At 44.0% G+C, this 115343-nt stretch carries 90 protein-coding genes and 1 pseudogene (1 of these 91 running past the window's edge); 59 read left to right on the top strand and 32 right to left on the bottom strand.

From position 1 onward, the window contains the following. The 4 genes in view from IM792_RS17310 to IM792_RS17295 are tightly spaced (at most 33 nt apart) and all read right to left on the bottom strand, a layout consistent with a single transcriptional unit that may run on beyond the window. Positions 1-458, bottom strand: the 5' portion of a protein-coding gene (locus tag IM792_RS17310) for a sugar phosphate isomerase/epimerase family protein (protein WP_228085217.1). The gene continues 394 nt to the left of window position 1, outside the view; only the first 458 of its 852 coding nucleotides appear in the window; its start codon is at positions 456-458; its stop codon lies beyond the left edge, outside the window. A 7-nt stretch (positions 459-465) separates the two neighbouring features. Beyond that, entirely contained in the window at positions 466-1581 is a 1116-nt protein-coding gene (locus IM792_RS17305; protein ID WP_194103158.1) for a Gfo/Idh/MocA family oxidoreductase, read from the bottom strand. Between the two features lie 33 nt (positions 1582-1614). Further along, positions 1615-2340: a ThuA domain-containing protein gene (locus tag IM792_RS17300; protein WP_194103157.1), complete on the bottom strand. Its 726-nt coding sequence runs from the start codon at positions 2338-2340 to the stop codon at positions 1615-1617. Positions 2341-2363: 23 nt separating this feature from the next. Then, complete coding sequence (locus IM792_RS17295) at positions 2364-5933, bottom strand: PVC-type heme-binding CxxCH protein (protein WP_228085215.1); 3570 nt, start codon at positions 5931-5933, stop codon at positions 2364-2366. Positions 5934-6118: 185 nt separating this feature from the next. Between IM792_RS17295 and IM792_RS17290 the strand changes: the two genes are divergently transcribed. The 6 genes from IM792_RS17290 to topB all read left to right on the top strand — a co-directional run bounded on the left by IM792_RS17290 (position 6119) and on the right by topB (position 13466). Beyond that, entirely contained in the window at positions 6119-7009 is an 891-nt protein-coding gene (locus tag IM792_RS17290; protein WP_194103156.1) for an AraC family transcriptional regulator, read from the top strand. A 198-nt stretch (positions 7010-7207) separates the two neighbouring features. Continuing rightward, positions 7208-8461: a BamA/TamA family outer membrane protein gene (locus IM792_RS17285; protein WP_194103155.1), complete on the top strand. Its 1254-nt coding sequence runs from the start codon at positions 7208-7210 to the stop codon at positions 8459-8461. Between the two features lie 107 nt (positions 8462-8568). Then, a complete protein-coding gene (locus tag IM792_RS17280) occupies positions 8569-9975 on the top strand; it encodes a DUF3863 domain-containing protein (protein ID WP_347343825.1) in 1407 nt (468 codons plus the stop codon). Positions 9976-10051: 76 nt separating this feature from the next. Then, positions 10052-10666, top strand: a complete 615-nt coding sequence (locus IM792_RS17275; RefSeq protein ID WP_194103154.1) for an OmpA family protein — start codon at positions 10052-10054, stop codon at positions 10664-10666. A gap of 77 nt (positions 10667-10743) precedes the next feature. Continuing rightward, positions 10744-11580, top strand: a complete 837-nt coding sequence (locus IM792_RS17270) for an SGNH/GDSL hydrolase family protein (protein ID WP_194103153.1) — start codon at positions 10744-10746, stop codon at positions 11578-11580. 86 nt (positions 11581-11666) lie between these two features. After that, on the top strand, positions 11667-13466 hold the full coding sequence (topB, locus tag IM792_RS17265) for a DNA topoisomerase III (protein ID WP_194103152.1): 1800 nt from the start codon (positions 11667-11669) through the stop codon (positions 13464-13466). 29 nt (positions 13467-13495) lie between these two features. Here the strand turns inward: topB and IM792_RS17260 are convergent, their stop codons facing one another. The 6 genes from IM792_RS17260 to IM792_RS17235 all read right to left on the bottom strand — a co-directional run bounded on the left by IM792_RS17260 (position 13496) and on the right by IM792_RS17235 (position 20445). After that, positions 13496-16246 (bottom strand): glycoside hydrolase family 2 TIM barrel-domain containing protein, encoded by a 2751-nt coding sequence (locus IM792_RS17260; protein ID WP_194103151.1) that lies wholly within the window; start codon positions 16244-16246, stop codon positions 13496-13498. Positions 16247-16392: 146 nt separating this feature from the next. Next, positions 16393-18000: a Na+/H+ antiporter gene (locus IM792_RS17255; protein ID WP_194103150.1), complete on the bottom strand. Its 1608-nt coding sequence runs from the start codon at positions 17998-18000 to the stop codon at positions 16393-16395. 76 nt (positions 18001-18076) lie between these two features. Continuing rightward, positions 18077-19444 carry an alginate export family protein gene (locus tag IM792_RS17250; protein ID WP_194103149.1) on the bottom strand — a complete coding sequence of 456 codons (1368 nt, stop codon included), beginning with the start codon at positions 19442-19444 and terminating at the stop codon, positions 18077-18079. A gap of 43 nt (positions 19445-19487) precedes the next feature. Continuing rightward, positions 19488-19904 (bottom strand): OsmC family protein, encoded by a 417-nt coding sequence (locus IM792_RS17245; RefSeq protein WP_194103148.1) that lies wholly within the window; start codon positions 19902-19904, stop codon positions 19488-19490. Further along, positions 19901-20203, bottom strand: coding sequence for a GNAT family N-acetyltransferase (locus tag IM792_RS17240; protein ID WP_194103147.1), 303 nt, complete (start codon positions 20201-20203; stop codon positions 19901-19903). The genes IM792_RS17245 and IM792_RS17240 overlap by 4 nt, the downstream gene beginning before the upstream one ends. Next, entirely contained in the window at positions 20203-20445 is a 243-nt protein-coding gene (locus IM792_RS17235) for a (4Fe-4S)-binding protein (protein WP_194103146.1), read from the bottom strand. Before IM792_RS17235 ends, IM792_RS17240 begins: the two co-directional genes overlap by 1 nt. 217 nt (positions 20446-20662) lie before the next feature. Here IM792_RS17235 and IM792_RS17230 point away from each other — a divergent pair, with 217 nt between their 5' ends. Beyond that, positions 20663-21643, top strand: coding sequence for an AraC family transcriptional regulator (locus tag IM792_RS17230; protein WP_194103145.1), 981 nt, complete (start codon positions 20663-20665; stop codon positions 21641-21643). A gap of 53 nt (positions 21644-21696) precedes the next feature. On the opposite strand, the gene IM792_RS17225 is transcribed toward IM792_RS17230, so the two are convergent. Genes IM792_RS17225 through IM792_RS17215 form a run of 3 tightly spaced genes read right to left on the bottom strand, consistent with a single transcriptional unit; the run spans position 21697 to position 24434 of the window. Then, positions 21697-22533, bottom strand: coding sequence for a heme ABC transporter ATP-binding protein (locus IM792_RS17225; RefSeq protein ID WP_194103144.1), 837 nt, complete (start codon positions 22531-22533; stop codon positions 21697-21699). 3 nt (positions 22534-22536) lie between these two features. Further along, positions 22537-23580 carry an iron ABC transporter permease gene (locus IM792_RS17220; RefSeq protein ID WP_194103143.1) on the bottom strand — a complete coding sequence of 348 codons (1044 nt, stop codon included), beginning with the start codon at positions 23578-23580 and terminating at the stop codon, positions 22537-22539. Next, positions 23577-24434, bottom strand: a complete 858-nt coding sequence (locus IM792_RS17215) for an ABC transporter substrate-binding protein (RefSeq protein WP_194103142.1) — start codon at positions 24432-24434, stop codon at positions 23577-23579. The genes IM792_RS17220 and IM792_RS17215 overlap by 4 nt, the downstream gene beginning before the upstream one ends. A 341-nt stretch (positions 24435-24775) precedes the next feature. On the opposite strand from IM792_RS17215, the gene IM792_RS17210 reads away from it, so the two are divergent. From IM792_RS17210 to IM792_RS17170, 9 genes are all read left to right on the top strand, one after another. After that, positions 24776-27133 (top strand): TonB-dependent receptor, encoded by a 2358-nt coding sequence (locus IM792_RS17210; protein ID WP_194103141.1) that lies wholly within the window; start codon positions 24776-24778, stop codon positions 27131-27133. A gap of 37 nt (positions 27134-27170) precedes the next feature. After that, positions 27171-27875, top strand: coding sequence for an HmuY family protein (locus IM792_RS17205; protein WP_228085213.1), 705 nt, complete (start codon positions 27171-27173; stop codon positions 27873-27875). A gap of 7 nt (positions 27876-27882) precedes the next feature. Beyond that, positions 27883-28722, top strand: coding sequence for an HmuY family protein (locus IM792_RS17200; protein WP_194103140.1), 840 nt, complete (start codon positions 27883-27885; stop codon positions 28720-28722). Between the two features lie 35 nt (positions 28723-28757). Then, positions 28758-29564, top strand: coding sequence for an HmuY family protein (locus IM792_RS17195; RefSeq protein ID WP_194103139.1), 807 nt, complete (start codon positions 28758-28760; stop codon positions 29562-29564). 223 nt (positions 29565-29787) lie between these two features. Next, complete coding sequence (locus tag IM792_RS17190; protein WP_194103138.1) at positions 29788-30642, top strand: hypothetical protein; 855 nt, start codon at positions 29788-29790, stop codon at positions 30640-30642. A 65-nt stretch (positions 30643-30707) separates the two neighbouring features. Then, positions 30708-31433: an HmuY family protein gene (locus IM792_RS17185; protein ID WP_194103137.1), complete on the top strand. Its 726-nt coding sequence runs from the start codon at positions 30708-30710 to the stop codon at positions 31431-31433. Between the two features lie 27 nt (positions 31434-31460). Then, on the top strand, positions 31461-32786 hold the full coding sequence (locus IM792_RS17180) for a S41 family peptidase (RefSeq protein ID WP_194103136.1): 1326 nt from the start codon (positions 31461-31463) through the stop codon (positions 32784-32786). A gap of 56 nt (positions 32787-32842) precedes the next feature. Further along, complete coding sequence (locus IM792_RS17175; protein WP_194103135.1) at positions 32843-33403, top strand: biliverdin-producing heme oxygenase; 561 nt, start codon at positions 32843-32845, stop codon at positions 33401-33403. A gap of 1 nt (position 33404) precedes the next feature. After that, complete coding sequence (locus IM792_RS17170; RefSeq protein WP_194103134.1) at positions 33405-33740, top strand: transcriptional repressor; 336 nt, start codon at positions 33405-33407, stop codon at positions 33738-33740. A gap of 45 nt (positions 33741-33785) precedes the next feature. Here the strand turns inward: IM792_RS17170 and IM792_RS17165 are convergent, their stop codons facing one another. After that, on the bottom strand, positions 33786-35630 hold the full coding sequence (locus IM792_RS17165) for an AAA domain-containing protein (protein WP_194103133.1): 1845 nt from the start codon (positions 35628-35630) through the stop codon (positions 33786-33788). Positions 35631-35833: 203 nt separating this feature from the next. Here IM792_RS17165 and IM792_RS17160 point away from each other — a divergent pair, with 203 nt between their 5' ends. Then, positions 35834-37420, top strand: a complete 1587-nt coding sequence (locus IM792_RS17160) for a DNRLRE domain-containing protein (RefSeq protein ID WP_194103132.1) — start codon at positions 35834-35836, stop codon at positions 37418-37420. A gap of 29 nt (positions 37421-37449) precedes the next feature. Here IM792_RS17160 and IM792_RS17155 read toward each other — a convergent pair whose 3' ends face one another. Genes IM792_RS17155 through IM792_RS17145 form a run of 3 tightly spaced genes read right to left on the bottom strand, consistent with a single transcriptional unit; the run spans position 37450 to position 40224 of the window. After that, complete coding sequence (locus tag IM792_RS17155; protein ID WP_194103131.1) at positions 37450-38394, bottom strand: MlaD family protein; 945 nt, start codon at positions 38392-38394, stop codon at positions 37450-37452. A gap of 24 nt (positions 38395-38418) precedes the next feature. Further along, complete coding sequence (locus IM792_RS17150; RefSeq protein WP_228085211.1) at positions 38419-39324, bottom strand: N-acetylmuramoyl-L-alanine amidase; 906 nt, start codon at positions 39322-39324, stop codon at positions 38419-38421. Positions 39325-39366: 42 nt separating this feature from the next. Continuing rightward, on the bottom strand, positions 39367-40224 hold the full coding sequence (locus IM792_RS17145) for an N-acetylmuramoyl-L-alanine amidase (RefSeq protein WP_194103130.1): 858 nt from the start codon (positions 40222-40224) through the stop codon (positions 39367-39369). Positions 40225-40331: 107 nt separating this feature from the next. On the opposite strand from IM792_RS17145, the gene IM792_RS17140 reads away from it, so the two are divergent. From IM792_RS17140 to IM792_RS17095, 11 genes are all read left to right on the top strand, one after another. Next, a complete protein-coding gene (locus IM792_RS17140) occupies positions 40332-43100 on the top strand; it encodes a putative LPS assembly protein LptD (RefSeq protein WP_194103129.1) in 2769 nt (922 codons plus the stop codon). A 2-nt stretch (positions 43101-43102) separates the two neighbouring features. Continuing rightward, the gene (locus IM792_RS17135; protein ID WP_194103128.1) at positions 43103-44353 is read left to right on the top strand and encodes a competence/damage-inducible protein A; all 1251 of its coding nucleotides are present in this window, start codon (positions 43103-43105) and stop codon (positions 44351-44353) included. 44 nt (positions 44354-44397) lie between these two features. Continuing rightward, positions 44398-45786 carry a dihydrolipoamide acetyltransferase family protein gene (locus tag IM792_RS17130; RefSeq protein ID WP_194103127.1) on the top strand — a complete coding sequence of 463 codons (1389 nt, stop codon included), beginning with the start codon at positions 44398-44400 and terminating at the stop codon, positions 45784-45786. Positions 45787-45917: 131 nt separating this feature from the next. Further along, the gene (locus tag IM792_RS17125; RefSeq protein WP_228085209.1) at positions 45918-46559 is read left to right on the top strand and encodes an NlpC/P60 family protein; all 642 of its coding nucleotides are present in this window, start codon (positions 45918-45920) and stop codon (positions 46557-46559) included. 12 nt (positions 46560-46571) lie between these two features. Then, complete coding sequence (locus tag IM792_RS21435; protein WP_255521517.1) at positions 46572-46694, top strand: hypothetical protein; 123 nt, start codon at positions 46572-46574, stop codon at positions 46692-46694. 229 nt (positions 46695-46923) lie between these two features. Beyond that, positions 46924-49314 (top strand): penicillin-binding protein 1C, encoded by a 2391-nt coding sequence (gene pbpC / locus IM792_RS17120; RefSeq protein ID WP_194103126.1) that lies wholly within the window; start codon positions 46924-46926, stop codon positions 49312-49314. A gap of 44 nt (positions 49315-49358) precedes the next feature. Beyond that, positions 49359-50069, top strand: a complete 711-nt coding sequence (locus IM792_RS17115; protein ID WP_194103125.1) for a 3'-5' exonuclease — start codon at positions 49359-49361, stop codon at positions 50067-50069. Beyond that, on the top strand, positions 50069-51760 hold the full coding sequence (locus IM792_RS17110; protein ID WP_194103123.1) for an ABC transporter ATP-binding protein: 1692 nt from the start codon (positions 50069-50071) through the stop codon (positions 51758-51760). Before IM792_RS17115 ends, IM792_RS17110 begins: the two co-directional genes overlap by 1 nt. Before the next feature lie 107 nt (positions 51761-51867). Beyond that, on the top strand, positions 51868-54003 hold the full coding sequence (gene rnr, locus IM792_RS17105; RefSeq protein ID WP_194103122.1) for a ribonuclease R: 2136 nt from the start codon (positions 51868-51870) through the stop codon (positions 54001-54003). 13 nt (positions 54004-54016) lie between these two features. Further along, positions 54017-54991 carry a polyprenyl synthetase family protein gene (locus IM792_RS17100; protein WP_194103121.1) on the top strand — a complete coding sequence of 325 codons (975 nt, stop codon included), beginning with the start codon at positions 54017-54019 and terminating at the stop codon, positions 54989-54991. Between the two features lie 53 nt (positions 54992-55044). After that, positions 55045-55758 carry an energy transducer TonB gene (locus IM792_RS17095; protein WP_194103120.1) on the top strand — a complete coding sequence of 238 codons (714 nt, stop codon included), beginning with the start codon at positions 55045-55047 and terminating at the stop codon, positions 55756-55758. Between the two features lie 50 nt (positions 55759-55808). Here IM792_RS17095 and IM792_RS17090 read toward each other — a convergent pair whose 3' ends face one another. After that, a complete protein-coding gene (locus IM792_RS17090; RefSeq protein WP_194103119.1) occupies positions 55809-56819 on the bottom strand; it encodes a 3'-5' exonuclease in 1011 nt (336 codons plus the stop codon). A gap of 140 nt (positions 56820-56959) precedes the next feature. Here IM792_RS17090 and IM792_RS17085 point away from each other — a divergent pair, with 140 nt between their 5' ends. Both IM792_RS17085 and IM792_RS17080 read left to right on the top strand, forming a co-directional pair. Continuing rightward, on the top strand, positions 56960-58939 hold the full coding sequence (locus tag IM792_RS17085; RefSeq protein WP_194103118.1) for a DUF3857 domain-containing protein: 1980 nt from the start codon (positions 56960-56962) through the stop codon (positions 58937-58939). 2 nt (positions 58940-58941) lie between these two features. Then, on the top strand, positions 58942-60846 hold the full coding sequence (locus tag IM792_RS17080) for a DUF3857 domain-containing protein (protein ID WP_194103117.1): 1905 nt from the start codon (positions 58942-58944) through the stop codon (positions 60844-60846). 4 nt (positions 60847-60850) lie between these two features. Here IM792_RS17080 and IM792_RS17075 read toward each other — a convergent pair whose 3' ends face one another. The 8 genes from IM792_RS17075 to ribD form a co-directional block, all read right to left on the bottom strand. Beyond that, the gene (locus IM792_RS17075; protein ID WP_194103116.1) at positions 60851-62512 is read right to left on the bottom strand and encodes a trypsin-like peptidase domain-containing protein; all 1662 of its coding nucleotides are present in this window, start codon (positions 62510-62512) and stop codon (positions 60851-60853) included. 70 nt (positions 62513-62582) lie between these two features. Continuing rightward, positions 62583-63719 (bottom strand): TlpA disulfide reductase family protein, encoded by a 1137-nt coding sequence (locus IM792_RS17070; RefSeq protein WP_194103115.1) that lies wholly within the window; start codon positions 63717-63719, stop codon positions 62583-62585. A gap of 140 nt (positions 63720-63859) precedes the next feature. Continuing rightward, positions 63860-64879, bottom strand: a complete 1020-nt coding sequence (bioB, locus tag IM792_RS17065; RefSeq protein ID WP_194103114.1) for a biotin synthase BioB — start codon at positions 64877-64879, stop codon at positions 63860-63862. A 24-nt stretch (positions 64880-64903) separates the two neighbouring features. Continuing rightward, positions 64904-66253 carry a magnesium transporter gene (gene mgtE, locus IM792_RS17060; protein ID WP_194103113.1) on the bottom strand — a complete coding sequence of 450 codons (1350 nt, stop codon included), beginning with the start codon at positions 66251-66253 and terminating at the stop codon, positions 64904-64906. Between the two features lie 86 nt (positions 66254-66339). Further along, the gene (locus IM792_RS17055; protein WP_194103112.1) at positions 66340-66618 is read right to left on the bottom strand and encodes a hypothetical protein; all 279 of its coding nucleotides are present in this window, start codon (positions 66616-66618) and stop codon (positions 66340-66342) included. Positions 66619-66696: 78 nt separating this feature from the next. Further along, positions 66697-67200: a DinB family protein gene (locus tag IM792_RS17050; RefSeq protein ID WP_194103111.1), complete on the bottom strand. Its 504-nt coding sequence runs from the start codon at positions 67198-67200 to the stop codon at positions 66697-66699. Positions 67201-67250: 50 nt separating this feature from the next. After that, positions 67251-67865: a YigZ family protein gene (locus tag IM792_RS17045; RefSeq protein WP_194103110.1), complete on the bottom strand. Its 615-nt coding sequence runs from the start codon at positions 67863-67865 to the stop codon at positions 67251-67253. Between the two features lie 9 nt (positions 67866-67874). Then, entirely contained in the window at positions 67875-68930 is a 1056-nt protein-coding gene (gene ribD / locus IM792_RS17040; RefSeq protein WP_194103109.1) for a bifunctional diaminohydroxyphosphoribosylaminopyrimidine deaminase/5-amino-6-(5-phosphoribosylamino)uracil reductase RibD, read from the bottom strand. 33 nt (positions 68931-68963) lie between these two features. Between ribD and prmC the strand changes: the two genes are divergently transcribed. The 5 genes from prmC to IM792_RS17015 all read left to right on the top strand — a co-directional run bounded on the left by prmC (position 68964) and on the right by IM792_RS17015 (position 73943). Beyond that, positions 68964-69830: a peptide chain release factor N(5)-glutamine methyltransferase gene (gene prmC, locus IM792_RS17035; RefSeq protein WP_194103108.1), complete on the top strand. Its 867-nt coding sequence runs from the start codon at positions 68964-68966 to the stop codon at positions 69828-69830. 73 nt (positions 69831-69903) lie between these two features. Next, positions 69904-70407 carry an RICIN domain-containing protein gene (locus IM792_RS17030; RefSeq protein ID WP_194103107.1) on the top strand — a complete coding sequence of 168 codons (504 nt, stop codon included), beginning with the start codon at positions 69904-69906 and terminating at the stop codon, positions 70405-70407. A 12-nt stretch (positions 70408-70419) separates the two neighbouring features. Continuing rightward, positions 70420-71850, top strand: coding sequence for a PQQ-dependent sugar dehydrogenase (locus IM792_RS17025; protein ID WP_194103106.1), 1431 nt, complete (start codon positions 70420-70422; stop codon positions 71848-71850). A gap of 69 nt (positions 71851-71919) precedes the next feature. Further along, the gene (locus IM792_RS17020) at positions 71920-73179 is read left to right on the top strand and encodes a putative DNA modification/repair radical SAM protein (RefSeq protein ID WP_194103105.1); all 1260 of its coding nucleotides are present in this window, start codon (positions 71920-71922) and stop codon (positions 73177-73179) included. 2 nt (positions 73180-73181) lie between these two features. Next, a complete protein-coding gene (locus IM792_RS17015; RefSeq protein WP_194103104.1) occupies positions 73182-73943 on the top strand; it encodes a TIGR03915 family putative DNA repair protein in 762 nt (253 codons plus the stop codon). Between the two features lie 54 nt (positions 73944-73997). Here IM792_RS17015 and dnaB read toward each other — a convergent pair whose 3' ends face one another. Beyond that, positions 73998-75560 (bottom strand): replicative DNA helicase, encoded by a 1563-nt coding sequence (gene dnaB, locus IM792_RS17010; RefSeq protein ID WP_194103103.1) that lies wholly within the window; start codon positions 75558-75560, stop codon positions 73998-74000. A 272-nt stretch (positions 75561-75832) separates the two neighbouring features. Between dnaB and rlmB the strand changes: the two genes are divergently transcribed. Further along, complete coding sequence (rlmB, locus tag IM792_RS17005; protein ID WP_194103102.1) at positions 75833-76600, top strand: 23S rRNA (guanosine(2251)-2'-O)-methyltransferase RlmB; 768 nt, start codon at positions 75833-75835, stop codon at positions 76598-76600. A gap of 76 nt (positions 76601-76676) precedes the next feature. Here the strand turns inward: rlmB and IM792_RS17000 are convergent, their stop codons facing one another. Continuing rightward, a complete protein-coding gene (locus IM792_RS17000) occupies positions 76677-77870 on the bottom strand; it encodes a pyridoxal phosphate-dependent aminotransferase (protein ID WP_194103101.1) in 1194 nt (397 codons plus the stop codon). Positions 77871-77943: 73 nt separating this feature from the next. On the opposite strand from IM792_RS17000, the gene IM792_RS16995 reads away from it, so the two are divergent. From IM792_RS16995 to IM792_RS16985, 3 genes are all read left to right on the top strand, one after another. Beyond that, positions 77944-78936: a cation diffusion facilitator family transporter gene (locus IM792_RS16995; protein WP_194103100.1), complete on the top strand. Its 993-nt coding sequence runs from the start codon at positions 77944-77946 to the stop codon at positions 78934-78936. Continuing rightward, positions 78933-79388, top strand: a complete 456-nt coding sequence (locus IM792_RS16990) for an NUDIX domain-containing protein (protein WP_194103099.1) — start codon at positions 78933-78935, stop codon at positions 79386-79388. Before IM792_RS16995 ends, IM792_RS16990 begins: the two co-directional genes overlap by 4 nt. A gap of 101 nt (positions 79389-79489) precedes the next feature. Beyond that, positions 79490-80101: a hypothetical protein gene (locus tag IM792_RS16985; RefSeq protein ID WP_194103098.1), complete on the top strand. Its 612-nt coding sequence runs from the start codon at positions 79490-79492 to the stop codon at positions 80099-80101. Between the two features lie 29 nt (positions 80102-80130). Here the strand turns inward: IM792_RS16985 and IM792_RS16980 are convergent, their stop codons facing one another. The 4 genes from IM792_RS16980 to IM792_RS16965 all read right to left on the bottom strand — a co-directional run bounded on the left by IM792_RS16980 (position 80131) and on the right by IM792_RS16965 (position 85235). Next, positions 80131-81999, bottom strand: a complete 1869-nt coding sequence (locus IM792_RS16980; RefSeq protein WP_194103097.1) for an alkaline phosphatase family protein — start codon at positions 81997-81999, stop codon at positions 80131-80133. 78 nt (positions 82000-82077) lie between these two features. Beyond that, a complete protein-coding gene (locus tag IM792_RS16975; RefSeq protein ID WP_194103096.1) occupies positions 82078-82725 on the bottom strand; it encodes a DUF4412 domain-containing protein in 648 nt (215 codons plus the stop codon). 68 nt (positions 82726-82793) lie between these two features. Then, entirely contained in the window at positions 82794-84863 is a 2070-nt protein-coding gene (locus IM792_RS16970; protein WP_194103095.1) for a ComEC/Rec2 family competence protein, read from the bottom strand. Positions 84864-84899: 36 nt separating this feature from the next. Next, the gene (locus IM792_RS16965; protein WP_194103094.1) at positions 84900-85235 is read right to left on the bottom strand and encodes a MerR family transcriptional regulator; all 336 of its coding nucleotides are present in this window, start codon (positions 85233-85235) and stop codon (positions 84900-84902) included. A gap of 162 nt (positions 85236-85397) precedes the next feature. Between IM792_RS16965 and IM792_RS16960 the strand changes: the two genes are divergently transcribed. The 20 genes and pseudogenes from IM792_RS16960 to IM792_RS16865 form a co-directional block, all read left to right on the top strand. Next, positions 85398-85742: a hypothetical protein gene (locus tag IM792_RS16960; protein WP_194103093.1), complete on the top strand. Its 345-nt coding sequence runs from the start codon at positions 85398-85400 to the stop codon at positions 85740-85742. A gap of 99 nt (positions 85743-85841) precedes the next feature. Next, entirely contained in the window at positions 85842-88565 is a 2724-nt protein-coding gene (locus IM792_RS16955; protein ID WP_194103092.1) for a carboxypeptidase-like regulatory domain-containing protein, read from the top strand. A gap of 171 nt (positions 88566-88736) precedes the next feature. After that, positions 88737-89312, top strand: a complete 576-nt coding sequence (locus tag IM792_RS16950) for a sigma-70 family RNA polymerase sigma factor (RefSeq protein ID WP_194103091.1) — start codon at positions 88737-88739, stop codon at positions 89310-89312. 67 nt (positions 89313-89379) lie between these two features. Then, positions 89380-90876 carry a calcineurin-like phosphoesterase family protein gene (locus IM792_RS16945; RefSeq protein WP_194103090.1) on the top strand — a complete coding sequence of 499 codons (1497 nt, stop codon included), beginning with the start codon at positions 89380-89382 and terminating at the stop codon, positions 90874-90876. Positions 90877-91009: 133 nt separating this feature from the next. Further along, complete coding sequence (locus IM792_RS16940) at positions 91010-91996, top strand: FecR family protein (RefSeq protein ID WP_194103089.1); 987 nt, start codon at positions 91010-91012, stop codon at positions 91994-91996. Between the two features lie 69 nt (positions 91997-92065). Then, entirely contained in the window at positions 92066-95428 is a 3363-nt protein-coding gene (locus IM792_RS16935; RefSeq protein WP_228085207.1) for a SusC/RagA family TonB-linked outer membrane protein, read from the top strand. A 10-nt stretch (positions 95429-95438) separates the two neighbouring features. Beyond that, complete coding sequence (locus IM792_RS16930; protein ID WP_194103088.1) at positions 95439-96878, top strand: SusD/RagB family nutrient-binding outer membrane lipoprotein; 1440 nt, start codon at positions 95439-95441, stop codon at positions 96876-96878. A gap of 30 nt (positions 96879-96908) precedes the next feature. Next, entirely contained in the window at positions 96909-98468 is a 1560-nt protein-coding gene (locus IM792_RS16925) for a DUF5689 domain-containing protein (RefSeq protein WP_194103087.1), read from the top strand. A gap of 187 nt (positions 98469-98655) precedes the next feature. Continuing rightward, a complete protein-coding gene (locus IM792_RS16920) occupies positions 98656-99678 on the top strand; it encodes a LacI family DNA-binding transcriptional regulator (RefSeq protein ID WP_194103086.1) in 1023 nt (340 codons plus the stop codon). Positions 99679-100080: 402 nt separating this feature from the next. After that, on the top strand, positions 100081-103083 hold the full coding sequence (locus tag IM792_RS16915) for a SusC/RagA family TonB-linked outer membrane protein (protein ID WP_194103085.1): 3003 nt from the start codon (positions 100081-100083) through the stop codon (positions 103081-103083). A 39-nt stretch (positions 103084-103122) separates the two neighbouring features. Further along, a complete protein-coding gene (locus tag IM792_RS16910) occupies positions 103123-104640 on the top strand; it encodes a RagB/SusD family nutrient uptake outer membrane protein (RefSeq protein ID WP_194103084.1) in 1518 nt (505 codons plus the stop codon). A 45-nt stretch (positions 104641-104685) separates the two neighbouring features. Then, positions 104686-105546 carry a PKD domain-containing protein gene (locus tag IM792_RS16905; protein ID WP_194103083.1) on the top strand — a complete coding sequence of 287 codons (861 nt, stop codon included), beginning with the start codon at positions 104686-104688 and terminating at the stop codon, positions 105544-105546. 53 nt (positions 105547-105599) lie between these two features. Next, positions 105600-106721, top strand: coding sequence for a DUF5009 domain-containing protein (locus tag IM792_RS16900; RefSeq protein WP_194103082.1), 1122 nt, complete (start codon positions 105600-105602; stop codon positions 106719-106721). Positions 106722-106736: 15 nt separating this feature from the next. Further along, the gene (locus IM792_RS16895) at positions 106737-108287 is read left to right on the top strand and encodes a DUF4832 domain-containing protein (protein WP_194103081.1); all 1551 of its coding nucleotides are present in this window, start codon (positions 106737-106739) and stop codon (positions 108285-108287) included. Positions 108288-108436: 149 nt separating this feature from the next. Next, the gene (locus IM792_RS16890; protein ID WP_194103080.1) at positions 108437-109561 is read left to right on the top strand and encodes an aminoglycoside phosphotransferase family protein; all 1125 of its coding nucleotides are present in this window, start codon (positions 108437-108439) and stop codon (positions 109559-109561) included. Positions 109562-109565: 4 nt separating this feature from the next. Then, positions 109566-110234, top strand: a complete 669-nt coding sequence (locus IM792_RS16885; protein WP_194103079.1) for a carbohydrate-binding family 9-like protein — start codon at positions 109566-109568, stop codon at positions 110232-110234. Positions 110235-110258: 24 nt separating this feature from the next. After that, positions 110259-111566: a sugar MFS transporter gene (locus tag IM792_RS16880; protein WP_194103078.1), complete on the top strand. Its 1308-nt coding sequence runs from the start codon at positions 110259-110261 to the stop codon at positions 111564-111566. A 12-nt stretch (positions 111567-111578) separates the two neighbouring features. Continuing rightward, on the top strand, positions 111579-112928 hold the full coding sequence (locus tag IM792_RS16875; protein ID WP_194103077.1) for a Gfo/Idh/MocA family oxidoreductase: 1350 nt from the start codon (positions 111579-111581) through the stop codon (positions 112926-112928). Between the two features lie 157 nt (positions 112929-113085). Next, positions 113086-115011, top strand: a complete 1926-nt coding sequence (gene nagB / locus IM792_RS16870) for a glucosamine-6-phosphate deaminase (protein WP_194103076.1) — start codon at positions 113086-113088, stop codon at positions 115009-115011. Between the two features lie 11 nt (positions 115012-115022). Continuing rightward, positions 115023-115343 (top strand): annotated as a pseudogene (locus IM792_RS16865) (phosphoglucosamine mutase); the annotation flags it as partial.

Raw genomic sequence — 115343 nt, 5'->3', positions numbered from 1 at the left:
CGGTTCAGGGGTTCAACGCCTATTACTACGCCTTGTTGCCGGGCAATATCACTGGCTTTAAGCAGGTTTTCAATACACCAGGCATGTTCCTGTTGCTTTTGCTCAGTACTCACTATACGTGTTTTGCCTACGGCCGAATATACAGGGCCTGTGAAGATGGGGCTTTCCATAAAGTTAGCTATCTCCACACAATCAATAATATATTGCAGGCCGTTTTCTCGTACATCAGGATCGGTGCTTGAAATATCCCTGTCGGCACCAAATGCACCGCTAATGGTAACATCCAGTGCCGCGTTTTTGGCGAGGGATTTTAACAGGGGCCAGTCTATCAGGTTTTTATCTTCAACGGCTATCTCAATAATATCATACCCCATTTGTTTTACTTTATCAATCAGATGAAATGAGACTGTATCAAAAGGAGATACCCATACAAATGTGCTTACGCCGAATTTTATCATGCCCTGATTAATCAAATTGAGGAATATCAATACGCTTACCGCCGTTCATAGCCGATTCGTGCGCGCAGATACCGGCGCAGGTGTAGTTGGCTGCAATGGCAGCGTCAACCGCCGAATCGCGACCCTCAACAATCGCGGCCAAAAACTCCTGCACCAAATGCGGGTGCGAACCGCCATGACCTGCGCCTTGCAAGAAAGACACGTGATTTGGGTCATCAATTTTTTCGCGGCGGGTAAAGTGTTTTATGGGTTCTATCAGCATTTCATCAGTATCGGGCACGTTAATGCGTTTAGCGTTTTCGCCGCCATCAAATATTACGTGCTCCTCATCCTGCAATTGCTCCCACTCAAACGACATCTTGGTGCCGTACACATCATAGCTTTCGCGGTACTGGCGCACCACATCAAACAGCGAACGAGTAGCCTCGGCAACAACATCCGAGTTTTTAAGAGTGAAGGTCGCGGTTTCAACAGCGAATGGCGAACCATATCGCGAAGCCAGATCATCACTTAAACGACCTGAACCGTGACATACCACCGTTTCGGCCTTGGTATTATTGATGCGAAGCAGCGGAGATATGGCGTGCGTACCGTTCAGCATAGGCGGGTAACCTTTCCAGTACTCGGCCCATCCCTCCATGCTCATATCCTGTATGTGCGATCCGCGAACAAACTGTATGCGCCCCAACTGACCACTTTCTGCCAATTTCAATCCGTACAAAAACTCACGGGTATATAACGCGGTTTCCATCATCATGTAAACCTTGCCGCTGCGGCGTTTAGCTTCAACTATGGCTGTGCAATCTTCTACTGTCATGGCCATTGGTATGGTACAGGCGGTGTGTTTATTAGCGTTTAATGAGGCCAGGGTCATTTTAGCGTGCTCGGGAACAGGGGTTACCACGTGTATAGCGTCAACATCATCACGGCCGGGTATATCTTCCCAATTCTCAAAACAAAGATCGCGGTCAAGGTTAAAGCGTGTGGCCAGCTCATCTAAAGTAGCTTTGTTGCGGGTGCAAATGCCTACTGCTTTAATGTTTGGATGACTTTGATAGATGGGTATAAATTCTTTACCGAACCCCATGCCTATAATTACTACGGTGATTTTTTTGTCGCTCATTTTTGTTGTGTATGTTTTGGTTAATAAATGTTACTATTTGCCCGCGGCCCATTTTACTGAGTTGCGCAGGATGGTTTGATAAAAAACAATATCGTGCGAGCCGCCATCGTGGCCTAAAGCAATACCGACAATGCGTGCCTTGGGGTGCTTTACGATGAATATGGAAGGGTATACCTTGTCAGATCCGGCAACGCTGTTGGTTACCAGTACATCAATATCGGTAGCTGTAGGGGCGTGTTCGTAGCGGTAACGCTCGTCCTGCAAAGTGATCTTTGGCTCCAGGTCTTTAGTAATGGGATGAGTGGTATTTACTACGGTTTCCTCAAAGGCGCCATACTTGTCGTGCGATGTTGCGCCGCCGCCTGCCAGCACGGCGTTATACTCCGGCCAGTCTTTCCAATTATACCACAAGGCGGGGTGCCCCAATATTAAACCCTTACCGGCATCCGCGAACGCGAAAATAGCTTTACGATCTGCCTCGTTTTTAATAGGTTGATTGTTGCTCAGATATAGTACATCCGTTTGCGGCAGATAATAGGCTATCGAGTCGGTATTGCTGGTGTAAATTACCGTGGCTCCGTCCTTACGCAGTGTTTCAGCGTCAACACCTTTGTACCATTTATCAAAATCGTGCGATGAACCGCCGCCAACGATGAGAACGCGGATACTTTTACCGGCTGATGCTGCTTTTTTTTGAGCGCTGCAACTCACTGCAAGCAAGCCGATCAGCAGCGCAGGTATGATCAATTTTATTTTCATATTCAGGTTGTTTAATATTTGTTTTACTTAGTTACACGCATAACGCCATTCATAATACGCCAGTGCCCCGGGAAGGTACAGATGTATGGGTAATCGCCCGGTTTTTCGGGGGCGATGAACTCCAGTGTCGCGCTGTCGCCCGAGTCTATCAGCTTAAGCGCCTGGAAAACATCAGGCGAAGCCGGGATATAGCTTTTTGAAGCACCTTTCGGGTCTTGTATCATGGCATCAACAGCGGCGCCCACTTTATTCATGGTGCCCGGTTTTACAATAACAATATTGTGTTGCATACCATCGGGGTTCTCAAATTCGATGATCACTTTTTGGCCCGCCTTAACCGTAAACTGTTTCTTGGTGAACTGCATCATATCCTTAACCACCTTAATGCTGATGGTTACCGGAGGCAGCGCAGCGCCGGGTTTAGCCGTAGTGCCCTTAACGATTGTTGTTTTAGCGGAGGTTGCTACAGGTTTTCGCAATTCAACAATAGTGCGCTGAATATTACCTGCAAAGCGCGGCGCATCAGGGTAATCACCCACTTTATATTGGCCTTTCAGATCGGTGCCGGTACGTACAGCCTGGCCGAGTGGCGCTTTAAACAGGCCGGGAGCTTTGCCTTTTGCAACCTCCGCATCGTCAATCTTAATGCTGATCAATCCATTGCCGGTTAAGCTGGCTTCCAGGTTAAAGCGCTCAGGCAGTGGTTTGCTGGTGGTGGCTAAATAGCTTTTACCCGCTTGCTTAATAAGCATGCTGAGTTTACCATCCTGAATGTAAACCGCGTAGCCATTGGTTTTATCGCCCTGTGCGGCAACCACACCGGCAAGGTCGGTAAAGGTTTTGGCTATGGCTGTGGTAACGATGATCTCTTTGTTGCTCACATTAGGCGCAAGTACAATACTGTTGTTGCGTGCTATGGTGTATATCTCCTTACGGATGGCGTTGGTTATACGCTCGCTCAGGCTTACATCGGCCGATGAAACGGTAGGGGCGGTGCTTTCCTCTTTAGGTGCAGCCTCCAAAAAGCCTTCGCGGTGAACAATGGCACCTGCAAAAATTGCCCGTGATAGCCATTCATCTTTACTGTTGTCGCCTTTTAAGCTGGCGGTATATAATGCTTTGCCCATTTCTTCGGATGGTGGCAGGGCAGCCGCGGCTAAAAATGCAGATAAGCGCACGTTCAAGGCCGGGTCGATCATGATATTGCCGTTCAGCAACAGGTTTTGCAGGGCAGTATTTTTAGGTAAAGTTTCAATGGCGGCTTTACGTACACCGGCGGCATGGTGGGTTAAGGCACCTACAGCGGCCTGGGTTGCAGCAGCGTTATTGCCGTTTAGCGCGCCAAGGCCATTAAGTGTCCATAAGGCATGTACGGCAGCATTATTCAGGCCAATGGCATCAACGCTTTGGTCGTTTACCAATTTAATTAAAGCTGGTACGGCGCTCATATCCTTTGCTTCAACTAATAAGCGTTGAGCCGTCATCCGCCAAAACATATTATCGTTACTCAGCGCGGCTATCAAACCCGGAATATCTGTTTTTGATAGCTTTAGCATGGTTGAAGCTTTACCGCCTTTATAAGTTATGCGGTATATGCGACCGAAGTTGTTATCGCGCAGCGAACTTTGAAAGGCATTACCCTGACCCATTGGCTGATCGGTAAATGGCAGTACCTTGTTTGATGGTGCCTGGCGCTCAACAAACACATTGTGCTGGATGATAAAGTTATACCAATCGCAAAACCAAACGGCACCATCAGGGCCGACTTCGGCTTGTACCGGCGACATCCATTCGTCGTTACTGGCCAGAACATTCCAACCATCCTTTTCGGTAAAACCGGCACCTTTAGGCTCAATGATGGCATTGTGTATCAGGCGTACGGTAGGCTCGCATATAAAAGCAATGCGATTCCAGTACTCTTTAGGGAAGACACGCGCTGTATACAGCCGATGACCGGCAGCGGCAGTAAAACCACCAACCACATCAACCTGGCGCAGGTTAGGTTGCATGGCATGTACATCATAATGGCCGTCAATTTTTTCAACGGGCAGTACAGAGGTACCCGGCAATTCGCGCTGCATGTATTTGGCAGGCATGCTGTAGAAAGCGCTGTGCGTGTTATTAGCGGTTGATATAAATACATTGTTATCTTCCGAAAAACCTAAACCCCAGGTGTTGTTGCTGGTGTTGGCCAAAAACTCAAGACCGGTACCATTGGGGTTCATGTTATACATACCGCTTCTGAAATTGATGGGGTGCCCGTCCTCCTTAGCTAAGCCGGTATAGCTTGAACCTACCACACCCCATATTTTGTTGTTAAAGCCATATTGCAATTGTGATGGGCCAAAGTGAGTATCGCGTTTCTCCCAGCCGGTTATCAGGGTTTCACGTACATCGGCTTTGTCATCGCCATTGGTATCCTTTAAAAACAGGAAATGCGGAGCCATAGCAACAATAACACCACCGTTGGCAAATACCATACTGGTAGGTATATTCAGCTTGTCGGCAAAAATGGTGAACTTATCGGCACGGCCATCGCCATCAGTATCCTCGCAAATTTTAATGCGGTCGTTAGCGGCACCATCGGTTTCTAAAAAGGTATTCGGATAATCTACAGATTCAACTATCCACAATCTGCCCCGTTCATCCCAGGCCATGGCAATGGGGTTAGTTATATCCGGCTCGGCAGCAAACAGGCTGATATCAAAACCCGGTGGCACCTGCATCATTTTCGCTGATTCCTTTGGCGATAATGACTCCTGCATTTTGGGCACCAGGTGACGTTCGATATAGTTGGCTATGGTATCGGGGTATATATCTACCTTTGGTATTTGCAGGCGGGCAATCTGATCTTTAACATCATCGCCAATTGCCCAAAGAGTGCCGTTTTTAACCAGATTTAAAAAATCGAGCCTTTTCCATGTGGTATCGGTATGGCCATAAGCGGTGTAAAATACACGGCCTTTGCCCTGGTTGCGTACCCAGGTGTATGGTTCATGCTTATCGCCATCAATACGTTCCATCAATACGGTTTTATCCGGGTTAAGTTTTTGGTGTACGTACTGTTCATCAATGGTTTGAAACTCGTTAATGCCTTTCATTACCGGATGATCGGCCTTGATTATCTTGCCTTTGAATGACCCGGTTGTTTCACTTTGATAAGCGCCGCCTACAGCATTTATATACCATTCAGAATTGCGGAAACAACCCGCCGCGCTGTGTAAGGCTATCAATCCTTTGCCACCTTCAACAAATTCCTTTAAGGCAGCCTCCTGCGCGGGCGCGATCTCATCATGGTTTGAGTAGATCACCAATCCATCATACTTGGCTAAGTTTTCGGGGTTGAGGTCGGTTAGCTCGGTGGTATAGGTCATGTTTATACCGGCTTCAAACAGTTTAATGGCAAGCCAAGGGGCATATTTACCCGAGTCGTGATGCTTGCCCACATTGCCTAAAAAAAGAACTTCGCCACGGCGTGGTGACTTGGAATTAGCGGCATTCGCCTGCTTTGTAGAATTATTAATGATCTTATCGGCGCAGCTATTCAGGGTAAAGCACACGATAAAAAATAGGTAAACTATTTTTTTCATCATGAAATAGTGTTTTTAATTGGTTACACAATATTAGCCCTTATAGCACACTAAAACATACTGCATTTTGTCTGATTGCGACTGTATTATATCATCTATTAATGTAAAAAACATGTTATAAAGATAAAATCAATCATCAGGCTGTTTTTTTCTTTATTTTAGAGGTAACCAATTAGATAGCCCTGATCATGAAGCGTATCATACCCAAATCGCCAATACCCGAATCGCGATCATTTGTTATTAAGCGGATAGACGCACCATATTTTGATCCGACCTTCCATCTGCATAAGGAGTTCCAGATGTCGTACGTGGTAAAAGGAGAGGGGACCCGCTTTGTGGGCGATAATGTTAAATCATTCACGCATGGCGATATGGTTTTAACCGGACCTTACTTACCACACGTGTGGCGAAACGACAATGCTTATTTTGAAAAGAAAAGTGAGCTCAGTACTACAGTAGTTGTAATTTATCTGAACGATAACTTTTTAGGCGAAACCGTACATCAAAAGGAAGAAATGGAAAGCATTGGTCGCCTTTTGGTAAATGCCGCCCGTGGCATTGAGGTTACAGGCCATACCAAGCAGGTTATTGCCGGTATGATGCTTGATCTGTTGGATATGAGGGGTTTTGAAAGCATTATTCAGCTTTTGAAGATATTGAACGTAATGTCCAAATCAACTGATTGCCATTTTATAACGCATAACCACCCTGTATCTGCCAATACCGAGGCCGAAACCAACCGCATGAACAAGATATATAATTACGTTATGAAGAACTTTCGCCAAAAAATAATGCTTGATGATGTGGCCGCCATCGCTAATATGACCAACACCTCGTTCAGCCGGTACTTTAAGGCCAGGGTAAATAAATCGTTCTCTGATTTTGTAAAGGAGATCAGGATTGAGCAGGCCTGTAAACTGTTGAAAGAAGAAAAACTAAATATTAATGATATTGGTTATGAATGTGGCTTTAAAACACTATCAAACTTTAACAAGCAGTTTAAAACCGTTATGAAGAAACAACCCCATCAATACCGTAACGAGTATCTGGAAGTTTCGGTAGGTGCCTATCGTGATTAATAATGCGGCTTGATGCCATGTAGTTTATAACATCAAGAATGTGATTTAAATGATAGTTAAGTGTGCTACACTTTACATTGATCCCAATAATTATGTTGTGTTAAATATTATCAAATTATACCATGTTGTTGATTTTATGACCACAAAGTTATATTTGCGAAATACATACACTGTGATACCTGCCGGATATAAATGTTTATGAAAACCATAGTAGTAATACTATTAACTGTAAGCATGATACTTTTATCAGATATGGTTAATGCACAACACAAAACCTCTATTATACCGCTTTATAAGCGCCGTTTAAATGATACGCTTGTGGCACTCAGTGCTGATACCATTCAGCAAAAAGATATTTATGATGTATTTCGTGACATGTTTCATAAACATTCTGAAACTGAAAATAAATCATCATCTGTTATTGGTACCAAACCGGTATTTTCAGTACTACCGGCAGTGGGCTATACTTTACAAACAAAATTGGCAGTAACATTGGCAGGTAATGTGGCTTTTCGTACATCGCCCACATCGCGTATATCAACCATATCATCAAGCACGGCTTATACGCAGCGCAAGCAGATAATCATACCCATACAATCCAATATCTGGACACATAATAACGACTACAATTTTATAGGCGATATCAGGTTCTATAAATATCCGCAAAGCACCTTTGGCTTGGGTAGCGGTTCATCAGTTGCAAAGAACAACCCGATGGATTATACTTTGATACGGCTTGCGGAAACAGTGCTGAAAAAAATGTCGGGCAGTTTTTATGCAGGGGCGGGCTTTATTTATGATGATCATTATGGTATCAAAGAAAAAGGTAATCCGGATGGCAGCGTATCCGATTATTCGCGTTACGGCCATCAAGGCAGAACCATATCATCAGGCATAACACTTAATGCGTTGCTTGATATGCGCAATAGTACCATTACACCTACAAAAGGTTTTTATGCGTCTATGGTATACCGGGATAATAAAAGGTTTTTAGGTAGTACATCGTCATGGAAATCACTTATTGTTGATGTGCGTAAATATTACAGGCTACCTGCCGACTCAAAAAACGTAATAGCCTTATGGAGTTACAACTGGCTGGTGTTAAGCGGTAAGCCACCATACCTTGATATGCCCGCCACCACCTGGGATCAGAATAACGGAACCGGTAGGGGATACATTCAGGGCCGTTTCAGAGGGGCGCAAATGATATACCTGGAAAGCGAATACCGTTACCAGATCACATCCAACGGTTTGTTGGGCGGCGTGGTATTTGTAAACGGACAATCATTTTCGGCGGAACCCGGAACAGCTATGCAGGCCATACAGCCCGGTTATGGTGCGGGGTTACGCATCAAGTTAAACAAGGTGTCAAGAACAAATATCTCTATCGATTATGGTTTTGGCAACCACGGCTCAAATGGTGTATTTGTGGCCGTTGGTGAGTTGTTCTAAATAAAAGCTTTTTTTGAAATTAGAATCGGTTGGCTATCTTGTTGAACGGTGATTGGTGTGTTTTGACCAAGCCCAATATTTACAAACCAATTAAATTATATAACCACGTGGACAGAAGATCATTCGTTAAAAATACTTGTATAACCGGTGCCGGCCTGCTTGCGGGTACATCAATACTTAACGCTATGCCCGTTGGTATGCTTATGCCAACGCAATTAATGGGCGGGCGGTTTGTTACCCTCTGCATCATGATACGTACTACACCCTGGGAAGTATCGCGTGATGTAAAGCTGCATCCGAGGGATGAGGAGAAGTGGCACACGCTGGAGGGTGTTAAGAGGCTGCGTGAGGCATTTGGTGTAAATAATCCCAACGGGCGTTTAACTTGGGGTTTCACGCTGAACGCGCTTGAGGATAAGCGGACAAATTTTGCGCAGATACGTGAATATGCCGCTCAATGCCAGGCAAAATATGGTGATGAGGTAACCGTGTTCCCGGGATATTTCCCCGCGATGTATCTGCCGCCCGAACGTATCAATAAGGAGCTATCAGAAGCTATAAAGATCATATCGGGTTTTGTGGGCAAGGGGTACAAGCCACAATCAGTAATTGGTGGTTTTTTACCGGCCGAGTCCTTAAAATATCTGGCAGAAAAGGAAAAGATACATGTAGCCCAGGCCGTGATATGGAGCCAGCATAATATTGATGGTGGCGGTGCGGACGGGTCGCCGTCGTACCCTTATTACCCCTCAACGGAGCATTTTTGCAAACCGGGGCAGGGCAAAAAGGATCTGATAGATTGTGTGAATCTGGATGGATGGTCGATGGATTTTATTTGCGCGCGGCAAAGCGGACAAACCGGGCATGAAATAACCGGCTACAATAGTCGCCGTGGTGTGGGGCCTATTGAAACATACAAAGGCTGGGGTTTGGAGCTGGGGCACAGGGAAGTGATGCATACCCAATCCATACATTTTGATAAGGGCGTAGAGCTAAACGGCTTTGGATGGGTACCCAATATATGGGAGGCGCAAATGGTATATGAATTCGGTATGGATTTTATATGCGATGCCATGACCAAGTGGGTGACCGATACCCTGAAACGATGGCCGGATACCAAATGGGTGAGTTTTGGCGAATTTGGCAATATTTGGCGCGATCATTACAAAAGCAATGATGATTACAATTATAAATTTGTCGAGCGTGGCTGCGGGTTGGGCGATTCCTATAATAATTTGGAGATCCGTTGGTTCATGAACAAGGCGTTCAGGCTGGCCTTGCTGCGCGATTGGCATCATAACACACCCGAAATGGTTATCGATTTTACACGGTACGATCTGACAGCGCATGAACCGGTGGGCGCGCGACCGGATAAGCCCATGAAGGATTGGAGCCTCATCAACAGGATAAATCAAAAAGGATTACGCCCCGAGGATAAGCCTGTTTTATTAAAGGATCTGACACAGGAGGAGCAGCAATTAATATACAAACATTGTCCTGAATTAAAGATTTAAAGCTTTTAGATAGTGGCGTTTACGTAGCTAAGTTAAGGGCAGTTAAATGGCACGTTTTTAGTTACCATATATAATTATGGCAACAACAAACGGTCAACAAAAAAAATCAACACCGGTATGGGTTTGGTTATTAATTATAGCGGTTATCGCAGTTATATTCTTTTTGGTTAGAGGTTGTGGTGGTGATGAGCCACCTGTAGATCAAAAACCGGATAATACTACGCCAATCGCGGTAACCGCACCAGATACATCGACTATCGATTTTCAGTCGCCTGTTGTGAAAGATGCGGATATTAAGGACCCATCCGTGATAATGAGTGGGAATGACCGTTATACCATATACTCCATGGGCGAAAATATACTTTTCGCTAAAGGCGATACCGCCTTGCTTGGAGGTGCTGATGCCAGTTTACAAAAGGTGGCCATCTCAATAAACAAAAGATTTCAATCGGGCCACATCCGCATTTATGGTAGTACAGACAATACCGGCGAAGCGAAAAATAATCAAGTGCTTGGCAAAGCACGTGCAATGGCAGTAAAGCATTGGCTGGTAAATTATGGTAAGGTTGATGCCGACCTTATATCAATACATTCGTTTGGAGAGCATGAACCCGTAGCCAGTAATGCTACCCCGCAGGGGCAGGCTTTGAACAGGAACGTTTCTATTGTGGCCTTTCCAGCTGAAAAATAACCATTATACTCTACAAGCCGGCCGGATGTTAAAAGCTACTAAATTAATATATTCGTTTTTGTACATTAACGGATATCATGAAAAAGCTATTGCTAACAGCCATTGTTATCGCAAGTCTGTTCTCTTTCAGGGAAAAAGAATTAGTATGGGTTGCCATTGGCGATTCGATCACCTACCTGAATGATCATCCCGAAGAAACCGGGAACCGTGTAAAAAAGGGATACTTAACCCGGGTTACCGAACAATTGCCTGATCTGCATTACATCAATCAGGGGCATAACGGCTGGACATCCGGAAACATAGCCAATGATATTGAGCGGCTCGGGTTAGTTAAAGCTGATGTTTATTCTGTTTTTCTGGGCACTAATGACTGGTGGCAGGGCAGACCCATTGGCACCATAGCTGATTATAGTGACGCCAGCGGGAATAATACCGTTTATGGCTCTTTCCGTATCATTGTGGATAAGATACGTATGCTTAATCCTCAAGCTAAAATAGTGCTGATCACACCCATGCAACGTAATGATTTTGTTTATATAGCCGATCCTAACAATAATTCATACGGGTCGTACAAAGCTAAAAACGGACGATCGTTAGAGGAATTCGCTAATGCGGTTATAGCCATTGGCCGGTACGAACATATACCGGTGGTAGATTTATACCATAATCCCTCTCTCAAACTGAAAGATATGGTGCATTTTAAGCGTTTGAGAAATCCTGAAAGCGGCAAGTTTGAAAACTACCCGTATCCGAAATCAGTCGATATTCCTTTTGATCCCGCCAAGGATGAGTATCCCTATCCAGAGGCGGCCGTCAACCTGACCTATGACGGTTTACATCCCTCAGATAAAGGGAACGCGGTTATTGCCAAAGCTGTTGTAAAGGCTTTTAAGAAGTTAAAAATCGGGTTGTGATAAGGGATAAAAGGCAAGAGTTGTCGGTATGATTTTTCAACAGCCATTGTGGCTGGCCTTGCAATTCGGTAGTTTCGGCCTGTTGTATGAAGGTGATCATTGCAGAGAAACCATCCGTGGCGCGCGAAATAGCCCGGGTGTTTGGCGCATCCACAAAGCGCGAGGGATATATTGAAGGCAAAGGCTACACCTTTACCTGGGCTTTCGGGCACCTGCTGCAATTAGCCCCGCCGCAGGAGTATGGTTTTTACGGCTGGAATGTACAAAATCTGCCCATGCTGCCGCAAAAGTTCAAGCTATCCATCCGCAAGGTAAAAACAAAGGATGGTGTGGTTGATGATCCGGCGGTAAGGAAACAACTGGATGTGATCAAAAAACTGTTTGACGAAGCCGACGAGATCATCGTAGCAACGGATGCCGGGCGCGAAGGCGAGTTGATCTTCAGGTATATTTATTATCACCTTAAATGCAAAAAGCCGTTCAGGCGGTTGTGGATATCTTCGCAAACGGATGCCGCCATTAAGGATGGCTTCCGCAACCTTAAACCGGGGAATGATTACGATACACTGTTTTATTCAGCGCATTGCCGCTCACAGTCCGACTGGTTGGTGGGCATGAACGCTACGCAGGCGCTCAGCCTGGCATCGGGTAACCGGGCAGTGCTATCATTAGGCCGGGTACAAACGCCAACGCTGGCCATGATATGCGCGCGATATCTGGAAAACAAGAATTTTGTGCCTGAATTATATTACCAGGTAGCGATTCAGCCTGATAAGGATGGGATGACCTTTCGCGCGATATCCGAAAAAAAGTATAAAACAAAGGAAGAAGCCCAAGCGGTGCTTGACAGGGTAGAGGCTGATGCCCTGGTACTAAGTGTTGAGGCCAAACCACGCAAGGAACCACCACCGCTACTGCACGACCTAAGTAGCTTGCAACAGGAAGCCAATAAGCGCAAAGGCTTCACTGCCGACCAAACACTGGCCATATTGCAAAATTTGTATGAGGGCAAGTTGGTAACCTATCCGCGTACGGGCAGCCGCTATATTGGCGATGATGTGTTTGCCGAAGTGCCTGATCTGATAGCGAAGTTTGAACAACATGCCATGTTTGGCAAGCAAGCCACGTTATTATCCGGAGTTAAGCTGAGCAAAAGAAGTGTGAACGCTAAGAAAGTTACCGATCACCATGCTGTTTTGCCTACAGGTGAAACACCACGAAATCTGAGTGCCGATCAGCAGGCAGTGTATGATATGGTTGCCGGGCGTATGCTGGAGGCTTTTCATCAGGATTGTATCAAAGAGATAACCAAGATCGTTCTGCAAAGCGGGGAGAAGTACCTGGCCAGCGGCACGGTTATACAAACACCCGGTTGGCGTGCGGTATTTAATGACAAAGAGGATGATAAGAAGGATGAGGAGAACGCCAGCTTACCAAAAGTATTGCAGGATGAATTGCTCCCTGTACGACAAAAGGCTATACTCGATAAACAAACCAAACCTAAACCGCTGTACAATGAAGCCAGCTTGCTGAAAGCCCTGGAAACAGCCGGTAAGGATATTGACGACGAGGAACTGCGCGAAGCCATGAAAGATAGCGGACTGGGCACACCCGCAACCCGTGCGGCCATCATCGAAACACTGATAAAGCGCCAATACATCATCCGCGAGAAAAAGAATTTGGTGCCCACCACAACAGGCCTATCGGTTTACGAAGTGGTAAAAAACCGCCGCATTGCCCAGGCCGAACTCACCGGAAGTTGGGAGAAACGGTTGGAAGAAATACGTGGCGGTGCCTCGGTTACCGCCTTTCGTGAGGAAATTAATAGCTATACCCGTGAAATAACCGGCGAACTATTAAAAGCTGTAATTCCGCAAAAGGCCTGATAACTGCTTAGCACAATTAACCGAACTATCTAAAACTCGAACCAAAGTGTGCCGCTGATAGCCTCGCCGTTAAGTTTGTTTTTTTGGCTTTGTGGCCCCATGTCTTTAGCCTCCTGAAATTTGGTACCTATAGCGCTGATTCCGTTTAAAAAGCTGATATCACCCGCAGGCATAGGTGGTTCAACACGGTTAAGTGTTGCATTGGCTCTGTCTTGCTTGTAAAGTTGTACAAAGGTGTTTTTATTGTCGCTGTAAATGGTAAATGGGGCTTCCTTATTCTCAATGGTTATCCAGTTAACTTCCTGATGATAGCCTTTAAATTCGGGGTAATCCCATTTTTCTCCTGTGATGCTGTTATTATAATTCTTGTGCCACACGCCGAACTGTTGCCCACGCAGGCGGTTCTTCCAAACTTTATACGGGCCACGTCCCAGCCACTTTACACCGGTAACTTTGCTCTCCGGATAATTAAGGCTAATGCCATGAAAATCAACATCGCCGGTTTGTTTGTAGCTATATTGAAGCTGAACGGGCTTGCCCCAGGCAAATATCCATTTAATGTGTAGCGCGGCATCGCCATCATATTCCGCTTCAATAATATGCTGCCCGTTTTCCTCCTTGTAGCTGAAATTCTTTAAGCTGGTTTTAACACCGGCCAGTACCGGCCCGCCCGATAGGGATACCGTTGTGTTGGGTTTCACCACCTTGCTGATATAGCCGGTGCTTTTGTTAAAGTGATATTTAATACGATTAGCTGTAATAATAACTTCGCTGGAATCTTCACTGCCAGTTATCGGCATCCGCACCCATGCGGTATTCGGCTTGCTGATCCTGGCAGGAGGGGTTATCGGCCAACTCCATGTAAATACTTCTTTTTTTTTTCTGTCGTATGCCGTTAAATATAAAGCATCATTTTTTGCCCAACCTGCCGGTAGTTTTAAGTTAAGTGATCCTTTCGCGCCCGGGGCTAACGCTGTAGGTGCCGGGCTGCCGCTAAGTACGGTAGTGGCCAAAGTTGTTTTAGCTTCCGCGGATGGAAATTTAACAAGCTTCCACTTAAAGGTGCAAGCGTTCAGGTTAGTGAATGAGTACCGGTTTTCAATAGCCACCTTGCCATCAAACCCGGCATTAATAGGTTGTGGTTTAATATAAATAGGCGACCATATCTCTTTTATGGTATAATAACTGGCCTCTTTTTCGCGATGCGGACCAACTATACCGTCCGGCGCGTGATTCCCATCGGCATCATAAGCCATATTTTTATCGGTACGCCTGATAGCCTCATCGGCCAATACCCAAATGAAACCGCCCGCGTTGGCTTTGTACTGTAGCATGGCATCCCAAAAATCTTCTAACGCGGCACCCGCGCCGCCATCGTAAAGTCCGTGCATAAACTCGGTCGGGAAGAACACGCCGCCATCCTGATCTTTTGGCAAAGTATTGGCCACATAGTTATAGTCGGGATAATGCTTGGTATTGGTATTATTGAACTTTTCCCAGGGATGCAACACGGTTCTGTTTTGTGGATCGTACAAACGATAGTCATTATCCAGGCCACGATTCCACCCACCTTCGTTACCATTATCCCAAAACAATATGGATGGGTGGTTTACATCACGTACCACCACTTCCTTAACCAACTTACGACCCACGATGGTATCGTAACTGGCTTGCCATCCGGTCAGTTCATCCAAAACATATAAGCCTACAGAATCGCATATATCCAAAAACTCCTGGTCGGGTGGGTAATGCGACATCCGTACCGCGTTCATGTTCATGCCCTTGATCGCCGATACATCCATCATGTGAATGGCACGACTAAGAGTACGCCCGCTTTCGGGCCAGGCACTATGGCGGTTAACACCTTTTAATACTATCCTGTTGCCGTTTAAATACAAGCCGTCATTCTTACGCACTTCAATGGTGCGAAAGCCGAATTTTTGCTTTACCTGATGCAGCACGGTTCCGTTTTTGCTTTTAATGCTGATAACGGCCTGATATAAATTAGGGTACTCGGCACTCCATTTTAGAGGGTTGGTAAACTTTGCATGGAGTTGCTGAAATGCCGAATCTTTATTGGCGGTAATGCTAAATACTTTGCCGATCTGTTGCCCGTTTAATTTCTGCACCCGGCCTTCAACCACCTCACCACCTTTCAGGTGTGCGGCATATACATCTATTTTGAAAGTGCCATCCGCCGCCGCGTTAACTGCCAAACGGTCTATGTAGGTATCCGGCACTATCTCCAAATACACCGGACGAAATATCCCGCCGAATATCCAGAAATCACCATTCTCAGCCTTATTTACAGATGGATTGGCCGATTGCTTATCCACCGTTACATCCAACTGATTTTGGCCGGTTGGTTTTAACAGCCCGGTAATATCATACTTAAAGCGATAAAATCCACCCTGATGTATTTCGCCGGCCTGCTTGCCATTAATCATAACCTTGGTATCGGTCATTGATCCTTCAAATACAATAAATATGTGTTTGTTTTTCCATTCAGGCTGCGTAACAAAGGTAGTTTTGTATTGCCCTTGTTCTTTATACTTAACCTTATCGTGCCCGTAGTTGTAATTGCCAAAGCCCTGGTTCTCCCACTGTGATGGAACGGGTATCTTGGTCCATTGACCACTTTTGCGGCCTTCGGTGCAATAAAAATCCCAGAGTACGGTATGATCCTTATCGGTACCTGAAAGGTATTTTTTGACGGTTTGTTGTGAGAAAGCACTCACAGAAAATAATAACCATAATAACAGCAGGTAGATTTTTTTCATTACAGGTAGATTTTATTCATGAGCGCTGTAGCTATCTTGTTTATCATCAACGCTTCAGCAAGTTAATAGAAAACATCGTGATTATAAACGAATTATTAAGATAGTTTGGCCGGAATTACCTGGAATGAAATGATTTTCAGGAAATGTTAATACTCACTGTCCGACAATTTCAGATCATTGATATCCAGCAAATGTTCTGCCTTGCGTATGGCCTCATCTGTGTAGGTTTGCTCTTTCCTCATCTTAAATAATTCCTTGCGCTGCTTGTCGTGAACGTCAGACATTACCTGCCGGAATTCCTTGCGTTCAACCGCTTTGTTAGTGCATACTTCTACCGAGTTGAGGTAGATATGATGGCCCTCAATATCGTTCTTCAACTTCTCGGTAAATGCCCTGAGCAATGAATTATTTTCACCGGCCGAAGCATGCTTTGTTTGTAGATGTTGCAGTGCCACGGCATCTAACTTAAGCTGAATGCCTGCATGTTGTTCATGCTCAGGCAATACGGGGTCTATCTCGCCGATATTGGTCAGCTTGATAATAAAAGGCAGCGTTAATCCCTGAAAAACAAGCGTTACGAAGATCACCACGAATGTTATAAAGATGATAAGATCGCGGTGCGGAAAGGCCGATCCGTCATTCATCAAAAGCGGGATAGATAATGCCGTAGCCAACGATACCACACCACGCATGCCTGCCCAGCCAGTGATCAATGGGTTTTTCCAGCCGGGTGATGGTATATTGCGTACTGTTTTACTTACCAACCTTGGAATATGAGCTATACAATAAGTCCATGATATTCTTAAAACGATGGTGATCAGGCTAATAATAACGCCGTATTTTATAGCCTGATCAATAGATACATCGCCAAGACCCTGTACTATCTCTGGCAGATCAAGCCCGATGAGGATGAAAACCAGCGCGTTCATCACAAAAATAAGCGTATGCCAAACGGCGGTCATGTTCATGCGGGTGCTGCCTGTTTTGAAAACTTCGTGAGCACGGAACGACATGAATAACCCGCCGCTCACCACAGCCATTACTCCGGAATAATGAAAATGCTCCGCGCACAGGAACAAGATATAAGGCGTCATTACAGTAAGCGCGGCATCAATAGCAGCGGTGGTAGGCAAAAAGCGATGGATGAAATACATAATATGCGCGCCAACCAAGCCGACAACAACGCCCATACCAGCTACTAAAAAAAACTGGCCAACAGCCTGTTGCATAGAAAAGGTGGCGGTTAATATGGCTGCCAGCGCAAACCTGAAAACAATTAATGATGATGCATCATTCACCAAACTTTCGCCCTCTAAAATAGTAATGGTTCGGCGCGGTACTTTAAGGCCTTTTAAAACCGTGGTAGCGGCAATTGCATCGGGTGGTGATATAATACCTCCTAATAAAAACCCTAAAGCCAGCGTAAAGCCGGGAATAAATAATTGTGCAGTATAGGCTACTACAATTGAAGTTAAAAACACCAAGCCAAAGGCAAGCAAGGCTATGGGCGTTTTCCATTTCTTAAAATCTTTCCATGAGGTATACCAGGCGGCTTCGTACAGTAAAGGGGGTAGAAATATCAGGAATATTAACTCAGGATCGAGTTTCAATACCGGCATGCCCGGTATAAAGCCGACGGCTAAGCCAGCCAGCACCAAAAAAATAGGGTATGCCACACGTATCTTTTGGGCGAGCATTACCAAAAGCATCACCCCGAATAAAAGACCCAGTATCAATAGTAGATTTTCGTGCATAGTTATAGTTGTATGTATTTAAGCATCATAATTGCTTTTGCAAGATTAAACAGCGGATGTGTTATTTGCAATAGCATTAAAATTTGAAACCCAGCACCGAACCTATAAAGAAACCATCCTTGTGCTGAGGTATAACATCATTAATAAAACTTCCTGTTTCAAAGTATTGTAAACCAACATTAAAGTTAAGGAATCGGTTAATAATCCACGAAGCGCTGGTGATATAGGATGTACCGATATAGCGTTCTGCTGAACCTGATGATGAGAGATTGAAAGTGCCATCAGGCCGGTAAATGCCATCAGCTAATGATTGCCGCCAGTAAAATACCACTTCCATAGAGAGCAATACTTCTTTACATGGATTCCAAGCCAGGGTAGGATGAACCGACCATAAATTGGCAGGCCCGGCCTGCGGATTCATGCCGAAGTAACCCCCGTTGGGATACAATGCATTAAACGTTCCTAACTTTCCGTCGCCTTGGGTGTTATCGCCCGAAATAAAATCAGCCCTTAGTTTTACAGTTGGTGCACCTTTTAAAGCGGAATACCGGTAACCGATCTCGGATGAACCGCCCCATGCCCTTATCTTGCTTGTGCCGAATGTACCCAGCTGATAGCCTATTTCCACATTGTATAGCAAGCGGTCGCCATTTTGCCAAAACCGCGAACCGATAGTATGGCGTAATTCATCGGCAACACCTTCGTCAAACCGCGCGTTCGGGCGATCAATACCAAGATAATATAAGTCGATACTCATGTTTTTTGCAGCGAACCATGTACTGTATATACCCCAAAGGCCTGCTTTGTTATTGATCGGATTATCGAATACTCCGGTTCTTACTGCGCTATTGGCAAAAATAAATCCGTCAACATTCAAATAGGATGAAGCATAGGCCATTTTAGCCCCATCAAAATATTGCCGCAGGTTGGGGCCATCCCGCACGTCTATCAGCCGCCCACTGCCGTATTGTATCTCCTGGCGACCTAATCTAAGCGTTAATGTTCTACCGGTACTTTTGTAAGCAATAACGTCAGCAAAAAGATTTTGTACATTTAGCTGATCTTCATCAATTGGCCGTGGGCCATTTTTTCGCCCGAATTCCAAGCCACTACGCAGCTGCCCGAAAACACGTATACGATCACCAATATGCAAATCGGCATGCAGGCTGTAGCGTTGCAGAGAGAATGCGTCAACGCCCGTATTCGCGGCACCCCAATCCTCATTTAGTGCACGGTCAAATTCTTCACGAATTTCTCCACCGAAAGACAAATAAGTTTTTCCGCTGGTAGTTAGAGGTATGTATTTTATCTGGTTATAAAAGTTTTTTGCACTATCCTTTAGTGTTGAGTAATCCTCATCGTAACGTAACAGCTTGAACTTTTGCGCCCTGCAATATTGTGCTGATAACAGCATGCTTATCAACACAATATATTTTAACTTCATGAGCGAGGTGCTTTCTTCAATGGCGTGCCTTGATTTGGAGGACTCATTTTTTGAACTCAGTTAATATGCTGATACTGCCTTTCAGGATTTTTGAAATAGGGCAGTTCTCAGCTACCCTGATCAGTCTTTCATATAGTTCCGAATCAGGTAAATTTCTGATCTCTATCATACGCTCTATCCGCATTACCACGCCTTCGCTTTCAATTCTATGGTACATGTTTGCCTCAACCTCAATGTCGGTAATATCCAAGCCTTTGTGGTCGATGTACATTCTGAGTGTTGCCAGCGTACACGAAACTAATGACGATAGTAAAAGCGTATGCGGATCAGGGCCTACATCTTTCCCACCCAATTTTTCGGGCTCATCAGTTATTAGTACACCATTTCGCCAACGGATAGTGGTTTTGAATTTTTCACTGCCGATTGAACCGATGACAGGGTTTTCTAACAAATATTTCATTGATGCCAGTCCTTACTCCAAACATCCTCGTATTGTGCGGGATGACGTCTGAATTGCGCGTTAACATAGGGGCAGAGGGGTATTATCTTTAAACCATTTTCTGTTGCATAGTTTACCAGCTGGGCAAGCAGTAGCTTAGCGAAATCGTGGCCTTGAAATTCAGGACGTACCTCGGTATGAAAAACGGTGAGTTTACCATCTGCAACGGCAATGGTCATTTTACCGGCCTTTTCATCGTTTGAAAAAAGCTGAACCTCGCCATATGAACTATTTCTGAGAATTACTTTTGTACTTTCCATTACGCGGTCGCCTCGTTTCTTGTGTTTTCCTTAATGCTTAAGGCACCGGATGGGCATTTAGCAACCTGATCAATAATTTGCTGCGAGGTAGCATTTTCGGGGCGTATCCACGGGCGTGCTTTAGGATCATACACCTGGGGCAATGTTTTTACACATATGCCTGAATGTATGCATGTTTTTGGTTTCCAAAGGATGGTTATCTCTCCGTTAGGGTATTCAATTGTATCTGTTTGATTTTTCATTCCGGTAACTATTGTATGAAGCGTGGCTAATAGGCTAAGTCGCAAATTTCAGTAACCGGGAAAGATGAAAAGATGATATAAGTCAAAAAAAAGAGTAGACAAAAGTCTACTCGCGCCAAATACTGAAACTTAGATTTGGTTAAATTAATTAATTAATCATCTATTTAGAATGATTATAAATAAGTTTATATATTTGACTTACTATTACTCATCTACAATGATTGTTAAAGCTAAACTCGAATCACAAAAGGAATGGCTCTTTTTAGAAGACCTGCCCGATACATACTCGCCCGGCCATAAACTCACAGAAAAGCAACTTAATATAAAAGATTATTATGGTGGTATGAATAATTACCAGGTTTCAACACATGGTTTATTCATCCTATATTCTGAAATGAGTTTTGATCAGCCCTCACGAATACTTACCGAGGTGGATGGGGATGCCGTGGCCTGCCAGTTCATTTTTGCTAATAATATGAAGTTTGGGCGCTCTATACTGCCATTCAGTAAATCGGCCCGAAGCAGGCACAACATTCGTTATATACCATCTGAAAGGCAATCATACGAAGTAAAGGCAGGTGTACAGTATGTTTACTTTTTGGTATTGCTGTCTAAAGAATATTACCTGAACCTGGTTGATCTGCAATTGCCTGTGAACGAAAAGTTTATACGCAATATGGAAAAGGGTACTTATACATCATTCGGGGATGAGGATCTGTTTGTAACGGCTGAGATGCGCAAATCAATAGATGATATTCGTTTATGCAAGCAGGAGGGTGAGTTGAAAAGATTATATACTGATTCGCGCGTTTTAGAACTGATCATGTACCAGTTAGAGCAATTCTCGAACACCAGCAACGAAGATAAATACACCTTTAAGGATGATGATATAGTAAAGCTTGAACAAGCGTGCGAAATACTTGAACAGCAGTTTGTTGAGCCTCCCACACAAAAGGAGCTATCAAAAATGGTGTTTTTGAATGAATTTAAACTACGCAGCGGCTTTAAACGCTATTATGGCACCACTATATATGATTACATCACCGGCCTGCGGATGAAGCAAGCACGTAAACTCATTATCGAAGAAAAACGAAATATGTATGAGGTTGGCACCATGGTGGGGTTTAAACATCAGGCCAGTTTTACGCACGCGTTTAAAAAGTATTACGGCATTTTACCAAGCGAGATAAAAATGTAGATGATCGATCAACTGCTTTAAAGGTATAGCAAGGGGATAGATTGGTTCGGAAACTATAAAATGATTACAGATGCCTCCGGATTCATGTTAGAGTTAAAAGTTTGCGCATCCAGGCAAATTTCGTCAGGTATTATCTGTGTTCGTAGTGTATGGTCATCAGTATATACCCTCGCGTTAATGCTAAAGGTGTTATAAATATGTGCCGGACTAAGTACTTCGGCCGGGCTGCCATCCCACCATTTACGGCCGCCTTTCATCAGTATCATGCGGCTTACATATTGCGCGGCCAGGTTTATATCGTGCAGTACTGAAATTACAATAAAGCCTTTTTTTGCCAGGGCTGATGCTATGCCTAAAGTTTGGTGCTGAAACTGAAGATCCATATTGTTCAACGGTTCATCAAGCAATAGCACGGCTTCCTTTTGATCCCACAACTGTGCCAGTACACGCGCCAGGTGAACACGCTGCTGTTCACCGCCCGACATGGTAAGCAACGTGCGGTCGGCCATGTCAGTTAACCCGCACACCTCCATTGCTTCTGCAACGGCTACCTCATCGCGGTGTACTGGTTTGTGGCCGTATTGCCCGTACCTGCCCATCATTACTACTTCCTCAACACTAAAGGGCATGCTGATGGCATTTTGCTGCTGGAGCATAGCGCGTTTGGTTGAAAGCTCTTTACGGCTATAAGTAAAAAGATCTTTACCGTGCAGGCTGATAGTACCGGAGGTTGGCGTTTGCTCGGCGCTCAGCAATTTCATCAGGGTTGATTTACCGGCCCCGTTGGCGCCCATAATGGCGATGAACTCGCCTGAACGAATGTTGAAGGATACATCATTCAACAAATTGCGTTGATTAACCTTAAAACCTACTGCTTCAACTCTTAACATAAATTACAGGTTAGTGATCTTCTTTTTGTCGCGTAACATAATGTATATAAATATCGGCGTGCCTAATAGCGCGGTAATAACACCTATAGGCAGTTCAATAGGCTCCACAATGGTTCTTGATATCAGGTCGGCCAGGGTTAATACCAGCGCCCCGGCAAGGGCTGATGCAGGCAGTACGAATTTGTGATTTACACCACCTATCAGCCTCATGGTGTGCGGTACCAGTAAGCCTACAAAACCAATAATGCCCGAAACTGACACCGATGCCCCTACAGCCATGGTCGACAAAAATACTACCCAGACCTTGATGCTTTTGGTGTTCAGGCCAATAAGCTCGGCCTGGCTTTCGCCAATAGCGAACACGTTTAAGCCCTTGCTGAAGGTAGGGAGAATAACGATAGGTAAAATAACAAAGGGTGCTATACAAAGTACATTACCCCATGTTGCGCCACCCAGGCTGCCCAGCATCCAAAAGGTTATGCTGCGCAGTTGCTGCTCGCTTGACAGGTAAGTTACCAAACCGGTGAAAGCGCCGGCAAGCGCGTTAATAGCTATACCGGCCAGCAGCATTAACGCCATGTTGGGTTGCCCGTTGGTTTTTGATAGGGTATAAACCAACAACGCCGCAAGCCCCGAACCAAAAAACGCGCCTATAGCCAGTAACGAATACCCCAGCGACTGGCTTATCTGTATAAAGAACAAACCCTCAAGGGCGATGATGATAACCGTCATCATAGAGGCACCAGCTGATATGCCTATGAGGCCCGGCTCGGCCAGCGGATTACGAAAGATGCCTTGTACCGCGGTGCCTGTTGTTCCGAGTGCGGCGCCCACCATTAAGCCAAGTATTACCCTGGGCAAACGTATCATCAGTATAACACCGGCAGCCAGCGGGTCCTCAGCGGTATTGCTTAACAGCCCGGCTTTCGATGCTAATATGGTAATAACCTCTTTTACCGGGATGCGCATAGCCCCCAAACCAAGCGAAAGGATGATAGTGAAGATTAGCGCGGCAATAAGAATTAAAAAGGTTAACGTTTTTTTCATGGATAAACCTGGTGCATCTGTTTATTAAGTGTTAAAATAGCCTCGGGCAATCGCGAGCTGAAGTTGATGAGTAAAGGCCCGTCCAATGCCAGTATGCGGTGGTTTTTGCACGCGTTGGTAAGCGCCATCGCGGGTAAACCCATCATAGATTCACGACCGCCAAGGCTGCTCAAACCAAAATCGAACATTAAAATAATATCGGGGTTGGCCCTAACCAAAGCTTCGGTTGTGTATGGTTTAAAATCCGCGAATTCATGCACGGCATTTTTACCTCCGGCCATACGTATTATCGCGTCAATGCTACTGCCCCTGCCGGCCACACTCATCAGGCCGGTGCCGCGCGCGTAAATAAAAAGCACTTTGGGGCTTGCTTGTTTAGCGTTACGTATTTGTGTTTGCGCGGCAGCTATTGCGGCCTTGGTAGTTTGCGCCAGCGCATCTCCCTTGGTTTTAATACCAAGTGCCTCTGCAATATCATGAATAAAATTGATGCACCCACCTGCCGAAAAATCCTGCCGGATGCTAACCACTTTTATCTTCACTGCCTGTAGGTGAACTATAGTTTCGGCAGATAGATCACCCGCCGGGGCTAATACCAGATCGGGGCGGTAAGCTACCAAAGCCTCAGAATTAACTGATCTGTTTCGGCTCACTTTAGGTAATAACTGGGCAGCCTTTGGGTATTCGCTAGTAACATCTACGGCCACAATGTTAGCGCCCGCGCCAAGCGCGAATACGGTTTCGGTTAAAGCGCTGCCCAGCGTAATGATGCGTTTAGGTTGAGCGAATGTTGTTATGCTTTGGCTTAATAAAAAAATTAACAGTAAATATATTTTCGCAACGCGTTTGTTCATCAATCCATCCTTTTTCTGTCTGCAAAACAAAGCCTTATTTAGTCTATATACAAACAGCTCTGTGGTTGGTAATTAGAGATATGTTGATCTAATTAAGCGGCTCCAAATATCGATTTTAGTCGTAATTATTTAATATTCAAATAATTGTACTTTGTTTGATGCTTATTGCATGGCTTTCATACTCACATTATGCCATGATAAATAATACGGATTGCACAAAAGAAAATACGGATTACGCAAAAGATAATACGGATTGCACAAATCACATTTGAACGTTAATACGCAGTTTTGCATTGTTCTTATTTAGAATGATTAAAAATAAGAATTGTGTAAAATAATCGATGAAGAACATCTACATTCTGCTTGTATTAACCATATCAATATTTGCTCCGGCATCAGCTCAAACAAAAACAGAGCTGCGCGGATCGGTATCTGATGATATGGGTGAGCCGCTGGCCGGTGCTACGGTGCAGCTTGAGCCCGACAGGCATCTAACCCAGGCTGATAATAAAGGCAATTTCGTATTCAAAAATATATACCCCGGTAACTACAACATCACTATCAGCATGGTGGGTTACCAAACCTATCAAGATAAAATATCACTAAACCCGGGCAGCAAAACTCCGCTTAACATCAAATTATCAAAAGGCCAAAGTGAATTGAGCGAGGTTAATGTATCCGGTAAAAACATCACGCCCGATAATCTTATAGATGTACAGCGCAGTGCCATGCCGGTAACGGTGATATCAAGGCGTACCATTGAGTTGATGGGCAGCCGCAGGCTGGATGAGGTATTGAAAGAGCAAACAGGCGTAGCCATTGTTAATGATATTGGCAGTGGCAGTCGCGCTACGGGTGTACAAATGCAGGGCTTCAGTTCTCAGTACGTAATGGTACTGGTTGATGGCCAGCCCATGATAGGCCGTAACAATGGTAATCTTGATCTGTCGCGCATCAGCGTTAACAATGTTGAACGTATCGAACTGATAAAAGGCGCTACAAGCTGCCTGTATGGTAGCGAGGCTTTGGGTGGCGCTATAAACATTATCACCAAACATGGCGCGGTACAGCAACAGGCACGCGCGGCCCTATTTTACGGCAGCCGTAACCTGATAGATGGCACCCTTGAAGCGGAAACGCCATTTAATGGGCAAAGGGGCTCGGCGCTGTTATCAGCTAATTATTATGGTACCGATGGTTACAACACCAATAAAACCTATTTGCGTAACAGCCAAACCATTCCGCCGTTTCAAAACTACAGCGGGCAGGCGCACATTAAGTATCAGCTTGGCACAGGTAGTTATATTGGTTTACAGGCCAGGTATAATAAACGAAGCTCGCAAATGGAGCAAACATTTGTAAGTTCGGACATAAGCAATACCAACAGTAATGTATTGAATGATGAAGATCTTAGCCTTACCGCCAATTACAAAAAGATATTTAAAAACGGTTTAAGGAGCCTTACCAACTACTATTTTACCAACTACACTACCAATATGCAGGTAAAGCGTGTTGGTACCAATGAGGTATTGGCAGGCAACGCTTACAAAGAAACTACCCACCGCATTGAGGAGCAATTTGCCTACCAGATAAACACCGGATTGAATTTTACCGGAGGCATAGGTGGCAGCAGGCAAAATATGGATGATTTTGCCGGTAACACCATTTATAATGGCTATGCCTATTTGCAGGGCGATGTAATAATTAACCCTAAATGGAGCGCCGTTGGAGGTATCAGATATGATCATACCAATAATTACGGCGGCAGGCTGAACCCGAGCCTGGGTTTGCAATATCATGTGTCGCCTGCCTTGAGCTTTAAGGCGGGATTGGGTACAGGTTTTATAGCGCCCGATCTTAGAAAACGCTTCCAGGTATTTACCAATATAACGCAAGGCTACACCGTACTTGGCGCTGATATATTGCGGGATGCCTTGCAGGAACTGCAAAACACGGGTGAAGTAAGCGAGATCAGGGAATCGGTATTGAACCAGTTGCCTGCTACACTAAGGCCTGAGCGTTCAACATCATACAATGCCGGGTTGGTGTTAACGCCATCAACCAAAATTAAAGTAGAGGCATCGATATTTTACCACAGCCTGCGCGATTTTATAAACTTTATACAAATAGGTACCAAAACCAACGGTCAGCAAATATTCACCTACCAAAATCTGGCTAACGCGGTTAACAAAGGATTTGAGGTATCGGCATCAGCAAGCGTTATTAAAAACCTGAACGCCAATTTTGGCTACCAATATCTTATCACTAAAGATAAGCGTGTAGAAGATCAGATCAGGCGGGGGCAATACCCTTATAATAAGATCAGGAATAACAACACTGGCGAAACCAGCGCGTCAGTTACCGGCGATTATATCGGGCTCGAGAACCGTTCGCGCCACATGGTAAATGCCAATTTTACTTACCAGGCACCAGCCAACATCACCTTAACCCTGCGGGCAAACTATCGCGGCAAATACGGTTGGGGTGATGATAACAACAACCTTTTTTTAGACCGCTACGACATTTTTGTGCGAGGCTTTGTACTGGTGTATTCATCTGTTGAAAAAAGGCTGATGAACAGCCGATTGAGTTTGATACTAAGCGGTGAGAACCTGTTTGATTATACCGACCCTTTAATGCCGGGGCAAATAGGCCGAACATTAACCGCCGGCTTAACGTGGCGCTTTTACAAAGATTAATGCCTGATGATGACCTCTTTAAAATTTATGAATAACAATGTTTAATACCTATAGAAACATACCCAAAGCAGCAATGATGAGCCTGATGCTCCTCGTGTCGTGTACCAAAAAGGAAGAGATGCCTGTGCTTGAAGACAGTAAGAGCACAGTTGTTAAAGACCTGGCGGGCGACACGGGCGCATCAGTAGGGGATGGTGTTGATGGAAAGACCAAGCGCGATTTTCGCACCTTTTTGTTCAACCTGAAAAACAAGCGCCAAATATGGCTGAACAACGCCGCCGACTCGGCAAAGTACCTGAAAACTAAAGATTGGGACCTGGCTTTTACCTACATATACAACTCCATAGTATATGTAAACAATGGCGAGGCAAGCGGTAATCCCGGTGCGGGCGGGCCGGGTATAGGCGGTATAACTTATGTTGAGAAACCCTATAGTGAGGTAAATGAAGTGCCGCAGGATGCCAGCTTCAACAAAAACCAAACTTTTACCGGTTGGGATGGCTGGCCGCAGCCCTACAACTTTGGCTGGTACTTTTATCAAATGAGCACGCACATTGCGCGGCCCATTAAAAACCGCACGTTTATTTTAAAGACCGCCGAAGGCAAATATGCCAAGCTCGAACTCATCAACGTTTACCAGGGTAACCCGCCCGTAGTTACCGATCTGCACTGGCCTGCACCATACCTAACCTTCAGGTACTTTGTGCAGGAGGATGGCAGCACAAATTTAAAAACCAATTGAATTGATCATGTACCTCAATACTTACTATAAAGCAAAAATAATGTTTGGCCTTGTTGGTTGTCTTGTGCTGCTATCATGTTCAAAAAAGGACGACGCGGAGGCCGAAACCATATTACCTCCCTTAGATGAAATAACCGTTACTGCCAGCGGTGAGTATACTGTGAACGACCTGCCCGGCGATCTCACCAAAACTATGGACGGAAAAGATATTACGGATGATGGCGGCTTTAACACGGTTTACTACAGCCTTGAAGATGGCCGCACGATACCCAAGGAATATGCCAATACCGATAAGTGGGACATAGCCTTTGCCGGTGTTTACAACAGCACCATCTGGGCTAACAACGGCAGCGTAAAGTACGAGAGCGGGGGCAGTAACCCGGGTTATGGCAGCCCTGCCCGTGGTATGTTCTACCTGGTTGTTGACCCGGAGGTTGACCAGAAATACTATAACCCAACTACGCATACCCCGGTTACGGTGCCCATACCCTTTGAGTACCTGAATGAGGCTTACAATAAAGTATCGGTAGTGCCGGTAAGCGATGATAAGTTCGATTTTTATGGCGCGCTGGGTCTTGATCACTTTTTAGCCAGCGGAGATGGTTACGCGTACTATGATTTTTATGGGAATATGGCACCCGGTAATCCTAAAAAATCGCATGTGGTATATAACATGGCCCGGCCATTTATTATAAAAACAGCTAAGGGCAATTACGCCAAGGTTATTTTATACAGCTTTTATAAAGGCAAACCCGAAAACCCCGACCGCGATAACATAGCGCCTTACATCAGTTTTAAATACACCATACTTAAGGATGGCAGCAAAGACTTTAGCACCATCAAATAACATTAATTTTTACTATACCATACACTTACAATAACATGAAATTTAAAACCTGGCTTATCGCCTTTATAGCACCGGTAATACTGGCAAGTTGCTCAAAAAGCAGCGATGTGCAACCTCAACCCGAACCCGAAGAAGTTGGATTTAAGGCCGAGGCTGCCTGGGTGCCCGTGCGAGCCAAGCTTGTTAAAACCTTAGATTATAGCTACCGCCAGGTGATACCTGTTAACGGTGTGTACGAGCAAGATAACTACGAAACCAAACAAGGTAAGGGCTACGTTTTCTTTGATGAAAAATTCCAGGTAGTATATGTTGTTGACTGGCCTGCCGATCAAACCCATGGTTCAGTAGCCGCGCAGCCGGTGTATTTTAATTTTGATACCCGCGATACCGTGGCCAGGGCTGATGTTGAGGCCGGGCTTACCGATAACTGGCACATCAATTTTAATGATATATATAACTCAACCATCAGTGTAAACTATAACGATGAGTTTGAAAAAGGCCTGATACGTACAATAGCCACCCCGTTCGATCAGCTTGACGAGGTGCCGGCCATCCCCGCGGGGTTAACTAAGGTGACTAACCTGGCTGTATCAATGGTGCCTAATGGTAACAGTTGGGGCGAGTACGAAATGGCAAGGCATATACTAACCGCCTACGAGAATAAAACCAACATTATTTATCTGAAAGATGGGCGCAGGGTGAAATTTCAGCTTCAAAATTTATACAGAAGCAACCCTAAACCCGGTACGGTGAAAGACAAATACGAGTACCCGGCACCGTTTTTTACTTATAAGTATTTTATACAGCAAACAGCCGGAAGCAACAATATTAAAACACGATAAGATACCGAACCGGGTAACTGTACTTACAGGTTTTGCGCAAAAAAGAAATTCTTTACTGTAGGTGGCTTTTGCCGGTTCACAGGCCTCGGGCAGGCCGACATGCTCAAAGAATCAGGTGGCAATTGTGACGAATTGACGCCCCGATCCTTCAAGCCGGTGGCATTGAAATGGTTTTGATGCTGCGTAAATTAAAAAATAGTCCTTCAAACTAAAATTTAAAAACATGTTACAATTTGAAACAGGTGTACAACACCAGCAAACCCAAAGCAAATTTACAAAAAAGATCAACAAATTCGCTCTGTTGGCTATCATCGCCACTACAACAATTTTTGCATCTTGTAAAAAAGATCAGGTAGAAGCACCTGCATCTGAGGGTTTAAAACTAAATACCGAAACCGCCCTGGCACCAAACCCTGGCAGCTCGCTAAACCTTACCAACGCAACAGGTACAGTAGGCCAAAGCAGCACCGGAGCCATTTACACTGTTACCAACTATTTTGTTGATCAGGGCCTTTACACCCACCCTGACTCGGTGTACCACCGCCCTAACGGTACTTACTATTTCGATTTTAGCCTTAACGATAACAAAAAGGGCGCTACAACTACAACTCCACCATCAAACGGCGTTTGGGATATTTCATTCTCAAGTACAGCAAATGCTTATTTGAACAAGAATACAAGTTCAGGTAACGTTTCTGATATCCGTTATGTAAATGAGCCATTCTCTACAGTAAAAGGCTATGCAGCTTCAGTATGGAATGATACCGCGTTGCCTTCAGGCAAAGCCAAACTGATCGCTACTTATCCGTTCGGGCATAACAATATTGTTTATTCTGATGTTTACACCAATCAGGGTGGTGTTTCAGGCTGGTTCAACTACTATTTCACCAACCACCAGGTTAACCCGCTTACTGATCGTACTGTATTGGTTAAAGATGCTGCCGACAATGTTTACGCGGTACACTTCATCAATGTATACAAAAACGGCGCTCCTTACGAACCGGGTGATAACACTGCAAATCCTCCTGCTGATTATTCTTGGTTAAAATTCGAGTACAAAAAATTAGGTACCCTATAATCAATTAAACAATAATTCGCCCGGCACCAGATACCGGGCGAATTTCTTAAAAACAAGCAAATGCAATGAAAATGTTTAAACGCTTACCCATTATTACACTATTCATCCTGGCTTTTAGCGCCTGCAAAAAAGACGATGCTACTGAACCCAAAGGTGAAGATAAACCTACTGAACCTGAATTTGAACAGGTTGACCAATACACTAAAAAGTACACTAATGGGATGGTTGAGGTAACCAATTACCCTATTGATATGACCAGAAGCAACGCCAGGTTATACGATTTTTACAGTTTTGATGAAGCCAAATTTACCGGGAATTTGCGGGATGAGCCACCTGCTACATGGGATATTGTATTCAGATCGGGAGTGCTTGTTTGGTTAAATAACGGAGAGGTTGAATTTAACCAGGAAATGAACTGGTACGGGAATGACTCAAGGGTTTTGGTATCCGGGGTTAATCAAAGTTTTGAAGATGTATCAGCAGTGTCATCAGGATTGAATTTTAACGAAGCCTGGTCGGTAGGAGTAACAAACGAACCTACACAAAAAGATTACCTGTTCAATTGGGCATGGCAGGTATCTAACACAGAAACCGGCGAAGCCTTGTATTTTGAACCGGCTGCCGACAGAACATACATTTTTAAACTGACTGATGGCCGCTATGTTAAATTTCAGTTTGTTAACTGTATGGATACCAAGGCCGAAGATAACAGCGCGAGTTCAAAAACAGGTTTCCTTAGTTTCAGGTACATCATAGCCAAAGCAGGTAGTACTGATGTTAAAACCAATTAATCATCTTGATAAAATATTATAAATCTGATGATTACAGCTTTTGCGGGATATATGAAAATGATCATTAGAACCACCGCTCTTTTAGTAATTGCTGTTGGGATGATCGCATTTTCATCCTGCAAAAAAGAGGGGCAACCAAGCTCGCCGGATGTTGAAGAAATAGTTTCGCCGGTTACGGGAACAAGGAGACAATTCACCCTTGATTCGATTTTTTTATATGCCCGGCAGGTTTACCTATGGCATGATGCCTTGCCAACCTATGCCGATTTTGATCCCCGAAACAAGTATAGCGGTATAGCCACGGATGTTGATGCTTTCCATACCGAACTGTTTGATATTACCCAGTTAAAGCTTAATCCGGCAACGGCAAAACCCTACGAACAATCGCAGGTAGCGAACACGCCCAAATACTCATACCTTATTGATGGTAATACAGGTGGCGGTTACCAGGCGCTTGACCCTGCCCCCGCATTGCCTGATGATCCTGTTTTAAAAACAGCCATCGTATCTGCCGGTGGCCGACAGGTAGGGTATGTAGCGCTTGCATGGTTCCCAAGGCTAACTACCGCACAGGGTTATCTGGACGAGGCCTTCGCGCAAATAGCCACAGCAAACCCAACTGATGTTGTGATAGACCTGCGAAGCAACGGAGGAGGCTATGTAGAAACAGCCGAATATGTGGCCAACCTGATCGCTCCGTCATCAATAAACGGTAGGGTAATGTATGCTGAGCACTTTAATACTTTGATGCAGCAGGGTAAGGCTACCATACTAAGGCATCAACCTTACCTGGATGCTGCGGGGCAACCGGTAATGTACCAGGGCCGGGCGGCAACCATGGCCGATGTTGATTTTACCGCCAAGGGCAACACCTATACCTTTAGCAAAAAAGGCGCATTAGAGGGTGTTAAAAATGTATACTTCATTGTTTCGTGCTCAACAGCATCGGCCAGCGAGCTGCTGATCAGTTGCTTGAAACCTTACTTCAACGTAAAGCTTGCCGGTACCAAAACTTACGGAAAACCGGTTGGTTTTTTTGGAGTGGTGATAGATAAGTATACTTTTTACATGAGCAGCTTTTTGATCAGCAATGCCGATGGCTGGTCGGACTATTTTGAAGGCATGGCCGTTGATATGGAAGCCATACCTGATAATCAATATGAATTAGGCGACCCCAATGAAACTTGCCTGAAAAAGGTATTGAATGCGATTAGTGGTTCGGCCACTAACGCAAATGTTGAGCCTGTAATAACAAATACAACAAAGAAGAATACATCAGTAAATAATACGCAAAGTAAACCTTTCAATATTTTAATTGAGAACAGGCTGAAATTAAACAGAGCTAATAACTGAAGCATCCCCGAAAATGGCTGCTAATCAGCATATCATTTATTAAAAAACGATCAAAAATGTTAAGTACAAATATTAAAGCAGAAACCCACTCAGCACACCAGGAGTTAGAAGGAAAGGTTGTACGCAGACTAAAAGCTATCCGCAGTAATGAGGATTATGCCGACCTTTTAAAATATTTTTACGCCTACTTCAGCGCTATTGAAAATGCTATCGCAACTTATATTAATGAAAGTGTAATACCCGATTGGGCTAACAGAAGGCATGCTAACGCCATCGCGACTGATATACAAGAGCTGGGCTTCTCGGTAAACGATCTTCCTCCGGTTGTTGTACCAACTATCAGTAATACGCTACAGGCTCTTGGTGCTTTGTATGTAATGGAGGGCTCCATAATGGGCGGGCCATATATTGTGCAGATGCTTAAAAAAGGCGGCTTACAAAATGGATTCTCGTTTTTTTCGGGCTATGGCGAAAACACCGGACAAATGTGGGCTACCTTCACGGCTATCCTTAACAATGCAGCATCAACAGAAACACAGCAACAAGAAGTGATTGGTGCTGCCGATGAAACATTCTCTAATTTCTCGAAGATATTTAATGTAGAGAAGGTGGTTTAATATGCAACCAGATCAACATAAAGCACCAGGCGCACAAGCAAACGTGATAATGAATAGTGGAAACGCGATATCAGAAACCCGGAATGCCATGATAGCGGAGCTTGTTAACAAAGGTTATCGTATAAATGATAAAAGGATGGCCTTCGTTACCGCGCTCTGCCTTTTAGGTACCGTATCAAACCCCGAAGAATTTTGGATATACCTGAAAGAGCGCAATGTTTGTATCAGCATAACATCGGTATACAACATCCTGCGCATCCTCGTCCGCGAAGACCTTATCATCAAAAACAGATTTGAGAATGGGTGTAATTATGTTGTGGTGTATGCGGATAATTAGTTGTTTGTTTAATGAAGTAATTGTCGGTTATCTGTGCAACAGGCCTTAATATTCCCAAACGCTTTGGTAACCGCCTAAACTTTCGGCATAGGCAATAAGCTCATTATAAAAAGGTGTGCGCGATAGGGTAGCGCTGTCGCCCACCAATACCAGTTTTAAGCGGGCACGTGTTATGGCTACGTTCATGCGCCGATAATCTGATAGAAAGCCGATGCTGCCCTCGGCATTACTGCGGGTGAGGGATATGTAGATCACATCCCGTTCCTGGCCCTGAAAGCCATCTACTGTATTTATATCAACAGCAACATCCGCCAACAGATCTTTTAGCTTAACTACCTGTTCCCGGTACGGGGCTATAACCGCTACAATTACCCCATCGTAATTCATTAATTGGATATGCCGGGCAATAAAAGCCGCTTCTTCCGGGTTGGAAATACTGGTGCCTTCTGTTACCTCATCATATCCGGTACCTGCGGTATCAATAAAAGTGAAAGGCTTATCATCGGCCGTCAATAAGCGGTTGGCTACTGTAGAGTGAGCGGTCAACTTATCATTATAAAATTGATGTGATGAGAATCCCATTATCGCAGTATTCATCCGGTATTGTTCGTTCAACAAGCTAACCGCTTCGGGATGTAAGTTCACGCACTTTTCAAGCAAGGTTGTGGTCAGTTCACTGGTTCCTGATTTAACGGTAGGGGGCAGCTGCATGTGGTCGCCTGCAAGAATAACGCGTTCTGCTTTAAGTATGGGTATCCAGGCCGCCGCTTCCAACGCCTGTCCGGCTTCATCCATCACCACAGTGTTAAAATTAAGTTTGCTTATGCTGTAATGACCAGCGCCTACAAGCGTGGCCGTTATAACTTGTGCTTTCTTGATCACCTCCTCACTAACAAACTCCTCTATCCGGCTTACATCTCGCATTATGCGGTGTGCCTCATCAAACAAAGCTTTGCGCTGCTCACGCTCGGCCTTGCCAAAACTGCGCTTGTATTTATGCGCCATGTTTTTGAATTCGGCTGCTTTTTTACGGAGTTTTTTGGCTTCTTTCATATCCGCATGCGCTACAACACGGGCATCCAGTGTTAGCTGTTGCAGGCGATCATTAACCCTCGCGGGATTACCTATCCGCAAAACATTTAAACCTTGTTCAGCCAGTTTTTCGCTAAGTAAATCTACGGCTGTATTGCTGGGTGCTACAACTAATATTTGCTGTTGATTGCCGGCTATCAATGCTGTAATAGCGGCTACAAGGGTTGTTGTTTTACCTGTTCCGGGCGGGCCGTGAATAACACTCACATCCTGCACGCCAAGAACCGAACGAACCGCTGCCTCCTGGGATGTGTTTAATTGCCCGTTCTTATAATCAGCAGGTTTAAATTCTGGCTTATCCTGCCCGGTAAGCACCCGTATCAAACGGTTATTAGTTTTTGTGGCGGCTATCAGGGCATTGCGCATTTCCTTGTAGCTATAAGCATCAAACAACAGGTCAATACCCAGCTTACCCTGATCTGCCCAATCAGGCAATTCCTCGGTAAGCAGGGTTATTCTCATGCGGTCGCCACCAAGATAAGTAACCGTACCGCTAACACGATCCTGCGGATTATGATTGGAGAACAGTGAAACCTGGCTGCTGAACCGAAACTGGTGCGCAAGTTCCTTATTGTTTGTGCGCTCAACTTCAACGCTTAGGTAATCGCCCCGTGTAGGTTCGGTATTGCGTATGGCTATCGGGTACCAACATATACCCGAAGCGCGCCGCTGCGCGGCAGATGTACCTGCGCTAAGGCTGGCAAATGAAGCTTCGTCTGTCGCTTGTTCTGCCTGAAGCAAGGCCAGCAGATTATCAAAATATTCTTTCTGATCCAAGCTGCGAATGTACAATAACATGGTCAATTATTAATGTAGGAGCGAGGCTTATAAGATTAGTTAAGCGGAAATGATTTAACAGATTTTCTGAATGATTTGATATTGTATCATGTAAGTCCGTTTTGCTCCAAACTTCACATTTTATGGGGCAACCGTGCAAAAGCTATATTCATGCTAACACTTTGCTAAAGCTTCTATGTTCTTAATATATTAATTTTAGTGATATGAATATGCATAAGGATATGAGTAAATTAGCTTTGCTGGCAGTAATAGCCTGCTTAGTATGTTGTAAAAAATCAGACAACACCACTATACCGGCCGACCCGAAACCCGGTAACACTATAATAAATCCTCCGCTAAAAGGTGCCGATGATAATTTCACAACGATGACATGGGGTACGGCAAAAGCGCAACCAACTGCCACGCACGAAATACAGGGGGAGCTGGTTAACGGCAAGCTATACATTTTTGGAGGGTTTGATGTAAATAAAAGACCGCAGTGGACACCAACCAAACGCGCATACGTTTATGATCCGGTAACTGATACCTGGGCCTCTATAAAAAGTTTGCCTCATGAACCCTTTGGTTCAAATTTTGGCGGGGGAACACATGTAGCCACCGCTACTGATGGTACTGATGTTTATTTGGCTGGCGGGTATACCTCAAATGCAAATGGCACCGGCCAAATATTCGGTACCAAACAGGTTTGGAAATACAGCGTGGCCGCTAATAATTATACCCGAATGCCCGATCTGCCACTGGAATTAGCTGCCGGGCAATTGCGTTACCTTAATGGCAAAATACATTATATAGGCGGGGCAAAGCTATCCCGTACGGATACAAAAATGCACCTGGCTTTAGATCTTAATAATCCTGATGCAGGCTGGGTTGCACTTGCCTCACTTAACAATGCGGTAAACCATCCCGGTGGGGCTGTTTATAATGGTAAGATATACATCATGGGCGGGTCGCATGGGCAAAATGAAGCATCGGTACCGCAAAAAACGTTGCAGGTTTACGATGGGCAAACCAATACATGGACAAACCTGGCCGATATGCCTGTCGCGCTTGATCATATTTTATCAACCGTGGTAGTATATGGTAACAGGATAATTGTATTGGGTGGGCAAACAGCCCACAATACACCCGGCAAACAGGTTTTGGCCTATGAGCCCGAAACTAATAAATGGACAGTACTTTCGCCTATGCGTGCGGCAAAATCAGCCGGTGTGGCGGCGGTTATAAATGGTAACATATATTATACCGGAGGCAATTTTTCTCCAATTAATTATAAGGGTGTGCCGGTTATTAATACTCCGGCTACACAATTATCACCTGTAGCGGATGCTTTTATTCGCAATGGTAGTTTTGGGATGGTTAATTATGGCAGTGATACTTTGCTAACCATTAAGGGCTCGACGGTGAATAATTACTTCAGATCAGCCTATTTAAAGTTTTCGCTGGCAGATATCAGCGCTGTAAATTCTGCGACTTTAAGCGTCTATGGCAGAAACAGCGATAATACCGGTAACCTGACTTTATCAGCTTTTGGAATTGATGATAATAGCTGGGCAGAAAATAGTCTGACATTCGCTAACGCTCCTCAAACTACCTTAAGTGCGCTTAGTAACGCAGTGGCGAATAACCAATTTGGCCGTATTGATTTTGATGTTACCGCTTTTGTACAATCGCAATTTGCCGGAGATAAACTTACCAGCTTTGTTATAAAGGATGCTGCCAATAAGAATGTTACCATTCAGTTAAATAGCAAGGAAAGTTCCGTAAACAGTCCATTACTTGTTATTAGATGAATAAGGATTAAATATCTAATAACAGATATTTAATCCTTACCGCCGCCAAATATCGAGAAGCTTACATAGCGTTTCGGATGCGCTTTCAGATCGATGAACAGGTTGTTCAGGTTAGCTGATGCAGCGCTAAGGTTTTTGTACATAGTGCTGTCGTTTATCAGTAAGCCCAGGCTACCATCACGACTGTTGATCTTTGCGGTAGTAGTTTCGAGATTGGTCATGGTTTTATCAACCTTATCCATGGTTTGCTTTAGATTGGTTGATGCCAAATCGTTGCTGAACTTTTTAAAGTTAAGTGCTATATCATTAAAGTGGGCTGTAGTACCTTTCAAATTACCTGATACGGTTGCCGCGTTATTCATGATGGTGTTGATATGGCCTGATTGTGCACCAACCAATGCATCTATCTTTTTAGTAGTACCCTCAAGGGTTTGAAGCGAATTAGCTATGCTCGAAAAGCTGCGATCCACATTTTTCTCAAAATTAGGATTCATGATGCGGTTTATGGATGCCAGCGATGAATCAAGCTTGATGATCAGTGCCTCTGCCTTTTTTTGGATAGGCTGTAAGCTTTCGGCCAAACTGCCCTGAATATCAGCACGCAGGGTATCTTCATCCTGTGCTGGTTGGGCGCTATCTCCCAAATCAAATACAATGGCTTTGCCACCTAACAAATCGGTACTTTGTAATTGGGCCAATGTGTTTGATGGCACGTTGTATTTGCTATCAACCTTGAACTCTACAACGGTACGCCCATCGTTCTGTAACTCCATTTTTGATACACGGCCAACCTGGTAACCGTTTACAAGTACCGGTTTTGATACCGTTAAGCCTTCAACATTTTTATATATGGCATAGTACTTATTCGAGCCTGAAAAAACATCATTACCGCTGAGCCAGCTATAAACTAATAGCAGGGAGGTAATGGCTATTGCCGTAAATACGCCTATTTTGGTTTCGTTTGATATTTTCAAGGTGTAGAGTGTTTGTATATGATGCTAATTTTCTAACTGTTTCTTGTAACTCTTTAATGCACTTAATATCGCGTTCACAATCTCGGTTTGCCCTTCGTCTGATATAAGGTAATCTTCCTCATCCGGGTTATTTATAAATCCGGTTTCAACAAGTATTGATGGCATGGCCGTATGATCGAGCACCAAAACCACCTGTTCCTTTACACCATGGCTCTCGCGATTGTAAGTTCCGGTAAGTTCACTGTCTACTAAACTCGCAAAGCGTATACTTTGTTTACGGTATTTATCTCTAAATGTATTTAGCATGATAACCGAGGCTGGATTATCAGGGTCATAGCCGGCATAATTGTCCTTATAATTCTTCTCGGTAAAGATAACCGCGTTCTCACGCAAGGCTTCTTCCTGGGCACCCACACGCTTTGAACCATATACTAATATCATGGCGCCTTTGCCGGTACGGTTAGCTACAGTTGTGGTTTTATAGATAGGTATTTTTTTGCCTTTACGCTTACGATAGCCCACCACATCAGTAACCTTACGGTTAGCCAATGAGTTACAGTGTAACGATATAAAAAGCTGCCCCTTGGCATTATTAGCCATGTCCGCGCGTTTGTGGAGTTCAACAAAGGTATCATCATCACGCGTCATGATGGCATTAACATCGGGCAGGTCGCGCTTGATAGCCTTTTGAAGTTTAAGGGCGAGGGCCAGGGTAACGGTCTTTTCGTTAGTGTTAGGGCCAAATGCGCCGGGGTCTTTACCACCATGACCGGCATCAATAACAACGGTGCGCAGTTTAAAACCTTCCGGTGCTTGTACCGAATCGGCAGTTTGCTGGTCAAAAGCCTTAGCAGGCTGAGCGGCGTAGAAAAAAGAAACTAATAGAGCTGAAAAAATATAGATGTGCTTCCTTGAAAATTTTATCATCATTTGCAGTTAACGGACTAAACTTAATTTTATTGGCAATAAACACTAAGCTTCTACTTCGGTTTTAAGAGTTTTTAATGCGCGTATAATTGTGGCCACAATTTGGTTCTGGCCTTCTTCTGAATTCAGGTAATCTTCCTCATCCGGATTATTGATATAGCCGGTTTCAACAAGCACGGCGGGCATAGCGCTATGGCATAGTACAAGCACACCCTGTTCGCGTATACCCTCGCTGCGGCGGCCATCATTTTCAACAAATTCCTGGTTTAGTATGCTGGCAAACCTTACGCTTTGTTTGCGGTACTTACGTTTGTACTCGTTCATCAGTATCATGGCGGCCGGGTCGGTAGGGTCTATCACGGCATCCATTTCTTCATCATCAGCCAGGCGGGTTTCTTTAATAGCCTTTTCTTCCTCTTTAGTACGATGGAAACCGTATACCAATAATAACACCCCTTTACCTGAGCGATTAGCCACAGTTGTTTTTTTGCCTGAGGCCGAGCGCACCACTTTATTCGGCAGCGAATTACAGTGTATCGAAATAAAGATATCGCCCTTGGCGGCATTGGCAATATCCGAGCGTTTTTGCCATAAAATATCCTCGTCGGTAGTGCGTGTCATTACCACTTTAACATCGCTCAATTCTTTTTCTATGGCTTTCTGCAATTTAAAGGCAATTTGCAGCGTTACGTTCTTTTCGACAGAGTATTTGCCTGATGCACCGGCGCGAAAACCGCCGTGGCCGGCATCAACAATAACAGTTTTTAGTTTAAATTTATTATTTTGATTAACCGTATCTTTGGGCGAATTACAATTAGCTGCCCACATCATTTTAAATGAAAAAAATGGAAGTAATATAAACAGGAACCTTAAACAATAATTCAATCTGTTCAGTGTTTTCATTATGTTTGAACGCTGGTTAACCATATCTGCAAAAATACTATTCATTATTAATTTTGAAATTCGTTAGGCTTTTTTTTCTGCTTGCAATTATATTAACGGTAAATGCGGTGGCTGTTGCGTACAGAAGCGGATATAAAAGCACCCCCATTATCGCAAGGGATACCATTATTAAACTTGATAGCAACAAGGCAACCGACCGCCGCCTGATGAACGGCCCGTTCAAAAAAGCGCCGCAAGCTACAGCCAAACAAACTACAACCGCTAAAAAGGACACCATTCCCAAAGATTCGTTGCGCAGCCCGATTGCTGGTAGCGATACCGGGCGTACTGCCATGACCTTACCATCTGATACCGGTCGCAAATCAGCCGGCGGTTTAGAATCGGAAGTTAAAGCCCATGCCGAAGATAGTATAATAGTTGACAACGAGCGCAACATTATGTACCTGTACGGCAAAGCCCGCGTTACTTATGAGGATGTTGAGCTTGATGCCGAGTATATTCGTGTTGATAAAAAGAATCACCTGATATACGCCAGCGGCAGGCCAAGCCCTAAAACAGGCCGCTACATAGGTCGGCCGATATTTCAACAAAAAAATGATAAGCCATCATACGCCGACTCACTTCTGTTTGATTACACCAGCAAAAAGGGTAAAATATTCAACCCGGCATCTGAACAGGATGGCAACTTTATATCAGGCGGTCAGGCCAAAAAGTTGAATAATGAGGAGGTTGCATATAAAAACGTTATTTACAGTACCTGTAACGAGCCATATCCGCATACGCACTTTGGTATTGTTATAACCAAGGGTATAGGTGAGAAGCACCGCATTATATCGGGCCCGGCATTTTTAGAGATCGCTGGTATACCGCTGCCGCTGGGTGTGCCTTTCGGTTTCTTCCCAAAGCCTGAATCAAGGGCATCGGGTGTAATATTTCCGACCTTTGGTGAGGATGCCCGTTTGGGTTTCTTTATGCGTAACCTGGGCTATTACATCGCCATAAATGATTATATGGACATGACCAGCAACGTGTCTATCTACTCACGCGGATCGTACGAGTTAAGCACTGCCGCCCGTTATTTAAAGCGTTACAAATATCAGGGTAACCTTACATTAAGCTACGGCTCGCACAACTATGGTTTGCCCGGCGATCCTTCGGCTAAGGATTTTAACATATCATGGTCGCACAGCCAGGATGCCAATGCGCACCCGGGTAGTACATTCAGTGCATCGGTTAACGCGGGTACATCAAGCTTTTACCAAAACTCGCCAGCGGGGCAAAATTATAGCCTTACTCAGTTAACGCAAAATAACATGCGTTCAAGTATCGCCTATGGTAAAACCTGGGCGGGTACGCCATTCAACTTAAACATCAGCTTAGGCCACAGCCAGGATATTACGCAGAAAAGGGTAACGCTGGATCTGCCTACGGTATCATTCAACATGTCAACCCTTAGTCCGTTTGATAGTAAGAACAGGGTAGGCGAGCAAAAATGGTATCAAAAAATTACTGTGGGTTACAGTATGCAGGCGCAAAATAAATTAAACAATATACCTGAATCGCAGCTGTTTACCAGCGAAACCTTAAGCAAGCGCTTGCAAAACGGTATGCAGCATACTATTCCGATAGCATTAAGCTTAAACGTATTAAAGTATTTCCAGTTCAATACCTCGGCTAACTATACTGAGCGTTGGTATATGCAAACCATCCGCAAAAGCTATGACCGTGATAACCCGAATGTATCGCCGGGTACAGCGGTGGTTGATACCGTTGGTGGTTTTGCCAGGGCGGGCGAATATAACCTGAACGCGGGTATGTCGACCAAAATTTACAGCCAGGCAAACTTTCGTGGCAAGATCAAAGCCATCAGGCATGTAATGACGCCTTCATTAACATTCAGCTACCGCCCGGATTTTTCGGACCCGAGCTATGGTTACTACCGTACCATTGTTAGCGAAGCTTCAATACCTTATACCTATACCGCGCAAACCTATTCAATATTTGAACAATCGGTTTACGGCGGGCCATCATCAGGTCGTTCTGCCGGTTTGGGTCTTAATATTGATAACGTAATAGAGGCCAAGCTGAAACCAAGTGCTACCGATACTTCTAATACCGATAAAAAGATAGCTATACTTCAAGGTTTCTCAATATCTACATTCTACAACTTTGCCGCCGACTCTATCAAGCTTTCGCCAATATCATTCTCGGGTCACACCGGTTTGTTTGGCCAAAAGGTGAATATCAGCTTCAACGGTTCGTTAAATCCATATGTAGTACAAACCCGCGACTCGATCGCTAATGGCGCTGTTGTACGTTACGCGCGTTCATTAGCTCGTTACAGCTGGCAGGATGGTAAATTCCCGATGCTGACCAACCTGGGCTTGTCCATGAGTGGTAGTTTAAATTCATCATCATTTAGCCCTAAAAAACAATTGCAGCCAAATACCATGCAAAGCATGTCGCCGGAACAATCAAGGCAGCTGTCGCTTATTAACAGTGATCCGGGTGCTTATATCGACTTTACGGTACCGTGGAACATATCCTTCAGTTATAACTTTAACTATAACAACTCGGGTGTAACCACCACAACCACCAATACCATGATGATCAGCGGCGATGTGAGTATATCGCCCAAGTGGAAGGTGCAATACTCAACCAACTTTGACTTTAATGCCATGAAACTGGCTGATGCTACATCATTCGCCATATACCGCGATCTGCATTGCTGGGACTTGTCGGTACAATGGCTGCCGTTCGGTTACTATAAATCGTACAACGTAACCATTAAAGTTAAGTCATCAATATTACAAGACCTTAAACTTACCAAGCGCAGCGATTATACCAGCAATAGGTATTACGGCGGCGGATTTTAATTATGCTGGCAGAAATTATAACCATTGGCGACGAGATACTGATAGGGCAGATTGTTGATACCAATTCGGCATGGATGGCGCAACGCCTCAACCAGATCGGGGTGCGTGTTAAGCAGATATCATCCGTGTCTGACGATCGTGAGCATATATTGAAAGCGTTTGAAGAAGCAGCCGGCCGTGCCGATATTATTTTGATAACCGGCGGCCTCGGTCCAACTAAGGACGATATTACCAAGAAGACCCTTGCCGAATATTTTGGTGTAGAGATGGTTGAGAGCGAAATTGCGCTGAATAACGTGCTTGAAATATTTAAACGTTACAATCGCCCGTTGTTAGATACTAACCGCCAGCAGGCTTTGGTGCCTGCCAATTGCGAAGTGATCAATAATAACAATGGCACTGCGCCGGGTATGTGGTTTGATCATGGCGGCAAGGTATACATGTCTATGCCGGGAGTGCCATTTGAGATGATGTACATGATGGATGAGCAGGTGTTGCCTAAAATTAAGGCTACATTCAAGCTATCAACCATTATACATAATACGATATTGACGGTAGGCGAGGGCGAGTCGTACCTGGCCGAACGCATTGCCGATATTGAGAATGAATTACCATCGCATATAAAGTTGGCTTATCTGCCTAAATTGGGGCAGGTGCGCTTACGTATTAGCGGGTATAGCGAAGGTGATGAAGCTATGTTGCAAACTGAGGTTAATGCCTTTACCGAACGCATTGCCGAACGTGTGAGCAATGTTGTAGCCGCCAGAGAGGATATTCCGCTTGAAAAGGCTATTCTGAATATCATGACCGAGCGTGGCCTAACCCTGTCAACTGCCGAAAGTTGTACCGGTGGGTTTATTTCAAGTTTGCTTACCATGCATGCCGGTTCATCAAAGGTGTTTTTGGGTGGAGTGGTATCATACTCCAATCAGCTTAAGCAAGGTATACTGGGTGTAAAGACCGAAACCCTGCAACAGTTTGGTGCCGTGAGTGAAGAAACGGTGATAGAGATGGCCAAAGGGGCGCTAAACAACTTCGCATCCGACTATGCTATTGCCGTAACAGGCATAGCAGGCCCTGATGGTGGCACGCCGGATAAGCCTGTTGGTACCGTTTGGATAGCGGTTGTTTCGGCCACTAAGCAGTTGGTTAAAAAGTTCACCTTCAGAGGCAAGCGCCAGCAAAACATAGAGCGATCGGCCATCAGCGCGTTGGGTATGTTAAATACTTTACTTAACGATAAGGCAATTTAATCGCAGATTTAGTTATTTTTGACCGATCAACTGTTACATCATATATGGCTAAATTTCAGTTATTGCTACCCAAAATGGGAGAGAGTGTTGCCGAAGCGACTATTGTAAAGTGGGTGAAAAAGCCCGGCGATACAATTGAGGCTGATGACACTATAGCCGAAATTGCTACCGACAAAGTAGACTCAGAAATTCCATCACCAGTAAGCGGAACACTTGTTGAAATACTATTTAATGAGGATGACGTAGTAGAGGTAGGGAAAGTAATAGCCATTATTGAAGTAGAGGGCGAAGAAACCGCCGAAGAAACTCAGCAACCTGCTGAGCAGGTTGAAGCGCCGGAGGCTGCTCCTGTAGCTGAACCTCAAGCAGCAGTTGCACAACCTGAAGAAAATACATCTGAAACATACGCTATACCCGGTACAGAGCAATTAACTCAGCGCGAAGTGCATGTGGCTCCGTCGATATCATCATCGGTACGTTTTTACTCGCCGCTGGTACGTAATATTGCCGTGGCGGAGGGAATCAGTAGTGATGAACTCGACAACATCCCCGGTACGGGTGCCGATGGCCGCCTGACCAAGGATGATCTGATGGCATATCTGGATAGTCGCTCAAATAATGGGCAGTCGACACAAAACGAGCGTACAGAACAGCAGCAAGCTGCACCTCAACCGGTTGAAAAGCCGGTGTATACATCGCCTGTAATTAAAACCTCGGCATCGGGCAATGAGGAGATCATTGAGATGGACAGGATGCGTCGCCTTATTGCCGATCACATGATCATGAGCAAGCAGGTATCGCCGCACGTAAGCTCATTTGTTGAGGCTGATGTTACCAATCTGGTAATGTGGCGCGACAGGGTGAAAAACAGCTTTGAACAGCGCGAGAACGAAAAGATAACCTTTACCCCCATATTTGTTGAAGCCGTGGTGAAAGCCATTAAGGATTTTCCGCTCATTAACGTATCGGTAAAAAATACACAGATCATCCGTAAAAAGGATATCAACATTAGCATGGCTACAGCTTTGCCAAGCGGTAACCTGATAACCCCGGTAATTAAAAATGCTGATCAGTTGAACTTGGTAGGCCTTACCCGCGCGGTTAATGATCTGGCCAACCGTGCCCGCAACAACAAGCTTAGTCCGGATGATATTAAGGAGGGAACCTTTACCATTACCAACATAGGTACCTTTGGTAATATTATGGGTACGCCTATCATCAACCAACCACAGGTGGCAATTTTGGCTATAGGCGCTATTAAAAAGAAACCCGCCGTTATCGAAACCCCGCAGGGAGATATGATAGCCATCAGGCAGATGATGTACCTGTCGTTATCATACGATCATCGCGTGGTGGATGGTATGCTGGGTGGTTCGTTCCTGAAACGCATTGCCGATTACCTGGAAAACTGGGACATCAAGCGCGAGGTGTAATCATTTGCATATTGCCTGATTGTTAATAAGTTGACATTTTATATCGTCGATTTAAAAGTTGGTAATTTAAATTTGGTTGGTGTATCATTTACAACATCTAAAGCGTAAGGCTTGTTACAAACTTTAGCACAATGAGATCAATATTAGCAAGTAAGCCAATAATCATATTCTCCATATTGGCATTCATACTGTCATCATGCAGTAGCATAAAAAAAACCAGGCGCCCTGTTTATGGTAATAATGGCGGCGGGGTTACCCAACCTACTACACTTACTGTAAAGCGCCTTGGCCCTTATGTTATGGAAAAACCCGATAAAGGCGATGTAGATAAATATTCTGTCATGATGGGAGTTCGGAAAAGCGATATTAGGAATGGCCGCCTTTACAGCTTTATTGATGACTGGATGGGCACACCCTACAAGTTTGGTGGTTTAGATAAGGACGGTGTTGACTGTTCGGGTTTTGTATACAGGCTGCAACAGGAGGTTTACGATATTGATAACATGCCCCGCTCAACCAACCTACAGGTAAATTTTATAAAACGTAAATACGAGGAAGACCTGAAAGAAGGCGACCTGGTATTTTTTGATTTTGACGGTAAGCAGTTCAGTCACGTAGGGGTATACCTGCAAAACGGTTATGTGGTACATGCCAGCACCCGCAAAGGCGTTATGATCATTAAATTGAAAGATCCATACATGTACAAATACTTCTCGCGCGCAGGTTCTGTAATGGTAGAGCGTGAGGGCGAAACTGAAAGCAGCGGTGGCTAAAAATAATTAGTAATGCAAAAACCTAAAGAAGACTACTCATTCTGGACAAAATACAAACGCTTCGCCACAACAGAGATATTGATGTACTTGATCATGATCATCGGTACTATTGTGGGGATAGTTATCTTTTCGTAGGGATGTCTGAACCAGAATTTTCCGAATTTGAGAATTTACGAAATGACTACTGATTAACTTAAAAATCCACTAATGCTTCGACAAGCTCAGCATGACATGATGGGTATATTTATTAATAAGGAAAGGCCTTGTCACCCTGAGCCTGTCGAAGGTCGACGTGCGGTGGCCAAATAACCCGCTGTGCTTAACCAGCATTTCATATCGATAAAAATTGTAAGTTAGCCACTACATGAAATGGCAACGAATACTTAAATGGCTCCGCAAGCCAAAGCGCATTGTAGCGTTAGCCATACTGTTGCTTCTGTTTATTCTTTTTATTTTTTGCCTGCCAAGCCCATTATTCAATAAACCCACATCCTATGTAATTGATGATGACCAGGGGCAACTATTGGGTGCATCCATAGCGTCCGACGGGCAATGGCGATTTCCATATAACGATTCTGTTCCTGAAAAATTCAAGCAATGTATTATCACCTTTGAGGATAAGCGCTTTCGTTACCATCCGGGGTTTGATCCGCTGGCTTTTGGCAGGTCCGTCAGCAGTAGTATAAAGGCCGGGCACATAACCAGCGGCGGTAGTACGTTGAGTATGCAGGTAATCCGTATGGCTACTAACCATAGGCGTACGGTTTGGAATAAGCTGGTTGAGATATTCATGGCTCTGCGTTTAGAGGCAGGTTATAGCAAGGATGAGATATTAGGCTTGTACGCAAGCAATGCACCCTTTGGTAGCAACGTGATAGGCCTGGATGCGGCATCATGGCGATATTTTGGCCGTAGTCCCGATAAGCTATCCTGGGGCGAAATGGCGGCAATGGCGGTGTTACCCAATGCCCCGTCGCTGGTGCACCCGGGTAAGAACAGAACGGTGCTGCTTAACAAACGTAATCGCCTGTTAGATAAAATGGCTCGTGAAGGTATTATAGATAGTACAACCGCCCAATTAGCAAAGCTTGAGCCCGTGCCCGACAGACCGGTCGCCTTGCCCCAAGCCGCGCCACACTTATTACAGGTTTTCAAGGCCGAGCATAAGCGTAAGCACTCACAGGAGGATACACGCATAAAAACCACCATAAAATCTGATCTGCAACAGCAGGTGAGTAATATTCTCGAGCGTCATCATCAGGTATTGCGGGCTAATGATATTAATAACATTGCCGCTGTGGTGCTTGATGTGGAAACAGGTGCTGCGCTGGCTTATGCTGGTAACATATTCCATCCTGGCGAAAGCCAGTTAGAGAGTGATGTAAATGTGGTAACGGCGCCCCGTAGTCCGGGTAGTACGTTAAAGCCCTTATTATATGCAGCTATGCTGAATGATGGTTTTATTCTGCCTAACAGCCTGATACCCGATGTACCCACACAGATAGCAGGTTACCATCCCGAAAATTTTGACTTGGGCTATGATGGCGCAGTAACGGCATCAAAAGCATTATCGCGTTCGCTGAACGTACCCGCGGTAAAAATGCTGCAACAATATAAGTACGAGCGCTTTTACGATTTTTTGAAACAAACAGGCATATCCACCCTAAACAAACCTGCCGACCATTACGGGCTTGCCCTTATTTTAGGTGGTGGCGAAAACACGCTGTGGGAGCTCACGGGCACTTACGCCGGCATGGCGCGAATACTTAATCATTACAACAAAAACGGCGGCAAGTATGATGCGGCAGATTGGCGTCATCCTGTGTATTCAATAACGGCAAAAGAAAAGCCCGAACTGGAAAAGAATGGTTTGTTGGATGCGGGTTCCATTTATTACACGCTGCAAGCTATGGAGGAGGTGATGCGACCGGGAGAGGAATTGCTGTGGCAACAGTTCAGTTCATCGCAACGTGTGGCCTGGAAAACGGGTACCAGCTTTGGCTTTCGCGATGGCTGGGCTATTGGTGTAACACCTAAATATGTGGTGGGTGTTTGGGTAGGTAATACCGATGGTGAGGGTAGGCCGGGTTTAACAGGCATAAACACTGCCGCGCCTATACTATTTGATATTTTTAAACAATTGCCATCGGCGCGCGATTGGTTTGAGATGCCCGTGCGCGATATGGTGAAAATAAGTGTTTGCCCCAAGAGTGGTTACCGTGCCGGGCAGTACTGCGATCATGCGGTGGAGCAATGGGTACCACGTGGCGGTTTAAAGGCGAAGGTTTGTCCGTGGCATCAGTTGGTGCATTTATCAATGGATGGCAAATGGCAGGTAAGTACGGATTGCGAATCGCCGGAGCGTATTCAAAATAGAAGCTGGTTTGTGCTGCCGCCATCAATGGAGTATTACTATAAATCAAAAAGCTACCAATACCATGTGCTGCCACCATTTAGGGCAGGTTGCACGCAGGAGAACGTGAACCCTATGGAAGTGATCTATCCTAAAAACGGAGCTAAGGTATATGTTCCTTTAGAGGCGGATGGCGAGCGTGGGCGTATGGTTTGTAATGCGGCGCACCGGGAATCGGGCGTAAAAATATACTGGCATCTGGACGATAAATATGTTGGCGAAAGTCATGATCTGCATCAAATGGCGCTCAATCCATCGCCCGGAAAGCATAAGCTTACCCTGGTTGATGCTTACGGCAATACTACAGTCATAAATTTTGTGGTGTTGGATAAGGATAAGTAATGCCGTGGCGAATGCTTATCTTGGCTTTAAATTACTACTAACTGATGCTTGAGCAGTACGATCTGTATAACATAATGGTGCTCGATATTGAAACAGTGCCGCAATACCCCAGCTTTAATGAGGTTCCCGAAAACATGCAAAAGCTTTGGGATGCCAAAACACAGTATCAGCGTAAGGATGAAACCGCTGAAGCTTTTTACGAGCGTGCAGGTATATGGGCCGAGTTCGGTAAAATAATATGTATATCAGTTGGTATTTATACCTGTGGACAAAAGGTAGGCTTACGCATCAAATCATTTGCCGGGCACGATGAAAAGGAACTACTGCTTGATTTTGCCCGACTGCTTAACAGCCAACCACCCAACCAGGTGCTATGCGCCCATAATGGTAAGGAATTTGATTTTCCGTATATATGCCGCCGTATGCTTATCCACGGTATAAAGCATCCATCACAACTGGAATTATCGGGCAAAAAGCCTTGGGAGATAAACCATATTGACACCATGGACCTGTGGAAGTTTGGCGACTATAAAAACTTTACCTCGCTAAGTTTACTCACTGCAATATTTGATATACCTACACCCAAGGATGATATTGACGGCAGTATGGTTGGCCACGTATATTGGGTTGATAACGAATTGGAGCGCATAAGCACCTACTGCCAAAAAGATGTCGTAGCTACCGCGCAACTGTTAAGGCGCTTTCGTGGTGAACCATTGATAGCTGACGAACACGTAACCATTGTAGGCGGCTGATGCTTAAGGTTGATGATCTGCATATCAAATTTAAAACGCAAAACGGTTTTTTTGAAGCGGTTAAGGGTATATCTTTTCAACTCAATAAAGGCGAAACACTGGGTATTGTAGGCGAGTCGGGTTCGGGTAAGTCAATTACCTCGCTGGCCGTAATGCGTTTGTTGGATAAAAATGCTGATGTAAGCGGTAATGTATCGCTGAATGATCAGGTTATATTTAGCCTCAGCGAATACGACATGCAGCAAATACGGGGCAACCGTATGGCCATGATATTTCAGGAACCCATGACCTCGCTAAACCCTGTACTCACCTGCGGGTTCCAGGTAACCGAAGCTATAATCACTCATCTTAACAAAACAAAAGCTGAAGCCAGGGATGCTGCCCTAAGCTTATTTAAGGAAGTACAATTACCACGCCCCGAAGCAATTTTTGACAGTTACCCGCATCAATTATCGGGCGGACAAAAGCAAAGGGTAATGATAGCCATGGCACTATCCTGCAACCCTGAATTGCTGATAGCTGATGAGCCTACTACCGCGTTGGATGTTACGGTACAAAAGAATATCATTGAGCTACTGTTAAAACTTAAGGCCGAGCGGGGTATGAGTCTGATATTCATATCGCATGATTTGGGTGTGATACGGCAAATAGCCGACCGTGTGCTGGTAATGTACAAGGGCGAGGTTATTGAACAGGCGCCGATACAGCAGCTGTTTGATGAGCCGAAGCAGGCTTATACCAAAGGTTTGCTGGCATGCCGTCCGTCACCGCATCGTTTACTTAAAAAGCTGCCTACTGTTGCCGATTTTTTGGAAGTCGGTAATGAGCTTTGTGTTAACTCCATGTGCGGCCGGTACGCGTATGAGCCCGGTGAATTACAGGCGCGCAGGCAGCAATTATATAGCAATGAGCCCATCCTGAAAGTGGAAGGACTTAGCAAATGGTACCCGGTTAAAAGCGGTATTTTTGGTACAGCACACGAAGTAGTAAAAGCAGTTGATGATGTTAGCTTTGAGGTTTATCCCGGGGAAACATTAGGGCTGGTGGGGGAATCGGGTTGTGGTAAAAGCACACTTGGCCGCAGTATTTTAAAGCTGATACAACCTACTCATGGTCGTGTACATTTTGAGGGGGCGAACCTTTGCAAACTAAGCGCTGCCGAAATGCGCCGTATGCGCCGTGATATACAGATCATTTTTCAGGACCCATACTCGTCGCTTAATCCGCGTTTAACGGTAGGTCAGGCTTTGCTTGAGCCATTGCAGGTTCATGCCCTGTATAATGATGACGCTACCCGCCGCAAAAAAATAAAAGAAGTGCTGGAGCGTGTAGGATTACTACCCGAACATTTTAACCGTTACCCGCATGAATTCTCGGGCGGACAAAGGCAGCGTATTGTTATTGCCAGGGCTTTGGTATTGCAACCCAAGTTCATTATTTGCGATGAGTCGGTATCTGCGTTAGATGTATCAGTACAGGCACAAGTGCTTAATTTACTGCGGGATTTGCAAGAGGAGTTCAAGCTAAGCTACGTATTCATCTCGCACGATCTGGCCGTGATCAAACATATATCCGACCGTATGATGGTGATGAACAAAGGACGCATTGTTGAACAAGGCTTTCCGGAGGAAATATATAATAACCCCAAAGAAGAATATACACGTTCGCTAATTTCAGCAATTCCTGATTAATAACTAAGCGAAACACTTTATCTATATTTGGGTGTTAAACATATAGGACTGTTTAATTAAAACTGACCGATCACCGAACATTTACAAAGTGTTCTGAAATCAATTCCATGTCTAAAAGAAAAAGTAATTCTACTATAAAACAAGTGCTCACACAAATGGTGTTGGGCGTATTTGAAGAAAACGGTAATACACCGCTAAACTATAAGCAGGTATCTGCTAAACTGAACGTGCGCGATCCGGAATCGCGCGATATCATCCTCGAAATACTAAAAGAGGAATCAAAAAAAGATACCATCAAACAAATATCTCCGGGTAAATTTCAACTGCTTGAACTTAAAACTTTTGTTGAGGGTAAGGTGGATATGACCAATGATGGCTCGGCATTTATTGTTACTGATGATGACGACGAGAACGACATATTTGTAGCCCCTCGTAAGCTGCGCACCGCCCTTAACGGCGACCGTGTTAAGGTATATGTGTATGCCAAAAGCAAAGGTCGACGCAAGGAAGGTGAAGTAATTGAGATACTGGAACGCCGTAAAATGGAGTTCACCGGTATTGTAAAATTATCTGAACATTACGCCTTTTTTATCCCAGACGACCGCAAGATGCTGCACGATATTTTTATACCGCTGGAGCAGCTTAATGGTGCGCGTAACGGTGTAAAGGCGGTTGCCGAAATAACCGACTGGCCTGCGGGTGCTAAAAATCCGGTAGGTAAGGTTAAGCATATTTTGGGTGTACAGGGCGAGAACGATACCGAGATGAACGCCATATTGGCCGAGTATGGTTTCCCGTTATCATTCCCGGCAGAGGTGGAACATGAGGCCGAATCAATACCTGAAGTTATTACTGAGGAAGAAATAGCTAAACGTCTTGATTTCAGGGATGTATTGACCATCACTATCGACCCTTATGATGCTAAGGATTTCGATGACGCTATATCATTTAAAAAGCTCGATAACGGCAACTACGAGGTTGGCGTTCATATAGCCGACGTAGCGCATTACATCGAACCTGATTCAGCCTTGGATAAGGAAGCCTTTGAACGTGGTACATCAGTTTATTTGGTTGATAGGGTAATACCGATGCTGCCGGAACGATTATCGAATGGATTGTGTTCGCTTCGTCCGCATGAGGATAAACTGTGCTTTGCCGCTGTTTTTGAGTTGGATGAGAACGCCAACATTGTTACCGAATGGTACGGCAAAACGGTGATCCACTCTAACAGGCGCTTTACTTATGAGGAGGTACAGCAAATAATTGAAGATAAGGCAGGTGAATACAGCGAGGAGATATTAAAGCTGAACGAGCTGGCCCACATACTGCGCGAGCGTAAGTTTAAGTCGGGCGCTATTAGCTTTGAAACTACCGAGGTTAAATTTAAGCTTGATGAGCATAGCAAGCCAATAGGTGTGTATGTAAAAGAGCGTAAGGATGCCCACAAACTTATTGAGGATTTTATGCTGCTGGCTAATCGTAAGGTGGCCGAGTTTGTAAGCAAAAAAGGTAAGGGTAAAAATAAGTTCACCTTTGTATACCGGGTGCACGATGCCCCTCAGCCCGAAACACTGGCCAACTTTGCACAGTTTGCCGCCCGTTTTGGCTATAAAATTAACACCAAGAGCGATAAGGAAGTAGCCCGTTCATTGAACCATTTAATGGAGAGTGTAGAAGGTAAAAAAGAGCAGAACGTACTTACTCACCTGGCCATACGCTCAATGGCTAAGGCAGTTTACACTACAAAGGGTACCAGCCATTACGGTTTAGCGTTCGATCATTATACGCACTTTACATCGCCCATACGCCGTTACCCGGATGTGATGGTGCACAGGCTGTTGTTCCATTACCTTAACGGCGGGCAATCTGCCAATGCCGAGCATTACGAAAAACTTTGTGTACACAGCTCGCAAATGGAGAAAAAGGCTGCCGATGCCGAGCGCTCATCAGTTAAGTACAAACAAGCCGAATACCTTGCCGATCAGGTTGGGAATACCTACAGCGGTATTATATCAGGCGTTACCGAGTGGGGTATGTACGTAGAGATCATTGAAAATAAATGTGAGGGCATGATACGCCTGCGCGATATAAGCGATGATTTTTACACGCTGGATGAAAAGAACTATGCCATCATCGGTCAGCGTAAAAAGAAGGTGTATCAACTGGGCGACGAGGTGAAAGTTAAGGTGAAGAACGTTGACCTGACAAAAAAGCAAATTGATTTTTCATTAGTACAGGAGTAACTATATTTGCCGGGTGAAGAAACTTGCCGAATTGCAGGATATTATATCCGAAGCGCTTGATCGCTATTATCTACCTGCACAGCCTCTTGAACTTTATGAGCCGATACGTTACATCCTGAGCATAGGGGGTAAACGCCTGCGCCCGGCATTAGTGCTGATGGCTTGCGATATGTTTGGCGGTGATGTTTATGGCTCTGTACAGCCTGCGCTGGCCATTGAGGTGTTCCATAACTTTACGTTGATGCACGATGATATTATGGATAATGCACCCCTGCGCCGCGGCAAGCCCACCGTGCACGAGAAATGGGACAGCAACATAGCCATACTATCCGGCGACGTAATGATGGTTGAAGCCAATAAGCTAATGATGCAGGTTGATGATCGCATATTACGCCCGGTGCTCGATATCTTCAATGAAACCGCCCAGGGCGTGTGCGAAGGCCAGCAGTACGATATGAACTTTGAGCAGCACAACACTGTTGCCATTGATGAATACATTAACATGATACGCCTTAAAACGGCCGTACTGCTTGGTGGCGCATTACGCATAGGCGCGCTAATAGGTGGCGCAAGCGATGCTGATGCCGAAAATATCTATCATTTTGGTGTTAACCTGGGAATAGCTTTCCAATTACAGGATGATATTTTGGATGTGTATGGCGACCCACAGAAATTCGGCAAGCAAGTAGGGGGCGATATTCTCTCTAATAAAAAAACATATCTGCTTATAAAAGCCCTCGAACTGGCTAAGGATGATGATGCTATAAACCTGCACAACTGGCTCGCTGCACGCGCTTATGAACCTGCCGAAAAGGTTGCCGCCGTAACCTCTGTTTACAACAACCTACAGGTAAAGCAACAGGCCGAAGAAGCCATGAACGGCTACGCCGAAAAAGCCTACCAATACCTCACCGCCATCAGCGTAGCCGAAAACCAAAAGCAATTTTTACATGAATTTGCTGATGGGTTAATGGTTAGGGATTATTGATAAATAGACATACTTTGTTTTAGAACTGAGAGATTGTGTTGTAAATTAGGTTTATGAAAACAATCTACCTTATCGCTGTTTTCCTCACAGTAACATTACGGTGTTATTCACAGACAGATCCGGCCACCGATACAACTATATTTAACCATGAATATGAGGTTGCGCCTCAATTTAGGGGCGGATTAAATAAGTTTAAAAGGATGTTTTTAGCTAATCAAAAACATCTGAGTAAATATCAAAATGAAGAGTATTACACGCCAGCACAAATCTATTTCATGATTGAAAAAGATGGTAAGGTTCATGATATACATTTAAGTTTATATGGTATTGAAACTTCAACTGATATTCAAGAGCGAGCTTTGTCAGCGTTCAAAAAAATAAAAGGGTGGAAACCAGCTCGAATTTATAACAAAACAGTTCGAAGTAATCATATAATTGAAGCAGAGGTCTTGGTGCCTTACAAAGTTGAAGAAGATATATTTTTACCCCCTGAAACATATCCGCAACCTAAAATTGGCTATTCTGAATTCTACAAATACATAAAAAAGAATCGAAATAAAACTGATGGTGTTTCGGGCTGGGTATTTGTTAATTTTATAGTAAATCGAGATGGGAGTGTGTCTGAACTTAAGGTGAAAGATTGCGTCAATCAGGAAGCAAGCAACGAAGCTGTAAGATTGATTAAAGAAGGCGGTTTGTGGCAGCCTGGTATTCAAGGAGGAAGACCGGTTAGAGTAATGATGACCATGCCGGTAAGCTTTGATTAATTTCACTCTAAACAACAAAGGCTGATCAAAATGATCAGCCTTTGTTGTTTTTATCCTTTTTTGAACTTATCTGCTAATTGCTTCAGCATATCATCATTAACAGGTTGTGTCGGGGTATCATCTTTTTTAGGATAATTATTGTTCGGCCTGTTGTTTTGATATTGCGGTTTCTGATAGTCTTTCTTCACAAAGTTTTGTTGCTGCGCAGGTTGCTGTGGTTTTGGCTGCTGCGGGCGGCTTTGCCTTTCGGTAGCTTTTTTGGCGTTCCAGCGTTTGTGTATATCTTCCAGTTTACGCTTGGTATACAGCGGGAAATCGCCCTGCATCATCCAAGAGTAGTAGCTCGGCTCGGCGTCAAACACATCCTCAACACGTTTGCCCTTGTGCTTGCCAAAGTTTATTACTTCCTCGCCATCTTCATTATAAACTAATCGGCCTGCAAAATCAACCGGTTTACTTAAGTTAGTGAATTTGTGCAGTGCTTCAACATCGCCAACAACAGGTATGCTGCGTACGCCTTTTTTATCTTCCCACTCGGTGCGATGGTAACGGGCCACCTGGGCTAATAGTACTTCCATTGTAGCGCGGGTGTCAGCCTCGGCGCTGTGGGCATTTATAATATCTTTACTGCAATAAAACTGGTAAGCGGCCTTTAATGTACGCTGCTCCATCTGGTGAAAAATGTTCTGTACATCCACAAAATGGCGGTTCTCCAACTCAAAGTTCACTTTAGCACGCAAAAATTCCTCCATCAGCATAGGTATATCAAACTTGTTGGAGTTGTAGCCGGCCAGGTCGCTTTCGCCAATAAAGTCGGCAACTTCTTGTGCAAGTACTTCAAAAGCGGGTTCGTTAGCTATATGTTCATCATAAATACCATGTACCAGCGATGATTCGAGCGGTATAGGCATACCCGGATTTACACGCCAGGTACGTACTTCTTCGCTATCATCAGGGTGAAGTTTTATAACAGCTATCTCTAATATACGGTCGGTACCCAGGTTGGTGCCGGTTGTTTCAAGGTCGAAAAATGCCAGCGGGCGCTTCAAAATCAATTTCATCAGTGGCAAAGGTCATAAAAAGTTTCCAGTTATATTGAATTATTTTGGCTTTGGAGGTCGATTTTAACATACTTTAATGTTTTAATAATTGCTAATTATATTATAAATTTACGCTGAAAAAGATCGGACTTTATCACATCATGAACAGGTTTTTACTCGCTTTGGCTACGGCCCTGGTTGCGTTTTCAGCAACCGCTAATGCACAGGATTTTGATTACGGCAAATTTTCGCACGATGAACTGAATAGTAAGTCGTACAAAAACGATACTTCGGCACACGCGGTTGTATTACAGGAATTTGGCAATGCACGCATAGTTGATGCCGACCGCATCACGCTTGATTTTGATTACCATGTAAGGATCAAAATATTCGACAATAAGGGTTATGATAATGGTAACATTGAGATACCTATACGCGTAAGCTCAGATAGCCAGGAGGAGATAACAGACATTGAAGGTGTTACCTATTACACCAATGAAAGTGGCGAGGCCATAAAAGTTGCACTCGATAAAAAGAACATTTTTACGGTTAAGGATAACCAGTATTGGAGTACCGTAAAATTTGCCATGCCTGCTTTACATAATGGCTGTGTTATTGAATATAAATACCACTTGCGCAGTCCTTATTTTTTTAAGTTCAAGGGCTGGGATTTTCAGTCAGACATTCCAAAAATTTCGTCGGTATACAAGGTTCGCATTCCGGCGGTGTACAACTACAAGATATCGTTACGCGGAACATTACCATTATTGGAGGGCAAGCAATACGAGCCTGGTATTGAGCGCGATTGTTTTAGCATAAATGGTATCAAAGCCGATTGTTCGGCATTTTTATTTGCCATGAAAGATATTCCCGCGTTTAAGGAGGAGGAGTACATGACCTCTAAGCGTAATTTCCTGTCGGCAATGAATTTTGAGTTGGAGGATTATACCAATTTAGGCACTGGCGCCAAAATGAAAATGTCGAAGGAGTGGAAAGATGTTGATCGTGAACTCAAAACAGATGAAAGCTTTGGCAGCCAGATAAAAAAGAAAGATTACTTTAAAGATAAACTGGTGCCTGTTTTGGCCGGAAAAACTACCGAGCTGGAGAAAGCGTACGCGGTTTTCCATTTCATCCAAAAAAATATAAAATGGAACGGTTTTCTTTCTGCCTATAGCTCTGATGGTATCAGGAAGGCCTTTGAAAAACATACCGGCAACACGGCTGATATAAACCTGGCCTTGATAACGGCCTTAAAAAGCGCCGGTATAAATGTAGAGCCGGTAATGATGTCGACCCGTGATCACGGGCAGATCACCAAGATATATCCTGTATTGAGTGAGTTCAACTACGTAGTGGGTCGTGCTGAAATTGGCGGTAAAACCTACTTTTTAGATGCTACCGATCCACTGTTGAGCTTTGGCTTATTACCACTGCGTTGTCTTAATGATCAGGGCAGGGTATTTAGCCTGGATAAACCATCCTATTGGGTTGATTTTGCTCCTCAGAGCCAATCAAGCACCTATGCGCTCGATTTTAAATTGCAGGAGAACGGTAAGCTGAAAGGTACGATAACCACTTTTTTAACAGGTTATGATGCATACTCAAAACGTAAGGCAATAAAGGAATTTAATACGGTTGATGAGTTTGTAGAGAACTTTGACGAAAAGATGCCTAAGATCAAGATACATAAGTTCGAGATCAAAAACATTGATAGCCTTGAAAGTGCGTTGGTTGAAAAATACGACGTAGAGATAGATGTTTATGATAATATGGACGCTAAGAAGCTTTCTTTCAATCCATTTATTCTTACCAGAATATCACAAAATCCATTCAAGCTCGAAGAACGCAGCTACCCGGTTGATAGGGGTATGGCTTTAACCGAGCGTGTTACGCTTAATATTGAGCTGCCAAAGAATTATAAGGTGGAGTATTCTCCTAAAAATGTGGGCTTAGCGTTGCCTAATAATGGTGGGCGCTTTGTAACCAGTTTTCAAACAGAGGGTAACAACTTCAATTTCTCGCACATTATCCAGTTAAATAAAGCTGTTTACGGTCCGAATGAATATCCGTATCTTAAAGAATTGTATAACCAGATAATTCTTTCAGAAAAATTAGACCTCATATTTACCAAGAGCTGATCATGAAACGTTTTTTTAGCCTGATCTTAATGGCAGGCAGTTTATTGGCCAAAGGCCAGCAAAACTATGATGTATCGCTTATTTCAAAGCAATTAATGCCTTATGCATCATCAGTAGTGCGTTTAAGCGAGGAATCTATTGAGGTTGCTGATGCCGGTTCGCAAACTTATCGTATTAAAAAAGCCATAACCATTTTAAACAGAAGCGGCGACGACGAAGCGGAGATACTGGTTTGGCATGATAAAACAACGTCAATAAAATACATTAAAGGTTTTGTGTATGATGGCGGTGGCAAACTGGTATCTAAGTTTAATGAGCGTAGTTTTGAGGATGCCTATGCCGGTAATGATTTCTCTCTGTTTGAGGATGCCCGTGTAATGCACTTTCAGCCCTCTGTTATGGATTATCCATATACCATTGAATATGAGTACGAAACGCGAAATAAGCAAACGCTCTCCTTCAATAGCTGGGTACCCGCTAACAGCACCAATATGGCGGTTGAAAAAAGCTCATTTACATTTACCTGTAAACCGGGTTTCCTGATCCGTTATAAAGAGATCAATCTGCCCGGCGCTGTACAAAAGGGTACTAACAAGGCGGGTATGAATACTTTTACCTGGCAGGTAAGCAATGTTAAGGCCACACGCGAGGAACCTTACAGTCCCAATGCCGATAAATTTTTGGCCATGGTAAAAACAGCCCCGGTCGAATTTAAGTACGGCACTTTAACGGGCACTTTTAGCAACTGGAATGAGTTGGGCAAATGGGTTTACGACCGTTTATTAGCGGGCAGGCAGGCTTTGGCTCCATCAACTGTGGCGCAAATAAAAGAGCTTACTAAAGGTATTACCGACGAAAAGCAGCGTGCCAAAAAAATATACGAGTACATGCAAGATCGTACACGTTACATCAGCATACAGATAGGTATAGGTGGTTTTCAGCCATTCCCGGCGGCTGATGTTGACAGGTTAAATTATGGCGATTGTAAGGCACTGGTTAATTACACCCAGGCTTTATTAGCGGCTGCCGATATCAAATCATATTACTGTGTGGTTCAGGCTGGTGGGCGTAAGGTTGATTTTGATCCCTCATTCGCTTCCATGAATGCCGGTAATCACGTTATACTATGCCTGCCTTTTAAAAACGATACTACCTGGTTGGAGTGTACCAGCCAAAAAATGCCGTTCGGTTATCTGGGCGACTTTACGGATGACAGAACCGTATTGGCCTGTACCCCCGAAGGCGGTGTGCTATTACACACTCCTAAGTATACAGCCGATAAAAACTTACAAATTCGCAAGGCTACCCTTAAGCTTGATACTACCGGAGAGATAATAGGCGACATGATCACCACCTACAAAGGTACTCAGTATGAAAATCAGGAAAGCCTGACCTATGAGTCGTTCTCTGACCAGATCAAGGGTATCAAAAAATCATATGCCATAAATAACCTTGAGGTTAGCAAGCTTAAGTTTGATAAGAATAAGGATATAAATCCAAACCTTAACGAGGAACTGCAATTCATAGCCCGCGATTATGCTTCGGTAACGAATAATAAGCTGCATTTTACACCCAACCTGGCTAACAGGAGCCGTGGCTTGCGCGAGATACGTAATCGTGCCACCGATGTTTGTATACAACGGGGGTATACCGATGAAGACGAGATAGTATACACGCTGCCCGCCGACAACTACAGGCAGGAGAAAAAACCGCTGTTGGTAATCATTGAAAAGCCTTTTGGCAAATACACCGCATCGCTGATATTGATTGGTAATAAGCTAACCTACAAGCGCCGCATGCAGTTACTTGATGGTACATACAGCAAAGAAACCTATGCCGAACTAACGAGGTTTTTTGAGGATGTAGCAGATGCCGATAATTACAGCACAATATTAGTTAAGCAGTAGCATGTTATTTAACATGCTCTGCTAAAAAAGATTCAATAACCTTAGCCGGCAATACTAATGTAGTGGTGCGGCTAAAGCGGGCAATGTTAATGCCGAAGAAATTGCCCTGAGTGTCAAATACCGGGCTTCCGCATTGTTCGGGCAATAGGGCAGCATCATGGGTGAACATACCGGTAAAGCCATCTCTGCGTTCGCTTTTGCCGCCTTTAAATAACTCGGCGGGGTGTTTTGCTGCACCGGGTTGCTTTTTGCCTAATACAACGGTTTTGGTGTATTGCTGACCGTTGCGCGATATCGTAAAAGAAATGGTGTCACCGGGCCAGTACTTTTGCATTTCAAGTCCGAAATCGTCATTTTTTTTCATTGCGATATTATTTACAGCCTGCACCACATCATCCACCAAAACATCACCTTTAGCGGCAGGGGAATTGGCTTGTACATAAGTTATAACAGGCGGCACCGCATTGTAACCAACAGCCGCGCCTAAGTAACCAAGGCTCCAGTAACGAGGCAGGTTAACATCAATACTGCCTAACATGCTTATAGTAGCCTGCTTTGTTGGTAATGGTGTTATCGATAACCGGCCAATAAGCGGCGCATCAGTATTAGTTATTGGTAGCGTTATGCTTTTTTGTGATGATGAAGGTATTTGTAACAATATCAGGTCGTTTTGCCTGTCGCGGGCTATGATCTTAGCCGGACTGACTTGGCCTTTAAATATTATTATCGCCTTACTACCCACCATTGAATTTTTACTGATAACATACTCCGCCTTACCACCAAAATTTATAAGTGTTCCGTAAATCATAGTGCCCGGTGTATCAACTATACTAATTATATACACTAAATGCCGGTCAAGCTTAAATTTTTTTGTAAGATAATTAGCCGTAGTTCGCATATTGGATAATCCAGGCAAGGCTATTGTTTTTTTGATCTCATCCTTAATTACAGCCTGGCTATCAGTAGGGTATGCGGTGTAAAGTATTGGCTTTTGCAAGGCGTTCCAATATTTATGATACAGGTCAACAGGTACTTCATAGTTGGTGTCTTCATCCGTATTAATGGCACTATGTATACCGATCACCCTACCCATATAATCAAACAGCGGGCCACCCGAATCACCCGGCTCCATTTTGCAGGTTGATTGTATAAAACCACGCTCATTCTTAATGACAGTTATCCGCCCGAAGCGTACAGTAGGCTTGGGCTGGTTCAGGCTTTCGGGATAGGCAATACTCAGACATGGCTCATTTATTTTTATGTTTGATGAGGATGCCATGGGAGCGAAGGGCCATTTGCCCGGCGTGATCATCTTCATCAACGCGACATCAGGAACGGTGCGGTCATCCTGCAACTCAATTTTGCCTAATGCTGTGGCTATAGCCTCTTTTCCATCGGCAAACATAACCTTGTATGTTTTGCCGGGAATAGTTACGTGGGCCGCCGTTAAAATGTAGCCATCGGCGCTAACTACCACACCGCTAAACTGCGCGCTCATTTGCTGGCGACTAACCGTATCAAAACCCCACATACGCACACTTGGCAAATAAGCTGTGCTGATGGCTTTTTGTAGAATAGTTTCCAATTGTTTTACATCTACCTTTTGGGCAAATGTTGTTATTGCTGATATAATTAAACAGGCGGTAAATAATATCTTTTTCATCATATAAAAAAGCACCACCTGTACGTATGTTGTAGCAAGTGGTGCCGGTATAGCATATTCTAACTGGTGGCGTTTAGTTCATTAATTCGGCAAGCTTTTTATTGAGCGATTCTCCGCGCAGGGTGTTACCTATCACTTTGCCATTGCGGTCAACTAAAAAGCTTTGGGGTACAGCCCTCACACCGTACAAACGCCCAACGGCATTGTTCCAGCCTTTAAGGTCAGATACCTGTGTCCACGGCAAACCATCCTTTTCAATAGCGGCAAGCCAGGCGGCTTTATTATTATCTAACGATACAGATAAGATTTCGAACCCCTTATCCTTATATAATTTGTACTGCTCAACCAAGTTAGGGTTTTCGGCACGACAAGGCACACACCAGCTCGCCCAAAACTCAACTAAAACTACTTTGCCCTTAAAGTCGGTTAATGATACAGGCTTGCCGCTCACATCACTTTGAGTAAAAGAAGGTGCCGCCGAACCAATGGCCGTTAAGCCTGCCGCTTCAATACGTTGCAGTAGCTCTTTGCCCATGTCGGTTTGCTTTAGTTTAGGGTCGAGCGCCGAAAAAACGGGTTGTATCTTTTTGACATCAACCTTTGTTCCGGCCGATTCGGACAAACCAACCAGCGCGAAATACGATTTAGGATTGCTTTTGGCGAACAGATATTGCTTCTCCGACCTTACATCAATACTCTTACGGAAAGCAGCATTAATACCCGCCATGTAAATGCTATCCTTTTGCTGTTCGGGAGTAGCCTTGGCAAAAGCGGCGTTGGCAGCCTTGGTCAGATCCATAATGGTGCCGCCAATTTGTTTATTATAGGCCTGAAATTCGTCGTACACCTTTGAGCCGCTGAATTTGGCATTGATCAACGAGTCGGCCGAATTGATGACGATGTTCTCTTTGCCAAAATAAAAGTATACAACATCGGCATTTGGCGCGTAAATAGAGTGGGGCTTACCCTCGCCGGTATGATCAAGCGACATGCGCGTGTTGCCTACGCTGCTAAGCTCTCCCGTAAATTTAAACTGACCGTTTAATACTGCTGTTGAATCCTCATGACTGGTGCCATTACTATCCATATAATCAAAGTAAACTTTGGCCGGTTTATTCAGGTTGCCTATTTTGCCTGATATAGTAAATTTTGAAGTTTGAGCCATTGCCACAGATGGCAACAGCAATGCGTATAGTAGCGTTTTTTTCACTTATTGTAACGGTTAGGTAATGAGTTACCTAATATAGTGATAAAACGTTTTTCTAAACAATGGATTATCCGATTTTTTGCAAACAAAAAGGGCGCTTCCAAATTTTCAGAAGCGCCCTTTAAATATGTGTAGAATAGGTGTTAACCTATAACCTCATTAATGCTCATTTCCCTAACTTCCTTAGCTTCGTTAGGGCGGCCGTTTTTGAATGCTTTGCGTGGTGTAAGGCCCAACAATTCAAACATAGCCATATCATCAGCAAAGGCAGGGTTTGGAGTGGTCAATAATTTATCACCCGCAAAAATTGAATTAGCACCAGCCATAAAGCAGAAAGCCTGCTCTAAAGTGCTCATCTCGGTACGGCCTGCTGATAAGCGCACAACTGTGCGCGGCATAATGATACGCGCCGTTGCTATCATGCGTACCATATCCCAAATGGCAACACGTGGCTGATCGGCTAATGGAGTACCCTTAACAGGTACCAATGCGTTAATAGGCACTGATTCCGGATGCTTTGGCAGGTTTGAAAGGGTTTTCAGCATCGATATACGATCCTCAACCGTTTCGCCTAAGCCGATGATACCACCGCTGCAAACAGTTATTTTAGCCTTACGTACATGCTCAAGCGTTCTTAAACGGTCATCATAAGTACGGGTGGTGATAATTCGCTTGTAATCATCCTCCGATGTATCTAGGTTATGGTTGTAAGCATACAAACCAGCATCGGCCAAACGTTGTGCCTGGCTTTCGGTTAGCATACCCAAGGTACAGCAAACTTCCATATCCAGTTCGTTAACGGCTTTCACCATATCAAGTACCTTGTCAAAGTCGCGGTTATCACGTACTTCGCGCCAGGCAGCACCCATACATAGGCGAGAGGCACCACCAGCTTTCGCTCTTTCGGCAGCGGCAACAACCTCGTGCTTTGGCATAATGGCATGTACGCCAACACCGGTATTGTAACGTGCGGCTTGCGGACAATAAGCGCAATCCTCGGTGCAACCACCTGTTTTAATTGATATAAGTGAACTTATTTGTACTTCTGAGTAGTCCTTATTTTCGCGGTGAATAGTGGCCGCGCGGTAAACCAGGTCAAGTAAAGGCGAGTGGTAAATCTCGGCAATTTCGTCCTGTGTCCAGTTGTTTCTTACCTCTGTCATCTCTTGAATTTTGATGGTTCAAATTTATAATAAAAGCTTTGAAGCTACCCATAATGGTAGCAAAAAACCAAAACAATCTGTAAACGTGGTTATTATGATGGATGATGCCACCGCCGGATCAATACCAACACGCTTTAATATAAGCGGTATGGATGCCCCGGTGATGCCAGCGATGAGCAAATTGCCCGTCATAGCCAAAAAAAGTACCAAACCCAGCATCGGGTTGGCATCATAAAATAAAGCCACTAAAAGCACTATCAACCCGTTCGATGCGCCATTGATCATACCTACCAACAATTCCTTTAAAACCGTGCGGTAAGCCTGGTTATCGGTAAGGTCGCTTAATGATATACGCCTTACAGTAACCGCCAAAGCCTGCGTGGCCGCGTTTCCGCCCATACCTGCAATAATGGTCATGTATGCCGACATGATAGGCAGTGCTTTTACCGTATCATCAAAACTACGGATGATGGATGCGGCCAGGAAAGCCGTCCCCAGGTTGATCACCAGCCAAGGAAGGCGGCTCTTTACCGCGTCCTGCCAGTTACCGCTCAGTTCCTCATCTTCAGATACACCGGATATTTTCAATATATCCTCGGTATTTTCCTCCTGCAATACGTCAATAATATCATCAACCGTAATGCGGCCAAGCAATTTCATGTGCTCGTCAACTACCGGGATGCTGTTAATGTTGTATTGCTGTATAAGCCTGGCAACTTCTTCCTGGTCAACATCGGCCTGTACGTAAACAAATTCGGTTACTACAAGTTCGCTCATCATTACATCATGGCGCGATTTAATAATGTTTTTTAGCGATACGATGCCCTGCAAAATATCATCATCATTAATGGCGAAAATGGTATAGAATTCTTCCTGTTCTTCTGATTGTTTGATAATGGCATCCAGCGCCTCCATTTTATTCATGCCGATGTTTACCGTGGTTATCTCGGTGGTCATCAAACCACCGGCGGTATCTTCGGCATAGCTTAACAGGGCGCGTATATTACTGGCATCCTCGTGGTCAAGGTCGCTTAATATTTCCTGCTGTTCGTCCTCATCAAGTTGGGCGATAATGTCGGTAGCAACATCGTCATCCAGTTCCTCAACTATCTCGGTACGTTTCTCCGGGTCAAGGTTGATCAATATCTCCTCCGGGTGATGCTCCTCGTCCATCTCGGCAATTACATCCGATGCAAAGTCGGCCGGGAGTATGGATATGATCTTTTCTTTTGCCTCCTGCGGTAATTTCTCAAACAGTATGGCAATCTCCGAGGCATGATACTCATTCAGAATTTTCTCCAAATCAGCATCATTACCCTCGAGCGCAATTTTTATGCGTTGTAAGTCGGTTTTATCAAGTTCAAAAGATTGCATACATGCCTAATGTAGCTAAAATTGTGCCTTACTAAAAATAAAAAAAGGGCGGTAAATACCGCCCTCTCATCATCTATGTTTGTTGGTTAAGCAACTTTTTTAAGTTTGTACGATGTATTCTCGTGATTTATAACGAGTTCATCAATACTTACTGATTCAACCGTGATACGGCGTTCGCCTGAGCGATCGTAATTATGAACAATGAGATACATACCATCCTCAGTCCTTACTATACGGAATGGCGATACGATAGTGCCCGAATTTTTTGAATCTTTAAAATAACTGATTTTTAAGAGGTGACGTACAAAGTCAAACTCAAAGCGTTTCTCGTTTTCGAGATAGATACCCAGGGGCAGGCTGTTCATGTTGTTAGTGATAAAATATACAACATAAACATGGTCTGCTACAGCTTTGTTTTATAGTTCAGATATTTATTTTCAGGATCAGCCAAACGTTCTGTCATCAGCCGATGGGCCATAAATAGATGGTACCGGGATATCATTTAACCGCATGTAAACGGTTAGCTGACCGCGGTGGTGCACCATGTGGTTTATGCTCGATTCAATGCTATCTCTACGGCCTTCGGTATGTAAAACAGTACCGCTGTTTTTAAGTGAGAATGTACCATCCAGATCGCCATCCTTAACACCGGCCAATATATCAATGGCCTTTTGTTGGTTCTCCTTAAAATGGTTAACCAGTTCATCAGTAGTTTGTGGTTGAAAGTGGGTGTACGTTGCAAAATCAATATCATTGCCTTGGGTTATTTGATATATCCATAGCGGAATTTCGGCTACCAAAAGCGTGAGATAACCCAGCTCCATCGATTTTTCGTGAGGCTTATAGCCAAATAATGATTCGGGGATACGCTCCAGGCATTTTAATGATGCGGTATACTCGGCCTCCAGTTCATGAATGCGGGCCTTTGCAAAATCAACGTCGTTCATGGTGATGGTTTTTAATGAACTACGTTTTTAAAGCTCTAATTGTTTGCTTGTTAGCTCTGATGCAGAAACTTAACCTTTAAGCCATCTATGCCATTTAACCGGCCAAGCGCCTTATTAACCTGCTGCTGTCTTATGGAAAGGATGATGCTGCATTGGTTATCAAAATTCTGCTCGATAATCTCCAGCGCTTCATCTTTTATTATCCGCATCACATCGTTCATCTGCAAGTAATCAAAGCCTATGCTGTAAACATCATTTACCGTTTTTTGTACGATGGTTGTTTGTTTTATGGCTTCTTCGGTCGCGGTTTTATAGGCATTGATCAATCCCGGAACACCAAGCAATGTCCCACCAAAATATCTAACCACCACCACAAATACATTGGTAATATTATGCGATAATAAAGTATTCAATATAGGCCTGCCTGCGGTGCCTGATGGTTCACCATCATCATTAAGGCGAAATATAGAACGGTCGGGTGTTAAGCGCAGCGCCCAGCAATGATGGCGTGCTTTTGGGTGCTCATGTTTTACCTGATTGAGCAGGGCCTTAACATCATTTTCAGATCTGATAGGATATATATAACCAATGAATTTGCTGCCGCGATCGCTAAATAAGCCCTCGGCGGGTTTTTCAATGGTTTGATAGGTATCGTCAAAAAGCATCAGTAAAAATTAAAAGGCGGTAGCGTTCAATAAAATTCTTAAGCGATCAGCACCAACGGCTTCTTCCGAGTGTAGCGTACCACTGATGGATGGGGCTTTTATGCCATTGATCAGACTGTTGCTACCGGTAAATATTCGGGCCTCATCCCACAAGCCAGCCTCAATAAAGCTATTTAAAGTATGTACGCCACCCTCAATAATAACCGATTGTACATCCTGCATATAAAGTTGAAACATGATGTATTGCGGCACAAAGCGGTCAAAATCCTCTAAGGCGATGTATTTAATGTTGCCGTCAATATCGGTCTTAACCTCATTAAATATCATAGTTTCTATGGATTGATCAAACACATGCAGCGAATGGTCAAGTTCCAATCTGCGGTCAATTATTACACGCTTTGGCGATTTGCCCTGCCAGTAGCGCACATTTAATTGCGGATTGTCAATAGCAACAGTGTTCTTTCCGGCGAGTATGGCATCTTCTTCGCTACGCCATTTGTGTACTAATTTACGGCTTTCAGTACCGGTTATCCAGTACTGGCATTTATCGGCAGGGGCAAAGAAGCCCTCGTGGGTTTGCGCCCATTTTAAGATGATATAAGGTCTGTGCTTTTGTACCCTGGTAAAAAACCGACGGTTAAGCCACTGGCATTCCTGCTCTAAAATGCCTGTTTCAACCTCAATACCGGCGGCAATGAGTTTTTCGATGCCCTTGCCATCTACCTGCGCAAATGGATCGCGGCAGCCAACAACTACTTTGTGTATATGGTGTTTAATGATCAGATCGGCACAGGGGGGCGTTTTGCCATGATGCGCACAGGGCTCAAGCGATACGTAGATAGTTGCCTGAGCTAAAAGCTCAGCGTGGTTAGGATATTTTGCAATAACACTGTTGATAGCATTCACCTCGGCATGTGGCCCGCCGTAACGCTGGTGCCAGCCCTCGCCAATAATGGTATCGTTATACACTATTACCGCGCCAACCATAGGGTTCGGGCTAACCGAACCTGCACCTAAACTGGCTAATTGCAAACAGCGCTGCATATATTTTTGATGCCCAAGCATGGTGCAAAAGTAGCTTTTATGTTACTTTGTTGCATGGAAACTGTAAAGGATGTGTTCAATAAATTCAGGCAAAGGCTATTGGCGGTATATGATACGCAAGAAACTGAGGCGCTTACACTGGCTGCCGTTGCCGAAATAACACAACTTGGTAAGGCTTCCATCAAAGCTTTCCCCGAGCGTGAACTGAGTGATGAACAATCAACTAAGCTTGATGATATTGCCACCCAATTACAAAGCGGTAAACCCTTACAGTATATTTTAGGTAAGGCTGAGTTTTTCGGGTTAACATTCAATGTAAATCCATCGGTATTAATACCTCGACCAGAAACGGAGGAACTGGTGGAGTGGGTTATTGAGTCAGTGGTTAGCGGTCAGAGGTCAGTGGTTAGTAGTGAACTAAGTGTTTTAGACATTGGTACAGGGAGTGGTTGTATCGCTATCAGCCTTAAGAAAAATCTGGCCGGGGCTAACGTTTCGGCAATGGATATTTCTGTTGATGCTTTGCAAACGGCGCAAGGCAATGCCGCGCTGAATGGGGTAGAGGTGAATTTTATGGAAGCGGATATACTTTCGGCAAAGCCTGATGAGGCAAAGTATAATATTATTGTTTCCAACCCGCCATATGTTACCTCGCATGATAAGCGCCAAATGCACACCAACGTTACCGACTTTGAACCACATACCGCGCTCTTTGTACCCGATGAGGAGCCGCTATTATTTTATAAAGCCATTGCCGATTATGCATTGCTAAGTTTAAAAAGGCCGGGTATGCTATTCTTTGAAATAAATGAAAGCTATGGGCCCGAAACTGTGGAGATGCTCGTGGCCAAAGGATACAAAGATGTGGAATTACGTAAGGATATGAGCGGCCGAAACCGAATGGTAAAAGCTTTGTTATAGTGTTGCTATTGGGTTATTTATCAGTAATTTAATAGCACAATTAAATTAAGCTGCTTTTTAACACACCACCATCATGAAAAAAACATTGCTGCTCATCTGCATTGTGCTATTTGCTGTTGCGCGTTTATCGGCACAAGTAATTAAAGGTAATTATGCCATAAAAAATACCGAAACCGGTTTGTTGCTACGCGTAAAGGATGCCAATAGCAAAAACGGCACCCCGCTGGTTTCATACTATCCGCAAAACTGGAAATGCATGACCTGGTCCTTCAAACACCGGGAAGGTAATACCTATCAACTGCAAAACCTGTTCACCAATAAAACATTTCAGCCGCAGGCGGCACCCGCGGCTAATGTATCGCTCGAGGAGCAGCCTCTTGCCGCCGATGCTAAAAACCAGCAATATGAATTTGTTGCCGCCGGTAAAGATGCTTACCTGATCAAGCTGAAAAATTCTGACCTGTATTTAACTCCCGGCGATAAGGAAGGAGAATCTGATGTGCCTGTAATTTTGGCTAAGAAGGATGGTGGCAAGCATCAGCTATGGACAATTTACGAACAATCACCCACCATGTAATTGTTTGTGAGCATGAAGATCAAAATATTTATGGCTGCTTCGGCAGTAGTGGGGTTGCTGGTGGCAAGTAGTTTTATCTATCAGGATAAAGATAGCGTCAAGCAGTTGGTTAAGGAACCGGGTTTTAAGATAGATACCTTAGCAACCGGCTTGATAGTGCCCTGGCAAATCACCTTTTTGCCTGATGGTGCCATGTTGTTTACCGAACGTGCCGGTCGCGTGCGTTTATACCGTGGCGGTAAGCTTTTGCCCGAACCTGTTTTTACTGTTGAAGATGTAGCCGCCGACCGTAAAATGGGTTTGTTAGGCCTGGCTCTGCACCCCGATTTTAAAAAGAACAATTACGTATATGTCGCCAGTAATTATACCGAGCAGGGCGATATGAAATTGAAGGTACTGCGCTATGTTTTTAAGGGCGGTAAGCTTCAAAAGCCGCTTACTGTAATTGAAGGCATCCCGGCTAATCAAAACCACACGGGTTGCCGCTTGGTATTTGGCCCTGATCGTAAATTATATATTACCGCTGGTGATGCCGATAAACCTGCCCAAGCGCAGGATCTGAAAGCATTGAATGGAAAGATACTTCGGGTTAGTGATGATGGCTCTATACCTGCCGATAATCCGTTTGCGAAGAATGATACAGCCCGCAAACAGATATGGAGTTACGGGCATAGAAATCCGCAGGGATTGGTATTTCAGCCCGGCACTAATATTTTGTTCGATACCGAGCACGGCCCTACCGGTGGCGACGAGGTTAACATCATCCATAAAGGCGAAAACTATGGCTGGCCGATTATTCACCATCGCGATACACGAGCGGGTATGAATACACCCTTGCTTGAATATACGCCCTCCATCGGCCCCGGCGAGGCTATGTTTTATAACGGTAATGCTTTCTCCGAATTAAAAGGCGATTTGCTGGTGGCTTGCCTGCGTGGCGAGGGTATATTGCATATCAAATTAAAAGGTACCAAAGTGGTAAGTCAGGGGATGTTGTTTAAAAAACAATTCGGGCGTATACGCTCGTTGGTTACCGGGCCCGATGGTAGTTTGTATCTATCAACCTCTATGATCGATGAACCGGAGAGCCGAAGTTCATCGCCTTTTGATATGATCATCCGCATCAGTTCAATAGGCAAACAACATAACTTTCCGGCACAGCCGATAGCGGGTAATACGGTGTTGGCAAATGCCAGGCCTACCACGCCGCAATTATTTCAGCAACTATGCGCCGCCTGCCATGGTGATAAATTGCAGGGCACAGAAAAAACCAAGGCTTTATTGGGCGGCAACTTTGCCCACGGCAGCGATAAAAAATCTATTGTAAATAACATTACCAATGGCATTACTGAAAAGGGAATGCCTGCATGGGGCGGGGCGGTTAGCGCTGCGGATATTGATAAATTAGCCGATTTTATTTTAGTTACATCTAAAAAGCAATAACCTACATTATTCCTGTTATCTCTTAATAAAATTAGTATTTACTAAAAATATTAGTAATTTTGTTTTGGGATGAATTTAGAGCGGATAACAGAAAAGCTTAATATACTGGCTGATGCAGCCAAGTATGATGTGTCGTGCGCATCGAGCGGCAGTAAGCGAAAGAATGAGAATAAAGGCTTGGGTAATGCCAGTAATGGCATTTGTCACTCATATACCGAGGATGGCCGTTGTGTATCGTTATTGAAGATACTGCTTACCAATCATTGTATTTTTGATTGTGCTTATTGTGTATCGCGCAAAAGCAATGATATTAAGCGTGCCGCATTTACGGTGCAGGAAGTGGTTGATCTGACCATTAATTTTTATCGTCGTAATTATATAGAAGGCCTGTTTCTCAGCTCCGGCATTTTTAAGGATGCTGATACTACGATGGAGCGTTTGGTACAGGTGGCTAAGAAATTACGTACCGAGCATAAATTCAATGGCTATATACATCTCAAATCTATCCCCGGTGCAAGTGATGAATTAATGCGGGAGGCTGGTTTGTACGCCGACAGGCTCAGCGTAAATCTGGAAATGCCTACCGAAGAAGGCTTGAAACTTTTGGCGCCCGATAAGGACAGGAAAGATATGATACAACCGATGGATTTTCTCCGCAACGAGATTATTCAGCGTGCCGAGGAGAAAAAGCTTTTTAAAAAAGCGCCCATGTTTGCACCCGCCGGACAAAGCACTCAGGTAATTGTTGGTGCTACCGCAATAGAGGATGACAGGGCGATACTCCACTCGGCCAATCATTTCTACAAAAACTTTAAACTAAAACGGGTGTACTATTCGGGTTATGTACCGGTACTGGCTGATAACCGTTTACCGGCCTTAAATACCGCCGTGCCCATGGTACGCGAAAACCGTTTGTACCAGGCCGATTGGCTAATGCGATTTTATGGCTTTCGAGTTAATGAGATCGTGAATAATGATCAGCCGCATCTCGATCTGGATATTGATCCTAAGTTAAGCTGGGCATTACGTAATATGCAGATATTCCCGGTGGATATTAATAAGGCCGATCTGCAAGTTATACTCCGTGTGCCGGGCATTGGTTTATTATCGGCACAAAAAATTGTGAGTGCCCGCAAATTCAACCGCCTTAATTGGGAGCATATTAAAAAGCTGGGCGTGGCGGTAAACCGTGCCCGATATTTTATTACCTGCAACAGTAATGCATACGAGCGTCGTGATTTGACCGGCACACGCATTAAGCAATTCATATTGGCCGAATCGCAAAGCAAATACCTCAAAAATAAACCCGACCAGCTAAGCCTTTTTTAATTATGACAACCACGCTTGTATATGATGGCTCGTTTGAAGGTTTGCTAACCGCGGTGTTCGAGGTATACGAACATCGGTTAGAGTATGTAAAGCTGGTAAAAGGTGAGTGGCGCAGCATCGCGTTATTTGATAACGTAATGCAAATTGTTACCGATGAATCTCGCTATGGCCGTGTATTAAAGGGCTTGCAAAAAAAACTATCTCCAAGTGGTATGCAGCGTTTATATGTGGCGCATTTATCGGGTATTGATGATGCTGATTCGGCGGCGTTAGGTTATATACGCTATGTGTTTGATGCGCAGCAAAATATTGAGGAAGATTACGGGAATCGTTACGTAATGCGCGTATCAGAGATAGTAAAAATGATGCGCCGCGAAAAGCATCGGATGGAAGCCTTTATACGCTTCCAAAAATTGCAGGATGGTTTATTTTATTCGGTGATCGAGCCTGATTTTAATGTGTTGCCCATGCTGATCCGTCATTTTAAGAACCGCTATGCCGATCAACGCTGGATGATCTACGATCTGAAAAGAAAGTATGGTATTTATTACGATCTGCACCAGGTTGAATTTATGGAGATGGATTTTAGCGAAGGGCAGGGGGCGGCAAATGTGATCAGCTCATTTACCGATGATGAAGACGCGTATCAGCACCTATGGAAGAATTACTTTAAAAGTGTGAATATCGCCTCCCGCAAAAATACTAAGCTTCACATCAGGCACATCCCAAAACGTTATTGGAAACATTTAACAGAGAAGATATAAAACAAGAAAAGCGACAGTTGCCTATCGCTTTTCATATCTGATAATACTTTTAGCTTAAAATGGAGCCTCATCATCCATATCATCCATACGTGAAGGGCGGATGATGAAATTGCTGGCATTCGGGTTATCAAAACCTTGCGATGGGGCTAAGCCGGCAAATGCGTTATTAGCGCCTGCGCCAAAGCTGTTATCATCCTCAAGGTTATCGAACTTAACGTATTTACCAACAAATTTAAGGCGTACACGGCCGGTTTCACCGTTACGGTGCTTGGCTATAATAACCTCGCCTACACCTTGAGTTGGGTTGTTGTCCTCATCCACATCAAGGCCGTAATATTCAGGGCGGTAAAGGAATAATACCATATCCGCATCCTGCTCAATAGAGCCGGATTCACGCAAATCGGATAGCATTGGTCTTTTTGATCCACCCGGCCTGCTCTCAACCGCGCGGCTTAACTGCGACAGTGCGATAACCGGCACGTTCAATTCCTTAGCTACCGATTTTAGCGCACGCGATATACTACCGATCTCCTGCTCACGGTTACCACCCTTGCCATCATTTTTACCGTGCATCAGCTGCAAGTAGTCAATGATTATCAGCTGGATATCGTGCTGAGCCTTTAAACGACGGCACTTAGCACGGAATTCAAATATATTCAGGGCAGGGGTGTCATCAATTATCAGGGTTGCTTGCTCAAGCTTGCGTACCTTACTGTGTATCTGCTCCCATTCCCAGGGTTCAAGGTTACCTTTACGTATCTTTTCCTGTTCAATTTGCGCCTCGCCGGATATCAAACGATTAACCAACTGAACCGACGACATCTCTAACGAAAACACAGCTACTGGTTTATCAAAATCTACAGCGGCATTACGCGCGCAACTTAGTACGAAGGCCGTTTTACCCATCGCCGGACGAGCAGCGATGATAACCAGGTCGGATTTTTGCCAGCCCGAGGTCATGCGGTCAAGATCTGTAAAGCCTGATGCTACACCGGTAAGGCCATCGGTTTTATCTTTCAAGGCTTCGATATCACGTAGCGCCTCGTGCATCAGGTCGTCCATTTTGCGCGAGTCGCGGCGAAGGTTGTTTTGGGCTATATCGAAAAGGTTTTTCTCGGCCTTATCTAACAGATCCAGTACGTCGGTAGTATCTTCATAAGCGCTGTTGATCACATCGGTTGATATACGGATCAGCTCACGCTGAATGAATTTTTGGATAATAATACGGGCGTGATACTCGATATTGGCCGCCGATGCCACACGATTAGTAAGCTCAGTAATGTAATAAGCACCGCCAATCATCTCCAGTTCGCCCTGTGCACGCAGGTGCGCGGTAACGGTTAGTATATCTACAGGAGATGTTTTTTCGAACAGGATACGTATAGCCTGGAATATTTTTTGGTGACTGTCCTTGTAAAAAACATCCGGTTTCAGGATATCAATTACTGATGATAGCGCATCCTTTTCGAGCATAAGCGCACCCAGTACAGCTTCCTCAAGATCAAGTGCTTGCGGAGGCAATTTACCAAGGCCGCTAAAGTTGTTTCCGGCAGTGAATCGGTTTCGGCGTTCGTTAGTGTTCGGCTTATTATACTGATTTTCGTTATCGGGGATCATAGCCTACAAAAATATACAAATAAATATCGGATTAGCTAACATTATGCTGAAAATTGCAAAACAATACGTTGAAAAAAAATGGTTTAGCAAGTAATTATAATCAACATCATATGTTAATAACGTGTTAGTTACTTATTTATGTTGTTGTAAATCAGATGTGTTGATAACTATTTGGCATTGTTAACTTGCTGAGGCTGTACTCAAACGCCACATCGGTTCAATAAGTGCATAATCAAATTAATATAGCTATTTTTGACCCTTAAATTTTTGCAATGGCATTCAATTCAAAACCTGTTCGAGAAAGTAACCAGATGGTGTTTGGCATACGTGCCGTTATTGAGGCGATCCGTTCGGGTAAGGAGATAGAATCGTTATATATTCAGCGTGGAATTAGCGGCGGTTTAATGAGCGAACTAAAAACGCTACTCGGCGAATATCAGCTTACAGCCCAGCAAGTACCGGTAGAGAAACTTAACCGCCTAACGCCCAAAAACCACCAGGGAGCGGTGGCTTTTATATCGCCCATAGTATATCAAAAAATTGAGGATATCATCCCCGAAATATTTGAGAAAGGAGAGGTGCCGCTGATACTGGTGCTTGATAGTATTACCGATGTACGTAACATGGGCGCTATTGCCCGTACTGCCGAGTGCGCGGGCGTACATGCCATAGTAGTACCGGCCAAAGGTTCGGCGCAAATCAATCCCGATGCTATTAAAACTTCGGCCGGGGCATTATACAAGATACCGGTTTGTCGCCAGCAAAATCTATTACAAACCGTAAGATTCATCCAAGAATCGGGCCTGCAACTGGTTTGCTGTACCGAAAAAACCAATGAGTATTTATACAAGCCCGACTATACAGCGCCTACAGCTATCATAATGGGATCTGAGGAGGATGGTATTCGTAACGAGATCATCCGCATTGCTGATCACCTGGCTAAAATACCTATGTATGGCGAGATTGAATCACTTAACGTAAGTGTATCAGCCGGTATAATAATTTATGAGGCAGTAAGGCAAAGAGGCGTAAACTTGTAAATGTTCTCAAATTTAGCATAACAAAAAAGCTCCGATATGTAATACCGGAGCTTTTTTGTTGAGCTATTTTATTTGCTTATTGTAGTTTACCAAGAGCTTCTTTAATGCGTCTTAAAGCTTCTACCAATTTGTCTTCAGCCGCGGCGTATGACATGCGGATAGACCTCTTATCGCCAAATGAATCGCCACCTACGGTTGATACATTAGCTTCTTCTAAAATGTAGATGCTCAGTTCATCAGCATCATTAATGGTTTTTCCATTGTAGCTTTTGCCAAAAAATGAAGTAACATCAGGGAAGAAGTAGAACGCGCCTTCAGGCAGGTTAACCTTGATGCCGTCAATATTTTTCAGCAGGTTGTACACAATATCACGACGTTTTTGGAACTCATCGCGCATTTGGTGTACGCTTTCTAAACCACCCTCGTAAGCGGCAGTACCGGCACGCTGGGTGATAGAGCAAGTGCCTGAAGTGATCTGTCCTTGTATTTTATCGCAAGCTGCCGCAAGTTCTTTACTTGATGCGGTGTAGCCTATGCGCCAGCCCGTCATGGCGTATGATTTTGAGAAACCATTGATGATCACCACACGATCTTTGATGCTCTCAAACTGCGCGATTGATTCGTGGCCACCAACAAAGTTAATGTGTTCGTATATCTCGTCTGACAGGATGTAAACGTGTGGATGTTTCTCAAATACTTTTACTAATGATGCCAGTTCATCCTTGCTGTAAACGCTACCGGTAGGGTTACATGGCGATGAGAACATGAAAAGCTTACTGTTAGGAGTAATGGCAGCCTCTAATTGCTCGGCGGTAATTTTAAAGTTCTGCTCGGCAGTGGCTTCAATAAATACACTTTTACCTTCGGCAAGTTTTACTACTTCAGAGTATGATACCCAGTAAGGAGTAGGGATGATCACTTCTTCGCCCGGGTTAACCAAACAAAGTACCGCGTTGGCAATAGCTTGCTTAGCGCCGGTTGATACCACGATCTGGCTCATGTCATAATCCAGGCCGTTCTCGTTTTTCAACTTGGCAGCGATAGCTTTACGCAGGTCAGGGTAACCTGATACCGGCGTATAATAAGTAAAGTTATCATCCATCGCCTTCTTGGCGGCATCCTTTATATATTCAGGTGTATGAAAGTCAGGCTCGCCAAAGCTAAGGTTGATCACATCAACACCTTTGGCAGCTAATTCACGGCCCAGTTTGGCCATTTTAATGGTTGCTGATTCTGACAGGTTCTGTATCCTGTTACTTAATGTAGTCATATTGTTTATGTTAACGCGGCAAATATAGAAAATAAGTTTACTGCTGATTACGCTTGTTATTCATTAAATTTGCATGCTAACAGAATTTATTTTGGGCGAGCAAAAAAGGATAATCCTCATCTCATTGATAACGGGCGTAGTGCTGATGTTGGCTAAGTTCAGCGCTTACTTTATCACCTCATCAAATTTTATATTAACTGATGCTGCCGAAAGCATTGTGAACGTGGTTGCCAGCTCGTTCGCTTTCTTCAGTATTTACCTATCCGCATTACCGCGCGACGAGAACCATCCTTACGGCCATGGCAAGGTTGAGTACTTTTCTGTTTTTTTAGAAGGAGGCCTGATCGTAATTGCTGGCGGCATCATCATTGTAAAATCAACCTATGGTTTGTTAAACCCCGAGCCGGTGCACGATCTGCTTACAGGTGGTGTTATTATAGCCGTTACAGGTTTAGTAAATGGTGGTTTAGGTTATTATCTCATTGAAAGAGGCAAAGCTTTACGGTCAATTACGTTAGAGGCGGACGGTAAGCATTTACTGACCGACACCGTTACCAGTGGAGCTTTAATTATCGGCTTACTTATTATCTATTTTACGGGTATAATTTGGCTCGATAGCGCTTTATCCATTTTGGCGGGCTTATACATATTGTTTTCGGGGTATAAACTCGTTCGCCGTTCAATTGCCGGATTGATGGATGAAACCGACTTTGATGTTGTTACCGATATACTAAAAGTATTGAATGACCAACGTAAGGATGAATGGATTGATATACATAACCTGCGTGCCCAAAAATATGGCAGCGAACTGCATATTGATTGCCATTTAACGCTGCCTAATTATTTCGATCTGAATAAGGTGCACGAGGAAGTATCGTTGGTTGATAAGATAATAAATAAGCAGGCCGGTGTTAAAACGGAGCTGTTTATTCACTCTGATCCATGCCTGCCCGAGTGTTGCCACTATTGCAGCATGCCCAATTGCCCTATACGGTCAGAACCTAAACGGGTAAAGATAGAGTGGACCTTAGATAAAGTAATGCGTAATAAAAAACATTTTGAATGACATACATTAACGTACGTGTTTACGGGTTATTAATTAATAACGATAACCAGGTGCTGTTAAGTGATGAGCGCGAATACGGCATGCAATTCATCAAATTTCCGGGTGGAGGACTTGAGTATGGCGAGGGGCTGATTGATGGGCTTAAGCGTGAGTTTATGGAGGAATGCGCCATGGAGATCGACGTGTTGAGCCATTTTTATACTACCGATTTCTTCATTAAATCGGCATTTAATGATAGCCAGATAATGAGCGTTTATTACCTGGTAAAAAACACGCAGCCAATGCAGCTGACCATCAAAACCAAAGCTTTTGATTTTGACGGCGATGGCACTGCGGATATATTGCAGGCTTTCCGCTGGGCTGATATTGATACGCTGAAACCTGATGATGTTACCTTCCCTACGGATCAGCGCGTGGTGGAGCTTTTAAAGCAGATATATGCCGGAAAGTGATATGCATCACCCATACATTTTACCACAATATTGCACAAGCAATAATTTGCACAATTATATTTACCACGAATTTTAACATCGACCTATTATACTTTTGATATATGGAATTAACCACACTACTACCTAAAATTGTTGCCGACGATAAGCTGCATGCTAAATGGTTGAATACACTATCGCTTATGGAGAATACAGGCGCGCGTAAAATATCGGCCAGTGAAGATCCTGTTACCGTAACATACATCATATTAAAACACGCCGCCGAGGAGCATCGTCATGCTTTTTACCTCAAGAAACAAATAGAAAAAACAGGCGAGGGGCAGTGCCCAACCTATGCTAACGAATACCTGGTAGCCCCGGCAAGCAGCAAATATTATTTGAACGTTCTTGATGTTGAGGTGAGCCGTTATTTGAAAAAGGTATTGAACCTATCGGGTGCTGAATTGCGTTTTGCAGCCTATCTGCTGGTTACTTATGCTATTGAGGTGCGTGCCGATAAACTTTATCCCATCTACCAACAAGCGCTTGATAACGCTGGCAGCAAGGTAAATGTAAAATCGATCATATTGGAAGAAGAAGGCCATCTGGAAGAAATGATCAACCAGTTGCACCAATTCTCGCCTGATTGGCAGATATATGCTGATAAGGCCGTTGAAATAGAAACCCGCCTGTTTAAAGAATGGGTGAATGCGCTGTCGGCAGAATTAGCAGCTTAAGATATTCTAATATACATTTCACAAAGCCTTTATAGCTTCATGTATTCAGCGAATACCTGTTGCATAAAGGCTTTGCCGTATTGTAATAATTCTTCGGTTTGATTTTTTGATTGGCTTGGCGGGGCATTGTATATAATTCGTTTGCCTGCATTATCGTACGATACTACCTGCCCGGGCACCATAAATCCGAAACCATTATCCCAATCAAAAAACGCGAACTCCTTACTGTGAGGATTCAAAAGGTTTTTTGACCATTTAAATTGCTCGTTAGGTATATTTAACTGAGCCAGTAATGTAGCGGCAATATCCGTTTGGCTGCCCAATTTATGTATGCGCTTGCCGCGATATTCGGGTTTAACCACATCGCCAAAAAATAGTAATGGGATATGATATTTTTGCGGCTCGAACGGATCGGCATTATTCAGTGGTAACCTATGCCCATGATCGGCCACTAAAATAAACAGGGTATTTTTATACCAATCCTCTTTTTTTGCCAGATCGAGATATTCTTTCAGACTGGCATCCGTATAATAAGCGGTGCTCCTGAACTTGTTGATCAGATCCTCGCCCGGAAAGTGCGAAGGCACCGGCAGGTCAAATGGTTCGTGGTTACTTAGCGTTTGCAGGTAACTGAAAAAAGGCTGTTCCTCCTCGTTTAAAAACTTAATGTGCTTTTTCATCACCACATCATCATGCGCTCCCCATTTCGAGTTCATGTCGGCAGCATCGAAATTCTTTTTATCAATCACCTCATTAGTTTTATGGCTAAGCATATAAGCCTTAAAATTCATGAATTCGCTTTCGCCACCATACATGTACGATGTTGCATAGTGCTGCTTATAAAAAACTTTAGTTAACGATGGCAGGCGTTCCTGCTTAACGTTATCAACTATTACAGTACGTATGGCCTGCGACGGGAAAGCGCTTAATATTCCCACAATACCTTTATCAGTACGATCGCTGGTAGCATAAACGCTATCAAATAATAAACCGTGTTTAATAAAATCCTCAAAGTTAGGGGCATCACCCTTTTCACCACCTAATGATTCTATCAGGTCGGCCGTAAAGCTTTCTATCTGTATAACAACAATATTGGGCTTGGTAGTGGTCAATATTTTTACTGTAGTATCTTTTTTAACCGAGTACATGCTGTCAACTACGCTCTCGGCCTCGTGCGCGGACATGTACAGGTAGGGATTGTAAGGCGTTTTAAAATTCTCGACCGTGTTATGTAGCAGATTCCATTCAGTATTTAGCGCGCTTTGGTTCAGTATCTGTTTATCGCTAAAGTAGGCCATGCTCTGGTTCATGGGCGATAGCTGTACACCACCACGAATAAGCAGTAGATTCAACCCGGCTAACAGAGCAATTACAAATGGTTTTATATACCATTTAAGCTCGGGCTTTTTAAAGTTGTAATCAACAATATAATTGGATATTATGATACCGGCAGCTAACAAAAGAGCGCCTATAAATAAACTCAAGCCAATAGGTGAGGAGCCGGTTGAAGCCATAGCTTCTGATGGTGAATGGTACAAGGTATCAAATACCCTATAGCTGATCTTGCTACCCCATTCACGAAATATATTAAGGTTAAGTATGGAAACAAGTGATATGATGAAGATGCAGAAATAAACATATACTCGCAGCCATAATCCCTTTATGTTAAGCCCCGGTATAAACCAGCCAATGATGAATACCAGAAGCGGGAGCACAGCGATATAACCCGCGGCAGATGCGTCAATACGAACGCCGTAGAAGAAGGTCTGGAATATCTCGCCGAACGAGGCTTTTTGCAGCTTATCAGTAAAATAAAGCTCAAAAGTAGCCCGGGTTATTACCGAGAATACAAGCCAGAAAAATATAAATCGGGTGAAACTAAATAGGCTTCTCAACATCAGGCGGCAAAAATACTTATTTGCCTGAATGTTAAGAAGCCTTTAATTAAATGTTATAATATAATGACGGGCTGAAAATTAATTGCCGCCGCCACCTAATGATTTTAAGTCGGTAAGAGTGATCTTATCAAAATCACCAGGTATGCCGAAGAAACCGGCAGGCACTTTTTGATCAGTAACGCTTTTTAAGGTTACGTTTACTGATTGGCCTTGCTGTAAAGCTGTAAATTGTACCGGTACGCCGCCAATATCTTTAAAGGTATGGCTGAATGAAGTTGAAGGGATCTTGATATCGTTAGTTACCCAAGCCTCGTAGCTGCTGCCGCTTTTTGAATCTTTTACGGTTACTTTTTTGCAGTTAAACCCGCTGATCACTTTAGTTTCGGTACCCGGAGTAAAGGTGAATTTAGGCTCCTGAGCTTTGCCCTCCTCAAGTTCGGCAGGGGTAGCAATAGCTGCCTTTTTTAAGTTAGCCACAGGCACATCAACTAAAACAGCTAAATAGTCGCCGTTTTTGGCAGTAATTATTTTTATTTCAGCAGGACCTTGCTGCATTGATGTAAGGCTGCTATCGCCTTTAAAGTAACTTTTGGTATCAACAGAACCACCCGGAGCCTGTACAGAGTATAGAGCAAAACCTTCGGTGTAGCTTTTTTGAGCGCTGGCACCTAACGCGGTGGCAGATAGAGTAACAAGCAACGCTGATCTTAGAAATTTAATGTTCATTGGGTCGTTTTTAGTTAGCACAAGTTAAGTTTTAATTGCAAAGTATGCAATTAAGTTAAAATATTAATTCATTGGTTAGATGGTATTATCAACGCTTTGTTACTGCCCGATACCATATATTTTATATGTACTGGCTTTAAAGCTTCAGCTATATTTTGCTTGTATTTACTATTGCTTTTACCGGCAATTATAATTGTTTGGTGTTTAGTGAGGTGGATATCATTTAGGCTGACTTTTCCCCTCAAGTAGATATACTCAGATGCATTATTAGTTGGTATGCTATCCCTGGCATCAACAACCAGAATTTGCTTGCCGTTGAAACTGATCGATTTGTTTTTATTAGCTTTTAATGATTCGAAACTTGTCATGTCAACCTCATCTATCCCGCAGCTATCCATGTAAGGTTTAATAGAATAGTTGTAAGTTTTACTGTTTGAATCAACATCGGTAATTAGTTTTACATGTTTTGCGGTACGTAAAGCAATGGCTGAGTTACTTCGTAAGCTAAAGAATACCATCTCGTTTGTATTTGATAGCAGGTAATTATTCCATAGTCTGAAACTGATAAATACGATCAATAAAAAACTCAAGCTCAATAATGCAGCTCTACCAAGTTTAAATAAACAGTAGCTAACCAGTATTACTATCAATACAGATAGTATAAATTCAGGATAACTTAACCAAACCCGATCTATAACTGACCATGGCGCATGCTCAATAACAGATAGCGTGTCATTGGTTAACAATATCAGCTTTTCGACCAATAAGCTTATCCATTTTGCTATCAGCCATCCTTTAGGGATAAACAGATATAGTATGCCACCGTACATGATCAAAGCAGATGGAATCAGTATTACCAGATTGCTTACCAAAAAATAAACCGGTACTTGGTGAAAATAGTAAGTGCTTAATGGTAATGTTACCAATTGTGCGGCTACGGATGCAGAACAGATCAGCCATAACTTATCGGCAAACTTGTTTTTAAAACTGAACTTTTGGTAGATGATGGGTTGTAACACGATCAATCCGCCCACGGCAATGTATGATAGCTGAAAGCCTACATCGGTTATTAATAGTGGATCAATAAGTAAAGTGATAAATGCCGATACCGCCAAAATATTTAGCTGGCTAATGCGCCGTGCAAAGCATCTGCCCAAAAGTATAAACGACAGCATAATGCCTGCCCTGCAAACCGGTGGCGAAAAGCCGGTGAGCAAAGCGTAACACCAAATACAGGCAATAACGATCAGCGTAACCAATATCCGTCCCCTTGCTCCATTATTTAGCGGCGCAAGCAGAAAAACTAATACCAAATATACAAGCCCAACATGTGCGCCCGAAACCGACAAAACATGTATAGTTCCCGTTTTTGAGTAGGCTTGCAAAACATCATTACTCAATTCGGCGCTATAACCCAATATCAATGTTGAAGCCACTGCTGCCGCATCCGGGTCGGTTATTACGAGTTTAAATTTGTCGACAAGCCTTTTCCGTAATTGCTGTGCGTAAGCCATTAATGAATTACCTGTGTTTGTTTTAACCACAGAAAATTGCCCGGGTGATAGATATGCCTGATGATATATGTTTTTGTGAGCCAGGTATTTACTGTAATTAAACTCAGCAGGGTTGAGCGGAGGACTTACCGGTTTGTACGTTGCAGGCATAAGTAAAACATCGCCATAATTAATATTTTTAGCGGCTTGTTCACTTAAATTGATCTGTAGTTTTCCGTTAACTATCAGTAAGTTATTATTATTTACGGCTTGTGATATTTTAGCTGTGAAACGTGTATTGCCATTCTTATTTACCGGCTCGGTAATAACCTTTACCAATAAGTTTTCTGCTTTGGTTTTTGAGAAATGATCAAACTTATCTATCTCGATAGAATTGCCCGTTATCAATATACCCGCTACAAAAAGGAACGTTAAAGCTGTAATCCCGCCAAACCAGGTATACCTGAAGACTTTAAGTGGCTTGTACAGCAGATTGAATAAAGTAAATACTGCTGCCAACAGCAATATCGGCCATAAAGGCCATCCACCAAAAAAATTAGAATAGTATACCCGGCAAAATATGCCTGCCGCATAGGGTATAAACAATAAAACAAACGGAAAAGCATCCTTATGGCTTGCTTTCATACGGGCGCGCGAAGGGGTTTAGGTGACTAACTGTACTTACAACTGATCGCGCACCTCAAGCAAAAACTTCTTCAGGTTTTCGAGCGCGTGCAATACTCTTTGCTGATCCTTGCTTTCGCCCATATTGTTTTTCATGTGGTCTTTGGCGCCGTTTATGGTGTAGCCCTTATCGCGTATCAGATGAAAAATGATCTTCAGATTCTCGATATCCTCCGGGGTAAAATAGCGATTGCCCTTCTTGTTTTTTTTTGGCTGGAGTATATCAAACTCCTTCTCGTAAAAACGCAGCAGCGACTGATTAACATCAAACATGGCCGATACTTCGCCCATGGTATAGTACATTTTACTTATTTCGTGCTCTTTATAGGGCATGGTAAATAATTATAGTAATGCCTCAAATATAACAGGTTTTAGCATTTATATAAACATTTTATATAACTCGCTAAACCATTGGCCTGAACATTACACGTAAACATTTGTTAAATATTATAACTGGCTTATTATTTATATGAATATGAAGAAAGGAGTACACCAATGAGTTCGAGATCAGCAAGACCGGTGAAAGATGAAAAAGGATTTTTCGGAAAAGTAAAAGATACCATAGACGATATTCTGTCAGGCCCGCAAGGTGACCTGGTAAGCAAAACATCGCCGGAACAGGAAAAAAAGGAAGCGAAAAACAGCGTTGCCAAAAAGCGTTCAACAAGCAAAACTGTAATACCATCGGCAAAAACCACAGTTAAACGCAAGGTAACCAAAGCAACCCCGGAGGCAAAAACCTTACAAGGAAAAGCCGAAAAACAGGTAATAGCAGCAAAGGCCATAGCGGTGAGCCATACTAATATTGAGCCTGTAAAAACACGTAAGCAGGGCAAATAAGTTTGATCATGTAATTGTGAAAATATGTTAAAACAGCATTTTGGGCCGATGCTTTAACGCTTGTTTTCTATATTAGCCTTTGATTAAACTTCAACGTTGATGAGAGCAAGGCGATATCTACTTTTATTTTTTCTGATTATTTTTTACATACCTGTATTTGCACAGCGCGATAGCGTTGGCTTGCAGGATCTGGTAGGCAAGTATGGCAAGGTAGCCGAATCATACCCTATTGAAAAGGTATATCTGCATTTTGATAAACCATATTATGCCGTGGGCGATACCGTTTGGTTCAAGGCTTATTTAACTTATACGCTTAATATGCCATCGCCATACAGCAAAATTATTTATGTAGATGTGCTGAATAGTAGCGATGGTTTGGTTCAATCGCTCACATTGCCGGTTAAGGATGGTACATCATCAGGCATGATACCACTTACTAAAGAGCTTTTTGCACAGGATAACTACCATATTAAGGCTTATACAAAGTGGATGGCCAATTTTGATGCCGACTACTTTTTTAATAAAACCATATCGGTAGGGAATGCCATAAAACCGGTAAATACGCTGGTTGATCTTAAACGGGAGATAAAAAACCAGATACCCGAAATAACGGCTAACATTGCATTTACCGATCAGACCGGGGCGCCGTTTGGTGATAAAAAAATAAGTTGGGTAGTAACATCAGGCGATGAAGAACTGGCAAAAGGTAAAGGTAATATTGAAAAGAACGGCCAGCTGAATGTGGCTTTCTCCAACACCAAAAATGCCGACCTGACGAAAGCTCAACTCAAAATTACCTACGAAGGTGCCGACCGTCAGGAGCAAACAAAGAACATATCGTTAAGTACTATTGCCGGAGCGGTGGATGTACAGTTCTTTCCCGAAGGTGGTAACCTGTTGGCTGGTGTAGCAACAAAAATTGCTATTAAAGCAGTACAGCCTAATGGTTTGGGCATTGGTTTTAAAGCCAGTATAACTGATAATTCGGGCACAGCAGTAGCGGTTTGTGAATCGCAGCATGCCGGCATGGGGGCTTTTAACCTAACCCCGCAACCCGGTAAAAGTTATAAGGCTGAAGTAACATTGGCGGATGGCTCACACCAAAGCTACGATCTGCCGCGCCCGCAAATGAGTGGCGTAAATTTAAATGTAAATCCGGTTGATACCGGCAGAATGCTCGTTGTAATATCTGCCGATTCATCTTACATAAAAAAGAATCAGAACAAGGCGTTCTACATAATAGGCAAAGCAGGGCAGGTAATTTGTTATGCTGCTCAAACAACACTTACCAAAGCATCGTATTCGGCGTATATACCAACCAGTAAATTTCCGACAGGAGTAATTCAGTTAACCCTACTTAACTCATACGGTCAGCCGCTTAGCGAAAGGTTGGTATTTGTAAAACATAACGATCAGCTATCACTTAGCGTTGCCGGCGATAAGCCATCATATAATAATCGTTCAAAAGTAAGGCTTAATGTGTCGGCTAAAAACAATGCCTTGCCTACTGAAGGTGAACTATCATTAACGGTAATTGACGAGGGCAAGGTTAAAAGTAACGAGAATGCTGAAACTACCATATTGAGTAGCTTGTTGCTTACATCGGAGCTTAAAGGACACATTGAGGACCCTAACTATTATTTCAGGCCAGCCAACAAAAATGCTTACTCGCATTTGGATGCCTTGATGCTTACGCAAGGTTACCGCAGATTTACTTACAGAGAGGTTATTGGTAATAAGTTGCCGCAAGTATTTTTCCTGCCGGAGCAAGGTATGGATATTACAGGTACATTACGTAACAATACCGGTATGCCTATAAAAGGTGGTTCGGTAACTTTGCAGATACCGAGCAAGTTTTATACAACCCGCACAGTAACTGATGCTGAGGGGCGGTTTAAATTCAGTAACCTGGTATTTACCGATTCATCGCAGGTGGTAGTGAGTGCTAAAAGTAATTATAACTCTAAAAATCTGATGGTGATGGTTGACCCGATAACTTACCCTAACTCGGGCAAAAGCTTATCGCATGCGGATGATGTGTTGAATATTGATACAATGATGACGGCTTACCTGCAAAACAGCAAAAAGTTCATCAACAGTTCAACCACGTTGCAGGAGGTTGTAATTAAAGCCAAGGCAAAACCAAAACTTACCGACCATACGCAGTTTTCGGCCTTATCGGGCTTAAGTTCAATTGATGCAAGGGTTATTTCGGGTGAGCAATTAAAGGGTTGTAATGATGTGCTAACCTGTTTGCAAACCATGGCACCGGGTGTAACCTACGATCCTCAAACACAATCATTTTATGTTACGCGCGATTATAACCAGGGTAAACGTGTGCCTATGTCGATATTTGCGCAGGGTAGCCCGGTTGATGTAAATTACCTGCGTGGAATAAGGGGAGATGATATTGAATCTGTCGAAGTTTTTTTACGTGATGATCTGGGTTTGGTTAACCGTACCTATCAAACCAATGGTGTATTATCGATTTATACTAAAAAGGCGCCACAGGGAACCAAAATATCAGTACAGGAATTACAGGATCTGCTGCCGCAACCAAGTGTAGCCAAGCTATCGCCCAAAGGCTATAACGTAGCTAAAAGTTTCTATTCACCTAAATACTTACCGGGCAATAAATCATTTGGTGCCGATTTGCGTAGTACTATTTACTGGAACCCTCGTGTACAAACTGATAAAGCCACCGGCAAAACATTTGTTGAGTTCTACACGGCTGATAGTCCGGGTAACTACAAAGTAGTAGTTGAGGGAACAGATAACAATGGCCGACTTGGCCGTGCGGTGTACCGTTTTAAAGTACAATAAGTCAGAGAATATAAAATTAAGAGAGGCGATCAGTATTTGATCGCCTCTCTTAATTTTTACCTTATATGTTTGGTTAATAATTTGTAACAAACATACTGTGTCAGAATTAACATAAAGTTAATAGCGTGGATGTCTGCCGACCGCCCGATGGCGATTAATTTTGCAACCGGCATGCATACGGTAAGCGAAGTTCAAATAAACACCCTCCATAACCTTGAAGTAATTTTCAGGGAACATTACTCGTCCCTGTTCAGGTACGTCCATACCATGGTTAAAGATGACGACGAGGCAAAGGACGTGCTGTCGGACATGTTTCTTAACCTGTGGATGCAGAGAGATAACCTTCAGATAACAAACATCAGGGCATATCTTTTTCGCGCGGCACGTAATGGCGCCTTAAAAGTGCTCTCATCAAAGCAAACTGATGAATTAACCGAAGATTGCTGGAATATCAGCGAACAGGCATTTAGTCCGTTTGAGCGTTTGGTAGCCAAGGAGTCGGTGAAAATTGTTGAGCGGATGATTAATAAATTACCTGCCATGCGTAAGGAGATCATCCAACTGCGCCTTACCGGGTTAAAGAATCACGAAATAGCCAAGGTGCTCGATGTTACCGAAAAGAAGATAGAATATCATATGCGCGAAGCCATCGAGCAATTAGGCTACTACATGCGTCATGAAAATTACGACCGTGCTACTATTGCCGGCGGGCTTCTGCTGGTTAATATAATGTTAACATTTATTTAACGATTTTTTTCGGGGGAAACAGGTAAGTCTTTGCCCTTTTCTTAAAAGATATCTTGTAATAAAACATATGTCGAACAGAAGAGATTTTATTAAAGGCCTGGGATTAACCGGCGCTATGCTAAGCATGCCAGCGGTTATCAATGCCGAACCGGTTGTTGCCGCTTCCGAAAAAGTTGATATTGCCAACATTACCCTTAAAGGCCGAGTGCTTAGCAACGGGCAGGGGTTAGCCAATGTAGCCGTTACCGATGGTATTAACATTGTACTTACCGATAAGGGTGGCAATTACCAAATACTAAGCAACAAAACAGCGCAGTTTGTTTACATCAGTTTGCCCGCCGGTTACGCTTTTCCTCATGAAAAAAGCATCACCCAGTTTTTTAAGCAGATAGATAATAACCAAAGCGTATTTAAGGCCGATTTCAGTTTAACCCGTCTTGAAAAAGAAGATATCAACCACACTTTCGTAGTTTGGGCCGATCCGCAAATTATCTCTAAAAAGGATGCAGCCATAATGCTCGAAACAACCGCTCCTGATCTGCGTGATCTGGTAGCATCGTACCCGGCCGGTACGCTAATGCACGGCATTGGCTGCGGCGATTTAGTGTGGGATCACTTTGAGCTTTATGAGGATTATAAAAAAGCCATAGGTATGTCTGGCCTGCCATTCTTTAACTTGATAGGTAACCATGATATGGATCTGGATGCCCGTACGGATGATTTTTCGGCACAAACCTTTAAAAAGAATTTTGGGCCTACTTACTATTCATATAATCGTGGGCAGGTGCATTATGTGGTTTTAGATGATGTGTTTTTTATCGGCACAGCCAAACGCTACATAGGTTACTTAACCGAAACACAGTTGCAATGGCTGGAGCAGGATCTATCGCACGTTAAGCCGGGTACAACTGTGGTGGTATCATTACACATACCTACTAATACCGGTGTTAAACGCCGCACCAATGCTAAGGATGATGAACTGGGTGGTGTGGTATCAAACCGTGAGCAGTTATATAAAATATTAGCGCCATATAAAGTTCACATCATGTCGGGCCATACGCACATGAACGAGAAATGGGAAGACCGTAATATGATAGAACACGTACACGGTACCGTTTGCGGTGCATGGTGGACGGGCCCTATCTGTAGCGATGGAGCGCCATCGGGGTATGCGGTTTATGAAGTTAAGGGTGGCGATATCAGCTGGTATTATAAATCAACCGGCAAGCCGAAAGATTATCAGCTTAAAATATACAAAAAAGGCTACCTGCAAACCGCGCCTGACGAAGTAGTAGCCAACGTTTGGAACTGGGATAGCAAATGGACCGTGCAATGGTATGAGGACGGTGTGCTTAAAGGCAACATGGAGCAACGTATTGATTATGACCCGTGGACGGTTGAGCTTTACAAAGGCGACCAGCTACCAAAAAAACATAAATGGGTTGATCCAACCCTGACCGATCACCTGTTTTTTGCTAAACCATCGGCAGGAGCAAAAAAGATAACCGTAACGGCAACTGACCGTTTCGGTAATAAATATACCCAGGATATGGATCTGGTATAATTAAGATTTTTCACTTGATGGAGGGCTGTTTCTGCTTAGCAGGGCAGCTTTTCCTGTTTTTGGTGGCTCTTAACAATTACTTCATAAACGCTTAACTATTTCTTTCAGTGGAAAGGGGAACTCCCGCTCTCTTATGTATAAAAAGATCGCAGTGAACTGGGAGATACTTATAAAATACCTGAACAAAGAAACTACAGAGGCCGAAAACGCCGAGGTGGAAACATGGCTTGGCGAGCGACCTGAAAATAAGTTGCTGCTGCAACACTTACAGGAGCGTAGCCAAAAAGCTAACGAGCCGGTTAAAGATGAGGTTATACATACCGAGTGGGTTAAGCTACTCGATAAAATGTATGCCGGCCCAAAGCAGATTAAGCAAACTAAAGTATCGAGGTTATACGCGTGGGCCGGGGTGGCAGCCTCATTAGTATTGGTTTGCTGTTTTACCTGGTACTCATTACAACGTAAAAAGGAGGCTTATGATAGCAATTATACATTAATAAAAAAATCGCCATTGCGCAAAAAAGTGGCCTTGCCCGATGGTACGCAAGTTTATTTAGGCCCTGATGCCGCATTAGAGGTAAGCAATGCCTACGGTGAAGCAAAACGCGAAGTACGCCTGCATGGCGAAGCATTCTTTGATGTTAAGCACGATGCTAAAAGATCATTCATAGTACGTACAGCTAACAATCTACAGGTTAACGTGCTGGGTACATCATTTAATGTTTACTCGCACAAAGGCGTGTCAGAGCATATCAAGGTAGCCACAGGTTTAGTAGGTTTTGTTGAGGGTAAGCGCACTTATTTTATTAAGGCGGGTGAGCAGTTGAATTACAATTTGACCGCGCATACAGCTCAAAAACAGGCTGTAAACGTGCAGGAAGCTGAAAGTCTGCTTAATGGAACACTTTATTTCAGCAAGAGTAATGCCTCGCAAATAGCGAACAAGCTGGAGCAATATTACCATATCAAAATAGAGGTAGAGCCATCGGCGGATAAAAAGTACAGCCTGTTTAGCGGCGAAATGCAGGATAACGGTCTGGATAAACTGCTCGAAGGCTTAAACTACGCTACCGGAATACACTACAAATACAAAAATCCACAAACGATTATTTTTTACTAATCATTAATCATGTATCGAAAATTTTTACACAAAAAAGTTCGGAATTACTTATGTGCCATATTGTGCTGCATGTTTGCTTTGCCGCTGCATGCGCAAATGAGGCAGCTCAAATTCAATAGTAAGCAGGTTACTATTTCAAGTATAATCGATCGCCTGCAATCGGTATATAATTACAAGGTATCATATGATGCTGATGTAAATACTGCCGGAAAGATCAATCTTTCATCAACTGATCTAACACTTGGCCAACTAATCACCGAGATAGAGCAGCAGGCAGGTGTAGGCATACGCAATATTGGCGGCAACCTGGTATTTAAAAAGGTTGATGCTTTTATTGTGAGCGGTACAGTTACCTCGGCCGATGATGGTTTGCCATTAGCGGGTGTAACTATTACCAACATCGCTAAAAAATCATTAGGCAGTACTAATGCTGATGGTCAGTTTACCATACGTATAACATCAGGTGCGCCTGTAAGCTTCGCCATGATAGGTTTTGATACGTTCACTGCCCGTTATCAAAACGCTGATAACAATGTAAAGATAAAACTGGCTACAGCGAATACTTCATTGAACGAGGTTGTGGTAACTGCTTTAGGCATAAAACGCGAAGAAAAAGCGTTAGGCTATGCCGCTACAGTTATACAAGGTGAGGATATTGCCAATGCCCCGTCAAATAACTGGACGGACGCGTTATCGGGCAAGGTTGCAGGTTTAAACCTGTTACGCTCAAACGGTGGCCCAACCGGTTCAAACAAAATTATTTTACGTGGCGAGAATAACCTTACCGGCGAGAACGAAGCCCTGATTGTGGTTGATGGTGTGGTGATCAACAACGGTAGCGGTCGTGCTACAGGTTATGGAGCAAGTTCATACCTGGCCGATGAAACCCCGGTGGATTTTGGTTCGGGATTAAATGACATCAACCCATCGGATATTGAGAATATCACCGTGTTAAAAGGTTCTAACGCTTCGGCGCTTTATGGTCAGCGTGGCGCTAATGGTGCTATCATCATCACTACAAAAGCAGGCTCGGCACGTAATAAGGGTGTAAATGTCACCATCAACTCAAACTTCGCGATGGAAAGCATTAACCGCTGGCCCGATCTGCAATACGAGTACGGTCAGGGTGTTGATGGAGCTAATTACTATTCGTACAACGCGTCAGAAGATGGTGCCAGCACACGCAGCACCAGCTCAGCCTGGGGGCCTAAGTTTGATGGGCAAATGTTCTATCAGTACGATCCGGTTACGCATACCAAAGCAACCACACGCACACCATGGGTACCTTATGTTAATGATATACGCAACTTTTTTGAAACCGGTAAAACCTATACCAACTCGGTTACGGTTGATGGTGGTAATGATAAAACCACAGCCCGCTTTTCGGCAACTAACGTAAAAAACTCATGGATAATACCTAATACAGGTTACGATCGTAATACGGTGGCTTTATCCATCAATCAAAAAATGAGTGATAAGTTCCAGATAGCTGCTAAAGTTAATTATACCAATAAAAAGAGCGATAACCTGCCATCGGTTGGTTACAACAATCAGTCTATTATGTACTGGTATATGTTTTGGGAGCCGAACGCTAATATTGACTGGCTTAAAGATTACTGGTTGCCTGGTCGCGAGAATATTCAGCAAAGTTATCCATTCAGTAGCTTTCCGGATAATCCGTATCTTATTACACAGCAGATGCTGAATACCATGAATCGTCATGGTGTTACAGGCAACATACAGGCCACCTATAATTTTACTAAGGAATTAAGCATGATGGTACGTACCTCGCTTGATTTTGGTTACGATCAGCGAACCCAGCAACGCCCTTGGGATACTGAGAAATTCAGAAAAGGTATGTACCGCACGCAAAACATCTTCTCGCAGGAGGTAACTGCCGATTTCTTGTTACGCTACAATAAAAAGATCAACAAGGATTTTGAAATATCGGCAACAGCAGGTGGTAGTACATTAAGTAATACCTATAGCCGCGATGAGTTGCGTGCCGATTCATTGGCTTACCCTGGTATATATAAACTGGCAAATACCGCGGGTGTACTTGCAGCATATCCATACAAAAGCAAATACAGTATTAATAGCTTTTACGGCTTACTTACTGCAAGCTATAAAGACTACCTTTTTGTTGACCTTACTGCCCGTAACGACTGGAACAGCGTTTTGGCAACCCCGTACGGAACGGATAATGTATCATTCTTTTATCCGGGTATCAACATGAGTTTTATACCTACCGAGGTGTTTAAATTCCCTTCATTTGTAGATTACTTTAAAGTACGCGGATCGGCATCATCTACCGGTAGCGGTTCATTGATCCCTTATCGTACATCATACAACTATCAGCCGTTGCCTACCTATCCGGGTGGCGCGCTCGAAAATCCTTCGTCGTTAGCTAACCTTAATTTAAGGCCACTGCGCACCATATCATACGAGGCCGGTATCGAGGCCAAATTCTTTAAAAATCGTTTAGGTTTTGATTTATCATTATACACTGCTGATACCAAAGATCAGCACCTGAATTCAATTCCGGATAGGTCAACAGGTGTATCAACCATATTGGTTAACGCCGGGCGTATACGTAACAGGGGTATCGAGCTGGCGGTTAACGGTACTCCGTTCAAGGTTAAAAATGGCTTTACGTGGAACATTAACGGTACATTCACCGCTAACCGTAACGAGGTATTACAGCTGTTGGATAGTATACCTGAGCTTACCCTGCAAAACGGCCCCGGTAGCCGCGGAGCCATCATAGCCAAGGTTGGTGGCAGTATGGGCGATTTCTACGGTCGTGGTTATGAACGCTCGCCTGACGGGCAGATAGTTTATGAAAACGGTTATCCGGTTTTAGGTACCGACTTAAAATACCTGGGTAATACAATGCCGAAATTCAGGGCGAGCTTGCAAAATGAGTTCCGTTACAATCAGTTTAGTTTAAGTTTCTTGTTTGATGCTCAAACGGGTGCCGTAGGTTACTCACTAACCAGCGCGGTACTTACCGAGCAAGGTAAAACAACCAATACATTGCCGGGCCGCTACAATGGTATAATAGGTAATGGTGTGGTACGTAATGCCGATGGCAGCTATAGCCCTAACACGGTAATTGCCGAAAATATTACTACATACCACAATGCCCACGCCGGTCGTGATAACGTGGAAGGTACAACATACTCAACCGATTACTTAAAACTACGAGAAGCGCGTATTGACTATACCTTGCCTGCCAAAGTTGCTAAAAAGATAGGCATGAGGCGCGCGGTTGTAGGTGTATACGGTCGTGACCTGCTCATATTCAGCGATTGGCCGGCATTCGACCCGGAATTTGGTACCCTTAGCGGGGCCGACATAAACCGTGGCTTTGAGTTAGGCCAGCTACCTTCAACCCGCACATTTGGTATGAACGTAACCTTAGCATTTTAACATTACAGCAATGAAAAAGAAATATATTATTTGGGGAGTGGCGCTATCATTATCATTATTCAGCGCATCATGTACCCGTAATTTTCAGGAGATCAATACCGATCCAAACAGCAGCTCATTCGCCCTGCCGCAATCATTACTGGCTCCTGCTATCAATGATGTGGTAAGCGCCAACATGAGCCGCAGCCAGCGTATAACCAATGAGTTAATGCAGATCACCGTAAATATGGGCGATACAGATGGTAAGATATTCCGTTACGAAGTACGCGCTGCCGAGGCCGATTATTTATGGAATGCCTGGTATTTGCAGCTCACTAACTTTAAGGATATATATACCGGCGGGCAGGATAACCTGAGCAATACCTATATGGCTATATCGCTTATATGCCAATCGTGGGTATACTCTATGCTTACTGATACTTATGGTGATGTGCCTTATTTTGAATCAAATCGGGCTAAAGAGGGTCTGTTTTTACCGAAATTCGATACCCAGCAAGAGATATATGCCGATATATTCGCCCGCCTTGAACAAGCTAACGAGCTTTTAAAAACAGGTACAAACGTAGTTAATACCAGCGACCCGATATTTGGTGGCGTTGCCGCCAACTGGCGCAAGTTTGGTAACTCATTATATCTGCGTTTGCTTATGCGTGTTTCGGCTAAAGACCAAGCTGCTATTGATAAGATAAAGGATATGGTTGATGTAAGCGCCACTAATTATCCTATCATGACCAGCAATGCCGAGTCGGCCATTTTAAAATGGACAGGTACAGCACCTTATGTATCGCCGTTCTCAACCTGGCGCCCTGCCGACTGGTATACACCAAAACTGGCAAGTTTCTTTGTTGATAATTTGAACGAATGGAGCGATCCGCGCGTAGGCAAGTGGGCTACAGTATTTGATGGGGAGTATGCCGGTATTCCAAGTGGTTACCCGGTAGGGCAGGTTCCGGTTGCTAAATCAACCTTGCCAACAACTTTGCAAAAAGAGCCATTGTTAGGTAATATGTTAAACTATGCCGAAGTGCAGTTTACCCTTGCCGAAGCAGCCGCAAAAGGTTGGATCACCTCAAAACCAGCGCAACAATATTATCAGGATGGTATAACAGCTGCCATTACCATGTGGGGGTACACAGTGCCATCAAACTACATGAATTATACATTAATTAAGTGGGATGATAGCTATACGCTCGATCAAAAAATGGAGCTGATACACAAGCAAAAGTATTACTCATTATTCTTTACCGATATGCAATCGTGGTTTGAGTACCGCCGCACCGGCCACCCCGTTTTGCCAAAAGGTTCAGGGCTTGACAATGGTGGTGTTATGCCGGCCCGCTTAAATTATCCGGTTTATGTACAGGCCGCTAATAGCGAAAACTATCGTGCAGCGGTTGCCGCTCAGGGTGCCGATGTTATCAGTACACAGGTTTGGTGGCAAAAACCATAATTCAATAAAATACGATCAAATATCATTCACATGAAAACTAAGATATTTTTATTAATTACAATTTTATCGGCGCTGTTTTTTAGCGCCTGTAAAAAGCAGGATTTTGCCGATGGTGAACTTAGTCCTATCATCGCCCTGGTTGATCTGCGTGCTATACACAAAGGTGCGGATGTTACCCTAACAAAGGATAACATGCTGGGCGCTTACCAAATAACGGGTAAAGTTATTTCCATGCCCGATTCGGGTAACGTACCGCAAGGCGTTTTGGTAGTACAAAACAATCGCCGTAAGGCTATCCGTGGTATTCAAATACCTATTGGCGATGCTGCCGCTACATTTAAATCAGGCGATAGTATTGTTGTTAATGTTGAGGGCACCACTCTAAAGCGTGTTAACGGCTCGTTGCAAATAGTTGGCGTAACACCGGCCAATATCACTACCGTATCTAACGATAATGATGTTAGTGTACAACAGGTATCAAGCTACTCTATTAAAACTAAGCCGGATGATTATGAGAGTACATTGGTAAGCATTAAATCGGCTACAGTATCGCCTGCGCCGATTTTAGGACAAACAAAATTTGCAGGCAACAGCTACCTGGTTAATGGTGCTGATAGCGTTATTATGCACACCGAACCAACCGCGCAATTCGCCGATGAGTTTTTACCAGCCGGTGCTACTGTTGCCGGTATATTAGTGGTTAACAATACTGCCGACTCAGCATCGGCTTACCAGGTTTGGCCGCGTAAGTTTTCGGACATCAGCGATATAACCCAGCCTGCCGATCCTAACGCGCCTGAATTAGAAGAAATGCCGGTAGTAATTACAGGTTTTGTTAATGATGCTAAGGGTGGTGATGGCAACTACGAATACTTCCAGTTCAGGGCCACGCAAAACATTGACTTCTCTGTTACACCAATGGCGGTAGTTACTTGTACTAACGCGGGTGCAGCACAACCAAACGCAGGTGATGCACCTGGTGGCGGCTGGGCAACCGGTGGCGGTCGTACCTATAAATTTAACCTAACATTTGGCCAGGTTAAAAAAGGTGATTTCTTTTATGTAGGTGGTAGCAATAAAAAAATAAATGGTGCCAATACTACTGACATTAGCGATGCCAAATGGATAAGCGCCATTGCTTATGTAACCAATGATGGCGACGGTTTTGGTAGCGCAAGCAGCGGTTTATTACCAAATAGTGGTAACGCTGGTGGTATAGCTATATTTAAAGGCATTAATGTAACCGAGCAATCGGTGCCGGTTGATGTGGTGTTCTTTGGCGGTACAGGTAAAACCACCATGTACAACGCAACCACAAACAAAGGTTACCGGGTACCTAAAAATGATCACTATAACTTTGTTGACGAAGCAGGGGCGGAGCAGCCATTCTTCTACCAGGGTACTAACCAATATGTAATACCTCACGTATCGCCTGCCGATCAGGGTGTGTTTATGAAACTGGGTGGTAATTTTGATGCCGAAACAAAAACATGGATCACTCCGCGTGGTATATCGGTATTCGTCATGTCGGGCAGTACAGCGCTTACCGAAATTGAAACCGGTAGCGATGTAACCGTAATTTCAAATTAATAGAAATACCCCAATAAATTGCTAAGCCGCCCTTTACGGGGCGGCTTTTTTGTGCTGTATGTTTTTTGATTTTTTAAGTACGGATGGCTTATTATTAACTGGATAAAAAGCAAGTGTTACATTTTTTTACTATAATAGTGCTGTTAAACCTATTGATGTATTTGCTACAGAGATAACCACCTTAAGTATGCAGAATAATAAGTTACCTACTATAAAAGAGATCGCTAAGAAGCTTAACGTGTCCGTTTCAACGGTGTCACGCGCTTTGCACGATCATCCGAGTATTGGTTTGGTAACCACCATGCGTGTGCATAAGGTAGCCAAAGAACTGGGGTATGAGGTAAATAAATCGGCAATATATTTTAAGGAACGTAAAACATATACCATTGGCGTTATCATCCCCAGTTTGGCAGAGCCTTTCTTTTCATCAGCCCTTTGTGGGGTGGAGGATTTTGCCGGTCAGTTCAACTACAACGTGATCATTGGTCAATCCTTAGATAGTTTTGAGCGTGAACAGCGTATAGTAGAGAACATGAAAGATCATCGTGTAGATGGTATACTGGTATCGCTCACTAAGGAAACATCCACTTACGAGCATTTTGATAACCTGAAGAAATACAACATCCCGATCGTATTCTTCGATCGTGTACCACAGAAAAAAGATATACATTTTGTATCATGTAACCTGCATTCGGGTATGTTGCAGGCTATAAGCCGTTTTGTTGATGCCGGGCATAAAAAGATAGGCTTGATCAACGGCCCGGCTAAAATGGCTGCCACTTTGCAAAGGCTCGAGATATATTTTAAATGCCTGAAAGAAAATAACCTACCTATTAACTACGATATTATTGCCTCAACCACTTTAAGTAAGGAGGATAACGTAAAGGCTATCAAAAAACTTATTGACCAGGAGGAAATACCCACCGCGGTAATGGTTTTTAACGATTATGTACTGCTTGATTGTATCGCTACTGTTAAGGCCGCAGGTTTAGAGGTAAACAAGGATATCAGTTTCATCAGCTTTGCCAACCTGCCTATCTGGGAGTATATGGATACCCGGCCACTGGCTTCAATAGAGCAGTTCTCTTATAAACAAGCTTCCATTGCTACCGACTTTCTTTTTAAGCTCATTGATGCCAATAATAAAGGAGAAAGTACCGAAATTGACTATTTGCAACAGATTATTGATTCTGAAATAGTAAATTATTGATTTAATTAAGCCTCCCTGATGCTAAAATTTCGTTTTAGCATAAAATCATAGTGTTGTTTTTACAATAAGTCTGACCTTATTCCGGTTTATGCCATTTTGATGCTTGGAATTTAATAGTATTTTATGGATAGTAGGTGTTTTGGCTTTTGTTTTTTGTTCTTGTATTGTATTTTTTGTGTGCTAAACAGCGCTAAAATTTTAATATCTGCAAATAAAAGCAACTAATATTCTGTCTTATGCAAAAATTACACAAACGTTTGCGTAGTCAACACAAACGTTTGCGTAAATAAAATAAAGCCTGTGCAGCCCTGTGCAGGTTTTTTTAATGCCTTTTTTGCTCCAACTTTAAACTATTCCAATTAACAATGTACTAACTGTTTATTTAACCCTACTTAACATTATATGAAAAAAGTTGTACTCCTGTTTTGTTGCCTGATGGTTTTTGCGAGGGCATTTTCGCAAAATCAGCCGGTGTCAGGTAAGATCACTTCCGGCACCGATCAGCAGCCGCTCCCGGGCGCGGCCATTACCGTTAAAGGTACCACCATTGGTACATCCTCGCAGGCCGATGGTTCATTCAGCATTAGCATCCCAACACAAAAAGCTACATTGGTAATTACCTCAATGGGGTTTTTGAATAAGGAGGTTGAGGTTACCGCCGGGCAAAAAGACATATCGATCTTTTTATCAGAAAACATTACCCAGTTAAACGATGTGGTAGTGGTAGGTTACAGCAGCAAAAAGCAAAGTGAACTTACCAGTGCCGTAACCGTTGTATCGGCCGAAAAGCTGAAGGACGTTACCGCCAACAACGTGGGTACCATGTTACAAGGTAAGGTTGCCGGTTTGCAGGTGGTAAACAGCTCAGGCGCGCCGGGTTCACAACCCGAGATCAGGCTGCGTGGTGTATCATCAGTTAATGCTAACCAAAGTCCGCTTTATGTGGTTGATGGTATCATCGGCGGTAATTATGATCCGAACGATGTGGAATCAGTTACCGTATTGAAGGATGCGGCATCAACAGCATTATATGGTTCACAGGCTAACGCGGGTGTCATCATCGTAACAACAAAAAGTGCAAAGGCCGGTAAAACCCGCTTTGAGGCTAAGATTACTTCGGGTTTCCGTACGGCCGATTTTGGTAAGATGAACCTAATGAACAGCAATGAACTTTACGATTATCAAAAGGAATTTTACCGCGATTACATTGTAGGCGCTACCGATAACTCATATAAAATTGACCTGGTTAAATTTTACGCCGAGCGCCCGCTGGAGCTGCGCAATCAGGATTACGATTGGGCTAAGGAGTCGTTCAAGGCGGCACCAATGTATAATGTGTACTTAGCGGCAAGCGGCCAAACCGAAAAGAACTCTTACTATGTAGGCGCATCGTACTACAATGAAAAGGGTACGTTTATGAATACTAATTACCAGCGTGTAAACCTGCGTGCCAATTCAACCTATCATTTTTCAAAAAGGCTTGATATAACCAACAATGTTAACATAAGTGCATCAACCGGGCGTAGTTACGATTATATGGATATGTACTATTCATTCCTGAACATGCCTTGGGATAACCCGTACGATGCCAACGGCAACCCGGTTTATGTGGATGGTACATCACCATTTAAATGGTGGTCGCGCGATAAGATCAACCCGATTCACACCATCAAAAACTCGGATCATACTTACAAAGGTTTTGATGTGAACTATGATTTTATGCTGAACTACCGTATAACCGACTGGTTAACATTTAGTAGCACCAACCGGGTATCGGCAGCATTTAATAAGGGCGTTAACTATGTATCGCCATTGGCGGCAGGTACTTACCACGGTGATGGTTATATTGACGAGTTGAATACATTGAATTATGGCGGTATATCAAATAACCTGTTAAAGTTCAACTTCGAGATGGGCGACCATGCTTTGAGTGGTTTGGCCGGTGTGATCTTCGAGGGCGGCAAGACCGAATACTCAGGCGGATCGGGCAGGGGATTGCCTGAAGGCTTGAAGGTGTTGAATGTAGTATCAAACACACAGCTGGTTAACGGCTATAATCTGAATACTGAGTTGCGCTCATTCCTGTCGCAGGTTAACTATACCTACAAAGGCCGATATACATTATCAGGCTCATTCAGGGTGGATGGTTCATCGGCATTTCCTACAAGCAAACAATATGGTTCGTTCCCGTCAGTATCAGGCGCGTGGATCATCACCAACGAGGAATTCCTGAAGAATAATGACGCCATTAATAATCTGAAGTTACGTGCCAGCTACGGTGTTACCGGTACGCAGGATATTGGCGCTACCCGTTACCTGGGTTTGTTCTCGTTAACAACACAATACAACTCGTTAACAGGCGCGGTGCCATACCAATTAGCCAATCCGCTGCTAACCTGGGAAGCTAAACATCAAACTAACGTTGGTTTTGATATCAGCCTGTTTAAACGCATAAACTTAACGGTTGATGCTTACCGTAACGATACCAAAAACCTGCTGTTACAAGTATCGCAACCACTGTCAGTAGGTTTTGAAACTCGCTGGGAAAATGCAGGTAATGTAATTAATAAAGGTATTGAGATAGGCCTGAACACAACCAACATCACCAACAAGAATTTTGAGTGGGTAAGCGATTTTAACATCAACTTTAATAACAATAAAATATATGGCCTGCCGGCTGATATCGTTAAAACCGGATCGTGGAGCATATCACAGATATATCGCAACGGCGGCAACCTGTACGAGTTTTATATGCCTAAATGGTTAGGTGTTGACGCGCAAACCGGCGCCCCTGTTTGGGAGAAACTGGTTTACAATGATGCAGGTGAAGCAGTAGCCAGCGAAAAGACTTCAAACTATGCTGAGGCTACCATTCAGGAAGTTGGTTCGGCGCTACCTAAGTTTCAGGGTGGGTTTAACAATAGTTTCCGCTACAAAAGCTTTGGTTTGCGTATAAATACGTATTTTAACTACGGTAACAAAGTGTTCAGCAATAACTTACGTTTTATGATGAATGATGGACATGAGCCATATTACAATCAGATAAAGTTACCTGATGATGCCAGGGTATGGACCGGCCCCGGCGATACAGAAGCTACCGAGCCAAGTCCGCAAAACTCGGCTAACTCAACCGAAACATCAACACGTTATTTGAAGAACGGCAGCTACTTTACCATACGTAACATAGCTTTCAATTACACCTTGCCATCGGCATTCGCTAAAAAATTGAACTTTGAAAGCATTACCGTAGGCTTAACAGCCGACAATGTGGCCACGTTCTCCAACTTCCTGGGTCAGGACCCGCAAACTACCATTACTCCGGGCAGCTTTGCAACACCGGGCGTGTCGGATTTTAAGTATCCTAACAACAGGCAGTATTTGTTCACCGTTAACTTCAACTTTTAATAAAGCAACGGCCGGTAACCGGTTAAAAATATTCAGAACATGAAAAAGAAGATATCATCCATATTTGTGCTGTTGCTGCTGGCAGCAAGCAGTTGTAAGGATCTGACCGTCGCGCCTACAGATGCCATCAGTACCGAAACACTGGTGACCACAACCGCGGGTTTAACCAACGCCTTGAATGGTGCTTACGCATTGTTCAAAGACCATATCACCTTTAATGGAACTATTGATCAGAATAATATGTACCTGCGACAGTACTATCACCTGTCTGACTTTGCGAGCGATGACATAGTGTGCGGCCAGGTAACTACCGACCCATTGTTTTACAGCTTTAGCCTGGGCCATGCGCCATCGCAGGGTAATACCCGTTACTTTTGGTATGTATCGTACAAGATCATTTCAGGCGTTAATACGGTTATTGACGCGGTTGAAAAATCAGGCGATCAGGATGCCGCCAAGCAACAGCTTTTAGGTGAATGTTACTTTTTACGCGCATTTTGCCACTTTAACCTGGTGCGCCTGTTTGGTAAACCTTACAGTGTTGATCCTAACGCGCCGGGCATTATTCTGCGTACGTCGTTAACCGACGAAGCCAAGAAAGCCCGCTCAACAGTAGGTGAGGTATATACATCAGTTATTGCCGATGCCGAGAAAGCCGCTACATTAATGACGCAGAACCGTGGTGTGCAATATGCATCGAAAGAAGCTGCGTGGGCATTACTATCACGCGTTAATTTGTATAAAGAGGATAACCAAAAAGCTATTGATTACGCCAACCAGGTGATCAATTCAGGCAGGTTTACGTTGACTACAGCAACCACTTACCCAAGCTTGTTCGCTAACGCTACCGCAGGTAGCGAAACCATATTTTGTGTAGCCTTTACCGCTGCTGATGATTACGGCAAATTCGGTTCTATCGCCTCTATGATCTACTCTGATGGTAACTCGGGCTGGGGGGAGGAGTATGCCTCATCATCATTACGTACACTGATGTCAAAACATACAGAGGATGTGCGTTGGTCGTACATTGTTCCATCAACCGATGGTACCGGCACGGTGCAGAAAAAGAACGGCATCGAAATGTATTATATCAGCAAGTTCTCATTCCAGGGTGGTTCTCCAAACTTGAGCTCGCCTATAATGTTCCGTCTTTCTGAAATGTATTTGAACAAGGCAGAGGCCGAAGCCAAACTTAACCAAACCTCGGCAGCGCTTAATGATGTTGATGAGATACGTAAAAACCGCGGTCTGTCAGGATCATTATATGCAGGAACATTACCATCAGGCTATACCGCGCTTGATGCCGTGCTGGAAGAACGCCGCATAGAACTGGCCTTTGAAGGTCATCGTACTTATGATGTTTTCCGTAACAAGCGCACACTTAATAAAACTTACTGGGGCTATCACCTGGCCGGGCTTAAGGAAACCGATATTGACCTTAGCCGTACACCAAGCGGTTACCCAAACATGACCGTGCCTTACACCAGCAACCGCATCATCTATTATATTCCGGTTGATGAGGTGCTGAGCAATCCGCAGGCAACACAAAACCCATAATTGTAACTATCAATAAACTGTAATTACTTAAACAGAACAAGTGATATGAAAAATATTAAAACCTATATATGTTTACTGAGCGTGCTGGCTATGAGCGTGGCAAGCTCATGTAAAAAGGATAGCACCGAGATAAAGACCGACCTTTTATACGATGTAACCGTTGAAGGTAACGAGGCTACATTCACCGTAAAAACCGAAGGTGTAAGCGGTTACCGCTGGGATTTTGGCGATGGCGAAAGCTCAACTGATGCTAACCCTACACACGCTTATCCGGGTAAGGGTAAATACGTGCCAACGCTTTACGCTACTGTTAACGGTAAAGAGGCTGAGGCATCAACCGTGTTACGCATAGCCAAAACAACACCGGTTAAAATAAACGATAACACGCTGGACGACTGGGCCGAAGTTAGCACCGCTATTACCTTGGGTGCACGCAAAGGTGTTTTTAACGAGGTTAAAATGGATTACGATGGTAACTATGTGTACGTGTATGTTAACATGGTAGGCAAAAAAGCCAATGGCGATATCTTCGACTTTTATATGGATTCAGACAATAATGCCTCAACAGGTTTAGCAACCGGGACCTTTACCGAGGGAGGTTATGATATATTGCTCGAAGGCCAGTTGCTTACTAATGGGGTGGATATATTTTACCACAACAGCGCTAACCAGGCCGATTTTAGCTTCGCGCAGCAAAGCATAGCCGAGGCTTACCAGGTGGGTACCATAGTTGAAAGCGGCGCCAATGTTATGTTTGAAATGCGCATTGCCCGTGGCAAGCTTAAAGGCTTAACAGGTAACGGCTTGCGTATAGCCATACAAGCGATTAAGAACGATTGGTCGGTAGTATTGGGCAGCGCGCCCGATGATGGCAGCGCGAGCTTCCTGCTGGATATGAGCGAATAAGGTTTATGATCTTAAAATATTCCACACATAAACTGTAAATCAATACTATTATAATGACTACCAATACAGCAAATCAGGTTGTTGCAGGACGTGTTATATCCTTAGATGTGATGCGTGGCGTGATCATGCTGTTGCTTTGCGCCGAGAGTTGCCATGTATTTATGGCCTTAAGCGAACTGCAACCCGCGCAGCCTTTTGCCGCCATTGTCAATCAGTTTTTTCATCACCCATGGCATGGCCTGCGGTTTTGGGATCTGGTGCAACCCGCCTTTATGTTTATGGCAGGTGCGGCTATGTATATATCATACAGTCGTAAGCTGGCAAAGGGCTTAAGCTGGAACGAAAACCTGAAGCATGTGCTTTGGCGCAGCCTAAAGCTGTTTATATGTGGCACGGCATTGCATTGCGTTTACGCCGGTAAAATGGTTTGGGAATTATGGAATGTGTTAACGCAATTATCATTCACCAGTATCATCGCTTACCTCATCATTAACCGCTCATTCACTTATCAGTTAGTGGTATCGGTAATGCTATTGTTGCTTACCGAGGTTCTATATCGTACTGTGTTGATGCCGGGTTTTGATCAGCCATTTGTGGAGTACCATAATTTTGGCGCTTACATTGATACTGTGCTGATGGGTAAAATAAACAGCGACGGTTGGGTGGCCATCAACATTATCCCGACGGCTACACATACCATTTGGGGAGTGCTGGCAGGCAGGTTATTGGTATCCGGCCAATCATCGGCACAAAAAATAAAAGCATTAGTTATTGCCGGTGTTGTTGCTCTGGTATTAGGTTTCGGACTTGACTGGAGCGGCATAACGCCGATCATTAAACGCATTAGCACAAGTTCGTTCGCTTTGGCATCGGCAGGGTGGGTGCTGCTTATACTGGCAGCTATTTACTGGCTGGTTGATGTTAAGCAAAATGTTAAACATGCCTGGATATTCACCGTAATGGGCATGAATGCCATATTCATCTACCTGTTTTTTGAAACCGTAGGTATGCAATGGGTTAATGGCGCGATACACATTTTTACCGGGGGAATGCTACAGCAGTTTTTTAATACGTCCGAACATGCTGCCGCGCTGGTATCTGCATTAGCGGTGTGGGCGGCCGAGTGGGGCTTATGCTATTGGCTTTATAAACAAAAGATATTTTTTAAACTCTGATCAATTTTAAACATAATGAAATTTAAACTCAATAATTTTTGTCTGTGCTTCTCTTTTGCGGCATTGTCAATAATGCAGGCTTGTAAGGATAACGACAGGAAACTGGTACAGGTTGAAAAGATCAACGTTACGTACACCGAAAGTAATGATGATTTTCCGAACCCTGAGCGTGGCTTTTACCGCTATTCAGAAACTCATGCCAGCAATTTTAGTTTGCTTGATGCTGATGAATTGAAAAGCTACCGTAGCGAGCAAACTGTACAAGGCGCAACGTATTCAGTTTACAGCACATTGGTATTCAGGTATTATATATTGGATAATGTTACCTCAACACCAATACCCGCATCGTTTTTAACCAATATTGAAAAGGATATGGTTGTCGCGCGAACAGCGGGGGTAAAGCTGATCCCGAGGTTTGTCTACACTGTACGCCAAACAGCAGGCAGTTGCCCCGAAGGATTTATTTGTCCGCCGTATGGCGATGCGCCTAAGAGTATCATATTGGGCCACATCGCGCAATTAAAACCCGTGTTGCAAGCTAATGCCGATGTTATAGCAGCGGTGCAGTTAGGCTTTATAGGCACTTGGGGCGAGCAATATTACAGCGATTTCTTTGGCGATGCCTCAACCAATGGCGGACAGGAGAACAAACTGCTCGACCAAAACTGGCTTGACCGTGCCGAAGTATTACGCGCCATGCTTGACGCTGTACCAACCGATCGTATGGTACAGGTGCGTTATCCGCAGATAAAACAACGCTTTTTGTATGGTGTTAACGCGCCTATCACGTCAGCCGCGCTGGCTGACGGCACGGCCTTTACCACGGCTGATATTGCCCGCATAGGTTTCCATAACGATTGTTTTTTGGCCAGCTCTAACGATTTTGGTACTTACGAAGATTATGGCAACAGCTCATCACCCCGTGTATCAGGTGGTTCGGTGGTAAATGTATTGCGAGATTATTTAAAGGCCGATAGCAAATACGTAGCCGTAGGTGGCGAAACCTGTTCAGATGGTTATAGTCCGACCAACGATTGCGAACCTGCCGGTAAAGCGCAGGAGGAATTTGCCAGCATGCACTATAGTTACCTTAATGGCCATTACAATAACGATGTAAATAACGACTGGCAAAGTGGTGGCTGTATGGATAACATCAAGCGTAACCTTGGCTACCGTTTTGTACTGCAAACCGCCGTACTGCCTGATAATGTGGTACATGGTACAAGCATGAGTATTGTACTCAATCTAAAAAATGTGGGTTATGCTTCGCCGTTTAACAAACGTACCGCCAAACTGGTACTGCGCAACAAGCAAACCAATGAGGTTAGGTCGTTCGATCTTGCATCAGATGTTCGTAAATGGTATTCAGGCGTTAACAAGATAGAGGAAAGCATTAAGATACCTGATGATATGCCTGCCGGCGATTATGAAATGCTACTTAACCTGCCCGATGAATATGCAAGTTTGGCAAGCAAGCCTGAATACAGCATCCGCCTGGCTAATAATGATGTTTGGGAGGCATCAACAGGTTATAATAAGTTGAACCATAGCGTTAAGGTAAACTAACGTGATGTTTTAACGAGATTAAAAATAATCAGTTTATAGTAAGTGTTTATTTTTCTGGGTTAGTTGCCATGCTGCTGTGTTAATGGATTTGGAAACACAGCACGCATTGGCAACCAAACAACAAAGTTTTAAGTTTAATAATATACAGAGTGCAAAGCGTAGAGAATATATCAGAGATCGTGTCGAACTTTAATTGCGCGGCCGACACGGCTTCTCTGGCTAATTTTGGGTCGGGGCATATTAATGACACCTATTTTTTAAAGAACCTGCACGCAGGTGGCAATGATTATCTGTTGCAGCGCATTAATCACCACATATTTACCAACGTGCCTGCACTTACCGATAATATGTGCCTGGTGATAGATCACCTGAAAGCCAAGGTGAACGCGGTTGATCCGGCGAATGCCGATAAGGAGGTGATGACGTTGATACCAGGTCGCGACGGAAAATATTACTATCAGGATAAGTTGGGCAATTACTGGCGCATGTGTTACTTTTTGAGTGATACCAAAAGCTACGATGTGGTTGAAACCGAAAAGCAGGCTTATGAAGGGGGCAAGGCATTCGGTAAATTCCAGTGTATGCTGGCCGATCTTGATCCCGATGCCCTTTTTGAGGTAATTTCCGATTTTCATAACATAACAACCCGCCTGGCAGCCTTACAGTTAGCTATCGAACAAGATTTAAAGGGTAGGGCGGCAAGTGTTAAAACACAGTTGGATTACATCGCAGGGCATTCTGCCGCTATGCAGTATTTTCAAAAACCGGAACAACAGGCCATATTACCCAAGCGTGTAACCCATAACGATACCAAGTTTAACAATGTACTACTTAACAGTAATGACGAAGCACAATGCGTTATCGATCTGGATACGGTTATGCCCGGCTATGTGGCATATGATTTTGGGGATGCTATACGCACCATTATTAATACCACGGTTGAGGATGAGGCCAATCTGGATAAGATACAGTTGAACATTCCGCTGTTCAATGCTTACACGCAGGGGTATCTGTTCGCGGCGGGTACGTTTTTAACTGAGGCCGAGGTGAACTCGCTGATTATGGGTGTATTGTTACTGCCATACATGCAGGCAGTAAGGTTTTTAACCGATCATATTAATGGCGATACCTATTTCAAAATAAAGTTTGAGGGCCATAACCTGCAAAGGGCCAAAGCTCAACTACGCTTGTTCGAGATGTTGTATGCCGATAAGGAAGCCTTACATGCTACCATCATTAAACAAATGGAGAATTTTAGCTCAGTGCAAAACTAAGGGTATGAGCGAGGTGAACATATCATATATACCGCCAGGCGCTATGAGTGAGCATTTGTTTATGGATGATGTTTCGGCTATGCTGGATGCTCAACAAAAACATACGCTTGCGCCCGCACTTTGGAGCGAAAGCATACCAAATGTGTCGGCGGCGTTTAGTCTGGCTTATGGTGATGATCACCTCTATATAAAATATTACATTACCGAACCGGCTGTAAAAGCAACCTGCTATCGCCCTAACGAACCGGTTTATAAGGATAGTTGCGTAGAGTTTTTCATTGCTTTTGATGATGATGTAAAATACTACAACCTGGAATTTAATTGCGCCGGCACTTGTCTTGGGCAGTATGGTAGCAATCGTACCGACCGGGAGTTTTTACCCGCAAGCCTGCTCAGCCAAATAAAACATGTAACAATTTTACGTGGAGTACCCAATGGCGGCATAGCGTGGGAGTTAACATTAGCTGTACCATTAAGCGTGTTCAAATACCACCCGCTGTTAAAGCTATCGTGCTGTAAGGCAAGGATAAACGCGTACAAGTGTGGCGATGATCTGGATCAGCCACATCATCTATGCTGGTCGCAAATTCAATCGATTGAACCCAACTTTCACCGGAGTGAATATTTTAAACGTGTATTGTTTACACTAAGTGAAACATTTTCTGTAGATTAAGGGCCACTAAAACATTTAAGCAAGATGATTTCAACAGAAAATTCTCCAACAAAAACTTCAAAACTTAACCCCATTTTCCTTATTGGTATCCTGTTCTTTATTTTCGGGTTTATTACCTGGTTAAATTCGGTATTGATACCATATCTTAAACTGGCTTGTGAGCTAAATAACCTCGAAGCTTATTTAGTAGCTTTTTGCTTTTACATTGCCTATTTCTTAATGGCAGCGCCATCAGCCCGGATATTAAATATAACCGGTTACAAAAAAGGTATGGCAGCGGGGTTGGTCGTGATAGCAGTTGGTGCACTGTTGTTCATACCGGCGGCACTTACCCGTCAGTACAGCTTGTTCCTGTTCGGCCTTTTTGTACAGGGTACAGGTTTAGCTTTACTGCAAACAGCATCAAACCCTTACATCACCATCTTAGGCCCGCCTGAAAGTGCTGCTAAACGTATCAGTATTATGGGTATCTGTAACAAGCTTGCCGGTGCCATAGCCCCGATAGTTTTGGGAGCTGTTGCATTGAAGGATGCTGATGGTTTGAAAGAGCGTTTAGAAAAAATGTCAATTGACGAAAAGGTTATCCAACTGAACGAACTGGCATCAAGAGTGATTATGCCTTACGTCATCATCGTTATCGTGTTAGTTATTTTGGCTGGCTTTATATACTACTCAAGCCTTCCCGAAATTGACAGTGATAAAAAGGATGATGCAGACGTTGTTGAAACGCAAACAGCCACAACCAAAACAAGCATATTCCAGTTCCCGCATTTATTACTGGGCGCATTAACCTTGTTTTTATATGTAGGTGCCGAAGTAATTGCCGGTGATACGGTTATTAACTATGGTGCCGCGCAAGGCATAGCTCTTAGCTCAGCTAAATTTTTTACTACTTGTACTTTGGTTTGTATGATAGTGGGTTACCTTATAGGTATATTCTGCATACCAAAATATTTTAGCCAGGAAACAGCCATGAAAGGTAGCGGCATCCTGGGTTTGATATTCTCAATATTAGCTTTGGTTACCAGTGGTTTTACCTCTGTTTTAATGATAGCTTTGTTAGGTTTGGCTAACTCGCTGGTATGGCCTGCAATATGGCCAATGGCATTGGCGGGCTTAGGCAAGTTCACCAAAACAGGCGCATCAATGCTGGTTATGGGTATTTCGGGTGGTGCGGTTATTCCGTTAATTTACGGTGCCTTGTCCGATTCATTTAACCCGCAACACGCCTACATTATATTAGTACCAATTTATTTACTGATATGGCTTTATGCCGTAAAGGGGCACAAAATAGGATTGCCCGACAACTTAAAAATCAAATCAACTCAATAAAAACTAAAAATTATGGATCGCAGAGATTTTGTTAAGAATACCGCTGTCGGATTAGCAGGGTTAACAATTTTGCCTTCAGGTATGTTATTCGGTAAAGCTAAGGATAAAGTTCGCCTTGGTTACATAGGTGTTGGCCTTCGTGGCCGTAACCACATTAGCGAGGGTTTGCTTCGCGATGATGTGGAGATAGTAGCCATTTGCGACACGCAGGAGAGCTCACTTAAATATTGCCGCGAACAATTTGTTAAGGCCAAAAAGAAACTGCCTGCCGAATATACCGGCGGTGTGGATGCTTACAAAAAACTCATCGCGAGAAAAGATATTGACGGCGTGATCATCGCTACGCCGTGGCAGTTCCATAAGGATCAGGCTATTGATGCTATGCGCAGTGGTAAATATGTAGGTTGCGAGGTGATAGCCGGTATTACTTTGCAGGATCACTGGGACATACTGAAAGTGTATGAAGAAACCAAAGTACCTTACATGACTCTGGAGAACGTTTGCTACCGCCGTGATGTAATGGCCGCGCTGAATATGGTTCGCCAAAACCTTTTCGGCGAGATCGTTCACCTGGAGGGCGGTTACCAGCACGATCTGCGCCAGGTATTGTTTAACGATGGCAAGCAGTTTTATGGTGGTGGCGCCGAGTTCGGTCCGCAGACGGTAGGTGAAGCGCAATGGCGTACACAGTACAATATCGACCGTAATGGGGACATTTACCCAACTCACGGCGCAGGCCCGGTAATGAATTATATTGGCATAAACCGCGGTAACCGTTTTACTAACCTGGTATCGTTCGCGTCAAAATCTCCGGGCTTGCCAGCTTACATCAAAAAAATCTCTCCCGGAAATAAAAACGCTGATATCAAATTCAAGAACGGCGATATCATCACTACTACATTAAATTGTGCCAATGGTGAAACGGTTGTGCTATCGCACGATACGCATTTGCCACGCCCATATTCATTAGGTTTCCGCGTGCAAGGTACCGAAGGCATCTGGATGGATGTGGCCGATGCGGTATACATTGAGGGTAAATCAAAAAATTACGATCAGTGGGATAAGGCGAGCGAATGGTTTACCAAGTACGATCACCCGCTTTGGAAAAAATACGAACACCTTGCCGAAGGCGCAGGCCACGGCGGTATGGACTGGTTTGTGTTTAATGCCTTTATCGAGGCTGTTAAGCAGAAAAAGCAAACCCCGATTGATATTTATGACTCGCTGACCATGAGTGTGATCACCCCGCTATCTGAAAAATCAATAGCCGATGGCAATGCCCCGCAGGTATTCCCTGACTTTACCAAAGGCACCTGGAAGGATCGTAAAAACACCTTCGCGCTTGATGATAGTGGCTTTTAAACCATAATTGAAACCCTTGTTGCCCTAAATGGCGGCAAGGGTTTTATATATAAACACCCCAATAATACAGGCAACAATAAATTACCGGCAGGCAAAAAAAGCTACTGCACGGTACAGAAAATGCTATGCCTTATTTAGTTTACAATAGAAATATAATATGTTGAAATTAAACTTGTTAGAAGAAACACGTTACGAAAAGGTCCCGGTAAAAATTTACAATGACGATATCGAGGCCAGCATTGATGTGGCCCGCCGCATAGCCCAACTGATAAAAGATAAACAAGCCAAAGGCGAAACTGCTGTGCTTGGCCTGGCTACAGGCGCTTCACCGGTAAAGGTATATAAGGAGCTGGTGCGCCTGCATAAAGAGGAGGGACTCAGCTTTAAGAATGTGGTCACCTTTAACCTCGACGAATATTACCCTATACAACCTGACGCCGAGCAAAGCTATGTAAGGTTTATGAAGGAGCAGTTGTTCAATCATGTGGATATTGACATGGCCAACGTAAACATTCCCGACGGGACGCTGAAACAGGAAGATATTGCCGGATATTGCCTGGCTTACGAACAAAAGATAAACAGCTATGGTGGTATTGATCTGCAGGTGTTGGGTATCGGGCGTACTGGTCACATTGGCTTTAATGAACCGGGTTCGGCACCAAACTCGGGCACACGGCTGGTTACTTTAAATGATCTTACCCGTCGTGATGCCTCCAAGGATTTCGGCGGTAAGGAGAACGTGCCCAAAAAAGCCATCACGATGGGCATCGGTACCATATTTAAGGCTAAAGAGATCATCCTGCTGGCATGGAACGGTAAAAAGGCCCCGATCATCAAAAAAGCGGTTGAGGGGCCAATCTCAAATGAGGTACCGGCTACTTTTCTGCAAATGTCAAACAACGCGGAGTTTGTTATTGATGAGGATGCCGCGGTTGAGCTTACCCGTTTTGATATACCCTGGCTGGTAAAAGATTGCCGATGGACAGATTCGCTGACCAAAAAAGCGGTAGTGTGGCTGGCCAAAACTTTGGATAAACCTATTTTGAAACTTACCGAAGCTGATTACAATAATAACGGCATGGCACAATTGGCTACCGATTTCGGACCGGTTTACAACATTAACATTAATGTTTTTAACAAACTGCAGCATACTATTACCGGCTGGCCGGGCGGTAAATTCAATGCGGATGATAGTCAGCGGCCGGAGCGTGCATTGCCGCAGGTAAAGCGCTCTATCGTGTTTTCTCCGCATCCGGATGATGATGTGATCTCGATGGGTGGCACGTTTATTCGTTTGGCCGATCAGGGACATGAGGTGCATGTGGCCTACCAAACATCGGGCAACACGGCTGTTTGGGATGAGGATGCGTTGCGTTATGTGGAATTCGCTATGGATTTTGGGCAGGCACAGGGGCAGGATACAACGTATCTGACTAACCTTTACGCCACCATGAACGAGTTTTTCAAAACCAAAAAACCCAATCAATCCGACCCAAAAGAGATACGTACAATTAAAGGGTTGATACGTAAAGGTGAAGCCATTGCCGGTGCCCGCTTATCAGGCTTGCGCGATGAGAATATCCATTTTATGGATCTGCCGTTTTACGATCGTGGTAAGTTTGAAAAGGTGGTGTCATACGAGGATGACGTGCAGCAAACCATGGAGCTTTTACAGCAGGTAAAGCCCCACCAGATATTTGCCGCAGGTGATTTTGCTGATCCGCATGGTACGCATAAGGTATGTTTTGAGATAATACTTGAGGCACTTACCCGTTTACGCAAAACCGAGGAGTGGACAAAGTACTGCTGGTTGTGGCTGTATCGTGGTGCCTGGCACGAGTTTGAGATACATGAGATAGAAATGGCTGTACCGCTTTCGCCGCAGGAGGTTGAACGTAAAAGGCTGGCCATATTCAAACACCAATCGCAAAAGGATCTACCTGTATTCCCTGGGGATGACGCGCGGGAATTTTGGGTTAGGGCAGAGGACAGAACAGGTGAAACAGCCCGTCTGTACAATGCGCTTGGCTTAGCAGAGTATGAGGCTATTGAGGCCTTTGTAAAATGGAAGTTTGAAGATTAACTGAAAGAAACATGACACTGATCAAATCAATAAGCGGCATCCGTGGCACCATCGGCGGCATGGCCGGCGAGGGGCTAACGCCGCTGGATATCGTAAAATTCACGTCGGCTTATGGCTGCTGGGCGGTAAAAAAGGCAGGCATCAATAAGATCGTTATCGGTCGTGATGCCCGCATCTCGGGCGAGATGGTAAGCAGCCTGGTAACCGGAACCCTGCAAGGATTAGGCATTGATGTGATAGACCTCGGCCTGAGTACCACACCCACGGTAGAAATAGCCGTACCGCTGGAAAAAGCCGCAGGCGGCATCATCCTGACCGCGAGCCATAACCCT

The organism is Mucilaginibacter sp. JRF, from assembly GCF_015223065.1.
In the GTDB taxonomy this organism is placed as follows: Bacteria; Bacteroidota; Bacteroidia; order Sphingobacteriales; family Sphingobacteriaceae; genus Mucilaginibacter.
Note: the sequence above shows the minus strand (reverse complement) of the source record. Positions and strands in the feature narration are given on the sequence as shown.

Excerpts from the sequence above, each read along its gene's own strand:
- IM792_RS17305 (WP_194103158.1), bottom strand. The coding sequence starts at position 1,581 with ATGAGCGACAAAAAAATCACCGTAGTAATTATAGGCATGGGGTTCGGT.
- IM792_RS17300 (WP_194103157.1), bottom strand. The coding sequence starts at position 2,340 with ATGAAAATAAAATTGATCATACCTGCGCTGCTGATCGGCTTGCTTGCA.
- IM792_RS17295 (WP_228085215.1), bottom strand. The coding sequence starts at position 5,933 with ATGATGAAAAAAATAGTTTACCTATTTTTTATCGTGTGCTTTACCCTG.
- IM792_RS17290 (WP_194103156.1), top strand. The coding sequence starts at position 6,119 with ATGAAGCGTATCATACCCAAATCGCCAATACCCGAATCGCGATCATTT.
- IM792_RS17285 (WP_194103155.1), top strand. The coding sequence starts at position 7,208 with ATGAAAACCATAGTAGTAATACTATTAACTGTAAGCATGATACTTTTA.
- IM792_RS17275 (WP_194103154.1), top strand. The coding sequence starts at position 10,052 with ATGGCAACAACAAACGGTCAACAAAAAAAATCAACACCGGTATGGGTT.
- IM792_RS17270 (WP_194103153.1), top strand. The coding sequence starts at position 10,744 with ATGAAAAAGCTATTGCTAACAGCCATTGTTATCGCAAGTCTGTTCTCT.
- topB (WP_194103152.1), top strand. The coding sequence starts at position 11,667 with ATGAAGGTGATCATTGCAGAGAAACCATCCGTGGCGCGCGAAATAGCC.
- IM792_RS17260 (WP_194103151.1), bottom strand. The coding sequence starts at position 16,246 with ATGAAAAAAATCTACCTGCTGTTATTATGGTTATTATTTTCTGTGAGT.
- IM792_RS17255 (WP_194103150.1), bottom strand. The coding sequence starts at position 18,000 with ATGCACGAAAATCTACTATTGATACTGGGTCTTTTATTCGGGGTGATG.
- IM792_RS17250 (WP_194103149.1), bottom strand. The coding sequence starts at position 19,444 with ATGAAGTTAAAATATATTGTGTTGATAAGCATGCTGTTATCAGCACAA.
- IM792_RS17245 (WP_194103148.1), bottom strand. The coding sequence starts at position 19,904 with ATGAAATATTTGTTAGAAAACCCTGTCATCGGTTCAATCGGCAGTGAA.
- IM792_RS17240 (WP_194103147.1), bottom strand. The coding sequence starts at position 20,203 with ATGGAAAGTACAAAAGTAATTCTCAGAAATAGTTCATATGGCGAGGTT.
- IM792_RS17235 (WP_194103146.1), bottom strand. The coding sequence starts at position 20,445 with ATGAAAAATCAAACAGATACAATTGAATACCCTAACGGAGAGATAACC.
- IM792_RS17230 (WP_194103145.1), top strand. The coding sequence starts at position 20,663 with ATGATTGTTAAAGCTAAACTCGAATCACAAAAGGAATGGCTCTTTTTA.
- IM792_RS17225 (WP_194103144.1), bottom strand. The coding sequence starts at position 22,533 with ATGTTAAGAGTTGAAGCAGTAGGTTTTAAGGTTAATCAACGCAATTTG.
- IM792_RS17220 (WP_194103143.1), bottom strand. The coding sequence starts at position 23,580 with ATGAAAAAAACGTTAACCTTTTTAATTCTTATTGCCGCGCTAATCTTC.
- IM792_RS17215 (WP_194103142.1), bottom strand. The coding sequence starts at position 24,434 with ATGAACAAACGCGTTGCGAAAATATATTTACTGTTAATTTTTTTATTA.
- IM792_RS17210 (WP_194103141.1), top strand. The coding sequence starts at position 24,776 with ATGAAGAACATCTACATTCTGCTTGTATTAACCATATCAATATTTGCT.
- IM792_RS17205 (WP_228085213.1), top strand. The coding sequence starts at position 27,171 with ATGTTTAATACCTATAGAAACATACCCAAAGCAGCAATGATGAGCCTG.
- IM792_RS17200 (WP_194103140.1), top strand. The coding sequence starts at position 27,883 with ATGTACCTCAATACTTACTATAAAGCAAAAATAATGTTTGGCCTTGTT.
- IM792_RS17195 (WP_194103139.1), top strand. The coding sequence starts at position 28,758 with ATGAAATTTAAAACCTGGCTTATCGCCTTTATAGCACCGGTAATACTG.
- IM792_RS17190 (WP_194103138.1), top strand. The coding sequence starts at position 29,788 with ATGTTACAATTTGAAACAGGTGTACAACACCAGCAAACCCAAAGCAAA.
- IM792_RS17185 (WP_194103137.1), top strand. The coding sequence starts at position 30,708 with ATGAAAATGTTTAAACGCTTACCCATTATTACACTATTCATCCTGGCT.
- IM792_RS17180 (WP_194103136.1), top strand. The coding sequence starts at position 31,461 with ATGATTACAGCTTTTGCGGGATATATGAAAATGATCATTAGAACCACC.
- IM792_RS17175 (WP_194103135.1), top strand. The coding sequence starts at position 32,843 with ATGTTAAGTACAAATATTAAAGCAGAAACCCACTCAGCACACCAGGAG.
- IM792_RS17170 (WP_194103134.1), top strand. The coding sequence starts at position 33,405 with ATGCAACCAGATCAACATAAAGCACCAGGCGCACAAGCAAACGTGATA.
- IM792_RS17165 (WP_194103133.1), bottom strand. The coding sequence starts at position 35,630 with ATGTTATTGTACATTCGCAGCTTGGATCAGAAAGAATATTTTGATAAT.
- IM792_RS17160 (WP_194103132.1), top strand. The coding sequence starts at position 35,834 with ATGAATATGCATAAGGATATGAGTAAATTAGCTTTGCTGGCAGTAATA.
- IM792_RS17150 (WP_228085211.1), bottom strand. The coding sequence starts at position 39,324 with ATGATGATAAAATTTTCAAGGAAGCACATCTATATTTTTTCAGCTCTA.
- IM792_RS17145 (WP_194103130.1), bottom strand. The coding sequence starts at position 40,224 with ATGAAAACACTGAACAGATTGAATTATTGTTTAAGGTTCCTGTTTATA.
- IM792_RS17135 (WP_194103128.1), top strand. The coding sequence starts at position 43,103 with ATGCTGGCAGAAATTATAACCATTGGCGACGAGATACTGATAGGGCAG.
- IM792_RS17130 (WP_194103127.1), top strand. The coding sequence starts at position 44,398 with ATGGCTAAATTTCAGTTATTGCTACCCAAAATGGGAGAGAGTGTTGCC.
- IM792_RS17125 (WP_228085209.1), top strand. The coding sequence starts at position 45,918 with ATGAGATCAATATTAGCAAGTAAGCCAATAATCATATTCTCCATATTG.
- IM792_RS21435 (WP_255521517.1), top strand. The coding sequence starts at position 46,572 with ATGCAAAAACCTAAAGAAGACTACTCATTCTGGACAAAATACAAACGC.
- pbpC (WP_194103126.1), top strand. The coding sequence starts at position 46,924 with ATGAAATGGCAACGAATACTTAAATGGCTCCGCAAGCCAAAGCGCATT.
- IM792_RS17115 (WP_194103125.1), top strand. The coding sequence starts at position 49,359 with ATGCTTGAGCAGTACGATCTGTATAACATAATGGTGCTCGATATTGAA.
- IM792_RS17110 (WP_194103123.1), top strand. The coding sequence starts at position 50,069 with ATGCTTAAGGTTGATGATCTGCATATCAAATTTAAAACGCAAAACGGT.
- rnr (WP_194103122.1), top strand. The coding sequence starts at position 51,868 with ATGTCTAAAAGAAAAAGTAATTCTACTATAAAACAAGTGCTCACACAA.
- IM792_RS17095 (WP_194103120.1), top strand. The coding sequence starts at position 55,045 with ATGAAAACAATCTACCTTATCGCTGTTTTCCTCACAGTAACATTACGG.
- IM792_RS17090 (WP_194103119.1), bottom strand. The coding sequence starts at position 56,819 with ATGAAATTGATTTTGAAGCGCCCGCTGGCATTTTTCGACCTTGAAACA.
- IM792_RS17085 (WP_194103118.1), top strand. The coding sequence starts at position 56,960 with ATGAACAGGTTTTTACTCGCTTTGGCTACGGCCCTGGTTGCGTTTTCA.
- IM792_RS17080 (WP_194103117.1), top strand. The coding sequence starts at position 58,942 with ATGAAACGTTTTTTTAGCCTGATCTTAATGGCAGGCAGTTTATTGGCC.
- IM792_RS17075 (WP_194103116.1), bottom strand. The coding sequence starts at position 62,512 with ATGATGAAAAAGATATTATTTACCGCCTGTTTAATTATATCAGCAATA.
- bioB (WP_194103114.1), bottom strand. The coding sequence starts at position 64,879 with ATGACAGAGGTAAGAAACAACTGGACACAGGACGAAATTGCCGAGATT.
- mgtE (WP_194103113.1), bottom strand. The coding sequence starts at position 66,253 with ATGCAATCTTTTGAACTTGATAAAACCGACTTACAACGCATAAAAATT.
- IM792_RS17055 (WP_194103112.1), bottom strand. The coding sequence starts at position 66,618 with ATGAACAGCCTGCCCCTGGGTATCTATCTCGAAAACGAGAAACGCTTT.
- IM792_RS17050 (WP_194103111.1), bottom strand. The coding sequence starts at position 67,200 with ATGAACGACGTTGATTTTGCAAAGGCCCGCATTCATGAACTGGAGGCC.
- IM792_RS17045 (WP_194103110.1), bottom strand. The coding sequence starts at position 67,865 with ATGCTTTTTGACGATACCTATCAAACCATTGAAAAACCCGCCGAGGGC.
- ribD (WP_194103109.1), bottom strand. The coding sequence starts at position 68,930 with ATGCTTGGGCATCAAAAATATATGCAGCGCTGTTTGCAATTAGCCAGT.
- prmC (WP_194103108.1), top strand. The coding sequence starts at position 68,964 with ATGGAAACTGTAAAGGATGTGTTCAATAAATTCAGGCAAAGGCTATTG.
- IM792_RS17030 (WP_194103107.1), top strand. The coding sequence starts at position 69,904 with ATGAAAAAAACATTGCTGCTCATCTGCATTGTGCTATTTGCTGTTGCG.
- IM792_RS17025 (WP_194103106.1), top strand. The coding sequence starts at position 70,420 with ATGAAGATCAAAATATTTATGGCTGCTTCGGCAGTAGTGGGGTTGCTG.
- IM792_RS17020 (WP_194103105.1), top strand. The coding sequence starts at position 71,920 with ATGAATTTAGAGCGGATAACAGAAAAGCTTAATATACTGGCTGATGCA.
- IM792_RS17015 (WP_194103104.1), top strand. The coding sequence starts at position 73,182 with ATGACAACCACGCTTGTATATGATGGCTCGTTTGAAGGTTTGCTAACC.
- dnaB (WP_194103103.1), bottom strand. The coding sequence starts at position 75,560 with ATGATCCCCGATAACGAAAATCAGTATAATAAGCCGAACACTAACGAA.
- rlmB (WP_194103102.1), top strand. The coding sequence starts at position 75,833 with ATGGCATTCAATTCAAAACCTGTTCGAGAAAGTAACCAGATGGTGTTT.
- IM792_RS17000 (WP_194103101.1), bottom strand. The coding sequence starts at position 77,870 with ATGACTACATTAAGTAACAGGATACAGAACCTGTCAGAATCAGCAACC.
- IM792_RS16995 (WP_194103100.1), top strand. The coding sequence starts at position 77,944 with ATGCTAACAGAATTTATTTTGGGCGAGCAAAAAAGGATAATCCTCATC.
- IM792_RS16990 (WP_194103099.1), top strand. The coding sequence starts at position 78,933 with ATGACATACATTAACGTACGTGTTTACGGGTTATTAATTAATAACGAT.
- IM792_RS16985 (WP_194103098.1), top strand. The coding sequence starts at position 79,490 with ATGGAATTAACCACACTACTACCTAAAATTGTTGCCGACGATAAGCTG.
- IM792_RS16980 (WP_194103097.1), bottom strand. The coding sequence starts at position 81,999 with ATGTTGAGAAGCCTATTTAGTTTCACCCGATTTATATTTTTCTGGCTT.
- IM792_RS16975 (WP_194103096.1), bottom strand. The coding sequence starts at position 82,725 with ATGAACATTAAATTTCTAAGATCAGCGTTGCTTGTTACTCTATCTGCC.
- IM792_RS16970 (WP_194103095.1), bottom strand. The coding sequence starts at position 84,863 with ATGAAAGCAAGCCATAAGGATGCTTTTCCGTTTGTTTTATTGTTTATA.
- IM792_RS16965 (WP_194103094.1), bottom strand. The coding sequence starts at position 85,235 with ATGCCCTATAAAGAGCACGAAATAAGTAAAATGTACTATACCATGGGC.
- IM792_RS16960 (WP_194103093.1), top strand. The coding sequence starts at position 85,398 with ATGAGTTCGAGATCAGCAAGACCGGTGAAAGATGAAAAAGGATTTTTC.
- IM792_RS16955 (WP_194103092.1), top strand. The coding sequence starts at position 85,842 with ATGAGAGCAAGGCGATATCTACTTTTATTTTTTCTGATTATTTTTTAC.
- IM792_RS16950 (WP_194103091.1), top strand. The coding sequence starts at position 88,737 with ATGCATACGGTAAGCGAAGTTCAAATAAACACCCTCCATAACCTTGAA.
- IM792_RS16945 (WP_194103090.1), top strand. The coding sequence starts at position 89,380 with ATGTCGAACAGAAGAGATTTTATTAAAGGCCTGGGATTAACCGGCGCT.
- IM792_RS16940 (WP_194103089.1), top strand. The coding sequence starts at position 91,010 with ATGTATAAAAAGATCGCAGTGAACTGGGAGATACTTATAAAATACCTG.
- IM792_RS16935 (WP_228085207.1), top strand. The coding sequence starts at position 92,066 with ATGTTTGCTTTGCCGCTGCATGCGCAAATGAGGCAGCTCAAATTCAAT.
- IM792_RS16930 (WP_194103088.1), top strand. The coding sequence starts at position 95,439 with ATGAAAAAGAAATATATTATTTGGGGAGTGGCGCTATCATTATCATTA.
- IM792_RS16925 (WP_194103087.1), top strand. The coding sequence starts at position 96,909 with ATGAAAACTAAGATATTTTTATTAATTACAATTTTATCGGCGCTGTTT.
- IM792_RS16920 (WP_194103086.1), top strand. The coding sequence starts at position 98,656 with ATGCAGAATAATAAGTTACCTACTATAAAAGAGATCGCTAAGAAGCTT.
- IM792_RS16915 (WP_194103085.1), top strand. The coding sequence starts at position 100,081 with ATGAAAAAAGTTGTACTCCTGTTTTGTTGCCTGATGGTTTTTGCGAGG.
- IM792_RS16910 (WP_194103084.1), top strand. The coding sequence starts at position 103,123 with ATGAAAAAGAAGATATCATCCATATTTGTGCTGTTGCTGCTGGCAGCA.
- IM792_RS16905 (WP_194103083.1), top strand. The coding sequence starts at position 104,686 with ATGAAAAATATTAAAACCTATATATGTTTACTGAGCGTGCTGGCTATG.
- IM792_RS16900 (WP_194103082.1), top strand. The coding sequence starts at position 105,600 with ATGACTACCAATACAGCAAATCAGGTTGTTGCAGGACGTGTTATATCC.
- IM792_RS16895 (WP_194103081.1), top strand. The coding sequence starts at position 106,737 with ATGAAATTTAAACTCAATAATTTTTGTCTGTGCTTCTCTTTTGCGGCA.
- IM792_RS16885 (WP_194103079.1), top strand. The coding sequence starts at position 109,566 with ATGAGCGAGGTGAACATATCATATATACCGCCAGGCGCTATGAGTGAG.
- IM792_RS16880 (WP_194103078.1), top strand. The coding sequence starts at position 110,259 with ATGATTTCAACAGAAAATTCTCCAACAAAAACTTCAAAACTTAACCCC.
- IM792_RS16875 (WP_194103077.1), top strand. The coding sequence starts at position 111,579 with ATGGATCGCAGAGATTTTGTTAAGAATACCGCTGTCGGATTAGCAGGG.
- nagB (WP_194103076.1), top strand. The coding sequence starts at position 113,086 with ATGTTGAAATTAAACTTGTTAGAAGAAACACGTTACGAAAAGGTCCCG.